Source organism: Ruegeria sp. N8 (assembly GCF_056531325.1).
The window spans coordinates 1-109,802 of record NZ_JBQFLQ010000009.1; the positions used below are offsets into that span (position 1 = coordinate 1).

The following is a 109,802-nucleotide window of genomic DNA, read 5'->3' on the forward strand; positions in this document are numbered from 1 at the left end:
CTTGCGGTCGAAACCGCCAACGTGGTCGCACCATCAGATTCGATCGGAGTCGTCACATGGCCGATAGTGTCGTCATCGTTGAGGTCCACATTATAGAATGCTTCGACATCGACCACGTTGCCCACACTTTGACCCGAAACATAAACGCCCTGGTCATCCAGGATCCATTCAAAATACGCATTACCCTGATCGGTTTTCCACAAAAGACGATACCCGCCCGAGCCAGCAGCCTCAGCTTGAATCGCACTCCAACCGTCCAGCGTCTCATCACCGACAACAACGCTGTCCACAGTGATTGCAATTGGGGTATTTCCGCCGCCCAGAAGGTAAATACCATGAGACGCGTGTTGAAGAACCGTGCCTGTGTTCTCGATGTCTAGAATTTGTGTGGCCGATGAAATGCCAGCGTAATTATACGATTGCGATCCGTTCGAGAACTCGAAAAGCTCAACATCGCTGGACACTGTGAAAGAGGTCTGTGTCAGCACGTTGTAGAACGTATAGGTGCTGCCATTGTCTTGGAACAGGTAGGTATTCAATCCGCTTATAAAGCGAACGATGTCAAACCCCGTCCCGCCGGTGAATGAACCGTTATTGTCCTGCACAATGGCAGTGTCGTTTCCTTCACCACCGTCAACCGTATCCTGGCCGGTCCCGTTTGCGACATAGATGGTATCGTGGCCTGTACCGCCGTTGATCGTGTTATTGTTGCTGCCGTCCGAGAGCGAGTAAATGATGTCGTTGCCACCATTTCCGTTCAAAGTGTTGACGGCAGCATTGCCAGTAATTGTATCGCTTCCTGATCCGCCAGACGCGTTTTCGATCACCACACCATAAGCGATAGTAAAACCGCCCTGTACGCCATCGACATAGGAAATAGCACCACCACCGAACGGACTATAGTCAAGTGTCGCAGGGCGCAGGTCGATTATGGCGGCGGCGCTACCAGTATGTCGAATTGTGTCTATTCCACCAGTGTCCCAAATGGCCTGGTATCCAACACCGGCGGTATTGAACGACGCCAGATCATAGGTATTGGCACCGGAATTATAGGTGGTATTTGCTCCGTACATGGCTTGAAGTGCTGCAATATCCAGCGCCCCAAGACCGGTCGATCCGCCATACGTCGCATTCACCGGCAATTGGCCGTTCACCTGAGTCCAGCCATCATTGTACGACATCACAGTGAAAACACCCTGATTCAGGTTGCCATCGCCGTACGAAAAGAAGGGCGAAGTCACACCATTCAGAACCGTTGTGCCCAACCCGGTGTCATGCGGGTGGCCTAGGCCCAAGGCGTGACCAAGTTCGTGCAACAAAGTGGTAAAAAAGAAACCACCCGGGTCGCCGTTCCCGCCCAACCCTGTGGTCCAGAAATCTGTATTGAACGCGCCTTCGGACGGAGAGTTTGACGGCGTATAGTGATATCCGAGAGTGCTCGATGAACCGAAAAAACTGCTCGAAGATGGGGCAATGATTTCGTAGATATCCGCTTCTAGCCAAGAAGATACTTCAACAAACTGTACGTTTGCCACGGCTTCGATGGCCGCCAGCGCCGCGCGGAAATCTGCCTTGTGGGACTCTGTCCAGGATTGAGAATCCAGGTATTGATCAAAATTATATGTAATGACCGTCGTGGTATTGGGGTTCCCATCGCCATAGGCAACGTCACCCTGAATAGCACTAAGAGGGGAAGCCGAACTGGGTCCGGGAATAAAAGTGGTCATATCAACAACCTCAAGAATATTTCAGGCCTGCGTTACCAGCGCTGTAATTTCACGCCAAAGTTGTTATTAACAAGGCAACTCTCCCGCCATGACGCAAAACAGCGTCGGGTGCAAATCACAATGCCAGCCCGCACAGACTCCGAACCCAAAGCGTTGTCTAGAGGACACGCGTTCGTGAGCATTCACGCATTTTGCGAGATTGACGTCAGGAATCGCGGGTTCGCTGGCGAGAAAACAGTAAGGGCATAAAGCTACACGTGCAAACAGCGGCAGTCGATATTCACTCAGCCACCTCTGGTTCAGCCGCGCTTTTCTTGAACTGCTGGTCAAACAAACGACGGAAGCTGCCGTTCTGTTTCATCAGCTCGTCCAGATTGCCTTGCTCAACAACGGCTCCATCCTGGACCACCATGATCTTGTCTGCTTCAAGGATCGTGGAAAGACGGTGCGCAATCACAACGACGGTCATATCTGCGGTCAGAGAATCCAAAGCTTGTTTTACGAGAGATTCGGATTCTGCGTCCAACGCGCTGGTGGCTTCGTCCAGCAACAGAATTTCCGCCTTTCGCAGGATCGCACGGGCGATGGCGATGCGCTGTTTCTGGCCTCCGGACAAAAACGTGCCGTTTTCTCCAACTTGCGTGTCATAGCCGTCGGACAGCTCCGTGATGAAGTCGTGGGCGTGTGCAGCCCGCGCCGCCGCAATCACCTCTTCGTCGGTGGCCTCTGGTGCAGAACATCGCAGGTTGTCCATCACCGAGGCCGAAAACAAGAACGTATCCTGCCCAACATAAGAAATCTTGCGCCGCAGAGACGCGTAGCTGGCATGGCGCAGGTCCTGGCCATCAATCTCCACCTGTCCTTCATCGGGGTCATAAAATCGCATGATCAGACCGAAAATCGTTGATTTTCCGCCACCGGATTGACCGACAAGCGCGGTGGTCTTGCCCGCCTGGAAAGTCAGGTTCATGTCCTCGATGACAGGTATCGTACCTTTGTAGCCAAACGTCACATTGCGCAGTGCAATCTCACCGGGGCCGTCCAGCAGATCATGGGCATCGGGGCTCTCCTGCATCGTGTCTTCCTGGTCCAGCAAGCCAAACAGAAGACCGACACCAACCATGGCAGCTTCAATCTGAACCCGCATCTTGGAGAGGCGCTTAGCCGGCTCATAGGCCATCAACAGGGCCGTGATAAAGGACATCAACTGACCTGCAGTAGGCGGCTCGGACCCCGCGATACCCATCGTGCTGACGATCAGAACACCGGCAACTGCCAAACCGGCCAGAAACTCCATCAGCGGGCTGGCGATGGATTGTAGCCGGGCGATATCGTTTGCACGCTCCTCCACCTTGCGGATCGCGGTGTCCATCCGTGTAATCATGCGGTCTTCCAACGCAAAGACCTTGATTACTTTGATCCCCGCAGATGTCTCTTGCAGTACGCGAATGATCTCGGCCAGTGATTTGAACTCGGCCTGCATGATCGAACGTACGCTTTTCAACAAGCGGCGCACGCCATACAGCGCAACCGGTCCAACGAGGAAAAACATGATCGACAAGACGGGTTGCTGATAAACCATTACGATCACCAGACCCACGAGGGTCAAAGCATCACGCACAAACCCGGTGACCAGGATATCAATCAGTCTCCGCGCCGACTGAGCTCCATTTGTCGTCCTCATCAAAAGGTCCGAGGATTCATTGGCCGAAAAGAAAGACACCCCATGGCGCAGCAGCTTGCGATACACCCGGTCTTGCTGGGCGGCCACAATACGGTTGCCAGCCCGCGCCAGATAGATGGCCTGAACATAGGTAGCAAGCGCTTTGGCAAGAAAAAGACCTACAACGCCAAGCGCAATCAAAGAGGCATAGCTTCTCATTTCCGGGCTGGTCATGGCGTCCACGATGTATTCCATCATGAAAGCCGCCCCTGCGGTCGTAGCAGCAACTGCAATCATCGCAACGATTGCAACGGCATACAGTCTGCCCTGCGCAAAAAAGCTCTCGCTGATGAGACGACCCATATAGCCAGATCGCCATTCATCCCAGGCGCGCTTAATCATTGCATTCTCCAGATCGTGAAACCATGCGCTCGCCCAGATAACCCATATTCCGGTTTGCCAAAAGGGCAGATAATACACCGCGACAGACTAGCCCCGTCCGGGGGCAATCAAGTTCCGCGTCAAAATAGGTGGGGTCTATAGGCGAAACAAGTCTTACAAACTCTCGACAACCTGCCTAAAATTGCCTGACCGCACTCGGAAAGGGCCGCTACCAAGCAGCAAAATGCCCACAGCGCAGATATCGACGGCGGAAGTCTGCGCAATTGTATTTACCCAATTTTGGCGATGTTCAAACTGCGGAATTGTGTTACTCTTGAGCACGTTAATATACGCACTACCATATTCAAAGCGATGATCACGTTGCGCACGCATAAATTGTTTTCTGCATCGCGGTCAGCCAGACTGACCTTCTTGTCGCACCGGCAAATGCAAGCTGCCAATTGCGCTTGTACTAGCCAATTGAGATACGTAGTAACGCGGTAGAGCATTTTTGGAATCCATATTGTGTCGATCCGGACTTTCATTCTTAGTCTACCAAAAGATGTAGAGCGTCGGCGCTTCTGCGAGCGTGAGCTTACGCAACACGGGCTGCATCACGAATTTTGTGACGCGATATCTGGCGATCAGATGGCCGAGGCCGATCTGCGCTGCGTCTACGATGCCGATATGAACCGGATAAAGTTCAAGCGGCCTCTTAGTCGAGGAGAGGTCGCCTGCACATTGGGGCATCGAAAGATCTGGCAAATAATTGCCGAATCCGATCAGTGTGTCAGCTTGGTTCTTGAGGACGACGCCACCTTTATCGTTGACCCACAGCCTTTCCTGAACGCTCTCGAAGATTGCCCCGAGTGTTTTGAGGACGTGATGATCAAACTAGATGGCGTGCCGGGGAATAACCTTCAGGTTCTGACGTCATTTGCAGATCAACACCTTGTTTTATCAGACAGATTACCTCCAAGAACCACCGGCTATGTTCTGGGTCGCCGCGCTGCACAGCGTCTGTTGAAGCCCGAAGCGCCCATCTCGAGACCGATTGATATCGACTTGAAATTTTATTGGGAACATAACGTCCCCATTCTGACCCTGCGCAAGCAAATGATTACGGAACGGCAGAACAGCGAAAGCAATATTGATCCTTGTCGCCGCCGTGCCAAACCCGGCTCACCGTTGAATAGATTTGTCCGTAACCTGGTGTATCAGGCGAAATACACGCACGGACGGTTGAGTCACCCTCTGAACCCGGACATGATCGAAGGACTGGCCCCATTGATGCGGGCAGATAGTCAGGTTCAAAAGCACGCATGAAAAAAAACCTCGTGGTTGTCCGGGCGGGCAACAACTCGTTGCACCACAGATGGCAAGACTTGCCGTTAAAGCAGCGCGACTACGATTTGCTGGTCAGCTATTTCTCGGACGATGCTTTTGCGGCCTTCACCCCGCAGCCGGGCGTTGAGGCTGTTTTGATCAAGGGCGGCAAGTGGGATGGCTTATACAAGACGCTGTCCGACAGGGATCTGGACCACTATGACTTCATATGGTTGCCGGATGACGATCTGGACATCAGCGCGCAGGATGTGAACGCCCTGTTTCAAGCCATGCGCACTCATGGATTGCGCATCGCACAGCCATCACTGACACTCGACAGCTACTATTCGCATTTTGTTTTTAGCCGATGCCCCGGATTTGTGCTGCGCTATATCAACTATATCGAGATCATGGCCCCGTGCCTGCATCGGGATGTTTTGAAAAAGGCCCTGCCCCTGTTTCAAGGTACAATGAGCGGATACGGGCTGGACTACATCTGGTGTCGCTGGGCCGAGGCCGGAGCGTTCCGAACCGCCATTCTGGACGAAATCGCGATGCACCACACCCGTCCGGTAGGAAAGGCTCTAAAATCAGCCATGGCTGAAACCGGCAACCTGAGCTCCGAACAGGAAGAGGCCGTCCTGAAAGAGATGTTCGATCTGACCCGCCGCACCGTGCCCATCGTCTTTGCTGGGATCTTGCAGGGTGGGCAGCCGATCTCGGGGCGGGTGCAGCTTGGCTGGCGCATGTGCAAAAGCTGGATGTCCGATCTGTCGGAGTTTCGCGACAGAGGATCAGCCCGATCAGGCATCCTCAAGATCGCGCGCCGGCAATTGTCCAAGCCGTTGGACATGACGACCATCACGTCAAAACAGAAAGGACCCTGAATGAGCACGCGGCATTTCCTGATGGTTGGGGCCGGGCTTTCGGGCGCGGTCATCGGCAGGTCGCTGGCAGAACGGGGTCATAAGATCACCATTGTGGACAGCCGCGATCATATCGGCGGCAATTGTCACACCCATCGCGACGCAGAAACAGGCGTTCTGGTTCATGTCTATGGCCCCCATATTTTCCACACCGATGACGAAGAGGTCTGGAATTACGTGAATCGCTTTGCGACATTCCGGCCGTACAAGAACCGGGTGAAAACAACATCCCAAGGCCGGGTGTTCTCGCTGCCGGTCAATTTGCACACGATCAACCAGTACTTCGGCACCACCCTGCGCCCGGATGAGGCGCGCGCCTTTATCACCCAAGAACAGGCCGATACTTCGATCACCGACCCACAGAGCTTTGAGGAACAAGCGTTGCGCTATGTCGGTCGCGATCTCTATGAGGCGTTTTTTAGGGGCTACACAATCAAGCAATGGGGCTGCCACCCCTCTGAACTGCCTGCGTCAATCCTCAAACGTCTGCCGGTGCGGTTCAACTACGACGACAATTACTTTTTTCACAGATTTCAAGGAATGCCGGAGGAAGGGTATTCCGACATGATTGCCGGTATCCTCGATCACCCTGCAATCACGGTTCAGCTGGAAACAACATTCAATCGCGAAATGGGCGCCGCGTTTGACCACGTGTTCTATTCCGGCCCGCTGGATGGCTATTTCGACTATGAGCTTGGTCGGCTGGGCTATCGCACTTTGGATTTCGAGCGGTTCACCTATGAAGGCGACTATCAGGGCTGCGCGGTCATGAACTATGGCGACGAGGACGTGCCCTTCACCCGCATTACCGAGCACAAGCATTTTGCCCCGTGGGAAGACCATCAGGGATCGGTTTGCTACCGCGAATACTCGCGCGCAGCTGGCCCCGACGACATCCCGTATTACCCGATCCGGCAGGTGAAGGAAAAAGCCTTGTTGAAGGACTATGCGGATCTGGCCGAGGCGGCACAAAATGTCACCTTTGTGGGTCGACTCGGGACTTACCGCTATCTCGATATGGACGTCACCATTCGCGAGGCGCTGGATACAGCAAACGCCGCACAGGCCGCAGTTTCAAACGGGGAAATCCTGAAGCCGTTCTTTGTTTCGGTTCTGTAAGCGGCGCATCCATACAGTTTGAAACCAAGGGCGCATTTAGCGTTTAGGCATGCGCCTCTTGGCTTTCATCCGTCAGCTTGCCCGAGGTGATTGCCGCCAAAGCGACCATCACCGCTGCTGTTCCCAACACCAAAGGCAATCCACCGATCTGATAGGTCAGTCCGGACAGTACCGTGCCCAGCAACCGGCCTGTGGCGTTGGCCATGTAGTAGAAGCCAACATCCATCGTGACACGCTCGGATTTGGTGAAGGCGAGGATCAGGTAGGAATGCAGCGCCGAATTGACAGCAAACAGCGCCCCGAAGACCAACAAGCCCAAAACCAGTGTGATGGTCAGCCATGTTTGCGGTCCGCCCGAGATCAGAACCGCCACGGTCAGCGCCGACGGGACACAGAACAGGCCTGCGGCCCAGCTTCGGGCAGCGTTTATCAGGTCGCCCTCGGTCCTGTCTTGGGCGCGCAGGATTATGGGTGCGTTGGCCTGAATGACGCCATAGAGGATGATCCAGAACGCCATAAAGGTGCCGATCATGAAAAAGGCCGCGCGATTGCCCTCTTCCGTGCCATCGGACAAAACGGCGTAGAAATAGATTGGGATGCCGACCACAAACCACACGTCACGGGCACCAAACAAGAAGACCCGCGCGGCGGACAGCCAATTGACGTTGGCAGATTTTGAGAAAACCTCGGAGAACTTCGCGCCCTTGCGCCCTTTGGGCAGACCGGGAGGCATAAACCGGACAACCGCGAACAGGATCACCGCCAGAACGATCGCCATCACGATAATAGCCGCCTGAAAGCCCAGTGTAGCCAGCATGGCTGCACCAAGAAGGAAGCCCAGCCCTTTGACAGCGTTCTTTGATCCGGTGAGCAAGGCGACCCAGCGAAACAGCTCACCGCCCTCTGTCGAGGCCAACAGTTTCACTGCGGATTTCGAGGACATCTTGGCCAGATCCTTGGCCACTCCGCTTGCGCCTTGAACAATCATGACAAAGGCCACAGATGCGCCAATCGCCCAGTTAGGGTCTAGTTGCGTCAGCGCCAGCAGCGCCACCACCTGCAACCCAAGCCCGGCATAGAGTGTCGAGGTCAAACCAAACCGAGCCGCGATCCAGCCCGCCGCAAGGTTCGTCACCATCCCTGCGATTTCATAGAGAACAAACAGATAGGCCAACTGCACCGGCGAGAAGCCCAGCGTATGAAAGTGCAGCAGCACCAACATCCGCAGGGCTCCGTCGGTCAGCATAAAGGCCCAATAAGCCGCCGTGACCGCGATATAGGCCGACAGCCCCTCAGGCCGGTCGGTCACAGCGCGTTCCCCACCATCAGTGCCACGTCAACCAAACGGTGCGCATAGCCCATCTCGTTGTCATACCACGCATAGATTTTCACCTGCGTCCCGTTCACCACCATGGTCGAGGGCGCATCAATGATCGAAGACCGTTCGTCATTGGTATAATCGGTGGATACCAGAGGCCGGGTCTCATAGCCCAAAATGCCGTTCAGCTCACCCTCGGCGGCGGTTTTGAAGAAGGCGTTGACCTCTTCGACGGTGGTTTCACGTTCCACCTCGAAAACGCAATCGGTCAGCGAGGCATTCAGCAAAGGCACCCGAACCGCATGGCCATTCAGACGACCCTTCAGTTCCGGGTAGATCAGCGTGATCGCCGTGGTAGAGCCGGTCGTGGTCGGGATCAGGGAATTCAGCGCCGAGCGCGCGCGCCTCAGGTCCTTGGCGGGGCGATCTACGATGGTTTGCGTGTTGGTCACGTCATGGATCGTGGTCATTGAGCCATGGCGGATGCCCAGATTTTCATGGATGACCTTGACCACCGGAGCCAGACAGTTGGTCGTGCAGGAGGCCGCGGTCACGATGTGATGTATATTAGGGTCATAAGTGCCCTCATTCACGCCCATCACGATATTGGCAGTCGGGCCATCCTTAACCGGGGCCGAGACGACAACCTTCTTCACCCGTGCGTCAAAATACGGGGCCAGCTTGGCTTCGGTCTTGAACACGCCAGTGCAGTCGATCACCACATCCACGCCGTCCAGCGGCAGGGCGGACAGGTCTTTGGTGCCAATGAAGGGCAGACGGGTGCCATTGATCGTCACGCTGTCGGCTTCATGGGTAAATTCCGCATCCCAGCGGCCATGAACAGTGTCAAATTCCAACAGGTGCGCATGCATCTCGGGGTCGCCAGCGCTATCATTGATCCAGGCGATCTTGGCGCCCTTCTCGAGCAGAGGTTTCAGGGCCAGTTTGCCCATCCGGCCAAGGCCGTTTACCGCGTAAGTCGTCATTGCATGTCCTCAACAGGTGTTCTGGCGATGTCATCCACGGCCGTTTGTAAAGCGATCCGATCCAGGCTTTCGACGGGTAGAGAGGTAAACGCCTCGATCCGTCGCTTCAGCGCGCCATAGGCGTTCTGGAAGGCCAGGCTTTTCTCGGCGTCCGTGCCCATGGCCTTGACCGGGTCAACCATGCCCCAATGGCCACTGATGGGTTGTCCTTCCCAGGCCGGACAATCCTCGTTCGCGGCCTGATTGCAGACGGTGAACACGAAATCCATCTCGGGCGCGCCATCGGCTGCAAATTCAGACATATGCTTGGACCGCAAAGCCGAAGTATCGTGCCCTTTGTCAGCCAGAACCTGCATCGCGAAGGGGTTCAATTCAGATGTCGGCTGTGTGCCTGCAGAATAAACGTTGAACCGATCCCTACCCAAGCTGCGCAGGATGGATTCGGCAAAGATCGAACGGGCGGAGTTGCCCACACACAGAAAAAGGACGTTGTATTTCCGGTCCGGCATAGTCTTGGCTCCTTGGGTGGAGGGCATACAGATATCGGGCCGACCTCTGCAGCAATCGTTCAGCAGGAAGTCCAGCATGTACTGCACATTCGTCATCTCGATCGAATAGAGCAGCGATGTCCCCAACCGCTCCTGCCGCACCAGTCCCGCGCGTTGCAGAGCACTCAGATAATTTGACAAGGTGCTGGGTTTAATATCCAGCTGCACTGCCAGTTCACCGGCAGGAACAGTGTCAGGAAAGCGTCGCATAAGCATGCGAAACACCATTAACCGCTGCGGATGGCCCAGGGTGGCCAACTGATCTGTCGCTTCAAATTCCATATTTCACGAAATACCGAAATAAGAGATGCACAACAACCACTGTTCAACGCTGTTACAAAAAATTCACAGTAAGGGTTCTGCACCCAGAGCCTAAGAACTGGGCTTGCGCGCCTGACCCGGACGGTTTAAACGAGCCCTCGCTTGCCTCAATAGCTCAGCTGGTAGAGCAGGTCCTTCGTAAGGACAAGGTCGGGGGTTCGAGTCCCTCTTGAGGCACCAAAAATAGCTGTATTTTACCAATTTTTGAATATTTTTGCGATAAATTGATAAATATCCCCTGATTTGTCCCCCGATTTTTTGTTGATGCCTGATGATCCCGGGTTGATTTCAATTCCATGCCCATCGCCCAATTCCTACTGTTAAGAATGGCCATACTATTAAGCACGTCCGCTTTGGCTCAGGAGCGGACCTTTGCCAAAACTGACTGAGCGTCTGCTAAGCGGACAAACCGGACTTGTGCGATTGCGGCAATTGCTGACGCGGCATTGATTTGCTGTCGCAGCACATTCATCGCTGCGTTGCAGCTGTTGTCGCCAGACCGGTCATTCAAAGCTATGATGATGCGATACTATCAAACTGTAGTTTCGAGGCACATAGGATCAGCAACTTAGACGCCGAACAAAGCCAACGTTTGCGTTGTCGCAGGCAGTGCAGCAGGACAGGCCATGCGGGCCTTCAGCCAGTAAGAAAATTCTCGTTGTGGCTCATGCAGGTGGCGGGGAAGAGGGAGTAATTCGCGGTCGTGGAATTTTTCATTAAGTTGAGATATTGCAGAGATTGGATCTTTGGTTCTTGCTTCGTGTTTGAATTGATCGGGAACGAAGCACCAATAGTGCTTCTATTTGTTGTTATGCTTTTTTGACGAGCGTATTCTTGTTTTTCTGACAGGAAATTAACGTTACTGCCGAACGCGATAGCCGGAAGCAATGATCTTGTTTATCAGAACAGCGGCGGCCTGGTGCATGTCCTTTTCATCGTTATTGCCGACCGCTGTTTCGTGGACAGCAGCTGCGTCATGCAGAACTCCCACAATTTCATGTTCGGGCAGAAGCTCACGATCTTTAATTGCAAGCAAAAGCGCTTCACAAATTGAGAGTGCGGCCATTCCTGAGTGGTCTTGCCGGTCAGCCATGGTAGACGTCCTTTTTTAACAGGCGTCCAAGCAAGGAAGCGCCACAATGAATTGCATCATACTGGCATAGATTGCTGTATACTTAACTGATCGAAAGCAGTCTTGGCGTCGGATAGTTTCGCGGGCTGCTCATCGATGAAGGAAGAACACTTGCGCACTATCAAAAACAGTCCACTCACCCGAAAGCTTTCAAACTTCGTCGCTCTGACTGAGGTTGAACTTGCGGCATTGGCACGCCTGCACAAGCGTCGCAGAACCTTTGAAGCCGGACGTGACCTTGTGCATCAAGGGCAATCAGAGCAGGCTGCCTACATTCTGGCCTCGGGCTGGGTTTGTTCCTACAAAACCCAGACTGACGGGTCGCGTCAGATCGTCGATTTCCAAATACCGGGTGACTTTCTGGGCTTGCGAAGCGTTCTGCTGCACACCTCGGATCACAGCATAGAACCAATCATGGAAATCCAAGCCATTGAAGTAGTAGTGGATGATCTCCTGGAAGCATTTGCGCAGACGCCCCGGCTGGCGACAGCAATTCTTTGGGCGGTCTCCCGAGATGAAGCGATGGTGGTTGAGCACCTGGTCAACATAGGACGGCGCGATGCGGGTGAGCGCATGGCGCATTTTCTTTTGGAACTTGGTGTGAGGCTGACTCAGGTCGGGATGGCAAACAAGACGGGATACACTTGCCCCCTGACACAATACCACCTTGCCGATGCGCTGGGACTGAGTGCCGTGCATGTTAATCGTGTCCTACGGCAACTGCGGGAGAAGGGGCTGGTTACTTTTCAATCCGGGCAAGTGGTATTTGATGATTATGAAGGACTGGTGACGTTGGCCGGTTTTGACCCCACTTATCTGGATCAGGCCGGGCCACTGTTGAAGCAATAAGTTCACCCCTACAGCGATGCCGGGATTTTGATGATCGTTGCCTGTTAGAGACGGAATTCGCTTCGGCAGATTTGGGATTTCACTGAAAAAGAAGCGCAAGATAAATACAGTCCGATTGCGGTACTGGATTTCCTGCGCTTCTCAATTACTCGTTAAGAACACGCCAGCAAATATCCCGCCAACACAAATCACGTTGCCGGAATCCAAACATCGTTGCACTGACGCAGGTTAGTCAATTTTTGGCGGCACCTGATCCTCGGGCACCAAATGCATTTGAGATTCCAATAAAATCTCAGGTCATTGGCCACAGACTAACATCGATCAGCGCGCGTCTGCCATTTGCACATTATTCTAAATTACAACGCCGGTACTACCGTGGCGCTTACGAGCGTAATCCGCGGCAGATTGCGCGGGGAAGATCCAACAAACTATATGGAGGACTAAGGTGAGCACGAGATCGTCCAGTTCTTTGGTGACGTTTTCAAATCCGTTCTCTTTGTCCGGCTATCCAGATGAACTTCCTGCAGGCGAGTATGAAGTAGTTGTTGAAGAAGAGCTACTGCAGGGCCTGAGTTTCGAAGCATATCGCAGAACCGGAACCTACCTGACAGTTCGGGGCAAAGGCAGCAAGCCAGGCCGCACGGAAATGCGCACAATTGACCCAGAAGATTTTGAACTGGCGCTCAAGCACGACCAGACCTTGGCCACATCTAACAATGACAGCGATGCGGCGCTTTCCCCGCAGGAGGAATAGATTATGAACACGCCCGAATGGCTTAAACCCGGAATCTACGGTGCTCTGATCGGCGGGGTTTTCGTAGGCGTCGTTGGATTTTCATGGGGTGGATGGATGACCGGCGGTAGCGCGGACAAGATGGCCAACGCCATGTCCCGCGATAATGTAATCGCTGCGTTGGTTCCGGTCTGCGTCGACATGGCGAGAACTGACGCCCAACGCGCCGAAAAAATAACGACGATCAAAGAGGCTTCTTCTTTCAAGCAGAAGGATGCCGTCATGGCGGCTGGCTGGGCAACGGTGCCGGGATCCCAAACTCCTAACAAAGACCTGGCGCAGGCCTGTATCGAGGGGCTGAACCTGGATGGATCGTAACTCAATCACTCAACATTCGGACAACGCCGTTTGCATCAGGGCAAATCGAAAAAATCAGTACCGGTTTTGCGCTCACTTAATGGCTGCGTTGTTTGTTGTCGTCTTCAGCAGTTTGGCGGGCTCCTTTATCTCATCAAGTCCCGCATCGGCCGAAACAAATTCGATCCCGGATAACGCGCATCCCAAAAAGTATTGCGACGGTTGGGAATGCGATTTGTCCTATCGGTTGAAAGGCGAAGAATGCGTGGCCATTGTCGTGCCGGGAAATGCCTACCCCACAAACAGAACCTATGGCTCAGGGTGGGCATGTATGCATGGCTTTGTTGAAGTTGGCGGCACCTCATGCACTGAAGTGATTGTGCCTGAGGGTGGATATCTCGATCCATCAGGTGAGAGGTGGCGGTGCCTGCGTGGATACACAAGAGTAGACGATAGCTGCCAGAAAATCGTGGTGCCGGATAATGCTTACCTAACGAATAGCACTTATGGATCTGCATGGCGTTGCAACCGTGGCTACGAAAAAGACGGAGAAGCATGCGTGGCAGTAGCGGTGCCGGAAAACGCTTTTCTGAACGCATCAACCAGCGGGCGTCCCTGGACGTGCGAGCGTGGGTATTTTGAGCGCGACGGACAGTGCGATGCCGTGTTTGTGCCTGAAAATGCTTTCTACGATGACGCGATCCATGGAGTTGGATGGAAATGCGAACGTGGTTACGAGGCGTCCGGTGATCGCTGCAATGCAATCGAGTTACCAGAAAATGCCCATATCGACCGATCCGGTAATAGGTGGGAATGCCACAGAAATTATCATCAGTCAGAAGGTCAGTGTGTTCTGAACAATTGAGGTTTCAGGCAGAGAGCCCATTTTTCCAAACTTCACAATTTGTGCCCGTTCTTACCAAGGACGGCGCGTTTCACACTCCCAAAAGGAACAGATATGAAACCCCTACCCATTGCGTCGGATGACAGGAAGTTCATTGCCAGCAATGCGCAAAAGCTGCCGCCTGTACAAGCAGTTTTTCCAGAGCTTCACCGCAAGACACTTGTGACAGATACACCGACTGCAATTGTGTATTGCGAAGGAAACTTCGCAAAGATCGATGGCAAGACGGCTAATGGTCTCGTTCGACATTCACAGGCCTATCGCGTTCTTTCGGTGATCGACAGCACGTATGGCGGTTGTGACAGTGGCAAAGTGCTTGATAATGTCGCAAATCAGGTTCCCATCTTCGATGATCTTGATGCCGCCGTCGCTAATGAAGCTACTATCCCCGACACGTTTATTTACGGAATGGCGCCGGCCAGCGGCAGAATGTCCCTTGAAGATCGCGAAGCTGTTGTGGATGCGATAACGCTCGGAATGAACATCGTCAGTGGGCTGCATGAATTTCTTTGCGATGACAAAGAGCTCGCCGGATTTGCCAAAATTCACGATGTCACGATACGCGACATTCGCAAGCCGCGGCCTAATCGCGACCTGCGCCTGTTAGATGGCAGTGTTGGAGACGTCCAGGCGATCCGCATCGCGGTGTTCGGCACCGATTGTGCAATTGGAAAGCGTACAACCGCGACAATCCTGACAAGTGCCCTTAACGCGCATGGGATCAAAACAGTTTTGGTCGGTACCGGCCAAACTGGTTTGATGCAGGGCGCCAAGTATGGTGTCGCGATGGATTCGGTGCCGCCGCAATTTTGCTGTGGCGAGCTTGAGCGCGCTGTTGTTGCAGCATCTGAAGATGAACACCCGGATGTCATAGTGATCGAGGGCCAGGGCGCGCTAAGCCATCCGGCCTTTTGCACATCAGCCTTCATTCTGCGAGGCAGTCAGCCACATGCAGTTATTCTTCAACACGCGCCCAAACGAAAACGTCGATGTGATTTCCCCAACATGACAATGCCCGACCCTTGCGATGAAATCACCCTGATCGAGGCTTTTGCGAACACAGAGGTAATTGGCATGACGATCAACCATGAAGGAATGAATGATATTGAGATTTCAAAGGCCATCACAGACTATAACCGCAAATTGTATCTCCCGGTCACTGACGCATTGAACCGTCCTCCAAAAAACTTGGTGAATATGGTTCTATCTGCCTTTCCGCGCTTGCAACCCGTACGTGCTACGACGATTGAATGAGCAAGCTGCGTATCGACGTTGATCTGGACAAAATTCGGTACAACACACGGTTCCTGGTCGACCACCTTAGACCCCGCGGAATTACGGTGACAGGTGTGACAAAAGCCGTTTGCGGTCATCCTGAGATTGCGAATGCTATGCTTGAAGGTGGCGCGACAGGGCTGGCGGACGCGCGGATCAGCAATATCATGCGTATGCGCGATGCTGGAATCTCGTGCTCCATATCCTTGATCCGAACACCCATGCTGAGCCAGGTCGCGCAAGTTGTTGATTACTGCGATGTAAGCTTCAACACAGAGATGGACATTATCGCAAGCCTGGCCATGAGTGCGCTGGGAAAGAACATTACTCACAACATTATCCTGATGGTGGAATTGGGGGATATGCGGGAAGGAATCCCGCCTGAACACCTTGAAAGCACTGTGTTTCAAATTCTTAGAATGGAAGGTATTTCTCTGAAGGGGATTGGCGCAAATTTTGCCTGTCTGGGTCATGTGGCACCCTCTGCAGAAGCAATGGCATTGCTTTCGTCGCTTGCCATCGACACCGAGCGCGCGTTTGGACCCGCTCTTGAAACAGTGTCAGGCGGCGGCTCTGCCAGTTTGCCATGGGCGCTTGGCAAGGGGGCGACCGGAAAGATCAACAACCTGCGTCTGGGTGAGGCCATCCTGCTGGGTACCGATCCCGTTTCGGGGTACGCGATCGACGGGCTTTACACAGATGTTTTTACGCTTTGGGCGGAAGTGATCGAAACGAAGACCAAATCAAATCCAAATCCCTTGCAAATGATTTATCCAATACCTTCAATGCAGTGTGTGACTTTAGACAGTCCTTCAAACACTCGGTCGATCCTTGCCATTGGACTCCAGGACACTGATGCGGCGGGTCTAATATTCCCTGCTGGCGTCACGTTCGTCGGAGCCACCAGTGATCATATCGTTGTTGAAAACACCAATTGTCTGCTTCGCCCTGGTGGCGAGGTGAAGCTGAAATTGAACTATAGTGCGCTCTCGCGCGGCATGGCTGCACCCGATGTAGCAAAAGTCTTCCATGGTGATGGCGCATTGGTTGACTGCACCGCAGCGAACACTGATCGCCCATATTCGAAGTGAAGGTAGCGCACCAAGATCGTCGCCGATTAAACCCAAACCTCAGTCAACCGTCTTATTCTACAGCTTTACGTAGTAAATTAGGCCATCAATGCCTATATTGGTGGTATCCGCATTCACTTTTCACACCCCATCTGGGCTCGTGGGTGGTGCGGACAATCAAAGGATCAAAATGATGTCTTTCAAAGACCTTACGACCAGAGCGGCTGCCGCACTGAAGGAAAACGATGCGGACGCGCCAAAAAAAGAAGTGACGTCGAAAGGGCAGGACACCGTCCCCGAAAAACCAAAGCCTAAACCCCAAAACTGATAATACCCTGCCGGGAGTGGGTGGCTTATTCTTGTCTGCATCTCCGAGCGAGCAGTATCAGCAAAGGAGAACTACCCAAATGAACCAGATAATCAGCAAGACAATCGCAGTCTTTTCCAGGCCGTTTACTTTCCCTGGCTTTGACGAATTACTCCCGGCGGGCGAATACGACATAGAAACTGAGCTTTCCGCACCACCAGATTATTTGGATCCAGAAGCCTGGAAAGCATCAGTGCTAATCTTTCTGCATCCACGGAAATCTCACCCCGGTCTGGCGCGAACCTTGACCGTTTCTCTTGCTGATTTGGAGAGAGCCCGCGCAAGGGATAAATTGTCTGCGAAGGAGTTGTCGCAGTTCTTGCTCGACCAACTTTTGGCCGATCCCATGGTGCAATTGATTATGGAAGCGGATGGTGTGTCTGACACTCAACTTCGGCACCTCTACTCGGAGTCGCTCATTTCTGAGGCAGACGACGGATCATCAGATCAACGAGCCATACCACGAGGATGCGCAAGCGGTTCTCGGTATGCTTTCGCTGTCCAAGCTGCTGAGAACGAAGGAATGCCAGTTCGTCCTATTAAAACCCCTCGGATTACAGGCCGTCCCATCGGACAGTCTGAACCAGGCAGCTCCTTCAATCTCAAGGCTTAGGGCTCGGAACTTTCTTTTCCAGTCGCTGTATAAACCAAAACAGAAATCGAGGTTAAGAACTGATGGAAGACTTCGACAACGACGCAGATACGATCATGGCTCGCGCCCACAATGACGTGCCGCAAGAACGCCCGTGTCTTCGTTGCAGAACGCCATTCTGGAGCGAAGGGTTCGGAGAGCGGATTTGTCGACGCTGCAAGGGGTTGAGCGCGTGGCGAAATGGCGTATCAGTAAGCCCTGGGTTAGCTCGGCGTCGCTGATAACCTGACGCCGGTCTTTCCAGCTTTTCTGATCATATCTCATTTTATCTTATTGGTGCTGACCCGGGCCTTTTAACGTGGAACCCGATCGGTAATCGGTGCTGAAGACGAAGCGTACGCGCGGTTTGGACTCGAACCGTTCTTATGTGTAGTGATATGGGCTCAAGCCGCCTAATGCACACACTAAACCATGCCAGTATTCATAATCGGACAGCAGGCATTCACGCCGCTTGTACTATTCGGTGGTCAGCGCGGTGCTGTTGCTTGGGTGCGGAGGGTGGATCGGAGTGCAAAATATGCCAAGAGTCCAACTACCTGCAGTCACCCCAGAACCCAGAGCTTGGAACAAGGGGCGGATCATCGGTCAGAAACGACCGCTACTCCCAAAACAGGTCTGGGCGATCCGTGCCCGGCTCGAACTTTCTGGAAATCTGCGTGATCTCACAATGTTCAACGTCGCGATTGATAGCAAGCTACGCGGCTGCGATCTGGTCAAACTCGCTGTGACCGATCTTGTCAAAGACGATCGCGTCCGTGAGCGTGTTTCGGTGATCCAGAGCAAAACCAAGCGATCTGTTCAATTCGAACTGACGGAAAACACGCGAGAAACTGTATTGGTATGGGTAAAATCACCGGAAATGTTTGCTAGCCGGTTCATGTTTCCAAGCCGATTCCATGATCGACCACACATCTCGACGCGCCAGTATGGCAGGCTGGTTCGAGACTGGGTGACCGCAATCGGATTGGAACCGAGCGGATATGGCACGCATTCGCTTCGCCGAACCAAAGTAGCTGAGATCTACCGCAAGACAGGAAATCTCCGCGCGGTCCAACTTCTGCTTGGGCACACAAAGGTCGATAGCACCGTGCGATACCTGGGCGTTGAATTGGAAGACGCGCTAAGCATTGCAGAGCGCATAGACATCTGAGACAGTTTGGCGAGCGGCGCTGTCGGTCGCCAATCCATAGTGGTTCTAGTTCTTTTACGCAGGAGTGGGACGTAGCGTGCCCTGAGCGGAAGTGTCAAAATCTTGTTGCGTGCGCTCGCAGCACAGTTTTCTCGGCTCAGGCGCAATTTACAGGGTGCGGGACCGAGCGGCCATTTGATCACGCCGCGAGTACTTGTGCAGAAGCGGCGCGAAAATCGCTGCGTTGCAGCCAATGTTATCAGGCCAGTCATTCATAGTCACGGGGAAGCCTTGATCACATACTCCTCTTTCGCCGCACTCAGGCCAGACAATTTCTTTCGGTAGTTCACCAAGGATCTTGGTCACCGGCAGTTTCAAAAACAACCTGCCCTGGCGGTACTTGCATTGCGACAAGGGAAACTTCCTTGACTCTATTCTGGCTAAGGACCACAAAAGTGCATTGGTGAAAGTTACTCGTCGCCGCGATGCTGCCGGCTTCGATGATCCAATGGCCTTCAGAATAACTGTAGCATGTGCCCCAGCATAGGAACGGGTTTCGCTGGGGTCTTCGCTATGAGCTCGTTCCTCGCAAGCATTCGCAACTGTCACCTGACAAGCCCCAGTCATCGGGTGACCAATTAAAGAAGGCGCCGTATGAACAGCACATGGCTCATAAATTGCGTGCTTGATGCCCGATAGATCAGGTCTCAGGCTCCGCTTCATTCAGTCATTCATCGTGTTTTTGCGCCGCGTTCTTTGCCTGATCCCGACACTCTTGGTGTTGCTCTCAGGAACGCAGCTTCCTGCCCAAGTCGCAGGCAATGCCGACGGATCGGTTTGTGACGAAGGTTTCGAAAACAAGAACGGATCGTGTCAAAGAGCAAACGCACCTCAAAATGCGCATTTGACCGGCAGTTCCTATGGTCCAGTTTGGGAATGCAACCATGGATTCCAGCGTGTTGGAGATCTTTGTGAGGAAATAGCAGTTCCTAAAAACGCATATCTTGCATCGACTGGAGATCGATGGGAGTGCAATCGGCTCTTCCGACGAGTCGGAGAAAAATGCGAAGAATTGATTGCGCCTCAAAATGGGTACGTCGAAACCCGGTTTGGCGCACAGGAAGTACACTGTGACTGGGGATTTCGTAAGGAAGACCAGGATTGTGTTGCGATTAGTGTCCCGAGCAACGGCCGCCTGACTGACAAAAACAGCGCGAATGGTTGGGTGTGCCTCAGAGGTTTCAGAGAAACGGAGAGCGGTTGCGAACCGGTGGCAATTCCACAGCATGCATACCTTGCACCTGAAACCTACTCTGGATGGAAATGTGAACGTGGCTTTCGCTCAAACCAGGACAGGTGCGTTGCGATCCTTATCCCTTCCAACGCTCATTTGAATCGAAGAGGTGATGGTTGGGAATGTAATCGACCGTTCACAAGACAGAACGATAAGTGCGCCGAAAATTTGCCGTGAAAATAGGTTGCTGGAAATCAATATCGCCTGACAAATCCGGAAGGACCAAGCCGTGAACCATAACTCGATTGACGAAAACCTGGGCAAAATGCTCAAGGCCGAAAGGGCGCATCGCTGGTCCTACAGAGCGAAGATGTTTATCGCGTTATTGGTGTTTGTTGCGGCCATAATTGTTGTGGTGTTTCTCTGATGCGCAAAAATGCCCCTCAAGTAACCCTTCCCGGTTCAAAGATGTCAGCTCGTGGTCTGGAACAAAGAGCATTTCAGGACCGCAGTGTTCGTGAGCCGCGGAACGCTGACGTAGCAGGAGTGATTGAAGAAGAATTTGGAAAGTACTTGATTAAGGCTGGCATCCTGAGCGGTAACAGCGTTGCGCGCGCATTCCCTAAGCCACCGGCTAAAACGCAGACAATGATTGCTGATGCAGTCGGTGAAACACCAGCATTGGCCATCGAAGCATTAAAAGAAATTCTCGGTGAACGAGACAGGAAACGTAGCGGTCAACGCCGTTTGGAGGGAAATTCCGGCACCCTCGTTCCCAGCGAAAGAGAATATGCCGAGGCACTGCGACAAATCAGGCTGACCCCTGCGCAGGTCACAATGCTCAAAGCACTTACTATCGCTGGCAAGGACGGTCTGACCATTGGTCACTTGTCTCAGGCGGCCGGTTACAAATCGCGCGAGGCCTCAATCAAGGTCTTTAAGAAAATCGGTCTATTGATTGCGGAGTATCTAGAGCTCGAACTTCCCGAAGGCGGATCGGTACAGAATGATGGCGCCGCTCAGGTCCTGGCATTTTCTCACATCGAAAGTGACGACGAGCCAGCAACTTGGATTATGCATCAGGAACTGCGCGACGCTGTTCGTTCGGTTCTATGACGTACGTTCCAGCCCCAGCTCCTGTAGCGAACTTCGAACCGGAACAAATGCACGAAAGGTTGCTCACGTAGCTTATGTTGGAGAAAAGACCATATCCGCTCGACCTGATCTATGTACCTGTGAAACGGGCGAAAACGCTTGATCAGCAAAAAGTTCTGACGCTGGCCGAAGATATCCTGAAGAATGGCCAGAAGACCCCGATCCAGATACGCGCTGACAACAAAAGGTTCGTGCTGATTGAAGGTCTTCACCGACTAGAGGCTATCCGCGCCCTCGGCGGTGATACTATTGAAGCCTATTTGGTCCGCGCCAGACTACACTAAGCTCTTTTTGGGATTGGCGTTTGACAAAGCCTCTGAAAAGGTCATCAGGCGCTGACTTTTTTCATCCCAAAGATGCAATCGCGCACAATGAAGGCTCTGATATAGAGTAATACGCTGGCAGTTTTCCAACTCAGAATGGTCACGCAAAACTTCGTTTAGCCGATAGAACGGTATGCGGCTGGCGAGGTGGTGAACATGGTGCACACCAATGTTGCCAGAGAACCACCGCAAGATGCCAGGCAAGGCATAGTGAGAACTACCATAGAACGCGGCGTTCTGAAGGTTCCAGCCCTCTTCCCGGTCCCAGGTCGTGTGTTCGAACTGGTGTTGAATGTAGAAAAGCCAAATACCAATCGATGATGCGACAATCACGGTTGGCAGGAAAACACACGCCACCACCTCAAAGCCTCCGGCCCATAAAATCAGAGCCAAGAACCCTGCAATTGCGGCGTTTGTTCCCATCGCACTTGCCCAATACAGCCAGCCCGACCGCATGAAGCCAACAGGTAAGCGGTATTGAATAAAGAACGTATAGATCGGCGCAACACCGAACAGGAAGACGGGGTTCCGGGTCAGACGATACGCGGCACGCCCGAACCAATTCCGTTTCAGGTATTCCTCAATGGTCAATGTAGGGATGTCACCCATACCACGCCGATCAAGGTTACCGGTTGAGGCATGGTGAATCGCATGGCTTTGCCGCCAAACGTCATAAGGTGTAACGGTAAGAGCACCCAGAACCCGGCCAGTCCAATTGCATGCGCTGCGGCTTCTAAAGAAAGATCCATGACCACAATCATGCATGATGATGAAGATACGGACCAGAAATGCGGCATTCAGGATGGCCAGCAATATTGCGATCCAGACGCTAAATGACAACGCAAACCACGCTAGGGCCCATAGCGCGAATAAGGGGAAAACAGTGATCGCAAGTTCAAAAACACTGCGCTTCGCATCGGGCACACGGTATTGCGCGAGCACCCGCGTCCAGTCTTTAGGTTGCAACTTACTTGGTCTCCGACGGCCTATTGTCGCCCATTGTTCAAACGGGCACCCTTATGGGGTGCCCGCAAAAGGTCAGGCGAGTGCCAGATTGGCGGCGCTTTCGCGTCCGTCACGGCCAGCCTCGACGTCAAAAGTAACCTTTTGGCCGTCTTTCAATTCGCTAAGGCCGGAACGTTCAACTGCTGAGATATGCACGAACACGTCGCGCTTGCCATCATCAGGCTCGATAAAGCCAAAACCTTTGGTTGAGTTGAACCATTTTACTGTGCCATTTGCCATGGTGGAAGTCTCCTAATACGTGCCGCCCGCATCATTGCGGCGACTCGGCGTGGTCGGTCTGAATCGAAAGACTGAACGCCGAATTGGGGAGACAGCAGGTCGAAAAAGAAAAACGTAAGCCTCGTGTATATGGACTTCGACTACGCACGATACAAGCCTTGATACAATGGAGGACCACAGAATATCTGAGTCCGCCTAGCCCAAGTTAGGACAAGGATAAGCAGAACCATTGCTCTGTGGTTCGGAATTCAGAGGTCGGCTTCTGATAAAGCCTGCCGAGTGCGTATGCAGCAAATTGATTGCTCAGGAACGGCAGGTAGGGCTGTCTGTCCGAATTCACCGCGCGCTACAAGAACACCGTGGCGATGCACAAATGTTCATTGATTGATGGAAACATTGCTAAATCAACGAGTTGACCTCTCTAACGAACGGTAGATTTTGTGCGGCCCGAATCTTGGGTCATGCCGCGTTGGCATAGGGCGACTGCGAGCCTCAAAGTGCCATTAGTAGGTCCGTATCTGCGCAAGCATCGGGCAAGAAACATTTCCGATGTTACAGTTGGCCGTAAGTTCATTCAGAGCGGCCTCCAATCTCTTAAGTTCGATTATCTTCATACGCACATTGGAGATATGAAGCTCGGCCAGTTCCTTAACGGATTGGCAATCCTCGCTATCACCTTCGGACAGGTTGAGAAGCACCTTTGCATCGGCAAGCGCAAAACCCAAGTCTCGGCACTTCCTTAGAAAACAAAGCCGTCCCACATCGTGCGCAGAGTACATGCGTCGATTATTCGATGCCCTTTCTGGTTTCGGCACGATCCCTTCGCGTTCGTAGTAGCGGATAGTTTCAATTCCGACACCGCTTTGCCGGGATGCCTCCCCAATCGCAAACATGTGAGATTTCCTGTCTTGATCCTGTAGTGGCTACAGAAGTTATACGAGAGGTTGTTGTCTCTACAACTCCGCGCGACGTAGTCCATCAGGGAAACAGAATGCAGAAGTACCTTAGCCTCAGCTATTTGGGATCGCTATCAGCGCTTGGCGTCGCGACTTGCTGCGTTTTGCCCATGATGATGATGTTACTGGGGCTGGGCGGCAGTTGGTTGGCAATCTTTGGGAAGGTTGCGGCAGCGAGTTACTATGTGCTGACGATTTCAACGGCACTCGTCGCGATATCGTGGCTGGTATCTTATCGGCGCGGTTCCTTACCGACGTTAAAATGGCGGCTTGCAGGAACAACTCTAATCACCGGCGTGGCTTGGGTCGTTGTGTTTAACGAGGCACGGATTAACGATTACCTGATCATGCAGATGTGAGACTATGACAAAACAAACTGTAGTCCTAGAAAGCACCCTGATTTGCCCGAAGTGCGGCCACAGCGAAACCGAGCAAATGCCAACGGATGCTTGCCAGTGGTTCTATGAATGCAAGTCGTGCAAAACAGTTTTGAAGCCGTTGGAAGGCGACTGTTGTGTTTACTGTTCATATGCGACGGTCCCGTGTCCACCAATTCAGCTAGGCGATAGCTGTTGCGGATGAAGTGAAGGACGGCTTTGTTGAGCAAACTGTGAACTGCCGCCGCGAGCATCGCTGCTGTTTGCATGAATGACAGTTCTTTCCGCTGCTTGGCCGCACAAGATATTCGGCAGTTGCAATGTTGTTACTGCTACAAGCGCATGCAGCAATAAAATCCAGGGTACAGGTTGGGCTCGAAGCCGTCTTCCAAGCATTTTTGATTAACGTCAGCTTTCGGGTCATTTGCAGCCGCTGACTCCCTGCGATTTGGGTGGCAAGGTTACGCATTTTGCGGATGGGTCACACCTTTCTGATTCAAGTCACATAATATCAATGATTTAGCCCTGGCATGTGTCACGCCTTTATTGGCGGCGGCCACAGATTTTAGAGATCCGATCCCTCACTTTGTTCAACAGAAGCGGACCGAACTTCCTCGTGCCGCAGTGAGCAATTGAGGTTGATATGCCCAAGTTGACACAAGATCAGCTGGCGAAGCGGTGGCACATGTCGCCGCGGACGCTGGAGCAGTGGCGCTGGCTCGGAAAGGGCCCCAGGTTTTTGAAGATCGGCGCGCGCGTTTTATACGATGAAGGCGTGATCGAAGCCTTTGAGGAGGCGCAGGTCTGCCAGAATACATGCGGACCGATTTCCGGGGAGGGTGTGTAATGGCAAAGTCCTTCCCCTCACACAAAGTCAAATCGCACCTTGTCTACACAGTCTGGGAGGTGGCGGACGTTTTAGGCTGCCATCGCCAGACCGTCATTCGCTGGATTGGGAACAACGGACTTGCGGCTGATACCAGCAGCAAGCCCTGGTTGATCGAAGGACATGTGCTCAAGGACTTCCTCGGACAAAGACAACGCAAGGCGCGGTGCAAGTTGGCATTGCATCACTGCTACTGCCTCAGCTGCAGAGGTCCGCGTGAGCCCGACGGCAAGATTGCGGATTACGTTCAGGAAACGGCTGCCAGCGGCCGCCTAACAGCCCTCTGTCCGACGTGTGGTGCGGTTATGAACAAGATTATTCGCCGTTCAGATCTGGAGGCCGTTCAGGCCAAACTGGAGGTCACACCTCAACAAGCCTCCCCAAGATTAGTGTCCTGTACCGAACCCCATTCAAAAGTGACCTTGAAAGAGGAGCCCGAGACCTATGTCAAAACACGCCTCGGATAACCTGCGTATCAAGCGCAAACACCTCGTCTGGCTGAAGGACGCAAAGGGGCTGTCGCAATCTTCGATCGACAAAGCTGCAGCGTCGATTGCCATCTATGACAGATGGCTCAAAGGTAAGGACTACAGGGCGTTCCATTCAGAAAGGGCGCGCGCGTTCAAACGCCATCTGGAAGGTCTACGCAATGACCGCACAGGCGCTTCATTGTCGCCTGCCACGATCAACGGCGTGCTGCGCGACGTCATGAAGTTCTTTGACTGGATGGCGGACCAACCGGGGTACAAGTCCAGGATCTCCCGCGCCGACATTGCCTATCTCACGCCGGATCGCAAATCGGAACAGGCCCGTCGCGGCACCCTTTGGAAACCGCATCCGTCTCCCGAACAGGTTGAACGCCTGTTGTCTGAGATGCCCATAGAAACAGTCATCCAGCGCCGTGATCGTGCGCTGATCGCCTTCTTGTTTCTGACTGGGTCACGTGAAGGTGCCGCCATCACCGTGCGGCTGCGTCATGTCGATCTAGCCAATAAATGCGTTCAGTTTGACGGCCGTTCCGTGGATACAAAGTTTGGAAAGTCCTTCACGACCAGTTTCTTTCCCTTCGGTGATGATGTCGAAAGGATTCTGCGAGACTGGATCACGGAGCTTCGTCAGGACCATCTTTTCTCGGACACGGATCCTCTGTTCCCAAAGACACGCGTCGCTGTTGGCCCGTCCAGACGGTTTGAGGCAGTAGGTATCGCGCGCGAGCCGTGGGCCGGCCCGTCGTCTGCGGCCAGGATCTTCAAGCAATCTTTCGTCAACGCCGGGCTGCCACCGTTTTCGCCGCACCGCGTGCGAGATACGATCGCAGAGCTGGCAAAACTTCACTGCAGGACACCAGAGGACTATAAAGCCTGGTCGCAGAACATGGGACACAACGACGTGATGACGACGTTCAGCTCCTATGGTTCCGTTTCACCTGGTCGTCAGGTCGAACTGATGGGGCGGTTTCGCCGCCGTGGACCGTTGCCAGACGAGGCCGCGGTTATTGATGAATGATCAGCTCCGGTGACGCACCCGAACCACCACGCGCTCGGGGGCAAGCCGGTATCCGTTCCAAGAGAGATTTTCGATCAACTCTTCGGGCTTATCAACTGACAGACCAGCGGATTCGAATCTCTTTGCAATCGTTCTTCGCGCGGTCAGTATTCTCCGCCTAACGACTTCGTCGGTTTCAACGCCTAATTTTTCGACGAGGTCGCCAGACTTCAAGCAGGGATACTCCAAAGGTTCGAGACCTTTGCCTGCCGCACGGAGCCACTCTTCAGCCAAAACGATCAACAGATCCGCTGTGGCGTTTTTCTGAAGCTCAATATGTTCGCCGATCAAAACCAAACGTGAGGTTTTGTCGATTTCTATGGTCAGCGGTAGTTTCTCATTCTCGTTTTTATCAACTGAGGCAGCTGGCACGAAAGGCAAGGACAAGGCGCTCTGCATCTCGCCATATAGTCTTGGCAAACTCTGTTCTGGGAACTCGCCGGGTGACTTGCTTTCGAGAGTTCTGCGCATGACAGATGTGACCGCCTTTCCGTGGCGGTTAAGCAAATCTACGATCATCGACATTGCTGTGTCTGGCGGACTGTCGAGATGATTGACCGCGTCCAGAACAACCGGGAAACTCCGGGCCAGCGCATCTGGTGTGGCGTTTTCGAAGAACACTGCATTTCGTACGTAAGACAACGCCATCTCCCGGTCGGTCCCGGTCGGTCGAGCGTCCGACATAAGGTCCACGCGATAGGCATCTTCCGGGTCAAATCGCTCCAACCCCTTTGATAGCATCGCGAACCGCCGATCGATACACTGCGAACAGCGCCCACAATGGAAGTATTGATTGGTTTGATTATGCACATCAGCGCAACTGCGCGTCTCAACGATCTGGTCTGCCATGCCAAGATGGGAGATACGTTCCACAACGTCTGCTTTTGTTCGAGCAAAGAATGGATTGTCGACCCGCATGTCATTTTCAAAAACAAGCCGCAGAAGACCGGTGAACAGCTTCAGTGTCATTGGATGCGTGGTTCGCGTCGCTCGTGTTCCAATGACGTTGCCAACCGGCGGTAGGTTGAGGCTCACAACGCCGTTTTCATGGAACGACAAGCGGTCCAGTCCAAAGGCCTTTGCAGTGATCGACCCAAGTACCGCGAACAAAAATGAGCGTGTGCGATGCGTTCTTTCCGCAGTCGATCGGCCCTTCAACTGGGCGGTCATGGGAATGTGACGGCACGTTTCCGGTCCGTACCGTTTGCTCAACGCTGAGATCAGCCGGTTCTGGACCGGCGCTATTTTCGTGGACGAGGCATGACTGACCAAAGCAACCCGATGCTTCTGTTCCACGATTTCTTCCACAGCGCCCGCAAAGGAATCGAGCCCGCCGGAAAACATCAAGACACGGTGGGGCTTCCATGAACTATTTCGGCCGAATTTGAAGAAGCGCGATCGCTCTGCATCCGGTTCGTCTTTGGTCGAAAAAGAAAATTCAAAGCGGTCGCCGGATAGAAACATCAACGTTTCTTCCAGAGCCTGTATTACGCTCTCACGTTGCCAGAAATCCAGATCGCGTACCGGCATAGTGGCTACGAACCGTCTGTGCCACTTCTCACCCATCTTCTGATCCGCCAGGCCACCACGGCTGACTGCCGCGTCCGCGCAATAGACAAGCGCGGCAATCTCCAGCAAATCGAGCGCACGATCCTGCAATCCCTCGACCAATTGACGGTTCAATTGTCCAATCCGTAGCGTCATTGCGACTTCGCGGCCAGCAATGTCGAGACGCAGGACTTCATCACCGCCGCTTTTTGTCAGGGGCGGCAACCATCTGACTTCAACTTCAGGCAACGGCGCGACGGCGCCCAAACTCCGAGCGCATCTTTTTGAACGCGTAAGCTGTGAACTTGTCTATTGCATCGCGATCAAGCGCCTGCTTCTGCCAGACGGTTTTGCCATACCAGCCGCCTGCATATTCTTCGACAATTCTAGACACTTCAAATGTGTGCTGGGCGAGGGCTTTTTGAAATGTCACTCGCTGTGCATCGGTGGAAAAGCGTCGATCCTCGCCAGTGTGATTGGCGAGTTCCCGGCTCAGATAATAGTCTAGCGAGCGGTATGTCAGCCGGGCAAAGAAATCCCGCGAGAGTCTCGCAAATGCATCACCCGAGGCGAAGCTCGCGAGTGCTTGGCGAATTTCTTGCGGTGTCGGTTCAAACAGGGATGGCAACCGGTCGTGCAGCTGAACGGAAAGGCTTTCCAAGAGCGCGACCTTCGCCAATTCTCCTGCATCTGAGGAACTTCGGAGATCGAAGCTGTTGCGATCAATGGCACGATCCAAACCGGCCAGCAAGCCGGTCACTGAACCGAGCTCCGACGTCGCAATGCCCAAGTCAGCCAAAGCGTCTTCGAAGCCAGGAGCCCTTGCAAGCAAAGGCAGCCTCACGAGGAGATCACTTACAAACTGAAACCTGGGGTCACGACTCGCCCGTGCGAGATCGCTCTCAGATGCATCCGCTGCGGCCTCGGCGATCTCTTCGACTGACGCATCGGTTGCGATCAGATCAACGACCTCGCGCCACTTCCTGGACCGAGGCAAAGTGCCAAGCCTGATGTGTCCCATCCGTTCCTCCCTCGCCTGAAGAGTCATTCAACCATCAGGCGAATGTAAAGGGAAAAATGGCGGCCTTCGCTTACCCTGCGCTTACCCGAAGCGAGTGTTAGGCATGAGATCGCCTCGTAAGTCTTTGAAAACAGTGGTGAGCCGTGCAGGATTCGAACCTGCGACCCACTGATTAAAAGTCATCTTCTGCTAGTAAACAAAAACGGTGTAAAAATAATAATTATCTAAAAAACAACAGCTTATAGGCACCATTGCGCCGTCAGTTGCGTCCACGTCCAGATGTAGTAGGCACACTACCCGGCACACTGAACAAGCTTTTGCCCGTGTCAAAGAAATTGCCTCCTCCAATTAAACGGGTTCGCTAGTGGCCATGAGATCGAACACTATCGCAAGAGTTTAGCACTCCAATTCGTTGCCCTAGGTCATGCGTCCGCTTGCCATCAATATGAAATGCAGTTCGTCGATATCCCAACGGTCGTACAGTTGGTGTAAGTGTTGGGTTGATAGACCGGAGTGGGCTGGTAGGTCGGCACAGGAACATATTCAGGCCTTCTTGACTGAGCCGCGATTACTGCACTGTCATCAGTCTTCTTAGTTTCACAGGCGAACTGATGAATTTCCTCTGTGCTGATTGGGCTAACTGCATTCCCACCGCGATAGTTGGCGTACTTACCGTACTGACCACAGTGCTTTACTGCGATATCACGAGCCTGAGCAGTCAAAGTCGGCACAGAATCATATGCGCTGTACCGGAGACTAATACCACTTTCAGACGCAAATTCTGCGACTGGAGTACTGGGGGTACAGGCAGCCATCCAAAGAAGGCTCATGACACTTATTGCTGCTCTCATCTTAAATTCTCATTTAAATTGGTTAAGGCTCTCAGATTGAAACCATTGAACCTGTCGCGAATAAACCCAAAACGCACGCAACCGCCGTATCTTGCATTGGTTCCTCGGTGTTAACTGCTAGGTGGGACAAATAGAACACAACAAGCCTGTGTTTGCTGAAATAGGAACCGCCAAGAGAAGTCGTCTCTACGACATTAGACTGCAGGTAAATTACCCAACGGTGTTTGACTTCTGACAGTCTCCCAAATCGATAGCGTCCACATCCTGCTTTGTAAGAAATGTGTTCCAAACTTCGTCCGCGAGAACAGCCTGCAACAGTACTTCTTCAGGGGTGACGCCATAGATGCCTGCATGCGCTGGATTGTCGTCAACTGGATAATAAACAGCCCGTGCAACTGCTCCATGTGCTTCGATTGTCGCAATAATATCTGGTGTCTCGCCAACACAAAAACACGCCTTAGCCTTGACGTTCATATTGCTGTTTCGAAGCGCTTCAATTGCGCATCGAAGTTGAGCTTCTTCATTGCCTTGGAAGTACTCACACCATGTAACCGACAAGTAATCGTCGACTGGTCTTTCTACGAATGCTTCGGGTAGAGGGCCAAGGTAGTTGTCATCAGCATCGCGGCGCATCCTTGCGTATGGCACGTAGCGAACAACTTTGCTCGGGTTAGGAAGATCGTCGCCCTCACCCGTCAAACCACACCTCTGGCTCAAACGGTGCAAGCACCGTACAGAGTCGATCAGGACGCATCGGAGCAAAAGCAGCTCGCTCCGGTTCATCTGCGTCAAAGGCACGGGTCAGAACCAGTGAAGCTTTCCCACTAGGCAAAAACTCTATGGTCAGTCGATTTGGCCCTTCTGTCCAAGCAGCAGTGACCGATCCTATACCATTAGTTCCAATGCCCGGACGCTTTGTGGCTTTAGTGTGCACGAGAGCCACCAGAAACGCGCTCAGAGCTTTAGAGCTAATGAGTTCATCGGTACCTTCCCAAGCGTCTTCATCCATGAGGTTAGCAAACTGGCGATTTAGGCCGTGTGCGAAGCCACTCGGAAGGTGCATTGAGACATCGGATATTGAATCCTGAATAAGTCGAAGCCGCTCTTCTAACGGGTTCCTCGTTGCAGTCGCGGGATCAGTTTCCTCGTCAAGATACTGAGAGCCCACCGAACGTTCCAGTCGATTGAAAAAACCGTCGATCCTATCAAATGCTCGCCCGGGCATGAGCGGGCTTCTGGGGAAGTTCATTGTGTCGACATACGTCATTTCTCTACTCCTCCAAACAGCTCACGAGCCTTATCTGTAAGGCATTCCTCAAATATATGGTTCTTTTGTGTCCGCATTTCATCCAATGTCTCCGTCAATTCAATTCCGTTTGAAGGGACGACTTTCTTTGTGAAGACGTCAATGTCGAGGAGTATTGAGACATAACCCGGCATCGGCGGTGCTGTAGTCGCGAGTACAAGTGCATAATGAATGCCATCTTTCTCAGTTGGCTTCACAACCCTCATCTGGAACTCTTCAATAATGCCGCGATCCTCTCGTGGACCGTTGAAGTTAAAAGTAACGTAGTCGTCTGTGTTTATCCCTTTATTGTCGCGACTTGGGATATCGATGCGATTGACAAATCGAAGACCTATGCGTTCGAAGGCATCGACTTCCAGTAGTTTTATGACCGGATCAACAAGCGAGGTAGCTTGCTCGCTAAAGTAAGCCCAACGGTCGTATGGTGCGCGCTGAACAAAAACAAACTGTCGTCGCTCGAGAAATACAATCTCGGAGCCGTCCCGAAGTGCGACCTCAAAACCCAGTTGCTTTTGCTGGTGCGAGAATTGGCCTTGGTCCACATTAATTGATGCGCCAACTTGGATGCGTGGCTTTGGCTCTTCAAAGCGCTCAAAGGCGGGCAAAGACAATACTTCCTTCAGCTCATCCAATGACTTTTCGGACGACCAACTAAAGGCTAACACCGCTTCCAAAATTGGCGCCTTCTTGTAGCGCACAAATAACCTCCCGAAGTAAGTTAGACGAGCGTCAAATAAACCCGCAACTCCCCGTCATTGAATCGAAAAACCCATTCTGATTCAACTTGATAAAACGATTCTTTGCCAATGGGTTGGCACATCAAGGCCTTTTCAAGTGTCACTTCATGGCAGAATCAAGTGTCACCATCTGGCCAGAATAGATGCAATTGGTTGTATCACCGCTGTGTTAATACATCGTTCTCACGACAACATACATCGTGGATCAAATTTTCGAATACAATGTCTATTCTGCAAGAGAGTATATTGGTGTGTGGAAGGAGTGGCGATCTGGGTTAAGTTGTGCAGAACTAGTAAGCGGGAATGCATGTAGTAGCCAGCCATCCATATGGTTTAGTTGAGTGGGCATCAGTGCTGTTATCAGCAAAAGTTTACTCCTCCTAGCGACACGGTTTTTCGCTTCGGAATCGTAGAGCGTCAGCCGTTTTATGGAACCAACCGTCGAGGTCGGCCGCTACTTAGACGATGTGACCCCGATGCCAATGATGTATCTCTGGCGTGGGAGCCACTTCCTTTGGAACCCATTTGCAGTCTGTTGGACTGATCCAATGCATCATACCGGAAACTCAAAGCGGACTGACGATAGGAAGCTAGTGCGTTGTTGGTATGCCCAAAGCTCAGCAGAGAGGTCTCCAACTGTACCCTTGAGGAGCCGTAGCAGTTTTCGACAGAAACTGCCGCTCCCAAAAAATTGCAGCTTTCCAGAGGTCTCCAAACAGCCTCCCTAGGAACCTCTCAAACCATCGATTGAGCTTCTAAAAATGAACAAACGCATTGAACCTCTGGCGGAGGGTGAAAACTCTTTGCCTTCTCACACCCTATGCCCTGCTTGTGGGGCTCTATTTAAATTTAGGAAAAACAAAACATATTGCTCTGCTCGTTGTCGCAAGACCGAGAGTAAACGCAGGGAACGTGTACAGACACCCGCTAACGCAAAGTCCAGCTACGACAAGGCGAGGCAACAGGAAGAAAAATTTGAGCTTGCATTGAGGATGGCAGAAGAGCTGTACACACAGCCAACAGAGGAGCGGCTGGGATATATTGAAAAAATCATCCAGCTAGCTAGGAATGGTGTCTCTCCGATCGTCAGAGATATTCTCACCACTCCAAAGCTGTTACGTCCCAATCCCGAAGAGCGTTGGCTGTTCTACCGAAAGCAACCAAGGGCATACTGTACGATTGCTCAAGCAGCTAACCGCTATACCCTCAGTTCTCCTTGGGACACGTCAGTAGATCGTGTCGTTAAAGGTCTTGTTCCTGATCCAGCCACCGGTGAGGTCTTTGAGGATGGCAACAGTGATGACAAAGGGCGAGGCTTTCAACCATCACAGCAAAAAGCGTCGACACCCTTAATAGAAGAGGCAAGAGGATACAGCAAAGTTAACGCTTCAGCAGAGGCTGCATTGAGGAGGTTTCCTCAGCATCACTCAGAGTATACCGAGGATAACTATTTAGAAGCAGTTACTTGGATCATCCTCTCTGACGCTAATCTAGCCACATAGCAACCGCATCAGGTTTAACCTAATGAGAGACTCAGGCGACGCTTTGAGCAAACCGCAAGGTGATGTCGTTAATGCGGCGCATTGTTGGAATTTGTGGCCTCCAGAGTCCACTGTATGTCTCACTATGTAGGCTCAGTGGGCTTTGAGGGATAGAGGATTGCACGCTGAGGAAACCTCAAAAGCGTGAACTGGTTGACACTGAAAATACTCTTCTCAAGTGTAAAACACTTCCCCATGCGGTCTTTCATAGAGAACATGTCGAAGGTCCGCTACGAGCCCACTTTGACCGGTTCTGCAATAAACACCAATGGCTGATAAGCATTCAAAGTGATAACCTCTTGACTCCATTTTGAGAGTTCTTTTGATCATCTGGAGCGGACTGTTTTTGAGATGCGACAAAGGTTTTTTTGGGGTTTGTATCGGCTCGATGGAGGGCGCACATGAAGCATTCGGTTTGGGAAGAGTTCTTCAAAGCCTATGATCGAAAAGAGCCATCTGGCACAGATTTCGGGGTATTGTTTTTTGGGTTTCTTGAGGACGAGTATCGGACCCTTCTGGAGGAAGAACGCGCTGATTTCTCTACCAAGACGAGGGTTTCCCTACCTCGAAACATGAAGTTCGGCGTCCATCCAAACTCTGTTGATGAAATACGGAAAGCAGCGATATTTGCAGAGCGCGTAGTGCTAACTTCTGCCCCGCCAATTACGTGTCAAGCTTATCCATATTCCAGGTTTGCCAATTTCACGTGCGACAGTTGGATGTGGTCTCCCATGGTGAAAGACGATGGAGGAGTTCCCGTATCTTTAGGTCTGGGCAGCCCATTTCACGATCACGAAGAATGGGTCCTACAAGCTAGATCAATGCTACTTTCGGGCCGTTTGAACTATCTCCCCCACCTTGTGCCCCGATCAGGTCCTAGAAGCGATGAAGAAGATGTCCAATCTTCGATGGATGGGCAAAGTTGGAGTTCAAAATTGTTGGAGCTACCCGGAACTTCAGGCAGCGTCGATGACGCGCAAAGATGGCAATCCACTATGATAGCCAGAGACTTCGCCGTGTCTGACCGCATCCATGCCCGGCATTTACTTCCTGAGGGACTGAACCTACCTCTTCAACTATCGTGGAAAAACTCAAGTGTGGAGGGAGTTAGCTTGGCACTTGGGAAGCTAAGCATTCCAGAAATGAAAGAGCTAAGCTTGGAACAGCTGAACGCCGTGATCGAGGAAGAGCGGTCCTCATTTCTAGGCCTTGTGAACTCTATTGACGAGGCCGTTAAAGAGTTGGGCGAGAAGCACTTTGAAACTGAAGATGAACTGAATTTCTACGTTCGGCGAATTCAAACACAAAAGATTGACTCCGAAATCGACCGAATAAATCAAAAAATTCGGAGGCTCGAACGCTATCAGACATTGAGGCTGGGAGGATACGCTACTGCGACAACTGGCCTGCTAGCCCTTGCAGTGACGATGCCAACAATGACAGCCGCAGCGTCAGGGGCAATGGGTGGTATAACGCTGATCAAGCTGTTTGATAGCGTAGTAAATGTCCTCGAAAAACGGCGTGGAGCAATACGGGACGATTCCCAATCTTTTCTCGGGAGGATTGCTATCGAATAGCAATGGCAGTGGATGCATGACTTCGCTTGCTCCACACACGTTTCTCGACCCGTGTTAATGGTCAATGATTGGGCCCGAATAGCTGACATTGGCGCAATCGCAGCGAAATGGCGCTTATCCCGCACTACGGACACTTGATCCCAAACCGTCGAAGATCAGCCTTTCTCGAATGAACACTCAACGGTCAGTCTAAATTGGATTGAGCGGCAACACTATCTCTTCAGTAGTGACTTCCTCTTGCGGACGAACGGACCACTTTTTTGAGGCAATAATAAGAACAGTTAACCCCTCCTTTTTGAAGTCGGTTTCCAAAACCCCCCACCCCTTAGTTTCAAGCTCAAAACTGCCAATAGGCCAAGGTTTTGTGTCCATCTGCTGAGGGTGGCGGAAATGGTGGCAATGAAGTCGATCTCGGCTTTTGGCAGGCAATTGCCTCAACGTCTAAGAACTTAAAGGAGATCACCACCATGATCATCGGATACGCAAGAACATCTACACTGGAACAACAAGCAGGACTAGAAGCCCAACAGACGACACTAACAGAAGCTGGATGTGAGAGGGTCTACTCCGAACAAGTCTCTTCTGTTGCCCGTAGAGAGGCGCTCAGTGAAGCTCTCAGCTTCAGCAGAGAAGGAGATGTCCTCATTGTCACCAAGCTTGACCGCCTTGCTCGTTCGGTCCGACACCTCGGAGAGATAGTGGATGAGCTCACAAAGAGAGGCATCGCATTGAGGGTACTCGATATGTCCCTTGATACTTCAACGGCTACAGGGAAGCTCATGCTGAATGTCCTCGGGTCAATCGCTCAGTTTGAAAGAGAGATGATGCTGGAGCGGCAGCGAGAGGGAATAGCCAAAGCTAAAGCTGAGGGTAAATACAAAGGCAGGAAACCAACTGCACGTATGAGGGCCTCTGAGGTTCTTCAGCTACTAGGGCAAGGCTATAAGAAGCACGAGATCGCCCAGCGCTTAAGTATTTCTCAGAGATCGGTCTATCGGATCGTTAATGAGGCTCATCAGTCAGTCGCTGTGGAAGGTCTGTGCTGAAATTGAACACTCCCTTCAGCGCGTAGTGTTTTTTGAGTGCGACGCCACTCATCGACTCCAGAGTGGTGCTTCATCCATCAGCTACACCGCTTCCAAAATTCAGAATTCAAACGCGACAGAATAGTCTTTGGCGTGAGCGAATTGCGTGGCCGATTATTGGCTATGCAATCAACCTATGTGACAGCCTCAAAATCAACCCCCAAACCAATTAAGGAAGAACCACATGTCAAATCACGACACTAATCTTGAACTGGCGAGAATAAAAACCGATGCCCAGATCGCCGCTAAGGAATTGAAGGCAAAGTTCGACAACGACTTTCTATATCACTTCGAACGGTTTATGAAAATTGGTCGATACCAACACCACCTTCGGGAAACGTATTCCAGCACCAAAGAATATGGTGCGCGTTTGGCTAGGGAAATTCCAGAATCCCAGAAAATGGATGTTGCCCTTCGAAGTAACAATCTTTGGCTGTACAAAGCCTTGCATGTTGTCGGGTCAGAAGGAAATGACATCCGAGAGGTGCTGGGTATCAAGGACTTGCCAGACTTTGGGTCGTACAATGCGACAGTAATCAAAAGAAAATATAAGGAGCAAATTCAACGATTGGCTGAGGAAGCGCAATCTTCCGTTGGACATATGTCGACCTTAAACGAACGTTCCAAAAAAGATACAGATCACTGTGCAATAAGTAAGGACTCGCAATGCTTTCGAGACGTCGAAAACAACGCAACCAAGACACTCTTGGAACCGAATTGAAAGATGCACGATTAAGGGAAGGATTCACCCAGAAGGCTTTGGCCGATGCACTTAATATCGAACACCATACAATGATCAGTCAAATGGAGCTCGGCTACATGGCTATCCCAGCTTCGCTCTGGGTCCCAATTGCTGACACCCTTAGGATTGACAGGTATGTCTGGCTGCTTCGCTGTCTCCAGGAATACCACCCCGACATCAACCGTTCACTTTTCGGCAAACTAAGCAGAAGAGACACGGCTGACTTTCTAGAGGCCCTTCACAAGGGTCAACTGACAGAACTGCTGAGTAAGCAGAAATAAACCCTTAACTTCGCACACACGAAGACCACAACCCTACGCGCATTGCGTATGTGGGGCCTATTGGCGTGCCCAAATGATGGGATCGCTTGGTCTTCGTGTGGCTAAAGGAATAGCACATGAACCTCTACAAACGTGATCGCTCACCCTATTACCACTACCGTTTCAACGTAAATGGCAAGGAACATCGAGGCAGTACAAAACGGAAAGACAAACAAAGTGCCAATCGAGTGATGATGGCTGAATACAACAAAATCATGGACATCTCTCAACACGGCGAAAAGCCAGAAATCACGCTGAAGGATGCGTGCACGCTCACGGTTGGGAGCGTAGAAGGCCGAACAAAGGAAAGTTACCAGTATGCCACCAACAAGCTTCTCGGGCTTACAACAGCCTTTCAGGGGCGCTGGGCATTGGGGCCTGAGCGCCACCTTTCATCTCTTACTGACGATGACTTAGACGACCATCGAGTGGCCCGTCAGGAAGAAGGAATGAGACCGAATACCATTAATTTGGAGCTAAGGTTTCTGAAGAGGGTGAACAACTACTGCCGTAAACGCTTTCGTACTAACCCTGACCTAGACTTCCGCATGCTCAAAGGTTTTGCAAAGTGCCGATCTCTATCTATCTCGGAAGAGCGTGCAGTCATCGCATACTGCCTCGAGAAAGAAGCCGAGTTCGGAGAGGGAGCGTGGCAAAAGGCACATGATCTGTTCATCTACCTTATCGACACAGGAGTTCGCCTCGGGGAAGCTCTAGCTGTAGAGTGGCCCGACGTTGATCTCAATGAGAAGGAGATCGACAACTACAACTTCAAAACTGGTAAGTCGGTTTTCGTTCCCATTAGTGACCGCGTTGCCGAAATGCTCTCGCGCCTTCAAGAGCAGGATAGACCTTTCACCTCAATGGATCGGGCCGTGAAGAACCTTAGAGAGGCAATTCGCGTTATGTGCCCGTCTACTCACAGGGTACTAAATGAGAAAGGCAAGGCTACAATCCATTCCTGTCGCGATACATATGCCACTCGCATGTTGAACAAGGGTATGAGGTTGGAGGAAGTTTCACACCTTCTAGGTCACGCAACAGTCCAGCAAACTCAGAAGTACGCAAAGTTTGCCAACCGGCCAGTTGCGGCAAAAGCACGGGAATACCTAAACTCTGACTGACCCAACGAAATCACTCAGCACGTTTTTCGGAACAGTATGTACCTACTATACTTTTCAGGAGCGTGCTGAAGTGGTTAAGTGTTTGCTTTAATTGAAAAAAGTGGTGAGCCGTGCAGGATTCGAACCTGCGACCCACTGATTAAAAGTCAGTTGCTCTACCAACTGAGCTAACGGCCCACTCTTTTGTCTGGATCCTTCGATCCGTGGCGCTCTCTAAGGCATTTTCCCGATCGGGTGCAAGTCCTTATTTCACGCGTCGTTTCGCCTGTAATTTCTTACGTTCCGGCGACCCGATAGGCGGCCTAATTAGGCAGGGGACGCTGGGGGGTCAACCCCTTTTTTCAGGAATCTGCGCGATAGGGTGGATTCATTTCAAAGGCAGGGTTATATGCCCGCCATGCAACGAATACTGACTTCGGGTTTGCCCTTCATGAAGATGCACGGGCTGGGCAATGACTTTGTCATTGTGGATGCGCGTGCGCAAAGCATTGACCTAACACCAGCCCTGGCAAAGGGAATCGGGCACCGTCAGTTTGGCGTCGGCTTTGATCAGTTGGCAGTCATCGAAAACGGCGAATCGGATGCGCATCTGGTGTTCTACAACGCGGACGGGTCGACTTCGGCCGCGTGCGGCAATGCCACGCGCTGCATCGCCCGCTTCCTGATGGAGGAAACCGGCAAGCCCGAGCTGACCCTGACGACGGAACGCGGCACGCTTTATGCGCGCGACTCGGGCAACGGGCTGACCTCGGTCAATATGGGCCCGCCGCAGCTGGAGTGGCACCAGATCCCGCTGGCCGAAGAGGTTGATACGCTGGAACTGCCCATCGAAGGCGGGCCTTCGGCGACCGGAATGGGCAACCCGCACTGCACCTTTTTTGTGGACAATGCCGAGGCAATCCCGCTGGAAGAATTCGGATCGCGCTACGAATATCACCCGCTTTATCCCGAACGCACAAACGTTCAGGTGGCGCAGATCATCGGCCCCGATCACATCCGTATGCGCGTGTGGGAGCGCGGCGTGGGCATCACGCTGGCCTCTGGCTCGTCCTCCTGTGCCACAGCGGTGGCGGCTGCACGGCGCTGCTTGACCGGGCGCAAGGTGCAGATCGAACTGGACGGTGGCACGATCTGGATCGACTGGCGCGAGGATGGCGTCTGGATGACCGGCCCCACGGCCCATGTCTTCTCGGGAACGCTGACCCCTGAGTTTCTGGGGATGCTGGGATGAGCGCGCCCAAGTTCACTACTCTGGGCTGCCGCTTGAACGCCTATGAGACCGAGGCGATGAAAGAACTGTCACAACAGGCAGGCCTGTCGAACGCCGTGGTGGTGAACACCTGCGCCGTGACGGCCGAGGCCGTGCGCAAAGCCCGGCAGGAAATCCGCAAGCTGCGCCGGGAAAACCCCGATGCGCGCCTGATCGTCACCGGCTGCGCCGCCCAGACCGAACCTGAAACCTTCGCCAAAATGGACGAGGTCGACGCGGTCATCGGCAATACCGAGAAGATGCAGCCCGACACCTGGAAAGGCATGGCCGCTGATTTCATCGGTCAGACCGAGGCGGTACAGGTCGATGACATCATGTCCGTGACCGAGACTGCAGGTCACCTGATCGATGGCTTCGGCACCCGATCCCGCGCCTATGTGCAGGTCCAGAACGGCTGTGATCATCGTTGCACCTTCTGCATCATTCCCTACGGGCGTGGCAACTCGCGCAGCGTCCCTGCGGGCGTGGTGGTGGACCAAATCAAGCGGCTGGTGGACCGGGGCTATAACGAGGTCGTGCTGACCGGCGTCGACCTGACCTCATGGGGCGCTGACCTGCCTGCTCAGCCGAAGCTAGGTGATCTGGTGATGCGCATCCTCAAGCTGGTGCCGGACCTGCCGCGCTTGCGGATCAGCTCGATCGACTCGATCGAGGTCGATGAAAACCTTATGCAGGCTATCGCGACGGAACCGCGCCTGATGCCGCATTTGCACCTGTCGCTGCAACATGGCGACGATCTGATCCTGAAACGCATGAAACGCCGCCACCTGCGCGACGACGCCATCCGCTTCACCGAAGAGGCCCGCAAGCTGCGCCCTGACATGACCTTTGGCGCGGATATCATCGCAGGCTTCCCCACCGAAACGGACGCCCATTTCGAAAACTCGCTGAAACTGGTCACGGAGTGCGACCTGACCTGGCTGCACGTCTTTCCCTATTCCAAACGCGAAGGCACACCGGCCGCCCGTATCCCACAGCAAATCAACGGCAACATTGTCAAAGCCCGCGCCGCCCGGCTGCGCGCCGCCGGAGAGGTTCAGGTCGCCGAACACCTGACCGCCCAACTGGGTAAAACCCATCACATTCTGATGGAGAACCCGCATATGGGCCGTACCGAGCAATTCACCGAAGTCACCTTCACCACCCCCCAACCCGAAGGCCAGATCGTCACCGCCACGATCACCGGTCACACGAGCAGCCAACTCAAAGCCTGATCCGTCCTTCATCTGGCCATAAATATCTCGGGGATGAATTGGCCGTAGGCCAAGAAGGGGCTGGCCCCTTCACCTCGCCTGCAACAAAAAACCCCCGCAGCCTTCCGGCGCGGAGGTTTTCAATTTCAGCGATGCAAAAACCTTAGTCTTTGCGCTTACCTTTGACACCGGCCCACAGGCGCTTGTTCACCAGATACAGCAGCACCGACAGAACCGACAGGAAGATCACGCCGACAAAACCGGAATACTTGCGCTCCATCATCTTGGGCTCAGCCGTCCACATCAGGAAGGCCGCAATATCCTCGGACATGGCTTCGACCGTGGCGGGGTGGCCATCGGCGAATTCAACCTGATCATCCGACATAGGAGGTGCCATTGAAATCCATCCACCGGGGAAAGCCTTGTTCTCATAGAGAATGGTGCCGGCCTCTTCTTTTTCCTCACCGGTATAACCGTCCAGCAGCGAGGCGATGTATTCCGCACCACCCATGCCTTTGAACAGCTGGTTGATCCCCAGACCGTAAGGGCCGTGGAAGCCCGCGCGGGCTTTGGCCATCAGGCTCAGGTCCGGTGCGCCGACGCCGGTATTGGCCGGGAAGTGGTCCGTCGGGATGGCCGCACGGAAATCGTCCAGCTCGGGATCGAACACTTCGAAGTTCTCTGCCGAATAGGCGATCACTTCTTCTTCCGAGTATCCCAGCGCTTCCAGATCACGCAGAGGTACATATTGCAGGCCGTGGCAGGCCGCGCAGACCTCGGTGTAGATCTGAAGACCGCGCTGCAGCTGGTGCTTGTCCCAGGTGCCAAACGGCCCTTCGAACGAGAAGTGGAAATCCTCGATATGCTGCTCGCCGCCACCTGCCGCGAAAGACGCAGCAGGGGTAAGGGCCAAGGCAAACGCGGCACCGATTGCAAGTTTCTTGAACATGTTTCCGGTCCCTCTTCTTACTCGGCCGGCGTGGCGTCGGCGTCAGCCTTGCCATAATGCGCGTTGAAGTCTTCTTCGATCGTCTCCGGCTGTGCATCGGGCTTTTCGATGACACCCAGGATCGGCAGGATCACGAAGAAATAGGCGAACCAGTAGGCGGACGCGATCAGCGAGAAGGTCGCATAGGGCTCCTCGGCGGGCATCGCACCCAGCCACATCAGGGCAAAGAAGTCGACGATCAGCAGGTAGAACCACCATTTGAACATCGGACGGTATTTGCCCGAACGCACGGTCGATGTGTCCAGCCACGGGGCCAGCGCCATCGCCAGGATCGCGCCGAACATCGCCAGAACACCAAAGAATTTGGCGTCGATGATGCCGCCGGTGATGAAGCTGGCGAATTGCACAACCCAGACCTCGCCGGTGAAGGCACGCAGGATCGCGTAGAATGGCAGGAAGTACCATTCAGGCACGATGTGTGCCGGCGTGACCAGCGGGTTGGCTTCAATGTAGTTATCGGGGTGGCCCAGATAGTTCGGCATGAAGCCGACAACCGCCCAGAACACGACCAGGATCACGGCCAGTGCGAACAGATCCTTGATCACGAAATACGGCCAGAAGGGCAGAGTGTCTTTCTCGGCATCAGCTTTCGACGTACGGCGAACCTCAACACCCGTGGGGTTGTTGTTGCCGGTGGTGTGGAAGGCCCAGATATGCACGATCACCAGCGCCGCAATCACGAACGGCAGCAGATAGTGCAACGAGAAGAAGCGGTTCAGCGTAGCGTTATCCACCGCGGGTCCACCCAGCAGCCAGGTCTGGATCGCGTCACCAACGAAAGGGATCGCGCCAAACAGTCCGGTGATCACGGTCGCTCCCCAGAAGGACATCTGACCCCAGGGCAGAACATAGCCCATGAAGGCAGTACCCATCATCATCAGGTAAATCAGCATCCCGATGATCCACGTGATCTCACGCGGGGATTTGTACGAGCCGTAGAACAGGCCACGGAAGATGTGGATGTAGACCGCAACAAAGAACAGCGATGCGCCGTTCATGTGCAGGTAGCGCAGCATATAGCCGCCATTCACGTTGCGCATGATGTGCTCGATGCTGGCAAAGGCCAGATCAACATGCGGGGTGTAGTGCATCACCAGAACGATACCGGTGACGATTTGCAGCGCCAGGCAGAACGCCAGGACGATGCCCCAGATCCACCACCAGTTCAGGTTCTTGGGGGTGGGGATCATGATGGTGTCGTAAATCAGGCCGACGATGGGCAGGCGGCTGTTCAGCCATTTCTCGCCGTTTGTCTTCGGCTCGTAATGATCGTGGGGAATTCCGGACATCTGGGTCTCCCTTAGCCGAGTTTAATGGTGCTGTTGTCTGTCCATTCCGCAGGCGGAACAGGCAGGTTTTCAGGCGCGGGGCCTTTACGGATTCGGCCAGCCAAGTCGTAGTGCGAACCGTGGCAGGGGCAGAACCAGCCGCCAAAGTCACCGGCATCACCCAGCGGCACACAGCCCAGGTGCGTACATACGCCCATCTGAACCAGCCAGGCGCCGGGGGCTTCGCCCTCGGGCGAGGGCATGACGCGGTTTTCGTCGGTCGCGGGCGCATCAGCCGGTTGGTTGAAGTTGCGCGCCAGCGGATCGGGCAGCGCATCCAGACCTTCGGCGTCCTGCTCTTTGGCCTCTTGGATCTCGGCACCGGTGCGGTGACGGATAAAGACGGGTTTACCCAGCCATTTCACAGTCAGCTGCGTCCCCGGCTCAACGCCGCTCACGTCCACACGGATCGAGGACAGCGCCTGAACGTCTGCCGAGGGATTCATTTGGTTGATCAGGGGCCATACGGCTGCACCCGTCGCAACGACACCTGCGCCGCCAGCGACGTAGTAGAGGAAATCTCTGCGGGTGCCTTCGTGGTCTTCTGCGTGGGACACGAGGTTTTCTCCGATTCCGGCGCCCGGAGGATACCGGGCAAACATGCATCAGCACCGCATCAAAGCGGCGTCTCATCGCGGCTATCTATCCGGGAGAAATCGGTTCGTCCAGCGGTCATAGGCGCGCACTACGCCGCATCTGGGCATTCATGTCACAACGTCAGGGTATTTTTTCAAGGTCCGGGCCGGTTTGACCGGAAAAATCCACCTTTGCTCGCCCACGTCTGCTTGGGGTGATTCGGTTTGCTTTGGGCACGCCCGTCACCCTGATGGGTCTCAGTATTCTGGCCGGAGATTTCAGGTGAAATCACCCATAATTTTCCTGATTTTGGCCATGAAAATTTCAACTTTCGCCAGATTTGACCCAGCTAAATATATGAGTTCAAATTAGATATTTCAGAATGCCCAGTTGAGACGCGATTTCGATTGCACTTCAAAGATGAATGCAAGAAGGCGCGGGCAAGGACAATTCTCAGCAGGACGCATCCCATGCCCAAATTTCCCCTGATCACGTTTGTTTTCGCTCTGTCGCTGTCCTCGCAGGTCAGCGCCGCCGGGGACGCAGCCAAAGGAAAGGCGCTTTATAACCGGTGTTCCTCGTGCCACGCGATCATCAAGGGTGATGAGGTTCTGGTCAAAGGTGGAATCACCGGACCGAATCTATTTGGCGTGGTCGGGCGCGTTGCGGGTACAGAAACTGACTACTTGAATGGAAGCGAACGCCTGCCTATTGGCATGTTCACCGATGATATGATCCGCGCTGGACAAGAGGGGCTTGTCTGGACCGAAGACAACATTGCCGCCTATTCAAAAGATCCGATCCGCTTCATCAAAGACTACCTGGACGACGAAACCGCCCGCCCCAACATGAGCGTGCAGCTGAAAAAAGGTGCCGAAGATATCGCCGCCTATCTGGCCACCTTCAGCAACTGACCCTAGCGCTGGCCGCGCATCAGCGTGGCCAGCTTTGCCAAGTCCACCCCGATCCCACCGCCGACCTGATCCGCCGCCGCGAAGCGCACAGCATCGGGTTTGTTCTGATTCAGCTTCCAGGTGCCCTGAATATCATCCACCTGTATCCGACAGGGCACGATCATGCGCATCATCCGATCCAGCGCCTCGGGCGTCATCTTGTCTGTTGTCCAGGGTGGTTTGGGCAACAGCCGCTGCTCATAAAAGGCCGACTGGCGGTCCAAAAGGCCCTGCAACTCATCGTGCGGCCGCAGTTCCAGCATTCCCGTCAGATGGATCGCAACATAATTCCACGTCGGCACCTGATCTTCGACCCCGTACCAATCGGGTGAGACATAGCCGTCCGGCCCGGTGACGGCGATTTTCGCCGCGCGCGGGACTGTCAGCGCGCGGACAATCGGGTTCGACCGCACAAGATGCAATTCTGCGAACGTGCCATCTTCGCTCAGCAGGAAAGGCACATGACTGATCAAAGGAGCGCCTTCGGTGGACAACGCCACCACGCCAAAGGCCCGCGCGCGGGCAAATTCGACACTTAAGGCCTGATCTTCAGAGCGGAAAGCCGGGTTTGGGTGCATATCAAATCTCCTAACGGAACGCCTTGCAGATTCGCAGCGATCTTGGCAAGGTCCGCGTCGTTCTCAGGGCGGGGTGAAATTCCCTACCGGCGGTATGCGGGCGCTGACCCGTAAGCCCGCGAGCGGCCTCAGTACACGAGGTGACAAGCAGATCTGGTGAGAGGCCAGAGCCGACGGTTAAAGTCCGGATGAAAGAGAACGTGCAGCGTGCCCATTGGCGCGGCTGTTCGTGATCGCCTTGGGTGACGTGTCTGTTTTGCTAAGGAGATCACAAATGACACACACCCGCTATGCTTTCGTCAAAGCCAACTGGCATTCCGATATCGTCGATCAGGCGCTGGAAGGGTTCCAACAGGTCATCCCAGCCGACCAGATCGACGTCTACGATGTCCCAGGCGCGTTCGAAATGCCCCTGCTGGCGCGCGATCTAGCGCAAACCGGGCGCTACGAGGCCGTCGCCTGTGCCGCTTTTGTGGTGGATGGTGGTATCTACCGGCATGATTTCGTAGCAAAGGCGGTGGTCGACGGGTTGATGCGCGCGGGCATGGACACGGGCGTGCCGGTCCTGTCGGTCTCGCTGACCCCGCACCAGTATCAGGAAACCGACCATCACAACGCCATCTACCGCGCCCATTTCGTCGAAAAAGGCCGCGAGGCCGCCCAGGCGGCTCTGACAATCACAAAAACCCGCGCCTCAATCGTACAAGCGGCCTGATCGTTCTTCTGTTCGAAAATACCTCGGGGGAGTCGCGCCCGCGCGACGGGGGCAGCGCCCCCTTCCCCCGCTTTCCGCATGCAAATCCGCTTGAGGCCAAAGACACTCCCCGCTAATCACAATTTCCAAAGGAGCACGCCCCATGTCGATGAACAGCTTTGGACACCTCTTCCGCGTCACCACTTGGGGTGAAAGTCATGGCCCCGCCTTGGGCGCCACGGTGGATGGTTGCCCTCCGGGTGTCGCCATAGACGAAGCCATGATCCAGCACTGGCTGGACAAGCGCAAACCCGGGCAAAACAAGTTCACGACCCAGCGCCGTGAGCCCGATCAGGTGAAAATCCTTTCAGGCGTGTTCGAAGGTCAGACTACAGGCACCCCGGTTCAGCTGATGATTGAGAACACCGATCAACGTTCGAAAGACTACGGCGACATCATCGACAAGTTCCGTCCGGGACATGCCGATATCACCTACTGGCAGAAATACGGCATCCGTGACTATCGCGGCGGTGGGCGCAGCTCGGCCCGTGAAACCGCGTCGCGCGTCGCGGCCGGAGGGCTGGCACGTGAAGCGATCAAGCGGATCGCGCCCAACGTGCAGATCACAGGCTACATGACCCAAATCGGCCCACACAAAATCGACCGCGCCAATTTCGACTTGTCGCAGATCGAACAGAACCCGTTCTGGACACCTGACGCCCAAGCCGCCGACGACTGGGCCGCCTATCTGGATGACCTGCGCAAATCCGGAAACTCGGTTGGCGCTGTGGTCGAAGTCGTCGCGCGGGGCGTCCCCGCTGGGCTGGGCGCTCCGATTTATGCCAAGTTAGACACTGATCTGGCAGCCGCAATGATGTCGATCAATGCCGTCAAAGGTGTCGAGATAGGCGAAGGCATGGCCGCCGCCGAACTGACAGGTGAGGCCAACGCCGATGAGATTTTCATGGGTCAGAACGGCCCGCAATACAGCTCCAACCACGCGGGCGGAATTCTGGGCGGTATCTCGACCGGGCAGGACATCGTGGTGCGGTTTGCGGTAAAGCCGACCTCATCCATCCTGACCACACGCAAGACGATCACCAAATCGGGTGAGGAAACCGAGATCATCACCAAAGGCCGCCACGACCCCTGCGTCGGCATCCGAGCCGTCCCGGTGGGTGAGGCGATGATGGCCTGTGTGATTCTGGACCACCTGCTGCTACATCGCGGCCAGATCGGAGAAAACCGTGGACATATCGGCTGACCTGCGCAGCCGCCTGCGCGCTGTCGTGGCGCAACGCATGGAAACGGACCCGGCCCATGATCTGGCCCATCTGGACCGTGTCTGGGTAAACGCTCGGGCCATTTCCGATGACCAGACTGACATGACTGTCCTGCTTGCCGCCAGCTATCTGCACGATCTGGTCAACTTGCCAAAAGATGACCCGGATCGCCATCTGGCCTCGCGCAAGTCCGCATCGGAATCAGTGCCTATTCTGAGTGGATTTGGCTTTAGCCGCGCCCAGGTTGACGCCACCAAACATGCCATTGAGGCACATAGCTTCTCGGCTAATATCCCGCCCGAGACGCCCGAGGCACGCATCCTGCGCGATGCCGACAGGCTGGATGCGCTGGGCGCCATCGGGATTGCACGGAACTTTTCGGTCTCGGGCGCATTGGGGCGCAAGCTCTACGATGCAGCCGATCCGTTTGCGGCTGATCGCGCGCTGGATGATCTGCACTATTCGCTCGACCATTGGAAAGTGAAACTGCTGAGCTTGTCTGATGACATGCTGACTGAAACCGGGCGGCAGATCGCAAAAGCAAGGACCGCGCGTATGATCCGTTTTCTGCACGAGTTCGCCGAGGAAATCGGCAGTGACCTGCCGCGGACGTGGATAAACGGCGACGCGACCGGTTGATCTTTGCCCGTTAAAGGCGCAGGGTCCGGCCCATGGCAAAATCCTTAACATCGCATCGACCCGCCCTGGCGGTGGGTCTGAAGCTGGGCGCATTGTTCCTGTTCACGGCTATGGCCGCATTGGTCAAAGCGCTGTCGGATACGTTCCCGCCGGGCGAGATGGTCTTTTTCCGCTCGCTCTTTGCCATCCCTGTGATCATTGGCTGGCTGCTCTGGCGTGGAGAGCTGGCGCAAGGGTTGATCACCCGAAAGCCGATGGGCCACGTCTGGCGCGGTGTTCTGGGAACTTCGGCCATGGGGCTGACCTTTACGGGGCTTGCCCTGCTGCCTCTGCCCGAGGTCACGGCCATTGGCTACGCCACGCCGATCTTCACGCTGATTCTGGCGGCCGTCATTCTGGGTGAGCGCATTCGCATGATCCGTATCGGTGCTGTCGGCCTTGGGCTGCTGGGCGTTCTGATCATGATCTGGCCTCGGCTGGGCGGCAACAACATGGAAAGCACGGCAAGCCTCGGCGCGCTATGCGTTCTGGTTGCCACGATGGCGCGAGGATTCGTGCAAATCCATATCCGACAACTGGTTCAGGTCGATCACCCCGCCGCCGTGGCCTTTTACTTTTCTGTCACGGCAACGCTGCTGTCCGCCTTGACGGCATTTTGGGGATGGACCGCGCCCACGCTTGAACAGACCCTAATATTGGCTCTTGTGGGGCTGACAGGAGGGGTTGCACAGATATTGGTCACGACGTCCTACAAGTTCGCGCAAGCCTCGATGCTGGCACCTTATGACTATACCACGATGCTGTTTGCGGTGGTCATCGGCTATGTCTGGTTCGACGAGCTGCCGACTTTGGTCATGCTGGGTGGGGCAGCGTTGGTTATCGCGGGAAATGTGGTGGTGATCCTGCGCGAACGGCAACTGGGGCTGGAGCGGGCAAAAGCGCGTTCAGTCACGGATCCCAAAGGCTGATCTTTACCTTTCGCGAACTTCACCTAGGTTGGGCGCAACACAAGGAAAGGTTCCCACCATGAGTGATGCGCAGGATCACAAGGAAAAGATGCAGAAGGTGCAGGCCCAGCACCGCAAGAAAGTCTCCGAGGCCGTAGACCCCGAGCGCGGGTTGGTCCTGATCAATACCGGCAAGGGCAAGGGTAAGTCCTCGGCGGCGTTTGGTGTGGTCATTCGGGCGCTGGGCTGGGGCCAGAAAGTTGCCGTTGTGCAGTTCATCAAGGGTAAGTGGAAAACGGGTGAGCGGCGTTTCTTTGAAGAACGCGATCTGGTCACATGGCACACAATGGGCGAGGGCTTTACCTGGGACACGCAGGACCGAGAGCGTGACATCGCCGCGGCGAACGCCGCCTTTGGCAAGGCGTGTGACCTGATGGCCAGCGGGCACTATGACCTGGTGGTTTTGGACGAGATCAACATTGCCCTTCGGTACGAGTATCTGTCGGTCGAGCAGGTCATTGATGGGCTGAATGCACGCTCGGACAAAACCAGCGTGTTTCTTACGGGCCGCGACGCGCCGCAGGCGCTGCGTGACTATGCAGATCTTGTCACCGAAATGACGGAAGAGAAACACCCGTTCCAAGCTGGTATCAAAGCCCAGCGCGGCGTGGATTTTTAAGTGTTGGAATGACAGAGTGCCACTGATCATAAGTCTGGGGCGCTCTGATCCCATTAAATTGCGCGAGACTTTGGGTCCAGCGTGATCGACCACAGCTCGGTATCGGCGCGGTCCATCAGACGCACTGTCATCTGCTCGGTGGCTCCGTCGATATCCACCAATCCAAAGAACTGCAGACCGGCGCTGGGGGGTAGATTGACACCTTGTCCCTCGGCCGGGGCTTTGACGAATTTGACCTCGGGGCCGAAGGTCCCATCCAAGGCGTTCGGCCCAAAAGTTCCGGCATGCAGCGGGCCCGAGACGAATTCCCAGAACGGCTCAAAATCCTGGAATTGCGCTTTGTTAGGGTCGTAATAGTGCGCGGCGGTATAGTGAACGTCAGCGGTGAACCAGACCGTATTGGTGATCCCGGCGGTTTTGATAAATTGCAGCAGTTCGGCAATCTCCAACTCGCGCCCTTTGGCGGGGCCGCTATCGCCGTTTGCGATGGCTTCGGCCCCGGCTTGTTCCCGCCAGTTGTCCCAGACGATCAGACCGATTGGCATGTCGGATGCGATAACCTTCCACGTCGCCTCGGACGCGGCGAGTTCCCGTTTCAGCCAAGCCAGTTGCTCGGCCCCTAGAATGCGGGACTGATCAGTGATCTCATCCTCCATCGAGGCCCCGTTCGGCCCGCGATAGCTGCGTAGGTCCAAAAAGAACACGTCCAGCATTGGACCATATGCGATCTTGCGATACACCCGCCCCGGCTCGGCCGGGGTGATGCGCAGCGGTGTCATTTCGTGGAAGGCACGGGCAGCGCGGGATTGCAGCACGTGCACCGATTTCTCAGAATAGCGGTCGTCCGAGATCAGGTCTTTCGCATCCGACCAGTTGTTCACGACCTCATGGTCATCCCACTGAAAGAAGGTCGGGCAGACGGCGTTCATAGAGCGCACATGCTCGTCCATCATATTGTATTTCCACTGACCACGGAATTCGTCCAGCGTTTCAGCCACTTTGCGTTTCTCGTCGATCAGGGTTGTGTTTTTCCAGATCAGTTGATCGCCCTTGACGACCTCATCCTGCATCGGACCATCGGCATAAATCGTGTCGCCCGAGTGGATGAAGAAATCGGGCTTGTGCTGCGCCATGGTGGCGTAGGTGCGCATCCCTTCGTCGTCGATGCCCCAACCCTGCCCAGCGGTATCGCCCGACCAGGCAAAGCGGATATTCCGGCGTGAGGTTGGTGCAGTGCGAAATTGGCCAATAATAGGCTCTGATATGGCGCTAATGTCGTATAGATCCGCTGCGGTAAACCGATAGAAGATGTCCTGATCCGACGGCAACCCGTCGACCAACCGCTTGACGGCCAAGTCGCTGTTGGGGATTGCATCCATAGGGGTCAGTTTGCGCGCATCGGTAAAGCTCTCGGTGGTCGAGACCTCCATCATCACGCGAGCCGGTCGATCGGTGCGAGTCCAGATCATACCCGAGGTGGTGTCAACATCACCCGACTGAACGCCGTGGGTGAAAACCGGGCGCGAGGATGCGCGGCTGATGGCGGGCATGGACAGTGATGCGGCAAAGGCGGTGCTGCCAGCCAGAAAGGCGCGGCGGTTGGGGCGAAGGATTCGGGTCATTTGGGCTCTCCTGTCTGGTGGCCCTTCAGGACCACGCAATTGGTGAGCGGCAGTGAGCCACCTGTTTGTAAAACAAGCGGCTCAGTTTTTTGAAAGTATCACGATGATATTGTGACACTTGTGGATAAGGTGCTTAGGCCGTGACTTCCTGTTCCGGCGCGCTGAGTGCGATCACGACAACAACTGCCGCACCGTTCACCCAGTAGAATACCGCATCCAGGCCGGAAAATCCAAGCAGGCTGGGCGCAGCAAGGAAGGTCAGCCCGACCAGAAGATCGACTGTCAGGTGCAGTTTATAGGGCAGCACACGCCAAATCCCCAGATGGTGATCGGTCAGCACGGTCAGCACAAATGCTGCGACGCCGGTCACGACCGACAGCCACAGCGCCAGCGGGTTGGATTGGCCTAGACCCAGTATGAATGGCAAGGTCATCAGCGCAATGGCAACGGGGTAATCCAGATAGGCGTGAATGTTGCGGGTCACGAAACGGGCAGACATGGAAGGTTCCTTTCCTTAGCTTGGTATGAGTCCAAGTTAGATCAGTAACCCCGAACGCATCAGTCCGGATCGTTCGCATGATATTGCAGATCGTCCAAAATTCCGTCGCTTCAGTGCATGGCTCGATAAGCCGCCGGGGACAGACCGACCTGCTTCTTGAACACGCGCGAGAATGCGGCCTCGGACGCATAGCCTACTTCTGCAGCTGCGTCCGCGACGTTCCAGCGGCTTTCGGTCAGACCATGGCAGGCGATCTGCATGCGCCAGTCGGTCAGGTATTGCATCGGAGTCGTGCCCATCTTTTCGGCGAATAATTGGGCAAAGGCCGTGCGTGACATCCCGGCCTCGCGGGCCAGCAACTCGACGCTCCAGTCCTGCGCCGGAGACTGGTGGAAAGCTGTCAGCGCGCGTGACACGCGGGGATCAGCAAACCCAGCCAAGGCAGATTCGCTGGGGCTTTGATGTTCCAGATGGGCGCGGATGGCTTGGGCAAACAGCACTTCGGATAGTTTCAGCGCAATCAGATCGCCGCCAATGCGGGCGCCGCTGACCTCGGACCCGATCATGCGCAGGGTCGATTCGATCCAGGCTCCGGCCTCTTCGCCGTAGTTCTCGATCAGGATATAGGGGGGCAGCCGGTCGATTAGCATATGTCCCGTGCCCTGCCGCCCCGGCGGGCCGGTGAACGAGAAATGCCCGCAGATCAGCTGCGTATCCCGGCTTTTGTCCTCGCCGCCATAGACCAGAACGCCGTCGCCTTGGTAGCCGGATTTTTCCAGCACCTCTTCCAAAGGCAAAGCGTCCAGCGGTTTAACCTCATTGCAGAGCAGAGCATGCGCGGACCCGTGCGGGATCAGGATCAGGTCGCCTTGCCGTAGCCGCAGTGTTTCGCCGGTGGTCGAGACATGCACCTTCAGCTCGCCCCGCTGTACAAAGTGAAACCGGGCCACGTTTTCGAAGGCTGGCACCTGGACGCCAAAGGGCGGCGTGAACGATGTGCGGAAGTAGAACGTGCCTTTTAGGGACAGGCGCGTGAGGATATCGCTGAGCAGGTCTAACATATGCTTAACCTAAACGATTATGCGCATACATCCATGGGTTCGAACGATCTGCAATAAATCCCGCACGTTTGGCAAAAGAAAACCCCCGCGGATCCGCGGGGGTTCGTTAGAATTGGTTGTTTGGGATCAGGCGCGGACCAACGCCTCATAGTCCGAGGCGATCTCGCGGGTGAGGTCGCCTACCTCGAACGTATAATCGCCAATTTGCCCGACCGGAGTGACCTCGGCCGCTGTACCGGTCAGCCAGCATTGTTCGAATTCGGCCATTTCCTCGGGCTTGATGCGGCGTTCGTGGACAGTGATGCCCTTGTCTTTCAGCATCTGAATGACGGTCTGGCGGGTGATGCCGTTCAAAAAGCAGTCGGCTAGAGGGGTGTGAACTTCACCATCTTTGACGAAGAAGACATTGGCGCCGGTAGCCTCGGCCACATAGCCGTTGTAGTCCATGAACAAGGCATCCGAGCATCCCTTGGCCTCGGCTTTGTGCTTGGAGATGGTGCAGATCATGTAGAGACCCGCCGCTTTTGCGTGAACCGGGATGGTTTCGGGGCTGGGGCGTTTCCATTCTGCGATATCCAGCTTCGCACCCTGCATCTTGGCGTCGCCGTAGTATGCGCCCCAAGGCCAGACAGCCACGGCCATCCGCACCGGGTTCTTGGCCGATGCGACGCCCATATCCTCACCCGAGCCGCGCCAGACCAGAACGCGCACATAGGCGTCCTGCAGTCCGCTGGCTTTCAGGGTTTCTTCCTTGGCGGCCTCGATATCGTCCACCGAATACGGCATTGGCATGTCCAGAGCCTCGGCCGAGGCGATCAGACGCTCGGAGTGTTCGCGGCTTTTGAAGATTTTGCCGCCATAGGCGCGTTCGCCTTCAAAGACCGAAGACGCATAGTGCATCGCATGGGTCAGGATGTGTACATTGGCCTCGCGCCAGGGCACCAGTTTGCCATCCAACCAGATGACACCATCACGATCATCATATCCCGACATGCGAAACCTCCTGAACCGGGCTGAAATTTCCGATTGTTGCGTTATTTAAGTCCGAAGCGGACATAATGTTGCGCAAAAACTGCGATTCGATACCTGTCTGCCCTTGGAATGTCAATAACGCTGACATAAACTCGACCCAAGTAACGAATGAGGCACAAGATGTCCGACACCCGTCCCGCCCAGGTCTTTGGCGGAGAAAGCCTGCTGTTTCTGACGGACGAGCAGCTACGGCAAGGGATCGAAGCGATGTTTTTCGCGTATCGCGGGTTTACGGCGGACCCTGATCGCATTCTGTCCGAATTGGCCTATGGTCGCGCCCATCACCGGGCCATTCATTTCATCAACCGGGCTCCGGGAACCACGGTGAACAATCTGCTGGCCATATTGGGTGTGACGAAACAGTCTCTGAACCGGGTGTTGCGAACCTTGATTGACGACGGGTTGGTCGAAAGTCGGGTAGGAACCGTGGACAAACGTGAAAGGCACCTATTTCTGACAGAGAGAGGCCGAGAATTGGAGACTACTTTGTCCGAGGCGCAGCGCGTTCGGATGCGGGCGGCGTACAAGGAAGCGGGCCCCGAGGCTGTTTCAGGGTTTCGTAAAGTGCTTGAAGCGATGATGGATGCTGATATGCGTCATGCATACAGGAAATTGCGGGATACCACCTCATGAGCGATATGGACGCGCATCTGCTGATCGTTGACGATGACGAACGCATTCGGGATCTGCTCAAGAAGTTTCTGATGCGGAACGGGTTTCTGGTGACGTCGGCCCGTGATGCAGCCCACGCGCGGCGGGTGTTGTCGGGGTTGGATTTCGACATGATCGTGCTGGATGTGATGATGCCGGGCGAAGATGGTGTCAGCCTAACGAAGGCGCTGCGCGAAACCCATTCGACGCCGATCCTGTTGCTTACCGCGCGCGGCGAGACCGAGCATCGGATCGCGGGGCTTGAGGCTGGGGCCGATGACTATTTGGCCAAGCCGTTCGAACCCAAGGAATTGTTGCTACGGATCAACGCGATCCTGCGTCGGATGCCCGAGACACCTGCGCAAGAGACGGTTAGCAAGATCCTGAACCTCGGACCCATCCGCTATGATGTTGAGAAGGGCGAGATGTGGCAGGGCGAAGAACCTGTGCGTCTGACGGCTACGGAAAGTCAGTTGATGAAGATTTTCTCAGCCCAACCGGGTGAGCCGATCAGCCGGTCGAAGCTGGTTGAAGATTTGGGCCGCGACAAAGGCCAGGCGCAGGAGCGCGCGGTGGACGTGCAGATCACCCGTTTGCGGCGCAAGATCGAACAGGACCCCAAGCAGCCGCGGTATTTGCAAACTGTGCGCGGTGCAGGGTACATGTTGGCCCCGGACTAAGGGCCGCTGCGCGGCGATTTTTTGCCTTCGGCGAGGATATTGTTAGCCAGATGAAGATGGGATCCTGATGAAGACTGCGCTTTTGACTCATGCGGATTGTCTTGGACATGTGACGCCGGACGGCCACCCTGAGCGGGTCGCGCGATTGGAACATATTCTGCATGCCTTGGAGCCGCTGGATTTGGATCGCAAGACTGCGCCCTTGGCAGCAGATGATGATCTGCGGCGTATTCATCCGGACAGCTATATTGAAGACGTTCGGCGCAGCGCACCTGTGGATGGGTTTCGGCAGATCGACGGCGATACGTTCATGTCGCCGGGTTCGGTGAGCGCGGGGTATCGCGCGGCGGGGGCAGCTGTTCGGGCGGTGGATTTGGTGCTGGGCGGTGAGGCGCCGAATGCGTTCTGTGCAGTGCGGCCTCCGGGGCATCATGCTGAGACGGACACCGCCATGGGGTTTTGCTTGTTCGGCAATGCTGCGCTGGCGGCGAAACATGCACTGGATCACCACGGGCTGAGCCGCGTGGCCGTTGTGGATTTCGACGTGCATCACGGCAATGGCACGCAGGATCTGCTGTGGGACGAAAAGCGCGCGTTGGTCATTACCAGCCAGCAGATGCCCTTGTGGCCGGGATCTGGACGCCCCGATGAAACCGGTGCTTATGACACGGTGCTGAATATCCCTCTGGCACCTGGTACAGGTGGGGCCGAGATGCGTGCGGCCTATGAACGGTTGGCCTTCCCGCGTCTGCGTGCCTTTGCACCTGAGCTGATCATTATCTCGGCAGGGTTCGATGCGCATCAGGATGATCCGCTGGCCGAATTGAACTGGTCCACCGGGGATTTTGCCTGGCTCACGTCAGAGCTGTGCCAGATCGCGGCAGAGCTGTGCGGCGGTCGTATCGTCTCGACTCTGGAGGGCGGGTATGATCTGAAAGCCTTGGCCGAGGCCACCCGTGCTCATGTGGAAGAATTGATGAAAGCAGCCAAATGACCGAGACACCCGTCGACCAGATGACATTCGAACAGGCTATGAAAGAGCTGGAGGCCGTGGTTGGTCAGCTTGAGCGTGGCGATGTTGCATTGGACCAGTCCATTGCTCTGTACGAACGCGGGGCGCAGCTGAAGAAACGCTGCGAGGATGAGTTGAAGCGGGCCGAGGAAAAAGTGGCGGCGATCACGCTGGACGCCAATGGTCAGCCGACCGGGACCACGCCTGTCGAAGGTCAGTAAATGTTTCGAGACAGACTGGCACAGGATGCCGCGCTTATTCAGAACCATTTTGATAAGGTTCTGGGGGCGCTGGACAATCTGGATGTGACCCAGGCGATGGCCTATGCCACCAAGGGCGGCAAAAGGCTGCGCGGATTTTTGGTATTGGAAAGTGCGCGGTTGCATGGTGTTGAGACTGAACGAGCCATTTGGCCCGCGACGGCTATAGAGGCGCTGCACGCGTATTCGCTGGTCCATGATGATCTGCCTTGCATGGATGATGATGATCTGCGCCGGGGGCGGCCCACGGTTCATGTAAAATGGGATGAGGGTACGGCCGTTCTGGCCGGGGACGCGTTGCAGACGCTCGCGTTTGAGCTTTGCGGGAACGCGCAGGTTGGCGAGGCCGCAATTCGCTCAGATTTGACCCTAACACTGGCAAAAGCCAGCGGTGCGCAAGGTATGGTGCTGGGACAGGCGCTGGATATCGCGGCGGAAACGGCGGAGGCTCCGCTGACGCTGGAACAGATCACGCGGTTGCAGGCAGGTAAGACCGGGGCGCTGATCGAATGGTCTGCCTGCGCGGGGGCACGGCTGGCTCAGGCAGACCCGGACCCGCTGCGCCACTATGCCCGTGCTCTGGGCCTTGCCTTTCAGATCGCGGATGACATCTTGGATGTTGAGGGTGATGCCGAAAAAGCCGGAAAACGTCTGCAAAAGGATGCAAAGGCGGGCAAGGCCACCTTTGTCTCGCTGCTGGGGCTGGACGCCGCCAAGGCCCGCGCGGCGGAGCTGGTGGATCAGGCCTGTGCTGCGCTGGATGGCTATGGGCCTGCCGCTGAAACCTTGAAGGACGCCGCCCGCTTCGTTATTGCCCGGGACAGCTAAGCCAGGAACGCGCCATATGTCTGACCGCCCGAATACGCCCCTGCTGGACCTTGTGAGCCGCCCTGCGGACCTCAAGCAGTTTTCGGATTCGCAGTTGCGGCAGATCGCCGATGAATTGCGGGCTGAGACCGTCTCGGCCGTTTCCGTCACCGGCGGGCATTTGGGCGCTGGTTTGGGTGTCGTCGAGCTGACCACCGCGCTGCACGCCGTCTTTGACACCCCGCGCGACAAGATCATCTGGGATGTGGGGCACCAGTGCTATCCTCATAAAATCCTGACCGAACGGCGCGACCGGATCCGCACACTGCGCATGAAAGACGGGCTGAGCGGGTTCACAAAGCGCAGCGAAAGCCCCTATGACCCGTTCGGGGCTGCACATTCCAGTACCTCGATCAGTGCTGCGCTTGGGTTTTCCGTCGCGCGCGATTTGGGCGGTATCACGCCCGAAGGGTTGGGCGATGCGATTGCTGTGATCGGCGATGGGTCGATGTCCGCAGGCATGGCGTTCGAGGCGATGAACAATGCGGGCCACCTGAAAAAACGCCTGATCGTAATCCTGAATGATAATGAGATGAGCATTGCGCCCCCGGTTGGTGCGCTGTCCAGCTATTTGTCGCGGATTTATACCGAAGCCCCGTTCCACGATCTGAAAGCCGCCGCCAAAGGCGCGGTGTCCCTGCTGCCGGAACCCTTCCGCGAGGGGGCGAAACGCGCCAAAGAAATGCTTAAGGGAATGGCCATGGGCGGCACGTTTTTCGAGGAGCTGGGATTCTCGTACATCGGTCCCATCGACGGGCATGACATCGACCAGTTGCTGCCGGTGTTGCGTACCGTCAAGGCACGGGCGACCGGGCCGATCCTGATCCACGTGCTGACCAAAAAGGGCAAGGGCTATGCCCCCGCCGAGCAAGCCCGCGACAAGGGGCATGCAACCGCGAAATTCGACGTAGTGACGGGCAAACAGCACAAAGCGCCATCAAACGCGCCGTCCTATACCTCGGTCTTTGGCAAGACGCTGGTGGAAGAGGCCGAGCGCGACGACAAGATCGTGGCTGTGACTGCGGCGATGCCAGATGGCACCGGGCTGAACCTGTTTGCAGAACGCTACCCCTCACGTTGTTTCGACGTGGCGATTGCTGAACAGCACGGCGTGACCTTTGCCGCCGCGCTGGCTGCGGGCGGGATGAAGCCGTTCTGCGCGATGTATTCGACTTTCCTGCAGCGCGGTTATGATCAGGTTGTGCATGACGTGGCCATTCAACGCCTGCCGGTCCGGTTCGCCATCGACCGCGCGGGGCTTGTGGGGGCCGATGGCGCGACGCATGCGGGCTCGTTCGACATCGCTTATCTGTCCAACCTGCCGGGCATGGTGGTGATGGCCGCCGCCGATGAGGCCGAGCTGATGCACATGGTCGCCACCGCCGCTGCGCATAACGAAGGCCCCATCGCGTTCCGCTATCCGCGGGGTGAGGGTGTAGGCGTCGACCTTCCCGAGCGCGGGGAAGTTCTGGAAATTGGCAAAGGTCGCATCATCCAAACCGGCGCGCGGGTTGCGCTGCTGTCCTTCGGCACCCGTCTGGCCGAAGTTCAAAAAGCGGCCGAGGCGCTTACCGCTAAGGGTATCACGCCGACGATCGCCGATGCGCGTTTTGCCAAACCGCTGGACCGCGACCTGATTCTGGATCTGGCCGCCAATCACGAGGCGCTGATCACCATTGAAGAAGGGGCGATTGGTGGCTTTGGCAGCCATGTGGCGCAATTGTTGGCGGATGAAGGCGTGTTTGATGCGGGTCTGAAATACCGTTCGATGGTGCTGCCTGACATCTTTATCGATCAGGCCAGCCCGGCGGATATGTACGCGGTAGCTGGTATGAATGCCGAGCAGATCGAGGCCAAAGTACTGTCGGTTCTGGGCGTGGCCACAATCGGCGAAAAGCGCGCCTGATCTCTGTTTTCGCAGAAAATGGTGCCTATAGATGGCACTGAACAAAGTAGTCACCAAGCGTCAAATCCAATGAGCCTCCTTCTCGGATCAACTGACGTTTCCTGTAACTCGCGAGGCGTCTTCAATGATGCCACTACAAGCTCACTTCGGTGCCTCGCCAAAGTAACCCCCAAAAAATGCGATCATCGCTAACAACACACCAACCAATATCACGATCACAAGCAGTGCTCCGCTACCTTTGGCAAAATATCCCAGTGAGACTAGGCCAACCACGAAGATGCCGACCAGAAAGTAGAGTACTGTATTGTCCATCTTTACCCCCAAATGAGTTGTTTACACTCAACAACTACATGCTCGAAAAAAAACGATCCAAAGACCGCTAATAGATGACGTCAAACGGCTTTCGGTGACTGTCGAATGCCGCTCAGCGTGGCGAACAAGACCGGTACCAGGATCATCGTGAGCATCGTACCCACCGTCAAACCGCCCATGATCGTTACAGCAAGACCCACCCAAAACACGTCTGGCAGTAGCGGTATCACACCCAAAACTGTAGTGGCGGCGGCCAGTACGACAGGGCGCAGTCTTGAGGCTCCGGCATTCAAAACGGCGTCGTAGCCCGGCTGACCTTCGGCCAAGTTATCGTTGATCTGATCGATCAGAACGATTGCGTTTTTGATCATCATGCCCGCCAGGCTCATGCCCCCGAGCAAGGCAACGAACCCAAACGGTGTGTTTGTGAGGAGCAGGCTCGGAACAATACCTATCAGCACAAAAGGTACAGTCAGGAAAATGACAAGCGGTCTGCGGTATGAGTTAAACAGCCCAACTACAATCAATGCCATGATCGAAAACGCGGGGATCATACCCGGAATCAAAGACGCTTGCGCAGAAACTGTGTCCTCGTACTCTCCACCCCATTCCATGCTGTAGCCCGGCGGCAAGTCAGCCTCCAAAGCTTCGAATTCGGCAAGAACTGCGGCGCGATAGCTTGGCAGAGTTACGCTATCGATTGAATTGGCTTGCACAGTCAGAACACGGCGCCGGTCGCGACGATTGATCGTCGGGTCTTCGAGCTGGATATTCACGCCGCGTACGACCTGCGCCAATGGCACAGGCTCAACAGAAAACGGTGACTGAAGTTGCAACAGTTCAAAGTTGTCAACGGCAGCCACGTCTTCTGCGCCGGGCCGAACGATGATTGGCAGCAACTCGTCACCTTCGCGGTAAAGGCCGACCGAACGCCCGTCAAATGCACGTTTTGTCGTGTTACCAAGATCTTCATAGGTGATGCCGGTCCATCGCGCTCGGTCCTGGTCATAGGCTGGGACTGTTTTCAGGACACGGTTGCGCCAATCGGTGCGCGCCACTTTCGTCCATTGATGCTGATCTAATATCGCAACTGCTCTGTCACCAATTTTGCGCAATGTCTCAGGATCAGCATCCGCCGGGCCGACGATGCGGTTCTCGAACGCCCATGTATTGCTAGGTCCTACACCAAATTGGCGTGTGAAAGAGGTCGCCTCGGGGATATTGGCTGATATCCAAAGCGATATCTCTTTGGTCATCTCTGGAATGTCGCGGTAATCCTCGACGTTCACAATGACTTGCGCGTAGGATGGGTTGGTTCCCTCGGGGTCGACCGGCAGGTAGAAACGCGGCGGGCCAGCTCCGATAAAGCTGGCGATGCCAGTGACACGATCGTCCATTTCAACCTTTTCTTCGATCCGCGAGATCGCTTCTGACACTGCTTCAATCCGAGTTCCTTCAGGCGCGTAATAGTCGATCATGTATTTGGTCATCGACGAGGTCGGGAAAAACAGCTGTGTGATAGACCCAAAGCCAACCCCGGCAATGACCAAAGCACCCAAAGCCACCCCGATCGTCAGATAACGCACGCGGATCGCCGCAGCCAGAAAGCGGCGGTAAATCGCATAGAAACCGGTGTCAAAGGTCTCGCTTGCTCCACCCTTTGGCTCCGGTAGCATGGCAACGCATTGCAGTGGTGTTGCCGTCATCGACAGCAACCAACTGACCAGCAACGCGATCCCAACAACTGAGAAGAGTGTTCGGCAGTACTCCCCTGCGCTCTCGACAGATGCAAAGATCGGGTAGAAAGCCATGACCGCGACAAACGTGGCCCCAAGCAACGACATAGCGGGACGCGTTGCGGCCTCAATCGCGGCCTTTGCACGGTCCATTCCTTGCGACATCCGGACCATGGCGCCGTCCGCTACCACGATCGAGTTATCTACCATCATGCCGAGCGCAATGATCAATGCACCCAAGGACATGCGCTGAAGATCTATGCCAAGTGCTGCCAAGGGTATGAAGGTGGTAAGGATTGTTAGAATCAGCCCGCTGCCGATGATGATCCCCATCCGAACACCCATCGCCAAAGTTAAAACGACCAGGACGATTGCGACGGCTTGGGCAAGGCTCACCAGAAAACTGCTGACCGCAAGGTTTACGTCATCGGATTGCCAATGAACCCGTTCAACCTCGATGCCCATCGGCAGGCTTGCGATCAGTTCTGATACTCTCGCATCTACCGCCTCACCAACACTGACAACGTTGACCCCAGACTGGAAGGATATGGCCAAACCAATAGATGGAAGGGCGTTATAACGCATCATAGTTATCGGTGGGTCAATGTAGCCTTCTTTAACCTCAACGATGTCGCCCAGCCTTAGCAACTCTGGCCCACGACGTTGACCGCTTTGAGCCTGATCCAGACCACTTGGTCGGACGACTAAATCTGCGATGTCAGTTGGGCTTGTGAAGGTTCCGCTGGGCGCAATGCGCATGCGGTAGTCACCGACGTTTACCCGCCCTGCATCCACGATCGCATTCTGGGTCTGTAACGTGTTGAGAATTGTCTGAGCCGAAACTCCCAATGCGGCCAAGGCTTCTTCCCGTGTTTCCAGATAAATGACCCTGTCGCGTTCGCCCCAAAGATCGACGCGGCCGACACCGTCGATCAGCGAGAGCTCTCGCTTGAAGTCTTCGGCATACCCATCAAGCTCCTGAGCAGAGAACCCATCGGACGTCATAGCCAGCAGTAGACCGAAGACATCACCGAAATCATCGTTGATGGCAGGACGACCTGCGCCCGGGGGCAGGTCTGTTTCCACGTCTCTGACTTTCCGACGTAGTGTGTCCCAGATTTGCGGTAGCTGGTCCGACCAATAGTTCGGGCGAATTTCGACTTTAATCGTCGACACACCCGCCCTGCTTTCGCTCGAGATGTAATCAATCTCCTTAATTTCCTGGAGTTTCAGCTCGATCCGTTCTGTGATCTCTTGCTCAACTTCTTCAGGGCTGGCGCCGGGATAGAGGGTGGTCACAACCGCAGTTTTGATAGTGAACTCGGGGTCTTCTAGCTGCCCCAGACTAAAGAAAGCCGAAATGCCGCCCAACGTAAGCATGACTACCGTGAACCAAACGAATTTGGCGTTGCGGATGGAGAACGCCGCGAGACCCATTACTCTGTATCCTCGGAAAGTCGTGAAACTTTTTGGCCTTCTCGCAAAGAGTTCGCTCCGGCAGTGACGACCACATCACCAAATTCCAGACCTTCACTAACGGCCACCCCTTGCGACCGGGGCGTGCCAAGCGAAACCTTCCTTGCCGTTACGGTTTCTGAGCTGGCATCGAATACCCAGACATGCGGATCTGTTTCCCCTTCAGGCACGAAAACCGCGCTGGCAGGAACCATGATCGCATCGAATGGTTCGTGCCCTTCCTTTGGCTGGCCACGGACGCGCCCTGCCATACCCGGAAGAACAAGTGCGTCTTCCGGTTGATCCATAATCAACGTGACAGGGAAGGTTCGGGTCGTCGCCGAAGCCTCGGATCCAATCTCGCTGATTTCCGCCGGTAGAACCACATCCCCCAGAGCATCAAAAGTAACGGTGATGTCTTCAATGTGAGGGATCAGGGCGATGTATCGTTCGGGGATATCGATCACCACTTCGATGCGTTCGGCATCCAAAATGCGCAGCACCGGAGTCTGAGCGGCGACTTCTTCGAAATCTTCAATGTATTTGCCGACAACACGACCATCGAACGGTGCCGCCAAACTCGTATAGGTTAAATCCAGAGTGGCTCTGTCCAGAGCGCCTTGAACAGAATTGATGGCCGCCTGAGCGGATGTCTCGCCAGCGATAAATCGGTCAAGTGTCGCTTGAGCAGCAACGTCCTTTTCGACCAGCGATCGTTGCCGATCTGTTTGCAACTTGGCGTTCTCAAACGTTGCCTGTGCGCTTGCTAGTTCGGCTGTAAGCCGGTCTACTTCCGCCTGGTATGGGGCTGGATCCAAGGCTGCCATAATGGCACCCTTCGTTACAAGGTCGCCAACCTGAACATCGACGCCAACAACATTGCCCGGTACGCGAAAGGCCAATGAGACTTCGCGCGCGGCCCTGGCTGTTCCGACAAAATATCGGTCATGCAAACTGGAGAGGTCGGAAATCTCGATGGCTCTGACAGGTCGAATAAGTGTTTGGGTCGCATCTTCTTCCTTCTCCCAGCAGCCGGTAAGCAACACGAAGGCAAATAGCCAACCAAAAGTTCTCTTCATATCCCCCTCCCGTGCAGCCCGCGTTCCTCACTTCGTCGCTGTGAAGGTGGCCTAACTTGCGGATTTTGCGCCTAAACCTGTTGCAATTGTACGCGCTTACCAAACAAAGTCAAAAATACGAATTTGTTTAGTGGTGGCGGAGAGAAACCCGAGTACACTTTGGCAAACTGACAAGACAATTTATCAGTACGATGTCGCCTCGACGCTGCCGTTTGTCATATCGGTGGCACAGAAGGCCGTGTTTCGAGTTAGTGTAACTGCGTTAAAAGGTAAACGTGCGGAGGGCAAACTGTGATTGATTAAAGTCCAGGCCGTCGTCCGGACCTACGTGTGGAGCTGAAATGTCCCCCTTTCGTGAACCGCTGCCATTGCTGCTTATTTGCTAATGGCAGCTTTGTCCGCAAAGCAACCGCTCATGCCGAGTGAAGCGAATAACCGCTTTGAGCCCTATTTACTCGGGCCTAACCTTCAGAAACGCGGCAGCGATGGTATCAGCTGAACCCAATTCGGTAGGTCACACAAAACGCATAGAGTGCCATACGGTGACTGTTGGCTGCACTGAGCCCAAAGCGGAATGTTTTAACTTTTTGTCATGAAAAAAGTCAGTTCAGTGTTAGTTTGATACCGCGACATCCAATAGATGTATTCCATGCTGGACAATCGAACTTAAGCCCAGCCCAATAATCTATGCCCTAGTCTAAACTGAGTCAGCTACTTACGGTGCCAAGATGCGGTTTTCTTCCCTCGCCCAGAAACTCTTGTCGTTAATAACCTGACTTTTTTGAGCCTCAATGTGTATTATTCTCGACATGAGATGCCTTGTACTCCTGTGGGACGGACAATGATTAAAGAAATAAAACCCATGCGCTTGCTTTCTGTACTTAGTGTGATGGTTCTATTCACAACCGGAGCGGTTGCTCAGACAATCGAACGGATAACAAAAAATAACGAAATCCGCTTTGGTTTTCGAATAGATGCTGCGCCACTATCTTACGTCAACGACCAAGGTCGGCCGTTTGGCTTGTCACCCTTGATTTGCGATCAGGTCGCACAGCGTCTCGCGAAGAAACTGGAATTGAATGAATTGAACGTCCAGTTCATTCCGGTCGACTCCAAGGATCGTTTCGACAAAGTTGCCTCGGGAGAAATAGATATGCTCTGTGGGGCTGCGACCATAACACTTTCCCGTCGCGAAGCCGTTGATTTCTCGCTTCCAATATATGTCGATGGCACGTCCATATTATTACCAATTGAAGCCGAGGGCACTATGAGTGCGCTGGCGGGGAAGAAGGTTGGTATGAGAAGCAGCACAACAACAGAAGCATCCGTTCTCAATTCCTTTGAAGCGGAGGGTATCGAAGCAAATATGGTGCGGTTCGGTTCACACCCAGACGGTATCAAGGCGCTAAGAGACGGCGAAATCGATGCGTATTTTGCGGATCAGTCGATTTTGTTGGTCAACTACATTGCTGCCGGACTAAAGGGCAAATTCAAGTTGTCCCAAGAAATACTAACCATAGAAAAGCAAGGATTGGCGATACCGAAAGGAGACTATGATTTTCGATTGCTAATAGATCGCATTTTGTCAGAGATGTACGCTCAAGGCACAATGGAAGAGATTTTTCGCATTGCTTTGCCAGGGATCGAGCCCAGCGAAGCATTGAAGGCTCTTTATGTTATCGCCCCTACCAATCCTTGAGATGCATTGCATGAAACAGTTTTGCTAAGTGTAAATATCCTTTTGTAATTTATGCTGGTTTGTTCGCAAAGCGGAAGTTGGGACGAACTTCAGCGAAGGTACGCACCAAGCTTAAAGGCGACACTAGTTGTGGACGCAGCATCGGTTGATATGGCCGGAGAGCAGACGTTCGCTGCGGGTGCGCATTTCGAGTTGGGCATAACCTGAAGCATCCTTCCAAGCCAACATAATGACGTTTGACTTGGCGAACATGACCAAAAAGTCGAAGGGACCAATATAGGCGAGCGAAGCCTAAAAATGTTAAACTTGCGGCGGTTTTAGTTAAACCGTTTCAGCTGGATTGCCTACACTGCTGCAAAGCAAGGGAGGACGTTATGAACGACGATGCTGAAATCTCTGGCGGTTACAGTAGCGATCCAGCCCGTTCCTACTCCCTGAAGGCAGAGGCCTATACGGATCACTCGTGGTTCGATGCGGATCTGAAATCGGTAATCGCTCGGACTTGGCAATGGGTTTGTCATGTTGAGAAGACCCGCGAGCCGGGCGCTTATTGCACCGTGGAAATCGCGGGCAATCCGATTGCGATTGTACGCGGCAAGGAAGGAATTCTGCGGGCCTTTTATAATGTCTGCAAGCACCGCGCGCATGAGCTTCTGTCAGGAGAAGGCAACACGACGCGGATCATGTGTCCCTATCATGCTTGGGTCTACAAGCTGGACGGGCAGTTGGCGCGCGCGCCGCATACTGAGAGCCTTGTTGATTTCAACCCGGGTGAAATTTGCCTTGATGAAGTGCAGGTCGAAGAATTCTGCGGCTTTGTTTTCGTTAACCTCGATCCGAATGCGCGACCCCTCGCTGAACAATCCGGGAACCTTGAAACGGAGGTGCGCCATTGGGCACCTGATGTGGATCAGCTGACATTCGGCCATCGGCTGACCTATGATATCAAGTCGAACTGGAAAAACGTCGTCGACAATTTCCTTGAGTGCTATCACTGCCCGACCGCGCACAAGGACTTCTGCGATCTGGTGGATATGGACACCTATAAGGTGACGACCCACGGTATTTATTCCAGCCATATGGCGGACGCGGGTCAAAACGCGAATAGCGCCTATGACGTTTCCAATGCGACAGTTAAGACTCATGCCGTTTGGTGGCTTTACCCGACAACGTGCCTGATGCGTTATCCCGGACGCTCCAGCATGATTGTGTTGAACATCATTCCCGTGGACCCGGATCGGACACTGGAAACCTACGACTTTTTCCTTGAAACGCCTGAGCCTGACGAGATGGAGTTAGATGCGATCCGATACTTGGACGAAGTGCTTCAGGTCGAAGACATCAACCTCGTGGAAAGTGTACAGCGCGGGATGAATACGCCGGCGTTCACGCAAGGGCGGATTGTTCATGATCCCGATGGCTCGGGCAAATCGGAACACGCGGTTCACCATTTCCACGGGCTTGTTCTGGACGCCTACGAAAAAGGTGCCGCGTGACGCGGCCGAATATTCTGGTGATCATGGCGGACCAACTGGCGCCGCATTTCACCGGGGCATACGGACATAAGATCGCCAAGACTCCGCATTTGGACGCGTTGGCTGCGCGCGGGATGCGCTTTGATGCAGCTTATTGCAACTCGCCGCTCTGCGCCCCGTCGCGCTTTGCCTTTATGTCAGGGCAGAACATCAGCCGGATTGCGGCATATGACAACGCGTCTGAATTCAAAGCGTCAGTGCCCACTTTTGCACACTATCTGAAATCGCTCAGCTATCGCACGTGCCTGTCCGGCAAGATGCACTTTGTCGGTCCCGATCAGATGCACGGGTTTGAGGATCGCGTGACCACCGATATCTACCCCGCGGACTTTGCCTGGACCCCGGATTGGGAAGCTCCTGACGAGCGGATCGATAAGTGGTATCACAACATGCAGACCGTTAAAGAAAGCGGTCTGGCGCATGCGACATTCCAGATCGATTTTGATGACGAGGTCGCTTTTGCCGCCAAACGCTGGCTGATCAATGCCGCAAGGGACAAGGCGCTCGGGCTGGATGCGCCTTTTGCTATGGTGGCGAGTTTCATCCATCCGCACGATCCGTATGTGGCGCGTCCCGAATGGTGGAACCTTTACTCCGATGATAACATCGACATGCCGGCGTTTGTGCCAAAGCTTGAGGATCAAGATCCGTTTTCTCGGCGTTTGCTGGACGGGATCGAAGCCTCGTATGTGCCCTTGACGGAAGAGGAAGTGTGCCGTGCCCGCCGGGCATATCTCGCCAATGTCAGCTATTTTGACAGCAAGATAGGTGAGCTTGTTCAGACCCTCGAGGAAATTGGAGAACTGGACAACACTATTGTCATAGTCACTGCTGATCACGGCGATATGCTGGGCGAGCGTGGCCTCTGGTACAAGATGAACTTCTTTGAACATTCAGCCCGGGTGCCCATGGTCATGGCCGGGCCGGGCGTTGCTGTCGGGACAGCGCGTAATGCTGTTTCGCTCGTGGATCTTTTGCCAACGTTTATCGAACTTGCCGGCGGCAACCTGTCAATGCTCGGTGAACCGATAGACGGGCGCAGTTTGGTCCCCTTGATGCGTGGCGGAGACGACCCGGTTGACGAAGCAATTGGTGAATACTGCGCAGAGATGACGGGCTATCCCGTGATAATGATCCGGCGCGGGGTGTTGAAATACATTCATTGTGACAGTGATCCAGCTCAGCTTTATGATCTCAGCGTAGATCCCTTGGAAATGCGCAATGTCGCGGCAGATGCGGAATATGCCGATGCGGCGTCAAACTTTGCGGCGGAGGTTGCCGCGCGTTGGGATGGCAAAGCACTGCGCAAACAGATCATCGCAACGCAAAAATCTCGTCGGGCCCTGCACGCTGCGATGGAAGCAGGTGCAAGCGAAAGTTGGGACTACAACCCGCCGAGCGACGCCAGCCAGCAATACGTGCGAAACCATATGGATTGGACCGCAGCCGCAAATCGCTACCGCTATCCCCCTTTGAAGGACCAGAATTGATGAAGCTTGACGGAAAAATCGCGCTGGTGACTGGCGCACGCGGCGGCATAGGACGCGCGATTGTGGCGCGGTTCATAAAGGAAGGTGCGACGGTCTACGCTGCCGATCTCACACCCCATGGATCGCTCAATGCCCATGACGACGATGGCAGCATCTATTTGAAACTTGATGTAACGCAAGAAGCCGATGCTATCGCCGCAATGCAAGCAGTGCGACGTGGACAGGGAAAACTGGATATTCTGGTGAACGCCGCAGGGATCGAAATCGAAAAGACCGTGGAGGAAACCACGCTTGAGGAATGGAATCAGAGCTTTGCTGTGAACTCGACGGGGACATTCCTGACTTCAAAATACGCACTGCCGCTGATGCGTGAAGCTGCGAAGTCGGGCAGCAGCGCCAGCCTGATCAATTTCGGTTCGTATGACGGGTTCATCGCCGATCCCGGCCTTGCTGCCTATTGCGCCACGAAGGGCGCGGTGCATGCGCTGACTCGCGCCATGGCTTGCGATCATGGTCCCGAAGGCATCCGCGTCAATGCGATCTGCCCAGGCTACATCGATACACCGATGCTACAGAGTTTTTTCAACGGTGATGGTTCTGGCGGGGGTGGCGGCAATATTGAAACACTGCAAAAGGCCGTGCGAGACGTGCATCCGATGCGCACCTATGGCACACCCACGGACATTGCCAATCTGGTTAATTGGCTGGCCTCAGATGAAGCGCGCTATGCCTCCGGTCAGCTTTGGGTGCTCGATGGCGGGCTGTCGGCGCAAGTTCAGCAGATGAAACTCTGATGCCAAAGTCCGTTATCATCACCTGCGCACCCAGGGGCGGTATCCATACCCCTTCCATGTCGCCGCACCTGCCGGTTACCCCTGCTGAGATTGCCACCGCCAGCATTGAAGCCGCCCAAGCCGGTGCATCGATCATCCACCTGCACGCGCGCCATCCAGAGACTGGCAAACCTGATTCTCGTCCCGAACTGTTTGCTCAGTTTTTGCCGGTCATAAAGCAGTCTACTGACGCTGTGATAAACGTCTCGACGGGTGGCGGGCTGGGGATGTCGATGGATGACCGGCTTTTGGCGGCAACGTCTGCCAGCCCGGAGATGGCTAGCTTGAATATGGGGTCGATGAATTTTGGCATCTTCCCGATGCTGCAAAAGTACACCGAATTTCAATTCGACTGGGAACGCCCGTTTCTTGAGATGACCGAAGATTTCATCTTTCCCAACACGTTCAAAACGATCCGCTATGCGATCGAAAAGCTCGGCGGCGATCACGGCACCAAATTCGAGTTCGAATGCTATGACCTGGGCCACCTATACAACGTCAAATGGTTCGTAGATCAGGGCATTATCAAGCCGCCATTCTTTATACAGATGGTCTTTGGCATCTTGGGCGGAGTTGCTGCGGATCCCGATCATCTGGTTCATATGCACAACACCGCTAACAAACTGTTTGGGCCCGAGAATTACGAATGGTCAGTGCTGGCGGCAGGGCGGCATCAGATGCCCTTTGCCACCCTAAGCGCGATGCGCGGCGGAAACCTGCGCGTCGGGCTGGAGGACAGCCTCTTTATCGGCAAAGGCGAGCTTGCGACGTCAAATGCGCAGCAGGTCATTCGCATCCGCAGCATCATCGAAAATCTGGGTCTGACAGTTGCTACTCCAGAAGAGGCGCGCGCGCGTCTGGCGCTAAAGGGCGGCGATCAGGTTGGGTTCTAGGGAGGGACCTATGCAAACGAAAATGCTGATAAACGGCGAGCTGGTCGAAGGCACAGGCGAGGCACTCGATGTCCTGAACCCAGCGACAGGCGAGGTGCTCGAGGCGGTACGCGAGGCAAGCCCGGAGCAGATTAAGGCGGCGACCCGCAGCTCTGCAGAAGCGTTTGACGCATTCGCGAGAACCCCTCCGGCAGAGCGCGCGGCGTTGCTGCTGCAGATCGCTGATGTGATCGAAGCGCATAGCCAAGAACTGGCCGAGCTGGAAAGCTTGGATGTCGGCAAACCGTGGCCATCTGCGCACGATGACGAGATGCCGCTGACCATCGACGTCTTTCGTTTCTTCGCAGGCGCTGCTCGCACCATGACGGGGTCTGCGACCGGCGAGTACGTTGCAGGCCACACATCCATGATCCGCCGTGATCCAGTCGGGCCTGTGGCTGCAATTGCGCCCTGGAATTATCCGTTGATGATGGCGTCATGGAAGCTGGCCGCGCCGGTTGCGACAGGCTGTCCTTTAGTACTAAAACCCTCTGAACTGACGCCGCTGTCTACGCTGCGTCTGGCGGAGCTATTACAGGATGTCCTTCCCAAGGGCGTGCTGAACGTGATCCACGGACGCGGCCCGTCCGTTGGTGACGCGTTGATCAACAGCCCAGAGATGGAGGCGATAACGATCACGGGGTCACCAGCTACCGGCATGGCGGCCATGCGCGCGGCTTCTCAGCAAATCCGTCACGTGCATCTTGAACTGGGAGGGAAGGCCCCGGTCATAGTATTCGAAGACGCAGATCTTGATGCCGTAGCCGAGACGATTCGATATGGCAGCTATTTCAACGCCGGTCAGGACTGCGCGCAACCCTGCCGCATCATGGTGGCTGATGGTGTTTATGACCAGATCGTAGCTGCAATTCAGGATCAGGTTGACCAGATCCAGATCGGTGCGCCTAAGGCCAAAGGCACGGAAATGGGGCCGCTTGTGTCCGCTTCTCAACGCGACCGTGTCGCTGGTTTTGTTAACCGCGCGCGCAACGCTGCGGAGATCGTCTCAGGCGGCGCCACAGGCGACGGCGACGGATTCTTCTACAAGCCCACAGTCATCGCCAATGTAGACAACGACGCGGAGGTTGCCTGTAATGAAATCTTTGGTCCTGTTGTCACCGTTTCCCGGTTCTCGGATGCGGAAGAGGCATTGAAGATCGCAAATTCAGCCAGCTATGGTTTGGCATCCTCGGTTTGGACCCGCGATGTGGGACGCGCCATGAATATGACTTCTAAGCTGCGCTATGGCTTCACATGGGTGAACACCCACGGCGTTGCCACGCCCGAAATGCCGTGGGCCGCGATGAAAGGCTCGGGTACAGGCAGCGACATGTCAGTTTACGCCTTGGATGCCTATACCGCGATCCGGCACGTGATGGTGGCACACTAATGCGGTTGGCGGGCAAGTGCGCTTTTGTGACGGGCGGCAGGCAAGGCATCGGCCGCGGTATCGTAGACGCGTTTTTGAGCGAGGGCGCGACCGTTACGACTTGCGGACGTGGGCCTCGACCTGGCGGACTGCCTGAAGATGTCGTTTGGCATGAGCTCAACGTGTCAGATCCTGCGGCAGTGAACATCATCGCCGAGGCGACGGACATTCTGGTCAACAATGCGGGTGTGCAGGTCGAGAAAACTGTGGTTGATACCACGGATGCCGACTGGGAACTGGTGATGGGCGTAAATGCACGTGGCGTTTTTAACTGCTGCCGCGCGTTTGTCCCGCTTATGCCCAAAGGCGGATCGATTATTAACATCGGCTCGATTTCTGGCAACGTCGCGGACCCGTCCATGGCGCTTTACAATGCGTCAAAAGCGTTCGTGCACGGGCTGACGCGTTCCATCGCCGTGGATCACGGACCAGACATTCGTTGCAACGCAATTTGTCCTGGCTGGATCGAAACCGGAATGCTCGATGCAGGGTTTGATCTTGCTGACGACCCTGCAAAAGCGAAGCAGGACGCACTGGCCCGTCACGCTGTTCGCCGGTTCGGTAAGCCTGACGATATTGCCGCCATGGCGGTTTGGTTGGCCTCGAACGAAGCTGCATTCGCGACAGGTCAGCTCTTTGTAATTGACGGCGGTATGACCGCTGCGTCACCGCTTTACCCGGGGCTTTTCTGATGGACGAGATTGTACATACAGCCATCTTAGGTGCTGGCGTCATTGGCGCGAGTTGGACTGCGCTTTTTCTTGCAGCGGGGCGCTGCGTGACGGTGTTCGATCCTGATCCGAACGCGGAAACCAACGTGCGAAAGTACATTGAAAGGGCGTGGCCCGCCTTGGACGAATTAGGGCTAACCGCGCGCGCCACGCCTGACGCATTGCGCTTTGTTGCGCGCGCGGGTGAAGCGGTGCAAACTGCCCAGTTCGTGCAGGAAAACGTGCCAGAACGGCTGACGCTCAAACACGCAACCTACCGAGAGATAGAGCCCGTGCTGCAACCCGGAGTGATTGTCTCAAGCTCGACCTCCGGTCTGACGTTGGAGGCGTTACAAAAAGGTTGGAAAGACCCAAGCCCTTTAATCCTTGGTCACCCATTCAATCCACCGCACCTGATCCCCTTAGTCGAACTTACGGCTAACTCAGAAACAGGGGCGGGAGTGTTAGACCGGACTGAAGCCTTCTACGTCGACATCGGCAAGGTGACCATCCGCATCAACAAGGGGATGCCAGGACATGTTGCCAACCGTCTGCAAGCGGCCATCTGGCGCGAGGCGGTACACATGGTTGTCAAAGGCGTGGCGAGCGTCGAAGACATCGACAAAGCCATGTGGGCCGGGCCGGGACTGCGATGGGCTGCCATGGGGCCGACAACCCTGTTTCACCTTGGCGCCGGTGAGGGCGGGTTACAGGGTTTTTGCGACCATTTCAAAGACACGTTTAACGGATGGTGGGACGATCTGGGCGATCCACGACTAGACGACTATACCGTAAAACTGTTGGTCGACGGCATGGTTAAAGCATCCGAGGGCAAAACCACGGCGGAGCTATCCGCGAAGCGGGACAAAATGCTTACGGCGATGCAGATCGCGACGCGTCCGCATCGCTCTTGAGATCCGGCTTGTACATCGGCCAGGCGCGGAACTCGAAAGGGACGCGACCTTCGATCCGATCTGCGCTTGGTGTTAAACCGAACCGTTGATTATAGGCGCGGCTGAAATGAACCTGACTGTTGAACCCGGATGCGGCCGCGATCTCACTGAATTTCAATTCGGTTTGGGTAACCAGTCCGCGGGCCCGGTCCAAGCGAATGTCGCGATAATAGGCGACAGGTGATTTGTACACGTACTGATCGAACAATCGGCTGAGCTGACGTTGTGAGACACCCAGTCTTTCCGCGATCTCAGGTATCGACAGCGTCGTTTCGAGGTGGGCTTCCATTAAGTCGATTGCCGCTCGCACAACGCCAGACGTGACATAGCCCATTGGCTCGACGACTTTGGGGTTCTGCGAACGCCCTTCGCCTCGAACCTCGTGATGAAACAGATACCGCGCCGTCGCATTCGCAATGCTCTCGCCGGCCACCGCATGCACTAACCGCAGCCCCGCATCAGTAGACGCCGTGCCCCCGCAACACGTGAATATGCGGTCATCTTGCACGAACATATTCTCAGACACGTCCGTATCCGGGGCGATTTCGATGAATGCATCGATATGTTCGTAATGAACCGTCGCTGTCTTTCCCTTCAGCATACCTGCGTTTGCAAGTATGATCGCGCCTGTGTCCAATCCACCGATGATCGCGCCCGACCGCCACCACTTTTGAAACAAATTGCGAAGCTCGTGCGACGTGTAGCGCTCGGGCGTCCAGCTCGAACTAACAAGAACGAGCCAAGGGTTGCTTTCATTGACGTCTTTAACGGGGGCGGTTTCAATCAGCATCCCATTGCTGGCCTCGATCCCGCCGCCGTTTTCTGAGACAAGGGTCCACGAAAACTTATTTCTCCCTGACAAGTAGTTAGCCACGCGAAACGGATCAATGAACGACGTTGTCGCCGACGCATTGAAATGTGGTGTCACGAGAGCGATTATTTCATGCTGGGTTATGATTGGACTGGACATGTCTGATTTTGTCAAAACGCGTCTGAATTTGTCAAATGAACTGCGTTTATGTTGCGGCCGCAGCGAATGTCGCCTTGGGGGGCCGCATCTCTGCATCGACGGTAAATGCCAGATGTCAGCAACTGGTCGACAGCAGAAATTCCTGCACTTCATTTGACTATCCGCTTTGTCCGCGAAACGGTCATTTGGGCAAACCGCAACTAACGACGGCAGCGAGCCCAAAGCGGACTGAAATGTGCTCGCCAAAATGAATTGCGGCGATAGACATTCTCTTGAGCGGTCTAACCCACCACTAAATGCATTCACCGCCATCGATAACCAGGGCTTGCCCCGTCATAAAAGCGGATTCATCTGAAGCTAAATAGACGATCCCATGGCCAATCTCTTCAACTGTCGCCCATCGACTCATGGGGATCGCCTGCTCGATGTAGCTTTCCAGTTTGGCACGGCCTCCCATCTGCTTTTCGAAGCCTGCATTGAAAGGGGTGTCTACAAATCCTGGACATAGGGCATTGAAACGGATTGCATGGACAGCGTAGTCGGCTGCCATCTGCCGGACCATCGCAACAGCAGCGTGCTTTGTAGTCGCATAGGCGATCATACCCCGGTCATATTGAACCCCAGAATTGGAGGCCGTGACGATCACGCTGCCTCCACCTTGTGATTTCATATGGGGGACGGCTGCACGCGCGGCAATGAAGTGAGCGCGGACATTCAATGCCCAAGAAGCATCCATTCCATCTGGTTCCACTTCTTCCAGCGTTCCTTCGATCTGCAACCCAGCGTGAGAGTGCAACACGTCAAGCCGACCGAAGTTTTTAACTGCTTCGTCTATGGTTCTGGTAAGGGCATCGTCATCGGTCACATTAAGCTGTATGGCAGATGCTTGATTTCCCTGCGCAACGATCGCGGCCAAAGTGGCTTCAGCAAGTGTTGCATCGCGATCGGTTACCACAACATGCGCACCCTCTTGTGCCATTGCCATTGAACCCGCCCGACCAATTCCTGATCCCGCGCCCGTCACGAGCGCGACCTTACCTGCAAGCCGCATGTCACTTGGCTCCTTTATTTAATTATTCGATTTTGAGGCGCCTCGGCGCAAAAGCAGCTGCGCTGCTACGAGCAACAAGAGCGACGCGCCCATAACCATAGTGCCGATGGCATTGATCTCGGGTGTTACGCCGCGCCGGATGGATGAGAATATGTAGATTGGCAGGGTTGTTTCTGAGCCAGCTACGAAAAACGCGATGATGAAATCATCAAATGAGAAAGTGAAGCTGAGCAGGAAGCCTGCCAAAATTGCCGGTGCTATCAACGGCAGGGTCACCTGTCGAAAGGTGCCCCAGGGCGTCGCAAAGAGGTCAGCCGAAGCTTCCATGAGCGCGCGGTCCATACCCGATAGCCTTGCACGTACGATGATTATGACCAGCGCCATTGTGAACATGGTGTGGGCGGCGACAAGCGTGGGCATCCCCATGGAAAGTTGCGGGGGATTTGCTCCATCGGGCCATAGGCTTGCAAGAAGCGGGTTTAGCCAGCCGAATACGGTGACCAGGGCAATGAGTGTCGCGATGCCGATGACGATACCGGGTATCATTATCGCAATATAAATCATCGCATCAAACAAAGTTCGGAGCCATCCCTTAACCCCTTGTAAAGCGATGGCCGCCATGGTTCCGAGAGTGGATGCGAGGCAAGCAGTTATGAATGCCGCAAGCAGACTGGTCTCGAGCGCGTCCATTACAAATGGGTTGTTCAGCGCTCTACCATACCATTGGGTCGAGAACCCCATGAACTGGCTTGCGTGTCGTCCGGCATTAAAGCTGAAAAGCGCGATGATGCCGATTGGAATATAGAGAAAAAGGTAGACGCAAATCGCGTATAAGCGCATCGGACCCTCACATCAGCGAGACATCTTCGCGCTGGCCACCCAGGCGCGAGATGAATTTCATGTAAATTGAGACAGTGACAAGCATTACGACAACCAGAGTCATTGCGACCGCCGATCCGTACGCCCAGTTCCGAGACTGCAGGAACAGGTCCACCAGCGCATTTCCGACGAAAAAGACCTTTCCGCCGCCCAAGATCGCTGGGATCAGAAACTCGCCCATCAGCAAGATGAAGACCAGCATGCAGCCAGTTGCGATACCAGGTACCGACAAAGGAAGTGTCACCTGACGGAACGTACGCCATGGGGTAGAGCCGAGATCAGCCGATGCTTCCAGAAGGCGTTTATCCAGTTTGTCTAAGCTTACAAAAATCGGGAAAACCATCAGAGGTAGATACCCATAGACAATCCCGACAAGCACAGCGAACGGCGTATTTATCAGGCGGATATCATCGATGCCGATCGACTCCAGTAAAGCGGGCAAGCCACGCCCCCCAAGGATGAAAATCCAAGCGTATGACCGGATCAGGATCGATGTCCAGAACGGCACGATCACTAGGATCAACAGCGAAGTTCTCCACTTTGGTGAACAACGCACTGCAAGAAAGTAGGCGAGCGGGTAGGCAATTACCAACGCAGCGATAGTCCCCAGAGGTGCAAGGATCAAAGTGTTCTTAAACGCCGTCCATCGCGCAGGAAGGTTGGCATATTGTTCCAACGTGAACGCTGGAACGTAGCCTCCGGCGGCACCCCGTTCGCCAAAGGAAAAGACGAAGACGACCAGCAGAGGAAGGGCTAGCATTACCAAAAGCCATATTCCTGCTGGAGCCAGCAACAGTGCTTTTCTGCCTCGTTCGGTCATTTTGTCCTCGTCTTTTCCGATATTGGCGGCCTTGCCGCTTAGGCCGACTTGAAGCGGGCGAGCAACTCGGCACGGTTTGGATCGGTTAGTGTAGCCGCCGCGCCGAACTCGAGTGCATTCAGAAGGTCAGCTGCCGGATAAAGGATCGGATCTTCCAGTAGTTCCTTCGGCAGCAACGCATTGGTGCGAGCATCAGCCGATGGATAGCCGTGAGCGAGGACTTCTTTCGCATTAACTTCCGGGTTCAGCAGGAAGTCGATCAAGGCATAAGCGGCATCCATATGGGGTGCGCCCTTAGGAATAGCGTAGTAGTCGGACCAGAGTTCACCGCCCTCAGTTCCCAGAACGTAGGCGATTTCAGGCATGTCGACATTCATCTGCTTGCCGTCACCTGTCCAGCACATCGTCATCCAGGCGTCACCGTTACGCATCGGTGGCTGATAATCCGACGAGATTGCAAACAGATGCGGTTTGGCATCCAGCAACAATTTCTCGGCATCCGCCAGTTCCTTCTCATCGACCGAGTTGAAGGAGTAGCCGAAGTATTTCAGGGCATTACCGATGGTGGTGAGTTGGTAATCATGCACCATTGTCCGGCCTGAGTAACCTTCCATAGTAAGGTCCCAGAACTCTTTCCATGTGGTTGGAGTCGGAGCGCCGTCAAGCTTGCTGGTGTTCACTGCAAAGCCAGTCGTGCCCCAGTTTTTTGGCACCGCGTAAAGCTGGCCATCGACAGAACCGGCATCGGAAAAGCGCTGTTCGAATGAACCTGCGTCGTAGTTTGGCAGTTTGGACGTATCGAGCGGGATGATCAGATCTTCACCCACATACGTAGTGATCGTGTAGTTGGTTGGAACGAAAACGTCCCAGCCAGACCCTCCAGCCTGTAGTTTTGCCAACATCTCTTCGTTCGAGCCAAAAACATTGACCTGAACATGGGCGCCAGTGGCTTCCGTGAAGGCTTCGAAGTTCATCTCGTCATGGTAGTTCGGCCATGTGGCGAGGATCACTCGGTCGCCAATGTCCCCGGCAGCAAATGCCGGGCGTGGACGCAACCCAGGAATGGCCGTGCCCAGAACGGCCGTTGCCATCCCAAGACCTGTCACGCCTAAGAAATGTCGCCGTGTAACCGAACCCTTTTGGTACCGGCGAAGCTCTTCCATGAACTTTTGCTTGGAAATAGTCCCATTATCCTTGGTCATTGTGAACCTCTCTGTTGTTGGATTGCGGGATTTGTTATTTTTCCAGGATCAGCAGTGCGCCTTCGCCCCATGAAACAAAGGCCTGCTCTCCTGCATTGAACGTCCCCTCGTTCAATTCCGCTTGCCTTGGCACAAGTACGTGGAAATCACCCAGTGCTTCGTTGCGCGCAAGGTATTCTGTGTGCTCCCCAAGGAAGATCCGATTTTGAATGGTAACTGGCAGAGCGATTTCAGCTGTGGGTAGCGCGCGGGTCAGCGTGATCTGTTCAGGACGGATACTAACGCACACTTCCTGCCCTGCTTCTATTGGAATCTCCGGAGTTCCGTGCACCTTTTGGCCACTCGCTAAACGCACAGTGATTTGGTCGGCTGCTGAGACAGTCACAGTTGCATCAAAGAAATTTGAGGTGCCTACAAATCCAGCCACGTAGCGGCTGCGGGGCATGTCATAGAGTTCGCGTGGGCTGCCAACCTGCACAATACTGCCGCCTTCCATCACACAAATTCGGTCGGACATTGAAAGCGCTTCTTCTTGGTCGTGCGTGACGAGGACAAAAGTTATTCCCAGTTGTCGTTGCAGGTTCTGCAGTTCAAACTGCATTTCTTTTCGAAGCTTTCGATCCAGAGCAGCCATTGGTTCATCAAGCAGCAAAAGCTTGGGCTCGTTTACGATCGCACGCGCCAAAGCGACGCGTTGCTGCTGCCCACCAGACATCTCCCAGATGCGACGTGGGCCAAACCCACCAAGACGGACAGTTTCCAGCGCTTGCTCAACCTTTGTCGCGATTGTTTGTTTGTCTACGCGTGGTCGTTGTTGGCGCAGGCCGTACGCGATGTTGTCGAACACGCTTAGGTGAGGAAAAAGAGCATAGTGCTGAAACACCATGTTGACTGGGCGATGGTGCGCATCCAAGTCGTTGACGACTTCTCCATCGAGCAACACCTGACCTTCGGTTGGCTTCTCGAAACCTGCCAACATTCTAAGCGCAGTGGTTTTGCCACAACCAGATGGGCCTAAGAACGACAGGAACTCTCCTTTCCCAATGGAAAGATTCAGGTCTTTGGCGGCGACCACATTCCCGAAGGTCTTGGTCACTCCTCGGAGTTCCGCAATCGTCTGCATGGTGACGCTCATGTCAAAGCTCATATACTGCCGTTTTCCTTTTGCTTGATTTTTTGGCATTTGTTGGCATACCACTCAAACAATGAAAAAGTAACAATAACTCGGAATAACTGTATATACCACAATTGGGGTATAGAGGTGCTTTTCGAAAATCTGGAGCGGCGCGTGTACGATTGGATGGAAGAGGCCGGCAGGGTCGTGGAGAAGATCGGAACCCCAGAATTTCCATGTGCTTTGGCAGATGGCATACGGCAGGTCGCACCATTTGATTTTACGGTGGTGTTTGGCCATGTCGGAACCGAAGCACCAATAGACCTTCACGACGATTTCCCCAAAAGCAAACGGCGTATTTTTGTTGAGGACTACCAAGCCGGGCCCTACGTACTTGATCCATTTTTTTTGGCCGCGACAAAGCCAATAACACCGGGTCTGTACCGCATGCGCGATATCGCACCGGACAGGTTCTATCAGGGCGAATACTATCGCAGCTATTACAAAAGGACTGGGTTAGCAGAGGAGATTGGCTACTTTATCGATATCCCAGGCGCTGGGATGGTTGTGGTCTCGCTCATGCGAGCAGAGAAGCCTTTTTCCGCCAAGGAAATTCGTCATTTGCACGCTCTATGGCCGCTCGTTCGGGCAGCCTGTTGCAAACATTGGAGTGACTTTCCAACGATGGCCCGAGGCGCCGCAGCGAATGGCGTTAGTCGTCGCGTTGATCTAGCATTCCAGGCATTTGGCGATGGCGTTCTGACGCCACGAGAACGAGAAGTCGTTGAGTTCACATTGAAGGGCCATTCGGCAGAAGCTGTTGGCACAATTCTCGGCATCTCTCCAGGCACAGTCCGCATCCACAGACGCAACATTTACGCGAAACTTAGGATCAACTCGCAGGGTGAGCTTTTTTCAAAGTTCATTGAAAAGGCGCTTTAAAAGGTTCCTTGAACACCCACTTTATCCGTTTTGCCGACCTTGCTACCTTGTGACCCAGAAAGCACCAAACATTTGGACGGCACTGTCTGATAGCCAAGGAACCCAAAGGGAGAGGGTTGGGACGCCCGGGTCCCATGTTGGGCTAAATTAATACCCGAAAACGCTTTCGGGCCATTGTCTATCTAACCGGATCAGCCGTTTTAAAAATGGCGTCAAGATACGAAAGGCAAAATTTCATGGACGCACCAGTTATCCAGTTGATTTTTATGCTCATCTTGCTGGTTGTCGTGATCTGGCTTTATGTCCTGCCGATCACGATGGCAGGGCGGCGCAACCGATCCGGTTTGATCTGGTTCCTGATCGGTCTGGTTGGATCACCCCTTTTGGCTATTCTTTTGCTGCTGGCTCTAGGTGACGCACCCGAACAACCAACAACCTAATTTTGGGACGATACCATCTGACACTCAAAAGGGCTTAACCGGAGGGTATCTGGACGCTCGTGAGCCATAACGTCCTGCTCAGCATGCAATAAGGGTGCCAATTGAGACACTATACTTCCGGAAGTGAAGACAACTAATCCTTCTCACTCTCCACAACCGTGTACTGTAAACCCAAGGTCGGCCGATTTGATTGGAGAACCACAGACCGCTTTGTCCGCATAGCGGCCTTTCAGGATATTCAGGCGAACTTTAGCATCGAGCCCAAAATTGACTGATGCTGCGCGAAGCTCCAATGACAGCAATGCGCAGAAAGCGGACTTTGCAAAGTGCAGCAGACTGTTCAAACCGGGCATTCCTTCCAATAGCAGCGTATACGGCTATGAGCAGGAAGCAGACTTCACTGTTGCGCACCAAAAACTTGCGACCTGATTAAGCTTCTTCTGTATCGTTTGATTGATCTTCCTTGATCGGTAGGATGGGTAAACCTTCAAAACTAATCTGGGGTTAAAAATGTACAGGTATGTGCTGGCAACATTGGCTTTGTTTTGTGCAAGCTTACTTCATGCCGCTGGTATGGAGCGGTGGGGTGATTCCGGGGACTGGACAATCCTGATTGATCCCGAAAAGGGCAACGGCTGTCTCGCGTGGAAGCCCTTTGAAAACGACATGACCGTTGAAATTGGTGCAGCGCCCAATCAGGCTGGCGGCTTCTTTGCTGCCTTTAATCCGGCCTGGGTTCAAATCGAAGACGGTGCGACGGGCATCGTAAGGTTCGACTTTGGTGATGCGAAATTCGAAGGAGAAGCCGTGGGTGTCTACAAGAATGGAGTTCCCGGTGGCTACGCCTTTTTCGACAACCCGGCGTTTGTAACCGAGTTTGGAAAGCGCCAAAGCGTTACGATCATTGGCGAAAGCGGGGCCGAGGTTGAACTCGATCTCAGCGGATCTGCAAAAGCCATTGAGGCCGTTCTGGCGTGTCAGGCCGAGCAGCCGGAACCGCTGAAGAACTAGGGCGCGCCCGATTATTGCAATTGATTGATGTCCGGTACACATGGCTGCCTGTCGGCAGGCATGGCATCAGCGCCTTCCGGGGCCTTGTTTCTCGACCCACCCACATGCAGCTTGAACTTTGGTGAGGTAAGCTGGCCCGTCACATCAAAGGGCCAAGCGCTTCGGGATAGGGGTTTGCCAACGCGCCGCGGCTCCGCTCTTATTGCTATCGTATCGTTCAGCCAATCCAATTGCCCTTTTGCAACCAATTGAACCGATCCCGTTTCAATAACGATGGAGTTTGAGCTCACCCGCCCAGCTTGAATATCAACCGGGGCGACCACGCAAGTGATGTCGGTGTAACCTTGTCGGAACTCCTCCGAAAACAGCCATGGGAAGATGCCCAGACCGGCTAACTCCAGCAAACTGGTACTGATATAGCCCTGTGACATCGACAAAGACACATTGCCACGCATGGAATCGATGAAGGCCTTGCCCGAGGCGGTACTGCCAGAAACGTTGAACTCACCGCTCAAACGCCCATAGGCCTCAATACCAATGCCCAACTCATCCAAGATTTCGCCGAATTCCCATCCCGAGGTCGATCCCGACAATGAAAGCCAACCAGGAGAGTCAATCAGATCCATGACCGCCCGCAAGCTGAAGTTTCCACCGCCATAAGCCATCTGAAGAGGTCCGAAATCCACAGTTCCATCTTTGGCAGACAATTGACTTGAAACGGACGTTACTCCTTGCTGGCCTACAATCTCTTTGAATTCGATCTGTACCTCAACGTCAGCTTCTAGCAGCACGCGCTGCACATCCAGAAGATCGGCAGGTTTCCCTTTTTCCTTTGGCAATACCAAGGGCTGGACGTCTGTCTCCTTCGGTAAAACCAAAGGTTGAACTTCGGCTTCAGGTTCCTTCGTGGTCTCGCCTAGCAGACTTTTCAGTTGGTCCAGTACAGTAGTCAGGTTCTTTAGGTCGTTGAGATCGAGACGCTCGCTCGTAATGTTGCCACGGATGACGGGTGCACCTTCGGGAAACTTTGCATCCAAAGCCGCAAGAAGATGCGAAGACCCAGCCTCGAACTGGATTGCGGCATCAAAGTCTTCACCCTGCCTGGAGGTTTCAGCATCGATAGCGAGTGCTCCGATTTCAACAGGTTGCAGGTTGAGCGCGGTCAGAAACTGGGCGCTGTCGTCGACGTCCAGTTTCACATCAAAATCGAGACCAGCCAGCCCTTTTAGCTCGTTGACAGATAGTACAAGATCGAGCGCCCAGAGATCGGTGTCGTAAGTGGTCGCGTTGAACCTGTTGAGAGAAACTGGCCCGCCCGCATTGGATATGTTGAAATCGGCTTTGACGCCGCCGAACTGGTCAACATAGTCTTCGTTGAGGTTGGGCAAAATCAACTTGGCGGGCCCGTTTAGCAAACCATCGAAAGTCACGTTCTGAAGCTGAAGCAGATCGAGGATTTCACCTTCGGCTTTCAGGACAGGCTCGTCAATTGGCCCGGCTTGCAGCGCGATTCCCAGCATGGCGAGCCGGCCATCTGGCATGCGGCGAATGCTTTCGATTGAGGCTGGGCCGATTACGTCTAACCCCTGGTCGAACGCATTGGTCTGGAACAGCAACTTCTTGAATTCGAAGGAAGCCAGGGATCCGACCATATGCATTTCAAAGCCAGTAAACTTCAGTTCTTGGATACTTTTTGCTGCTGGCGGCGGCTGTCCTTCCGGATGAAGCCGTGCGTTGAAAAGCAGATCAACGCCCTGAGCGGTGTAGAGGTCATCTATTGAACCTTCAGCTTCGAGTTTTTGTCCATCCTCCAGGCTTACGGTAGTTGTAAACGCCTCGATCTTCAGGGCGTCCTGAGACACGAGCTCAGCCTGCAACTGGCCATTCCCTTCCAAAACGCGTTCCAACCCAATGACATCTAGAAAATCACCGAATTCACCGGTGTCCATCTCCAACACAGCTCGATAGCCACCACCTTCGTCTTCCGTGAAGGGCTCGCCATCATAGCTCACGGTCATTTCTCCAAAACTCGCTCGCGTCTTAAATGGCGCGTCATGGGGGTAGTCGCCTTCGATTTCGAAACCCTGACCGTTAACGGAGCCGGAACCAGAGACCTTTGTTCTTTGTCCATTATCTACTTGTTCGAGCGCGAGTGACTGAAGGTCAAACACAAACGAGAAGCCCGAGACCTTGTCGTCGATGTTTAACCCGATTGACGTGAAACTGACGTTCTTGTCGCTCAGGAAGTTCAAGATCCCACTGCTTTCGGTGTCGCTTTCATCGATACTATCAACGCTAGCGACGTCTTTTTGATCATCCGCTGATACAGGTTCCTCGGACACGGGCCTGGGTGTTGGCCTGCCTTTTCGCCAACTTGTCGTGCCGTCTGCGGCTGTAAGAAGATTTGCTTGGAGCCCTTTCACGACGAGGTTGTCAAAATACAGACGACCGTTGGTCAAGGCGACAATGTCCAGCTCCAGTTCCAGCAGGTTCAACTCTACAAGAGGTGACTCCGGCATTGTCTGGCTCGGGATAACCACGCCACCGACGTGAATGTAACTCGTGCGGCCAAGCGCGACGCTTACATCATCGTTGACAAGAAGTGGCCGACCAATTTGTTCCGAAAGAACTCTTTCCACAAGGCCGCGCCGCGTGTCCGAGAACATCGGAGCGGCAAGCAACAACCAGACAAAAGCGACGGCAGCGAAGGCTAGAAATGCAACAAGCCCAACTATTCTTACGAGCCAAACCCTCATGTGCTCCCCTATTGCAGCTCACACTGCTTCGAATTTCCGCCAATTGGAAGTCACCAATCCTACTGGCAATTTAGCACACTCAGAATTGCGTATCTCTTTGAGAATGACGTGTTCATCGGTCCAAAGCTTCAAGTATTCGAGCATCTCGTTCGTATGGATCCTCACGAAAATGTACGGCACCATCTTCGACCCACGCAGTCCAATAGGTCAAAAGAACCGGCATGGGCTCGGGTAGGTTAACTCGCGTTGTCTTCCCGCTATCGAGAATGGATTGCATCTTTTGCCGGCTCCAGCCCGGCTCTCCCTCCATCAAAAGGCTGGCAAATTCGAACGGATACTCAAGACGCACGCAGCCGGAACTTAGGTTCCGCTCATTTCGGTCGAAAAGGCTGCGGTCGTTGGTATCATGCAAGTACACTGCGTATTTATTGGGAAACATGAACTTGACTAAACCTAACGCATTGTCTGGGCCCGGCTGCTGAACCAAAGTGACGCCGGGATTCTTTGCCCCCCAGTTCACAGCGTTGGCAGGAATTGTGTGACCGTCTTTGTTCCGAACTAAGTAGTTGTTGCGCGCCAGATAGGCAGGATCCTTGCGGATGCGCGAAAGCTTGTCTTTCCGAAAAATCGAGGCGGGAACGGTCCAAGTCGGATTGAATTCCATGTATTCAATCTCATCTCGGAACACTGGGGTTTTGCGGTAGGCTGAACCTGTGATTGATCGGGTGGTCCAAAGCGTCCCGCCAGATGTGACCAAGTAAGTACGAGCGCCTGCAATATTTACCAGCACGAACTCTTCGTCGATTTCCCGCATGAGCCAACGGCCTCGTTCCAGGCTGAGGCGCAACTTGTTTATGCGATCTTCGACAGGTTTGTTGAGAGACGCGAAAGTCTTACCACCAACGACGCCATCTGCTTCCAAGCCATGACGATTTTGAAAGGATTTAACCAACTGCACCAAGTAATCGTCATAAACCCAAGCTGGATCTATGCCGTTTTGCCTGATTTCTGGAAATTCATTTGTTCCATCGTAGCCTTCTGTCGCTAGCCTTTTTCGCAGTTCGGCGACGGCAGGATCCACCATTTCCGGCTTCAGAACTGTTTCTTCGGGGACTTTGTTCCAGCCTCCCTTTGATGCAATAGCTCTGTATTTGCGCAATGCATCAACGAGCATCGTATATTGCGCATTGTCGATATCGATGCGTTCAATCAAAGCGCTGAAGCCTTCACCTTGAAGAAATTGGTTCAATACAATGGAAGGGTCTTGTTGAATTACTGGTTTTGAGAAGTTCCAATCGTCGTCCAATGCGTTTGGATCGACTTTTCCAAAAACCAAATGATGCACGAGTTTTACTGCGGCGTCGGTTGCCAAAATGTCGAACAGGGCTTTATTTGAGGCATCGCCAGCCTGTGAGTCTTTGAAAGCGGATCGAAGCTCTTCTAGCTTGAAATCACTCGGCGTAAAGCCCTGATCAATTGCTCCATCCAACTCCTGAAATAGTTCGTCGACCAATTCAAAACTTGTCCAAGCTGGCGCAAATTCTCTGTCTGTATAGAAACGAGGCACAAGGATTCCTGCGTCCAAACTCTTACTGTTAGAAAGTGTGCCACTCGCATTCGTATTTGACCGTAGCAGCGCTTCTATCTGCTCCGAGACTTGGTCTGCTGCGCCTAAATTGGGGCAAGTCATCAGCGTTGCAGTCAGTACAGTTGCTACCGCTGATCTAAGAACTTTCACCGTCCCCTCCTAAACAGCCAATCTATATGTGGGTGCTTCGAAAAAGGATACTCCAACATTTTGTATAATCAAATCGTAATTTGTTGTTCTCAGGTTTTGCTGGCAAAGCGGACATACTTCACGGGCAAATCATCGACCATCTAGGTCGTGCCTTAACCGGCAAGGCGACGATCCAAACCAACGGCGACACGTTCGTGTAATCGCACTTAGGTTTTTGTAGCCCAAGTTCTTTCCAATCTTTGTTATGGAAAGGCGCCCCTCGGTCAACCATTGCTCCGCCTGACGCATTTTCGCGCTGCCTACGAGTTCTGCCCCTGTGGTGTCGTGTCTTGTAAGTTCTCTTTGCAGCGTTTTAGAATGCAAACCGATGAATTTTGCAAACCCGTCCAAGCCGGGCCATGCGGAGTAGTCAATCACAGAGACTAAGTAGGCCAAGTCAAGCACTTTTTGAATGGGACTGTCCGCTTCCGTCGCCTCGTTTCGTTCAAATTTTGATTGCTGCATCAACCAAAACGCGGGGAACGACATACTAACCTATTATTGCGTTCTGTTGTCTTGGGTTTTTTTGGCTAAATGGCGAAGTCGAATGAACACTGAACGGACGGCGGCAAATATGTAATCGCACTGCTGGCTGCGACCGAATGCACAATCAGATCCGATTTGGCGAAGGTCAGGCATTTGAGAACTAGGGGTTGGCATGTGTTTGTTCCTTGTGTGACGTGAACACTGTGCCTTCGCAGGCGGGCGAATACTTGAAGAGAGCATCCAGATTTTCTTGATAAAAATTAGGCCTTCTCGGATTGCCCACATTGAGTCATGCTTAGTCTATGAAGGTCACTTTCGGAGATTGCGCGGTCGATACTGATCGGCAGATGTTTTGGAAGTCAGGTAAATCCGTACGTCTTGAGCCGCAGGTTTTCGGCGTGTTGGAATACTTCTTGCGGAATCCAGAAATAGTGGTTTCGCGCGACGATCTTGTCGAAAATGTCTGGGATGGCAGGATTGTCTCAGATTCAACTATTTCAACCAGGATCAATGCGGTCAGACGGGCCATCGGCGACAACGATCGTGCGAACCGCATGCTCGAAACGCTGAGTAAGCGGGGGTATCGGTTCTCTGTTGAAGTCTCCAGCGTCGCGCGGACAAGCCCTGATACACCTAAACCACGCTCTGATCGCCAGATCAGTAAAGCTGCTCGATCCGCGGATGGCACTGTCATCGCCTACGCTACTAGCGGCGAAGGTCCACCTTTGATGAGGGCCGGGCAATTCCTGACGCATCTGAATATGGATTGGGAGAGTGAAGTCAGGCGACCGACGCTTGATCGCCTTGGCGCACATTTTTCTCTTACGCGATACGATCAGAGGGGGACCGGGCTTTCGGGAGCCTCCGCGACGGACTTCGCGCTTGAACGGCTGGTCGAAGACATGCTTGCTGTGGCCGACGACGCTGGACTCGAACGCTTTCCGATCTGGGCGACTTCACAGGGGGTGCCTGTGTCGCTGGCATTCGCGGCCGCCTATCCTGAGCGCGTAAGCCGAATGGTTTTGTACGGTGGTTTTGTTCAGGGCCGCGCCGTCCGTGAGCCCGAACCCAACTCTGTTCAGGCGGATACCTTTCTTGACCTCATATCAGAAGGTTGGGGCAAGCCAAGCGGTGCATTTGGCAAGGCTTATGCGACGTTATTTATGCCCGAAGCATCGGCGGTACAGATTGATGACATGTGCAAGATGCAGTTGGCCTCTGCATCACCGGACACAGCGATCGAACTCAGGCGTTCGATAGACACCTTCGACGTATCAAACATCCTCGACCAAGTACGGGTGCCGGTCCTCGTAGTTCACACAACTGAAGACTCCGTCAATCCAGTAAGCCAATCTAGCTTGCTGGCTTCTTTGCTGCGAGATGCACAGTTGAGAATCGTGGAAGGTAGAAATCACGTACCTCTGCCAGGAACAGACGCATGGGAAACGATTATGCATGTATCGCTCGATTTCCTAAGGTCTGCTTAGTCCCGCGCAGCAGACATTCACTGAATTCTGCCGAACGTCTGCTTTGAGCCCAATCTGTCTTATGCTGCGGAACGGCCGAATGTCCGCTTTTCTCCCAGGCGACCATCACGGCACGTGCCATCGCAATGACCTTAAGCCAGCGTGGAGTAAACCTCGGCAACTCGCTGAAAGGTCCAATAGCAGGCGATAGCCGCACATCCACCGGCTAAGCCCACTCGTAGGGACATCCACAAACTGGAGTTCACGCGCCGACACATTATCAAGGCAGGCCAGAGCGCAAGAATAATGGCGACCTGGCCAAGCTCGACGCCAAGATTGAAGGCAAGTAGGCTTTGCCAGATGTTTGGGGAGGTGACCTGCAAGATCTTGTGCAACACAAAGCTAAATCCAAGCCCGTGCAAGAGGCCAATCAGCGTTGTCAGAAGCACCATCGTGACTTCAGAGCGCGCATTGTCCCTAAAACTCATAAACGCTGCGACAGCTGCAAATATGATAGAAAGCGCGATTCCGGTTTCAACGGCAGGAACAAACCACGCGCCCGATGGTACAAACCCGAAAAACCCCAGCGACAGCGTTACGCTATGCCCAACGGTAAAACCGGTTGCACGCAGCAATAGCGCCTTGAGGGTCTGCGCTCCAATGACCAAACACACAACAAAAAGAACATGATCCAATCCTTCGAGGATATGTCGTATACCTTCCCAGACAAAACTTAGGAATCCTCCATACCCCTCTTGCTGAACCACCAATGGTTCAGTCATCAGGCCCCGAGATCGGAATATCTGCGGTGTGTCCGACGCGTAGTCGAGAATGAGGTTGGCCGTTTGATCCTGATCGGGCAAGCCGGGGTCCAGCACGTTGGTAATGCTGTAAGATTGGACCGGGCCGATAGTGTCATAATACAGGACGAGATCGACAATTGTGTCACCAACAAAAAGCGGTGGCAGGAGGGCCGTTTCGGTTTCCACGGCCTTCTGAGCTTCGGCCAAAGTTGCAAATCCGGGCTCATTTCCAACGCGATGCAAGCGAATGGTCTCAACTGTTCCTCTTAGGCGCCGATTGTCGACCAACAGATGTAATCCACCTTCTGCGAGTTGCCCTAGCCCATTGGGATCGCTCATGGCAGCCTGCAAGTCGACAAAGTGGACCAACTGACCGTAGCTCATGGCATTGGTCGTGAATGGTGCAGCATCCGGCAAGGCATCACCATTCTGATCACCGACCTTATCTGCAACCAGATAAGGCATAGGCGTGCGCATGTAGATACGTAGGCCGTCTTCGAAATGCTCGACATGCGAAATTCGAACGTTGAGGTTAAGCAAAAAATGCGCCGAGGCTGATAGCGTCAGTGACAAGAGCACTCCGACAAACAGAGCACCAAAAGCAAAAACCTGTGATCTTAAATACTTATGCATTTGGATCGCGAGCCTCGATTACAGTTAATCCATCCAGCTTCCATTGCCCGGATTCAGGTACAACCTCGGCCAGCACCCGAAACGTAACGGCGCGCATGTGGGCATGCCCCCAATGACCGCCTTGGGCTTTCACTGTCCATTTGGCCAGAGTGCTAAATCCACCCGGCTTGAGGATCGGGTCAACGCGCTCTAAACTCAGGTCTCTAATTTCGGTAACTGCAGCAAGACTGCCTCCTGGCGTTCGGATCACGAGACCACGTTCAACCTCTGTTGCGATGTCACTCAGAGACGCTTCCGTCACAATGTGTGTCAGCTCTGCCTTTCTTGCTGCCGGCGATATTTCCAGGGTCACTGTGTTCAAGTTTTCGACCATCGAGCGCAGTATATCTTCCGCAACCTGTGGCTCAGGGTGGGTAGGCTTCTTCCAAGGTAATTCTGGCAAATATCCCGAAAACGCGACGGTTGCTGAAGCCGCGACAAGCATGGTTACGCAACTGGCATGCTTTGCAACTCTGCCTCTGCACAGTAGGAAAAAACCAAGTGAGACGGCGCTGACAATCCCAGTGATCAAAGCGATTGCCGGGTACTGCTGCGTCTGCCGCTCAACTGGAACCTGAATGACAGATGCTTCTTCGTATTGGAGCAAGTGGTTCCGCCAGTGGAACTGTGGATCCGCTGGTGTCACAGCTCCAAAGAATGGCCCAGCGATATCGTTTGATATGGTCGCAACGCGGGAAATTTCCTCGTCAAACATATCCCATGTAACTGTCACATGATCGGGAAGTTCTGCCGATGAGAAAGACAGGATGGCGCCGATAAACGCATTGTTCACGGACACTTCCTTTCCAGGCTCGACAACCTGAAAACCCTGCGATGTTAGCTCGAGGAGTTTTGCGGTTGCGTTTGACGGTTGCACTGATTTGCCATCAATTGTCACCGGGTTACGTGAAGCCAGGAAGGACGCCGCCTGGTTTACGATCAAGGCGCTACGCTGTGGTGAAAGCGTTTGTCCCACTTCCATGGTTTCATCAATCCAAGGCGCCAGTTCACGCAAGCGGATCAGGGTCTCGTGCCGAACTTCTCGGGGTTCGATATAAAGAAATGTCGATGTCCCGTCCTGCGCTTTTCGATTCAGACTCGAAGCGGAAAATCGGGTTTCCCAAGGGTCCGGCCAATGAATCTTTAACTCTGCTGGCTTTGACAAGAAGCGGAAATCCGTGACCGGAACCTCTCGGTCAAAAACCTGCATCCCGATTGTTACCAGTGGTTCGCCATCCTGCGATGGAGGCATTATGGTCAGCTCGTTGGGAACTGAGTTTTGAAACGGAAAGAACACTTCGACGAACAGAACACGCGGATTTTTTGGCGGGCTGGGAACAATTTTGCCTGAGAATGGATCGCGCTGACCTGCAAGCGGCGAGGCCCGGTCGATGCGCGTTCGGTATTCTAACTTTCTGATTTCAGCGTGTAGGTGCTGTTCGTCCCTTGCAACAATAGACAGCGCCCGACTTTCGGTTTGGGCAGAGCCTTGATTGGACTCCCGTTCAGCCTCCGGCTCACCCTCAACGAAATCCGATGACCAACCGATTGGCAACATATCCGCAAACAACGGAATATCTTCGACATAGATCTCAAGGTCGATGTAAACCCCATCATCTTTGACATGAAGGACAGCAATATTGGGTGCGACTTCCGAACCGTTTGTCAAAACGACATCTGCTGAAACGGCCAGTGCACCCGAGACCATCACGCTCAGCATCAGGAATAGTCGGCACAGATACCGCCAAATTAGAATTTTGTTCACCCCTGAACGTTAATTTTCCGGCATTGGCGGTGGCGTGTAACCATCCCATTTGCCGGCTTGAACCTTTTCAGAAGGCTCTTTTTCTTTTGAACGCGGTGCATTGATGTATTCGTCGCTCACAGCTGGTGGCAGCGCATAGTCGTCAACACTCGCTTCCCGAACAACGATCTGATCCTTAGTTACGTTTATCACCTGTAGATCTCGCGCCAGCGTGAGCGGTCCATCGTATGTCGAACGGACACCTTCCAGGATTGCCTGATAGTTTTCGGGTGAAAGAACAGAGTGATACCCTAGGGCCATGCGTGGCTCGACAGCAGACATAACTTTGCCGAAAGCCGCAGGTTCCGTATGAACGCGCGTAGCTACATAAGTCGCCTGTTTCATGTCCCAGCCAAAATAAGGGGCTAGCGCATCCGGTGGTAGAAACGCCTCGTGAGATGCGAGGTCCGCCCCTTTGGCATATTCTACATACCATTTGTTCGGGTATGTATCGCCACCAAAGACGTATTTCAGCCCATTCCATTCTAGAGAGTAGCTTACCGATCCATCTAGACTGTGGATCGCAGGCCAAGAACGGATAGTTACGTCGTTCTCCTGATAAACGATCTCGTTTTCCTGCATGTAATCGAATTCAGTGACTTCGAGCTTGGCGCCATCATCCGGCAGCGCCCCCGTACGTGTGGCCAAATCCCAAGCATAGGCTTTAGACATGCCCTCAACATAGGCTTTGGTGCCCAGTTCATCTTCTGATCCGGACGGGCCGAAGATGCGGAGCGGTGTATATCTGCCCGAAAGCCAACCTCCAACGTGGAGGCCCATGAAGTCTCCAACGTGATCAACATGCAAATGGCTGAAGAAGACCTTGTCGATCTTTGCGAAGTCCGGTCGCAGCGAGAACAGGTTTCCCGTTGCGCCAGTTCCTACGTCAAACAGAAAGACGTCCCCATTCCCAAGTTCCACATAAAACGAAATCGAAACGGCTGCCTTGGTTTGGTTTGGCATCCCTGTACCCAATGCCGTGATACGCATCTCATCCTCGCCGAGGATTTCAGTGTTGGGAAAGTAAGACGCGGGATATACACCGTTTTCGATTTCAGTGGCACTCCGACCCGTCGGCAAGGCGTTTTGCGCCGTGGCTGTGCCAGCCAGCGTCATGCCTAATGCCATCAATGTGCCGGCTGCGGTTTTCATTAAGTTATTCATTGATCCCCCCTTTAAAGCGAAGCCTCGTAAGAGAACACGAAACCGTGAACCTCCTGTTCACCATAGACATCTCTACGGTAAGTCCATAGACTGCTCTATGTCAAATAAAGAATGCTATAATCTGAATGTCAGAATCTATCACTCGAAACTCACCAAAAAACGCCGCGACCAAGGAAGACTGGATATTGCTGGCCTACAAAGTCCTCAACGAGGGCGGCGTTTCCGCGATAAAAGTCGTGCCAATGGCAAAGCGACTGAACCTGACAAGCGGTAGCTTTTACTGGCATTTCAAGAACGTCCGAGAGCTTTTGGATGAGGTTCTCAGATATTGGGAGCAGGAACTGACTGACAAAGTGATCGCACAAGCAAAGACATTTGGCGGTCCCCCGGAAGACCGCATTCTTCTTCTTATGAAAAAGGTCATAGAAGAGGAAGCCGCGTTGCCAGATCATGCTGTCTCAGTGTGGGCGAATACCGATGAGAAGGTAAGAGAAGCTTATCAAAGAACCATCGGCAAACGATTCCAGTTCGCCGCCTGGATGTTTGAACAGGCCGGGTTTTCGAAAGAAGAAGCGAAAGCGCGTGGAAGGTTGATGGTTACTTCGCTAATGGGAGACTCTTCGACAGGTCTGAAAGCGCGAGGCGATTGGGAAAAGGTTATAGAGCGGGAACATGCAATTCTTGTCGGAAAGTAGAAGATAGAACAAGAAAGTTGCCCGGCATTGTAAGTTTGCTCGAAGCGGACAGCCAGTTTTTAATTGCCCTGTAGAAATAGCTCACGCAACAATGCCAGAAGCCGACGTTCAGTCTGTGACCATCAAGGTCCGCTTCGTCCGCAAAGTAGACGTTCAAGCAAGGTGCAGCGAACGACCGCATTGAGCCCACTTTAACCGATGCTGCGCGATGCCCCAATTGCAGCAATGCGCAGAAAGCAGACTTTGCATACCCAACCATGCGACGCGTTTCATCAGTATCTGATCAGAGTATCAAGTATCGCTTGCCGCGTTGCGTCATTATTGTGGAAGATCCTGCCGGCGAGAAACTCAGATGGAAACTCCGGCCACGTTTTGCGCATTTCGGTGATAAGTCGCTGAGCTTCTTCGGTATGTCCCAACTGATCCTGCGCAACGGCTTGGAACAGGAGAGAAGGAGCACTTACAGGCGCACCGGCTGCGGGCGCTCCTTTAAAAGCCTCGACAACCTTCTCGTAGTTCCCGAGCATCAGTTGCGATACACCCCAAATATTTCGTGCGCCAAAGCGGCCCGATCCTGACCTTAGTCTTTCTGGATTGCTAACCTCAGCCGCAAGATCCGGAGCGTTCGCCATGATAGCGGTGATGCCAACAAGATCCAGAATATGACCATCATTCGGCGCAAGCTCGACCGACAGTCTTGCATATTTCACAGCCTCGACCGGTTTGTTTTGGGTGGCCAGTACCCAACCATTTGCACCGTTTGCCCACGCATCGGTGGGAGATAGATCAAGCGCTCTTTCCGACATCTCGGAAGCTTGGCTAAAAAGGTCATCTCTTTGCGCCTTGTCAGGGGACAGCATGGCCAAAGTCGCAAGGACCTGTGCCGATCCGGCATAACCGTCGGAGAGTGCGGGGTCGAGCTCTGCGGTATGCTGAAACATTCCCAGTGCTATTTGCTGGCGCTTGATATCAAAAACAGGAAAAAACATCCCTCGGGCTTGATCCGCAAGATTAGCCGCCTGAAGCCTTGTCAAAGATTGCTCACCAAGAGCAGTTCGCTCAGCCTGTTCGATAGATTGAGCTGTGGGCAAAACCACCTTGTTATCCCGAGTGAACCAAAAGCCAGCCACCGCAATCAACACTAGGCAACCCAGCCCAATTGGCAGCAGTTGCCGTAGACGTCGATGCCCGCCAAGCAGATCGCTGTCCTGAACCCTTGAGTTGTCGCCTCTTGTCGTCCTTGCTTGCGAAAACCGTGGCTTGTATCCGCCGGAATCAACAAAAATTCGAACTCCCTCACCATCCCATTGATCTTCGTAAAACTCATGTAGCAGTCGACGCAGCCGTCTGGCTTCGACGCGGACAAGATTCCGACCACCGGTGCCATCAATGCTCCGGCCGTAGACTTCGACCGCGATTGCTTTGCCGCGAATCTGGGCGCCACGACCCGCGAGAGTCTCTTCGACCACGTAAGTAAGAAATTGCTGGAGTCGAGGCGAAGCCCGGAACACGACGCTGGAAACAACGCTCTGAAGTGCCTGTCGGACAAGCTCCGGCGATGGCGGTGCAACATCTTGATCTATCGGCAATTCATTAGCTTGGTTCAAAGCAAACTCACCCCCAACTCACGGTGACTCACTTGGCGTATATCGTCAACCGCACTCATCTTGATGTGAGAATAGATAGTGGGAACCGGGGATTATCCAGTGACTTGGGAACTGAGTGACGAGCTTCCAGATCTTTCCGATGCGCTTTCAGGGCGTACCGAAACGGATGCGTTGCTCAGCGAGGCAATCGAGGACCTAAGGAAAGTTACTGCGCTGTTGGATGACACATCGATCACAGCCACAGAACGCGCGGAATGGGCCCACATCAGATCCGAACTCGTGAACGAGCTTCGCCGGATGGTGAAGCGCAACCTTCGTAGCATTTCCAACTAAGGGCACAGCCATGACAAAAGAAGACAACGGCAAAGAACTTAAGAACGAAAAAACCCAGAAATCTGACGACATCGAAAACCCTTCCCGGCGACACGTTATGCAGGGACTGGCAGCAGGTGCAGTCGCAACCGGCGCAGTTAGCTACGGTTCAGGAGCTGCACAGGCACACCCCAGCGATGGACCACTAGGCGAAAGCCTAAAAAACCCGTACGGCGGCCGGCCTGCCGGGGGTATCACTTTGCCCGAGTACTTCCGTCCCACGAAATACATGACAGGCTCGAACGCGAATTATTTCCCGCTATCCGAGGACCTCGGGCCCGACGAAATGCGGATATCGTTCTGTGGTTCCACCCCATTTCCGCCCCGCGAAGATCAGGCTGGCACCTGTATCATGGTCGAACTGGGTAACGGAAAGCGTTTCTTCTTCGACTTCGGCTCGGGCTGCGTCCGCAACATTATCGGGATGCAGGTTCCGGGTCAGTTGATCAACGACATCTTCATTACGCACCTGCATGTCGATCACTATGCCGACATTCCTTACATCTACCCGTTTCGGGCTTGGTCCGGCGGGTACACACCGCTGCGCATTCACGGTCCATCTGGTCGGACACCCGAGCTTGGTACAGCCGGAATGGTGAAAGGTATGCAGCAGATGCTCAAATGGCATCTCGAAGCTTTCGATGTTTTCCCAATCGGCGATGGCTACGAGATCGAAGTCAATGAATTCGATTTCCGCCAAGAAGGTGGCATCGTCTATGATGAAGATGGCGTGACTATACGTTCCTGGCCGCGCAGCCATGCCAAGGACGGCGCTGTCGGATATCGGTTGGATTGGAACGGGCTTAGCTTTGTTTGGACCGGCGATGGACGTCCCGATGAACTGAGCCTTGAATACGGAAAAGGCGTCGATGTGTTTGTGACCGAAATGTCGGGACAGGACATCGGGCAATTGATGACCTACAAATACGGTCTGCCTCAAGAGCTGTTTAACTACACAATCGATACGCACCATACTTCTCACTACGCTGTTGGTAAGATGATGGCTGAGGCGCGCCCACGGCTTGCAATGGTGACCCACTATACGCAAGACGAGGATATCGATGCCGAAATGCTCGCGGGAATCCGAGCCCATTATGATGGGTTGTTCGCCTGGGGGTTGGATGTCGCCGTCGTCAACGTAACCAAGGATGCAATCTGGTATCGGAAGGCGACGCTTCCCGGAAAATCTGGCTCGGTCGCGCCATTCCGCGAATTGGGCAAGATGGAAGCAGAAGGCAAGATCACGTTGCCGGATGAAATCAAACCGCCAGCACCGCGATCATCACGTGCCGAACAGCAGGACCAGAAATACCGCGATATGGAGATTGATCCCAAGGAATACTATCCAGCTGACGTATTCCGAGCCCCCGATCCAGAGTGGCCCAGTGATTTCGTAATCAAGGTCGATGACGTCATCCCAAACCGCAAGAAGAAGGCGGAGTAACGACATGATCGAGTTTGGGTCGTCATCTGCAATCCCCGTAACGATTCTTACCGGCTTTCTCGGAGCCGGTAAGACAACACTTTTGAACCGCATCCTGACAGGCAATCACGGGTTGCGGGTTGCGGTTCTGGTGAATGACTTTGGATCAATAAATGTTGACGCCGACTTGGTGGTCGGTCTCGAGGATGATGTGATGAGTTTGGCAAATGGCTGCGTTTGCTGCTCGATCCGAGATGACCTGATCGAAACGGTAGAAGCCGTTCTCGCCCGGCCCGAGAAACCGGAATACATCGTCCTTGAAGCAAGCGGAGTGTCGGACCCGTCATCAATTGCAATGACATTCACCGATCAGAAGTTTCGGGACATGATCCGCTTGGACAGCCTTATGTGCCTGGTCGATGCTGAACAGCTCTTTTCTGCGCCGGAACAAATGGAACTGAAGCTCCGTCAAATCGCGTTCTCGGACATGGTTATTTTGAACAAGGTCGACCTCGTCGACAGGGCGGCTGTTCAAAGGGTGCACGATTGGCTCGGGTCTCGCTTCCGTCGGTATCGTCTTGTCGAAGCTGTCAATGCGGATGTCCCACTGGATATTCTTCTTTCTGTTGGCCGCTTTGCCGCCGAACAGCTCGAAACAGAAATACCCGATCATCACGAGCATGGACCGGATTGTGGTTGCCACCATTCTGATCACTCGGAAAGCTTCTCAACAACTATGATGAAAGCTGAAAGCCCGATAAGCTTGTCTTCTCTTCGGAGTGCAATTCGAAAGCTTCCTGGCGACGTTTATCGCCTCAAGGGCTTTGTTTTTAGCGAGGAGGATCCAGATCATCGCATTCTTGTACAGGTCGTCGGAAAACGCATGGACATCGCAAGGGATGGCGCATGGGGCCACCGAAAACCCGAAACAAGGCTTGTTGCAATAGGTGCACCAGGGGCCCTTTCGGAATACGAGCTTTCCGATGCGTTGTTGGCGACCGCATAGCAGCAAGTTAGACCAAACTTGTTTGCGTGTGTTTGTAAAACTCCAACACGTAACAGCTCGAAAGCCCGCAGCACCGCGGACCAAAAATGGAGAAAAACCTAATTGCTGAAGCAGTTTAGGAAATGGAGTCAAGCGATCAGATTGCTTGCACTTGCCACTGCGTTTGTCTTGTCGGGAGCGGCTGCGCGCGCGCAAGACGTTTCAAGTCGAGAACTTGAAGATACAACCCCAAACCTCGGATTGCCGAATTCAGCAGGAGGACAAGATGCCGAGTTGCTTTCCGCGTTCCACGGGCTCGAGGCGTTGCCTCGTGTAGCAAATCTCATTTGCAGAGGTTCTAGGAGCAAAGACGGGATGCCTGTCATCTTTACAACCGAGGTAGATTTGGAAACGTTGCAGGCTGGCGACTTCAGAGTCGTAACAAAGTCAGGCCAGATCGGAACAATGCATTGCGCGTCAGCGTTGCCTGCTACCGATCCCGGTGAATTGCGCACGGTGCTTCTCATCGGGGATTTTGGGAACGTTTCCGAGGATCCACCGGTTGCAGTCGAAGTTATTGGACACCTTCATTCCATCGTTGGAACACTTGATTTTCGCGGTGCCACTGTCGCCGTGACTCCGCTGGAAGACGGGCCGTCAATGATCCTTGCCGAGGTTGTCGAGGATTGGACTTTGGTCGGAAACTTGGGGCCACGCCGAACTAGAGGAAGCCTTTGTCCAAGTGAAAACATCGTACAGGCCATTCGGGTAACTTGGGCGGGTGGCGTTACGCTGGCGAACGGCAAGGAACCTGGCGATGTGGAACGTGATCTGTACAGTATCATCGTAGAGGCCGAAGAAGGATCTCAACGCACAGTTACGCCCGCCGCGCTTGCCGATCTGGGTGACGGGGACAATAACCACATGCTCTGCCTTGATACAAAGGATCGACCTATCTCGGTGTCTTTCCCGGCTGGTATTCTGACAGACCCGAATGATGATCTGAACCCTGAAACCAGCGTATTTGTCTCAAAACCCAATTAACAAACTGCTTTAAGGTTTGTTCGAATGGACTTTTAGCCGAAAATGCCCGGCCGGGCCGGTTGCGGGTATTGCAGCGGTAAATGCGAATGAACGGACTTGTTCGCCTCTCGGACATTGCAAACTCGGTTTTGAAGGTCCGCTTTGGGCTGATAGTTCTACTCTCGGGGTTCGCGCAAAAAAGGGCCGCTCGAAAGCGGCCTGATGGATCACACCTCGGTGGCTTCCGCGATGGCGAGTGCGTCTTCGATGTCTACACCCAGGTAACGCACTGTACTGTCCATCTTGGTGTGACCAAGCAATAGCTGCACTGCTCGCAAGTTACCTGTTCTACGATAAATCTGCGCCACTTTTGTGCGTCGCATTGAATGGGTCCCATATTGGCTGGGATCAAGCCCAATCGAAGCGACCCATGACTGAACCAACCTCGCGTACTGACGAGTAGAAATATGCAGCCGATGCTGAAAACGCCCTGGCCACAAGTACTCGGATCTTTTCATCGCAGGTTGTTTCAGCCAATTCAAAAGCGAGTTTCGCGTACCACTACTAATTTCAAAACGAACGGGTATCTTTGTCTTGCTTTGGTCGACAGACGCGCGTTCCTTTACTTGTCCAGCGGCAAATACGTCTGCAACTTTAAGGCGAACAAGATCGCAACCACGGAGCTTACTATCTATTGCTAAATTGAAGAGTGCTAAGTTCCTATGATCTTCTGAAATTTCTAAGCGAACGCGTATTGCCCAGACATGCCTTGGCAAAAGCGGGCGCTTCTGGCCAATAACCCGACCTTTGTTCCACGCAGATCGGCCAACTCGAATGACGGGTAGATTTAAAGCTTGCATGACGAATACTCCACACCGCCACGCACCACCTCATCGCCCACACAGTGTCAGCGTCTATTGGTTACCATGCTTGGTCTCCGTCATGAAAAATCTGACTTTGTCGAAGCCTGACCGGCGCCTCAAATATGCGATTTGGTATAGGGCGAATAGCAGAACTATGGATTCAATAGATCAGGATGGATAATCTTGGGTCTAGGGGAGAACGGGAGTGGAACGCCGCCTTACCACTATCTTGAGTATTGACGTCGTGGGCTACTCGCGACTGATGGAACGCGATGAGGCAGCGACGCTGGCAGCACTAAAGTCGCATCGGTCTGAACTCATTGACCCCTTTGCGGCGAGTTATGGTGGCAAGACGATCAAATTGATAGGTGATGGTGCTCTACTGGAGTTCGAAAGCACCGTACAGGCAATGAAATTTGCCGTTTCTGTTCAAAACGAAATGCTCTCTCGAAATTCGGACGTTCCAGAAAGCGAACGAATTGTGTTTCGGATCGGCATCAATATCGGAGATGTGATTGCCGAGGATGGAGACATTTATGGTGATGGCGTCAATGTCGCCGCTCGACTTGAAGGCTTGGCTGAGCCTGGAGGTATTTGCATTCACCGCAGCGTAAGGGACCAGGTACAGGACAAGCTGGATCTGAATTTCGAGGATCTGGGTGAGACCGAAGTCAAAAACATAGGGAGACCAGTCCGAGCCTTCGAAATCGTTCTGGATGACAAGGCCAAGGCTTTGGCTTTATCAAAACCAATTGCGCATACGAAACCAACGATATCCAAGTGGGTGCCAACTCTAATCGGTGCAGCATGCATCTGTTTGGTGCTGGTTTCGGTCGTATGGTGGCGATCCAGAGATGCGGCACCCCTGACCGAACAAGAGGAGTTTGCGCTTGCCATCCCAGACGAACCGTCCATCGTCGTTTTGCCCTTTGAGAACCGCTCAAAAATTGAAGAGGTCGGCTATCTGGCAGAAGGTTTTGGAGCAGCAATCACGACGCAGCTTTCGAAGTTTCCACAGCTATTTGTGATTGCTGGTTCTACTTCGATTACCTTTGCGGACAGCTTGGCCAAACCGCGAGAAATAGGTCGAGAGCTCGGTGTGCGATATGTTCTGTCAGGTAGCGTTCAGAGCGTTGGCGAGAATATTTCGATTAACTCAACACTGATAGAGACAGAGTCGGGGCACGCTCTATGGTCGGAACAATATGACGTTGGCGTCGAAGAATTGTTTTCCGCTCAGGCCGACCTTATTCGGGAAATCGCATCCACCCTAAAAATTGTAGTTGAGGAAGAAGAAATCGCTTCGCTTAGGAAACGGCCAACCGATGATCTAGAAGCGTATGAACTTTTTCTGAGGGCTGTCGCCAAAAGCAAGCTGCTGAATACTGCGAGTCGGCAAGAGGCAATTGAACTACTGGAACGAGCCATAGTGCTCGATCCAGACTACCTTTCTGCACATATTGAATTGAGCGGTCGCTACCTTAGTCTTTGGCGCTTTGGTGGGTCGGACGATCCAGAAACCGCGCTGAACAAAGCCCGCAGGCACGCACAGCGTGCGTTGGAACTGGATCAATCGGACTATCGCGTTCAACACCGCTTGGGCCAGCTACATTTGTTTGCTGACCACGATCATCAACTCGCATACCAGGCATTTCAGCGGGCAATACGGGAGAACCCCAATGATCCTGAGGTTCTATATGGTATGGGCTTTCTACGGTCGCTTATGGGTGAGCCAGCCGAAGCGATTGAGTGGAACAACAAGGCAAAAAAGGTCAACCCGCGTTATCCCGGCTGGTACAATTTTAACGCGGCCCTTTCTCATTTCTTAATCAGAGATTACAAACAGGCAATTCTGCTGGCAAAAACCGGTATCTCAACTTATCCAAAGTCGCTTCCTCCGCGCCGTATCTTGGTCGCAACTCTTGCTGAAATGGGACGTCTGGAAGATGCACAGGTTGAAGCAAAGAAATTACTCGAAATCCGGCCGGACTTCCGTGTTTCTACACACAGAAACACACCCTTTATGCATACTGAGGACCAGGACCGGTATTTTGGTGCGATGATTGCTGGTGGATTGCCCGAATAGAAAGGTTTTCATATCCCGGATACTGGCTGTATGCGCGGTTTCCACTTTTGGTAGCATCGTTGCATGAACGGACCAATCCGCTCCTCGGGATCAACAAACATCGCTGTTGAATGTCTGGTTTGGGCTGATTGTGGTCCTTTAGAGCAAGAATGCGGATGGCTGCAGAGTCCGCATATCGGTCATTTGGGGAAAATCGCTCAAAGTCTGCTTTGCGGACAAAGCGTAATTTAGCCGCGTTCGGCGGCAACGCCCGCTATCAAACTTCTTCCGCTCTTGTCCGCTTCAGCGAGAAAGCCGAGTATTAGCCTGCCGTCTGAACTCACTCGGGGTTTGCCCGACCCATTCCTTGAAAGAGCGCGTAAAACTGGTTGGGGCCGAATATCCAAGGGCGTCGGCAATATCTCCAATAGGTCGGTCGGTTTGCTTCAACATTTCGACCGCGTAATTTGTCTTTAGGTGGACGAGGATTTCACCAAGGCTGGTGTTTTCCTTTTCAAGCAACCTTGAAATGCTGCGTTCTGATTTTCCGCAGAGTTTGGAGGCTGACTGCGATGTCAAAGCTACTTCACCAACAAATGGTCGAAGAGCTTGTTCGATTGCGGCTGCGGCCTTGCGCGCAGGAAACCCACTGGTCGCGTCCATAGTAGAGCGTTGTTCAAATTCGGATCGGTGGAACGGAGTTGTCAGCCAACTTGATGGAAACCCAAGTCGGTATCCGTGCCGATCTCCCCTTATCGCCTTGATGCCCAAAAACAGTGGCGGTAGGGCACTCGGGTCGCTTACTGTCACAACGATATTATGTGCATTCCAATCGTCACCCATTGCTCGACGAATGACCGACACCATCATTGCTGCAAAAAATCCATCGATTTGCGCGGGAACAAATGACGGCTCAAAAGCCCGGCGCCCGTAAAATACTGCCCGATCCCCATGAATTTCCAGGGATTGCGTTTGAGCGCTGGAGTGTTCCGTTGCTTCAATAGCAAAACGCGTGAGCAATTGGCCCAAGTCTGAGGCTTCGGCGCTGGCGGTAACCATGGGCGGCCATGTCGCGGTGTTCACAGCCTCTCCGAGGTGGGCGAGGAATGCCGGATCTCCGGCGGCAGCGGCCGCATCTTCACAAAACTGGTAAATTACCAGCGCTGGGACAAAAGTTTCAGCATTTTCGAATGCGGATCGCTTTAGGCCGACACCATCCAATATGGCATCTGTGGGTAAATGCATCTTGTCCAGCGCGGCGACCAATACCGCAGCCGAATTTAGCCGGATCAGGGGGAGTTCACTCATATCCGGCCGTCGACTACTGACAGGGGAATTAGTCTGGTGGCGCATTCTTCCATAACAACACCAATTATGAACACTGCGGAATGGAATCTGACCGTACCACTCAATCTCGGTCAGTTAAATGGCGGCGTCGTCCGAGAAAGAAAGGACGCCAAAGCGCAGATGGGCTTTTCTGAACTCACATAGAGCGGATTCTGCGGGTCCTGTCTGCCAGGGCCGTGGAACTTGGCCAGAGTGGCTGCGAGGAGGAATTCACATGACCGATCATGTCGACAACAATCAATCTTACAGCGAAAAGATTTCGAGACTGAAGGGGAATGGCGATACCCCGGCAGATATCGCTGAGGGCGCCCCGCAATCGCCTGAACGCCGCGAACTGCTGGTGGCTGGTGGCGCCATCGGTGCGACGATGATGGTTGGCGGCCGTGCCGATGCCCAGGCGGTCTACAGCAATAGCCCACCGTCGGATGTTCCCGCTGAATACACAGCTCCATCTGAGACGCTGAAGCCAGGCGAGCCAACCAGTGATTACTACGTGCCGTCCACGGAAAGGGACGCCAACGTGAACTGGTGGATGGGACGCAATGTCGGTGGCGTTACGATTGGCTTAATACAACTCCGAGCGCACCTACCGATGGCACCGGGTAATATGGGCAATGCAACGACATTCGATTTCCCGCTGCTCTACCGCGAGATGCTGCCGGAAAACCCGTATGACATAATGGCGCTCGAACCTCCCGAAGCCTTCACGGACGAAATCGTCAAGGCGGCGCGCTGGCTGGAGCTTCAAGGGGTGCGCGCCATCATGGGGAATTGCGGTTTCTTTGGAACTTATCAGAAAGCTGTCGCCGAACAGATTGACACACCTTTCTATTCTTCCAGCCTCATTCAGCTTCCAACAATTCTGCAAAGCTTGCCGAGGAAGAAAAAGGTTGGTGTCATTACTGCGAGCGGCGAAGTTCTTGCGGCGGGGCCTGCGATTGAGAATTGCGGTGTCTCTCCAGAAGACAAGGCGAACAGGATTGTCATTGGAGGACTGGAGAATGGTCCGGAAATGAAGAAAGTCCTGAACTTGGTCGGGAGTTATAACATGTTGTTGCTGGAGCAGGAGATCGTTGCGATGGCGCGGTCGCTCGTAGAGAAAGATCCGGCAATCGGCTCAATCTTGCTGGAATGCACAGAACTGCCACCCGCCGCACATGCGGTACAGAATGCGGTCAGATTACCTGTGTGGGATTACACCACGCTTACCAAGTGGATCCACGACGGCTGTCTCAGACGACCATTCTACGGGGTTATCTAAAACCATTGATGTCAGATCCGACTCAGTCAATCGTTTCAAAACACAGGCAAAATGAATGATAGGCCAAAAACAATCCAACCAGTCGATGGCATCGATACTGCTGGCCGTGGCCTTAGGCATTGCCGCTCCCGGTGTCGCCATTTCAGAGGAGCTCTCGGCACCAACTGTGTCCGAAGGTCAAGCCAGAACGATCCCTCGCGGCCCCAACGAAGTTTCGGCGCGAATAGAAGCGGATAACGAGCCTAAAGAGACTACCTTTGATTTTCCAGGTATCGACCGGGCGCTTGAACCTTGGAACGATTGGAAATCGCGGATTGCCGAAGACAAGGGTGTCAGGCTGGGTTTCGACTATAACTTCGCAACGCAGGGAGCGAATAACGAAGCCGGAGAGGACAGTGCCACCGGTGGAATTTTCCGGGCCTATATCAGTTGGGATCTATGGGAGCGTACCGATAAATCCCGAACAGGGACTTTGGACATACGGGTCGAAAACAGACATCGCGTCGGTACGGCTCTGGCTCCCGAAGCTCTGGCTCCGAATTTTGGATGGGCAGGAACGACCGCACCGGACTGGAGCAATCAAGGCTGGGGGCTTCCTGTTTTCATGTTGCGGCAAAGATTAGATGTTGGCGACGCACCCATCGAATTACGGGTCGGCAGAATGAGCGCCTTTTCCCAATTCGACATTACACCATACTCGGACAACCTGACGACGTTCCAAAACAACAGCATCATTCTCAGCCCGACCATTGGTTACCCTTCAGCGGGATCGTTTGGCGTAGGGGGGTATGTCGGTATTCCCCGTAGCAAACTCTATGTCTTGGGCATGATCATGGATGCCAATGGGCGCTATGATGATTTGTCGCTGGAAACACTTGGTGACGGAGAATATTTCAAAGCGTTGGAATTCGGCTGGACCGATCAGGACTTGTCTGGCCTGTCTTACCTTTTCAACAACCTACACATAGCCCTTTGGCATACAGATGACGCCAATTACGGAGCAGGGTTGACTGGCTCTTACACATTTACAGAACAGCGTCTTGGAACGTTCGGCCGCATTGCCTGGGCCAAGGACGGGGCTGGCACACTTTACCAAAAACTCGTTTCTGCTGGTTTCACTAAAGGAGTATTCCGTGACAGTATGATCGGCATGGGTGCCAGCTGGGGAGAAGTTCAAAACACCGATGAAAGCCAGATCGCAGCAGAGTTATTTTACAGATGGCAAGTTGCTCAAAATCTGGCGATTACCCCCAGCATTCAATTTCTTTCCAATCCGGTATTCAATCCAGCCGAAAAATCGGTCACCGTATTCGGGGTCCGGGCGAGAGTTACATTTTAGCCAGTGGTTAATCGAATTATTTTCGGCTACCGCAACAATCAGTGCCTTTAATGCAGCTCCAATGACAGGTTTATTACGTGTTGCAGTCTTTCGAATGAACAGCGGCATTCGTCAAGATGGGCTCGAAGCGGAAGATTAACGGGAGATTCCGAAAGTCTGCTTGGGAGCGGCGAGCGGACGATCCCGCCCGCCTAAAAGGTTAAAGATCGATGCGTTCGGCAATACTAAGCGCGTCTTCAAGCTCGACGCCAAGGTAACGCACCGTACTGTCCACTTTGCTGTGACCGAGCAGAAGTTGAACGGCACGTAGGTTTCCGGTCTTTCTGTATATCAATGCCGCTTTGGTGCGCCTAAGCGAATGCGTGCCGTAGCTGGTCGGATCGAGACCAATCGCTGACACCCATTCCCGGACAAGCCTAGCGTATTGCCGGGTCGAAAGATGCGGCAAAGCATGCATACGACTTGGAAACAGATACCGTTGTCCATGCATATATTGAGAAGAGACCCATTGCGACACGACTTCACGTGTATTCTCCGTCACTTCAAATTGCACTGGCTTCGCAGTTTTACGTTGAACAACGGATACCCGATCGCGAACAGAATTGCCGACGGCGAGATCGTTAACCCTCAGGCGGACGAGATCGCACCCGCGCAACTTGCTATCGATGGCAAGATTGAACAATGCCAGGTCTCTCAGCTTGTTTGCAAGTTCGAGCCGAGCGCGAATGGCCCAGACTTGCTTTGACTGCAATGGCCGCTTCTGTCCGACTAGTCTGCCTTTGTTCCAAGGCGGACGACGCGTTGTGACAACGGGAAGTAGAGATTTGGACATCTTAGATCTCCGTCCATTCCCTTCCGTCCCAAACATCGACACTGTGCCGACAGCTGCAGTCTAATTGCCGCTCGCGTGTCTTCAGCACAGGAAATTCTCAGGTTTCAGGAACTGCCACCGCTGATCTTCTTACCCATCACATCCGCTGCCTGCCGCAACGGGTCATCTGCGAGATGCGCGTAGCGTTGCGTGGTAGACGGGTTCGTGTGTCCAAGCAATCGACCAACTATAGGCAGACTCAGACCGCTGGAAACGAGATGCGACGCATGCGTATGCCGATTGTCGTGGATACGGTAGTCTTGAAGGCCTGCTGATGTAGTGACCGAGCTCCAAAATTTCTTCAGATCTTTGTACGGTTGGTCCGGAGAGCGTCCCGGAAACAACCAACGACTTTCAGGAGATGCCCCTGCTTTCATTGCCGCAAGCAAATCACAGGTTGCTGACGAAATCGGCAGGTGCTCTCGTCGCTTTTGCTTTGTGTGGTGCGACGGCTTTGTCCAGACCGCGCGGTCCAAATCGAAGTCTTCCCATTTTGCCTTCAGCACTTCGCCGATCCGTGCGCCTGTCAGGAGCTGCAGGCGAATAGCGTTCGCTGCAACCTGATTTGGATGCTCTGACAGAGCCACCAAAAGTCTTTGCAGCTCACCGTCTGACAACCAGCGGTCCCGCTTTTCCTCGGGGAACTTTTCTATGCCGCGCGCCGGATTGTCAGAACGCTGACCCCAGCGCACAGACAGTTCAAACATTTTCGACATAAGCGCCAGAGTGCGATTGGCTTGATAGGGCGTATCACGCATTTGATTGTGAAGCTTCTGAACATGCTGATGCGTCACTTCAATGACTTTAAGATCCCCAAGCTTGGGGAGAATGTATCTGTCCAGCATTGACCGATCATTCCGAACGCTACCGGGACGTTTCTTCGGTTCCGCATGTTCGGTCATGTATTGCGTGGCAAGTGAGTTCACCGTTGGTGAATGCCTTAGGCTTTGAGCATCGGCGACAGGATCTGCGCCACGTACCACGTCAGCAAGAAGCGCGCGTGCTATTTCGCGGGCGGTGCCCAAAGACAAGGTCGGCCCATATCGCCCAAGTGTCTTGCGTTTCGACCGACCGGTTTGTTTGTTGCGATATTGAACTAAGAAGCTTTTGACGCCGGTCGTTTTCACGCGAAGTCCAAAACCCGGCAGACCGTCGTCCCAATATATCGTGTCCCGGTTTGTAGCTGAAAGGCGATCGACACTTGATTTTGTTAATCTGACGTTGGGCATATTGGTCTCGGACGGCTTGGGTAAGCACAAGGTAAGCAAAGTGCGGAGAATTGGGAAGGGTCCTATAGAAACCTATGCACGTTAAAACTTTTGTTATTTAAGAGAATATACTGTTCAATCGAATTGGCTATAATGCTATCGAAAATGGGATAATAAGACTTTTAATCAGTGGGTCGCAGGTTCGAATCCTGCACGGCTCACCACTTTTTTCCTTTCTACAATGTTGTGTGTGAGTGATCTCTGGTCTTCTGCCATCGGGGTTTGTCTAACAGAAGCAATGTAACACGGTTTCTGGTGTTGTTGTTCTACGACCGCATGGCAATGCGCCATGGTTTGGATCGTTTTGTCATCCAGTTTGTAAGGTTTTCAATGGTCCGGAAAGAGGCGAGGCCCATATCCGCATAGCGAACAGCTTTAAGATTCTGAAAAACATCAAGTTAGGTTACTCAACCGCCACTTCCTGATCCAGAACCATATTTAGAACAAACTCTGTTGCCGGGTCTGTTAGTTCGTGATCGGCAATGGCCTTGAACTGTTGGTGCAGTGGGGTCTGTCCCCAATTTCGCGTAGCGAAAGCAATCCGAGCCGCGAGGGTACGATCTCTTTCCAGAACCGTTAATAGGATTGCGATAATCTCACCTCTGAACCTCGGCTGAGACGATCCAGCCTCTGTTAAAGCCTGGACGAACGCCCATTTGTCGTCATCCGTCATTTGATTACCTTGAAGTACCAGATCAATCGATTTGATTGCCAATGCTCCATCTGCCTCTATGCCAGCAAGCGCCCATTCAAATGCGTTTAGGCCCCCGTTATTTAGTGCTTTGATGTATCGCTGACGTACGATTGAGCGGGCATGCGTGTCGCTTTGCAGGCCAAGCAGGCGTATGACGGTGGGCCTGTAGACAAAGCGATCCAGTCTATTGAGCTCTTCCAAGATCTGGTTCGTTGAAACCCTGTCTCCTATCGGGCGCACCAAGTCGTAGGGTGCTCGACCAATTTCAATCAAGGCAGTGCTGTGTAATACGTGATCAGAGTGCCACAGATAGTCAGAGAAGAACGAAATTCGGTCAGAGCTATCCGTTTCTCCATAAGTCCAAAGCTGACCGACGGAGCGAAGTTTCCCGATAAACTCTTTTCGCTCTGGGGTCATCGTGAATATGCGTTTCCATCCCCTCGAAAAACTGCGCCCGGCTCTGTCTGTGCGCGTTGCTCCATATGTGAAAAGAACTGTATTCGTTGGATCAGAGCGGAATGCGCGCCTCGTTACGCTATCAACCAGAAATGGAATTTCGGGAATTTCTTTTAACCTGTCGTCCGAGCCCTTTAAGACTCGTCTAATTGAGAACTTGAATGGGTTCCCTGACGTGGGGCCAGCCAATACGATGACCTCGGCGGCAAGGACGTGATCAGCAATAGAGGCTTTTGGAAGCTCTACACACACCGTACAAGCATGCAAAACGCGGGGAGCTGTTAGCCCAACAAAGCAGGTCAGAACGATCAAAAAACTTCGTATACTTGAACGCATCGTGTTTTCATCTTTTTCAAAACGACAAACAACAACATCGTTTTATAGAGATTTTTGTGTCCACAGGATAGTCAATTCCGGGAATAGTCTCCTCGCCAATCAACGAGAGCTAAGAAAAGGTTTGATTTCCGCACACTCCAGACTTTGTGTAACCAGTCCCGAACGTCAAAATGTGCAGACGGGTCGGAATGGGCTTCAATGCTGTTCGAATGGTCACGGTACAAAAGAACTAAGATACGCTTCTACAACGCCTCGGTAGCGGATCTCAGGTCCAAATCCTCCACGGCTCACCACTTTTTCAGAACAAATTACGCAAATGATTTAAGTCAGGTAACTTTCATCCATTGCTTTAAACAACCGGTGGGCTTTCCTCGAAACTGAACCTGTCGCGGTGACCAACTAAATGGGTTGAATATCCGGACACTGACAAGGCACGGAAATAGCGCCTCGCCCATCTTTTCCAAACCGAATGTCATTTTTCAAAACGACACTAGGGTCAGGACTCGTTCTTGTTTCATAGCCAGAAGATGACCGTGGCGGCGAGAGCGATGGCGGAGAGGAATACCTTTGGGCACCTGTCAT

102 protein-coding genes, 2 tRNA genes and 1 riboswitch are annotated in these 109,802 nt (G+C 53.8%); of the genes, 60 read left to right on the forward strand and 44 right to left on the reverse strand.

The window, feature by feature from the left end:
• Nucleotides 1–1,727 (reverse strand): matrixin family metalloprotease (locus ACR0C5_RS15920; protein ID WP_480877821.1); only part of this gene is annotated, 1,727 nt, incomplete at its 3' end.
• Between the two features lie 280 nt (nt 1,728–2,007).
• Nucleotides 2,008–3,792: an ABC transporter ATP-binding protein gene (locus tag ACR0C5_RS15925; protein WP_170770664.1), complete on the reverse strand. Its 1,785-nt coding sequence runs from the start codon at nt 3,790–3,792 to the stop codon at nt 2,008–2,010.
• A 504-nt stretch (nt 3,793–4,296) separates the two neighbouring features.
• Between ACR0C5_RS15925 and ACR0C5_RS15930 the strand changes: the two genes are divergently transcribed.
• Genes ACR0C5_RS15930 through glf form a run of 3 tightly spaced genes read left to right on the forward strand, consistent with a single transcriptional unit; the run spans nt 4,297 to nt 7,142 of the window.
• Nucleotides 4,297–5,097, forward strand: coding sequence for a glycosyltransferase family 25 protein (locus tag ACR0C5_RS15930; protein ID WP_170791597.1), 801 nt, complete (start codon nt 4,297–4,299; stop codon nt 5,095–5,097).
• Nucleotides 5,094–5,984 carry a hypothetical protein gene (locus ACR0C5_RS15935; RefSeq protein WP_480877824.1) on the forward strand — a complete coding sequence of 297 codons (891 nt, stop codon included), beginning with the start codon at nt 5,094–5,096 and terminating at the stop codon, nt 5,982–5,984. Before ACR0C5_RS15930 ends, ACR0C5_RS15935 begins: the two co-directional genes overlap by 4 nt.
• Nucleotides 5,985–7,142: a UDP-galactopyranose mutase gene (glf, locus tag ACR0C5_RS15940; RefSeq protein WP_480877826.1), complete on the forward strand. Its 1,158-nt coding sequence runs from the start codon at nt 5,985–5,987 to the stop codon at nt 7,140–7,142. It abuts the gene before it with no gap.
• A 43-nt stretch (nt 7,143–7,185) separates the two neighbouring features.
• Here glf and arsJ read toward each other — a convergent pair whose 3' ends face one another.
• From arsJ to ACR0C5_RS15955, 3 genes are read right to left on the reverse strand one after another with little or no spacing between them, the layout of a single operon-like run.
• Nucleotides 7,186–8,451 carry an organoarsenical effux MFS transporter ArsJ gene (gene arsJ, locus ACR0C5_RS15945; RefSeq protein WP_480877828.1) on the reverse strand — a complete coding sequence of 422 codons (1,266 nt, stop codon included), beginning with the start codon at nt 8,449–8,451 and terminating at the stop codon, nt 7,186–7,188.
• Complete coding sequence (locus tag ACR0C5_RS15950) at nt 8,448–9,446, reverse strand: ArsJ-associated glyceraldehyde-3-phosphate dehydrogenase (RefSeq protein WP_480877830.1); 999 nt, start codon at nt 9,444–9,446, stop codon at nt 8,448–8,450. The genes arsJ and ACR0C5_RS15950 overlap by 4 nt, the downstream gene beginning before the upstream one ends.
• A complete protein-coding gene (locus ACR0C5_RS15955) occupies nt 9,443–10,276 on the reverse strand; it encodes an arsenate reductase/protein-tyrosine-phosphatase family protein (protein ID WP_480877832.1) in 834 nt (277 codons plus the stop codon). Before ACR0C5_RS15955 ends, ACR0C5_RS15950 begins: the two co-directional genes overlap by 4 nt.
• Before the next feature lie 143 nt (nt 10,277–10,419).
• Between ACR0C5_RS15955 and ACR0C5_RS15960 the strand changes: the two genes are divergently transcribed.
• Nucleotides 10,420–10,495, forward strand: a tRNA-Thr gene (locus tag ACR0C5_RS15960).
• Nucleotides 10,496–11,174: 679 nt separating this feature from the next.
• On the opposite strand, the gene ACR0C5_RS15965 is transcribed toward ACR0C5_RS15960, so the two are convergent.
• The gene (locus ACR0C5_RS15965) at nt 11,175–11,408 is read right to left on the reverse strand and encodes a hypothetical protein (protein WP_010442296.1); all 234 of its coding nucleotides are present in this window, start codon (nt 11,406–11,408) and stop codon (nt 11,175–11,177) included.
• Nucleotides 11,409–11,543: 135 nt separating this feature from the next.
• Between ACR0C5_RS15965 and ACR0C5_RS15970 the strand changes: the two genes are divergently transcribed.
• From ACR0C5_RS15970 to ACR0C5_RS16020, 11 genes are all read left to right on the forward strand, one after another.
• The gene (locus tag ACR0C5_RS15970; RefSeq protein ID WP_170403708.1) at nt 11,544–12,296 is read left to right on the forward strand and encodes a Crp/Fnr family transcriptional regulator; all 753 of its coding nucleotides are present in this window, start codon (nt 11,544–11,546) and stop codon (nt 12,294–12,296) included.
• A 445-nt stretch (nt 12,297–12,741) separates the two neighbouring features.
• Complete coding sequence (locus ACR0C5_RS15975) at nt 12,742–13,050, forward strand: hypothetical protein (protein WP_480877834.1); 309 nt, start codon at nt 12,742–12,744, stop codon at nt 13,048–13,050.
• A gap of 3 nt (nt 13,051–13,053) precedes the next feature.
• Entirely contained in the window at nt 13,054–13,407 is a 354-nt protein-coding gene (locus ACR0C5_RS15980) for a hypothetical protein (protein WP_170329075.1), read from the forward strand.
• Nucleotides 13,397–14,251, forward strand: coding sequence for a hypothetical protein (locus ACR0C5_RS15985; RefSeq protein WP_480877836.1), 855 nt, complete (start codon nt 13,397–13,399; stop codon nt 14,249–14,251). The genes ACR0C5_RS15980 and ACR0C5_RS15985 overlap by 11 nt, the downstream gene beginning before the upstream one ends.
• A 93-nt stretch (nt 14,252–14,344) precedes the next feature.
• Nucleotides 14,345–15,544, forward strand: a complete 1,200-nt coding sequence (locus ACR0C5_RS15990; protein WP_480877838.1) for an N-acetyltransferase DgcN family protein — start codon at nt 14,345–14,347, stop codon at nt 15,542–15,544.
• Nucleotides 15,541–16,656 (forward strand): alanine/ornithine racemase family PLP-dependent enzyme, encoded by a 1,116-nt coding sequence (locus tag ACR0C5_RS15995; RefSeq protein ID WP_480877840.1) that lies wholly within the window; start codon nt 15,541–15,543, stop codon nt 16,654–16,656. The genes ACR0C5_RS15990 and ACR0C5_RS15995 overlap by 4 nt, the downstream gene beginning before the upstream one ends.
• Before the next feature lie 172 nt (nt 16,657–16,828).
• Entirely contained in the window at nt 16,829–16,963 is a 135-nt protein-coding gene (locus tag ACR0C5_RS16000; protein WP_480643324.1) for a hypothetical protein, read from the forward strand.
• A 79-nt stretch (nt 16,964–17,042) separates the two neighbouring features.
• The gene (locus tag ACR0C5_RS16005; RefSeq protein ID WP_480877842.1) at nt 17,043–17,615 is read left to right on the forward strand and encodes a hypothetical protein; all 573 of its coding nucleotides are present in this window, start codon (nt 17,043–17,045) and stop codon (nt 17,613–17,615) included.
• A gap of 556 nt (nt 17,616–18,171) precedes the next feature.
• Nucleotides 18,172–18,804, forward strand: a complete 633-nt coding sequence (locus ACR0C5_RS16010) for a tyrosine-type recombinase/integrase (RefSeq protein WP_480877844.1) — start codon at nt 18,172–18,174, stop codon at nt 18,802–18,804.
• Between the two features lie 1,639 nt (nt 18,805–20,443).
• Complete coding sequence (locus ACR0C5_RS16015) at nt 20,444–21,133, forward strand: hypothetical protein (protein ID WP_480877846.1); 690 nt, start codon at nt 20,444–20,446, stop codon at nt 21,131–21,133.
• Between the two features lie 74 nt (nt 21,134–21,207).
• On the forward strand, nt 21,208–21,456 hold the full coding sequence (locus ACR0C5_RS16020) for a ParB N-terminal domain-containing protein (RefSeq protein WP_170353732.1): 249 nt from the start codon (nt 21,208–21,210) through the stop codon (nt 21,454–21,456).
• On the opposite strand, the gene ACR0C5_RS16025 is transcribed toward ACR0C5_RS16020, so the two are convergent.
• The 3 genes from ACR0C5_RS16025 to ACR0C5_RS16035 form a co-directional block, all read right to left on the reverse strand.
• Nucleotides 21,448–22,461, reverse strand: a complete 1,014-nt coding sequence (locus ACR0C5_RS16025) for a fatty acid desaturase (RefSeq protein WP_174819312.1) — start codon at nt 22,459–22,461, stop codon at nt 21,448–21,450. The two genes, ACR0C5_RS16020 and ACR0C5_RS16025, sit on opposite strands and share 9 nt — an antisense overlap.
• Before the next feature lie 72 nt (nt 22,462–22,533).
• Nucleotides 22,534–22,740 carry a cold-shock protein gene (locus tag ACR0C5_RS16030; protein WP_170769015.1) on the reverse strand — a complete coding sequence of 69 codons (207 nt, stop codon included), beginning with the start codon at nt 22,738–22,740 and terminating at the stop codon, nt 22,534–22,536.
• A gap of 503 nt (nt 22,741–23,243) precedes the next feature.
• Entirely contained in the window at nt 23,244–23,633 is a 390-nt protein-coding gene (locus tag ACR0C5_RS16035; protein WP_480778805.1) for a MerR family transcriptional regulator, read from the reverse strand.
• 98 nt (nt 23,634–23,731) lie between these two features.
• Between ACR0C5_RS16035 and ACR0C5_RS16040 the strand changes: the two genes are divergently transcribed.
• From ACR0C5_RS16040 to ACR0C5_RS16060, 5 genes are all read left to right on the forward strand, one after another.
• Nucleotides 23,732–24,055 carry a hypothetical protein gene (locus ACR0C5_RS16040; RefSeq protein WP_170499188.1) on the forward strand — a complete coding sequence of 108 codons (324 nt, stop codon included), beginning with the start codon at nt 23,732–23,734 and terminating at the stop codon, nt 24,053–24,055.
• 4 nt (nt 24,056–24,059) lie between these two features.
• The gene (locus tag ACR0C5_RS16045) at nt 24,060–24,278 is read left to right on the forward strand and encodes a GDCCVxC domain-containing (seleno)protein (RefSeq protein ID WP_237217120.1); all 219 of its coding nucleotides are present in this window, start codon (nt 24,060–24,062) and stop codon (nt 24,276–24,278) included.
• 438 nt (nt 24,279–24,716) lie between these two features.
• A complete protein-coding gene (locus ACR0C5_RS16050; protein ID WP_480877849.1) occupies nt 24,717–24,920 on the forward strand; it encodes a DNA-binding protein in 204 nt (67 codons plus the stop codon).
• Nucleotides 24,920–25,426, forward strand: coding sequence for a helix-turn-helix domain-containing protein (locus ACR0C5_RS16055; RefSeq protein ID WP_480877851.1), 507 nt, complete (start codon nt 24,920–24,922; stop codon nt 25,424–25,426). The genes ACR0C5_RS16050 and ACR0C5_RS16055 overlap by 1 nt, the downstream gene beginning before the upstream one ends.
• The gene (locus tag ACR0C5_RS16060) at nt 25,404–26,465 is read left to right on the forward strand and encodes a tyrosine-type recombinase/integrase (protein ID WP_480877853.1); all 1,062 of its coding nucleotides are present in this window, start codon (nt 25,404–25,406) and stop codon (nt 26,463–26,465) included. The genes ACR0C5_RS16055 and ACR0C5_RS16060 overlap by 23 nt, the downstream gene beginning before the upstream one ends.
• Here ACR0C5_RS16060 and ACR0C5_RS16065 read toward each other — a convergent pair whose 3' ends face one another.
• The 5 genes from ACR0C5_RS16065 to ACR0C5_RS16085 form a co-directional block, all read right to left on the reverse strand.
• Nucleotides 26,466–28,319, reverse strand: coding sequence for a 7-cyano-7-deazaguanine synthase (locus ACR0C5_RS16065; RefSeq protein ID WP_480877855.1), 1,854 nt, complete (start codon nt 28,317–28,319; stop codon nt 26,466–26,468). It abuts the gene before it with no gap.
• A complete protein-coding gene (locus ACR0C5_RS16070; protein ID WP_480877857.1) occupies nt 28,294–29,073 on the reverse strand; it encodes a hypothetical protein in 780 nt (259 codons plus the stop codon). Before ACR0C5_RS16070 ends, ACR0C5_RS16065 begins: the two co-directional genes overlap by 26 nt.
• A gap of 1,061 nt (nt 29,074–30,134) precedes the next feature.
• Nucleotides 30,135–30,623 carry a hypothetical protein gene (locus ACR0C5_RS16075; RefSeq protein WP_480617688.1) on the reverse strand — a complete coding sequence of 163 codons (489 nt, stop codon included), beginning with the start codon at nt 30,621–30,623 and terminating at the stop codon, nt 30,135–30,137.
• The gene (locus tag ACR0C5_RS16080) at nt 30,613–31,191 is read right to left on the reverse strand and encodes a hypothetical protein (protein ID WP_480617690.1); all 579 of its coding nucleotides are present in this window, start codon (nt 31,189–31,191) and stop codon (nt 30,613–30,615) included. The genes ACR0C5_RS16075 and ACR0C5_RS16080 overlap by 11 nt, the downstream gene beginning before the upstream one ends.
• Entirely contained in the window at nt 31,188–31,928 is a 741-nt protein-coding gene (locus tag ACR0C5_RS16085; protein ID WP_480617692.1) for a TIGR04255 family protein, read from the reverse strand. Before ACR0C5_RS16085 ends, ACR0C5_RS16080 begins: the two co-directional genes overlap by 4 nt.
• A gap of 800 nt (nt 31,929–32,728) precedes the next feature.
• Between ACR0C5_RS16085 and ACR0C5_RS16090 the strand changes: the two genes are divergently transcribed.
• The 6 genes from ACR0C5_RS16090 (at nt 32,729) to ACR0C5_RS16115 (ending at nt 38,356) form a co-directional block, all read left to right on the forward strand.
• Nucleotides 32,729–33,469 (forward strand): DUF2256 domain-containing protein, encoded by a 741-nt coding sequence (locus ACR0C5_RS16090; protein WP_480877860.1) that lies wholly within the window; start codon nt 32,729–32,731, stop codon nt 33,467–33,469.
• A 440-nt stretch (nt 33,470–33,909) separates the two neighbouring features.
• On the forward strand, nt 33,910–35,085 hold the full coding sequence (locus tag ACR0C5_RS16095) for a hypothetical protein (RefSeq protein WP_480617696.1): 1,176 nt from the start codon (nt 33,910–33,912) through the stop codon (nt 35,083–35,085).
• 467 nt (nt 35,086–35,552) lie between these two features.
• The gene (locus tag ACR0C5_RS16100; protein ID WP_480617700.1) at nt 35,553–36,131 is read left to right on the forward strand and encodes a recombinase family protein; all 579 of its coding nucleotides are present in this window, start codon (nt 35,553–35,555) and stop codon (nt 36,129–36,131) included.
• Between the two features lie 223 nt (nt 36,132–36,354).
• Entirely contained in the window at nt 36,355–36,891 is a 537-nt protein-coding gene (locus ACR0C5_RS16105; RefSeq protein ID WP_480617702.1) for a hypothetical protein, read from the forward strand.
• On the forward strand, nt 36,837–37,193 hold the full coding sequence (locus ACR0C5_RS16110; RefSeq protein WP_480617704.1) for a helix-turn-helix domain-containing protein: 357 nt from the start codon (nt 36,837–36,839) through the stop codon (nt 37,191–37,193). Before ACR0C5_RS16105 ends, ACR0C5_RS16110 begins: the two co-directional genes overlap by 55 nt.
• Nucleotides 37,194–37,309: 116 nt before the next feature.
• The gene (locus ACR0C5_RS16115) at nt 37,310–38,356 is read left to right on the forward strand and encodes a tyrosine-type recombinase/integrase (RefSeq protein ID WP_480617706.1); all 1,047 of its coding nucleotides are present in this window, start codon (nt 37,310–37,312) and stop codon (nt 38,354–38,356) included.
• Between the two features lie 101 nt (nt 38,357–38,457).
• On the opposite strand, the gene ACR0C5_RS16120 is transcribed toward ACR0C5_RS16115, so the two are convergent.
• Nucleotides 38,458–38,533 (reverse strand) — tRNA-Lys (locus ACR0C5_RS16120).
• Nucleotides 38,534–38,744: 211 nt separating this feature from the next.
• On the opposite strand from ACR0C5_RS16120, the gene dapF reads away from it, so the two are divergent.
• Nucleotides 38,745–39,587, forward strand: coding sequence for a diaminopimelate epimerase (gene dapF, locus ACR0C5_RS16125; RefSeq protein ID WP_480877864.1), 843 nt, complete (start codon nt 38,745–38,747; stop codon nt 39,585–39,587).
• The gene (mtaB, locus tag ACR0C5_RS16130; protein WP_170791560.1) at nt 39,584–40,840 is read left to right on the forward strand and encodes a tRNA (N(6)-L-threonylcarbamoyladenosine(37)-C(2))-methylthiotransferase MtaB; all 1,257 of its coding nucleotides are present in this window, start codon (nt 39,584–39,586) and stop codon (nt 40,838–40,840) included. The genes dapF and mtaB overlap by 4 nt, the downstream gene beginning before the upstream one ends.
• 142 nt (nt 40,841–40,982) lie before the next feature.
• Here the strand turns inward: mtaB and ACR0C5_RS16135 are convergent, their stop codons facing one another.
• From ACR0C5_RS16135 to petA, 3 genes are read right to left on the reverse strand one after another with little or no spacing between them, the layout of a single operon-like run.
• On the reverse strand, nt 40,983–41,768 hold the full coding sequence (locus ACR0C5_RS16135) for a cytochrome c1 (RefSeq protein WP_170770776.1): 786 nt from the start codon (nt 41,766–41,768) through the stop codon (nt 40,983–40,985).
• 17 nt (nt 41,769–41,785) lie between these two features.
• A complete protein-coding gene (gene petB / locus ACR0C5_RS16140) occupies nt 41,786–43,117 on the reverse strand; it encodes a cytochrome b (RefSeq protein WP_480877867.1) in 1,332 nt (443 codons plus the stop codon).
• Nucleotides 43,118–43,128: 11 nt separating this feature from the next.
• The gene (petA, locus tag ACR0C5_RS16145) at nt 43,129–43,713 is read right to left on the reverse strand and encodes a ubiquinol-cytochrome c reductase iron-sulfur subunit (RefSeq protein WP_170785419.1); all 585 of its coding nucleotides are present in this window, start codon (nt 43,711–43,713) and stop codon (nt 43,129–43,131) included.
• 489 nt (nt 43,714–44,202) lie between these two features.
• On the opposite strand from petA, the gene ACR0C5_RS16150 reads away from it, so the two are divergent.
• A complete protein-coding gene (locus ACR0C5_RS16150; RefSeq protein WP_480877869.1) occupies nt 44,203–44,646 on the forward strand; it encodes a c-type cytochrome in 444 nt (147 codons plus the stop codon).
• 2 nt (nt 44,647–44,648) lie between these two features.
• Here the strand turns inward: ACR0C5_RS16150 and ACR0C5_RS16155 are convergent, their stop codons facing one another.
• Nucleotides 44,649–45,263, reverse strand: coding sequence for an FMN-binding negative transcriptional regulator (locus tag ACR0C5_RS16155; protein WP_480877871.1), 615 nt, complete (start codon nt 45,261–45,263; stop codon nt 44,649–44,651).
• Between the two features lie 55 nt (nt 45,264–45,318).
• Nucleotides 45,319–45,467, forward strand: a riboswitch (FMN riboswitch).
• Between the two features lie 70 nt (nt 45,468–45,537).
• On the opposite strand from ACR0C5_RS16155, the gene ACR0C5_RS16160 reads away from it, so the two are divergent.
• The 5 genes from ACR0C5_RS16160 to cobO all read left to right on the forward strand — a co-directional run bounded on the left by ACR0C5_RS16160 (nt 45,538) and on the right by cobO (nt 49,505).
• On the forward strand, nt 45,538–45,978 hold the full coding sequence (locus ACR0C5_RS16160; protein WP_480503557.1) for a 6,7-dimethyl-8-ribityllumazine synthase: 441 nt from the start codon (nt 45,538–45,540) through the stop codon (nt 45,976–45,978).
• 142 nt (nt 45,979–46,120) lie between these two features.
• Nucleotides 46,121–47,221 carry a chorismate synthase gene (gene aroC, locus ACR0C5_RS16165; RefSeq protein ID WP_480877873.1) on the forward strand — a complete coding sequence of 367 codons (1,101 nt, stop codon included), beginning with the start codon at nt 46,121–46,123 and terminating at the stop codon, nt 47,219–47,221.
• Nucleotides 47,205–47,879, forward strand: coding sequence for an HD domain-containing protein (locus tag ACR0C5_RS16170; RefSeq protein WP_480877875.1), 675 nt, complete (start codon nt 47,205–47,207; stop codon nt 47,877–47,879). The genes aroC and ACR0C5_RS16170 overlap by 17 nt, the downstream gene beginning before the upstream one ends.
• 32 nt (nt 47,880–47,911) lie before the next feature.
• Complete coding sequence (locus ACR0C5_RS16175; RefSeq protein ID WP_480877877.1) at nt 47,912–48,847, forward strand: DMT family transporter; 936 nt, start codon at nt 47,912–47,914, stop codon at nt 48,845–48,847.
• Nucleotides 48,848–48,905: 58 nt separating this feature from the next.
• Complete coding sequence (cobO, locus tag ACR0C5_RS16180) at nt 48,906–49,505, forward strand: cob(I)yrinic acid a,c-diamide adenosyltransferase (protein ID WP_170770762.1); 600 nt, start codon at nt 48,906–48,908, stop codon at nt 49,503–49,505.
• Nucleotides 49,506–49,558: 53 nt separating this feature from the next.
• On the opposite strand, the gene ACR0C5_RS16185 is transcribed toward cobO, so the two are convergent.
• The 4 genes from ACR0C5_RS16185 to ACR0C5_RS16200 form a co-directional block, all read right to left on the reverse strand.
• Nucleotides 49,559–51,127 (reverse strand): alkaline phosphatase D family protein, encoded by a 1,569-nt coding sequence (locus tag ACR0C5_RS16185; RefSeq protein WP_480877879.1) that lies wholly within the window; start codon nt 51,125–51,127, stop codon nt 49,559–49,561.
• 133 nt (nt 51,128–51,260) lie between these two features.
• Nucleotides 51,261–51,626 carry an SPW repeat domain-containing protein gene (locus tag ACR0C5_RS16190; RefSeq protein WP_480552566.1) on the reverse strand — a complete coding sequence of 122 codons (366 nt, stop codon included), beginning with the start codon at nt 51,624–51,626 and terminating at the stop codon, nt 51,261–51,263.
• Nucleotides 51,627–51,736: 110 nt separating this feature from the next.
• Nucleotides 51,737–52,687, reverse strand: a complete 951-nt coding sequence (locus ACR0C5_RS16195) for an AraC family transcriptional regulator (protein WP_170785404.1) — start codon at nt 52,685–52,687, stop codon at nt 51,737–51,739.
• Between the two features lie 126 nt (nt 52,688–52,813).
• The gene (locus ACR0C5_RS16200) at nt 52,814–53,680 is read right to left on the reverse strand and encodes a branched-chain amino acid aminotransferase (RefSeq protein ID WP_170785402.1); all 867 of its coding nucleotides are present in this window, start codon (nt 53,678–53,680) and stop codon (nt 52,814–52,816) included.
• 159 nt (nt 53,681–53,839) lie between these two features.
• Here ACR0C5_RS16200 and ACR0C5_RS16205 point away from each other — a divergent pair, with 159 nt between their 5' ends.
• From ACR0C5_RS16205 to dxs, 6 genes are all read left to right on the forward strand, one after another.
• Nucleotides 53,840–54,352, forward strand: coding sequence for a MarR family winged helix-turn-helix transcriptional regulator (locus tag ACR0C5_RS16205; RefSeq protein ID WP_170770752.1), 513 nt, complete (start codon nt 53,840–53,842; stop codon nt 54,350–54,352).
• A complete protein-coding gene (locus ACR0C5_RS16210) occupies nt 54,349–55,050 on the forward strand; it encodes a response regulator (protein ID WP_170770751.1) in 702 nt (233 codons plus the stop codon). The genes ACR0C5_RS16205 and ACR0C5_RS16210 overlap by 4 nt, the downstream gene beginning before the upstream one ends.
• 67 nt (nt 55,051–55,117) lie before the next feature.
• On the forward strand, nt 55,118–56,044 hold the full coding sequence (locus ACR0C5_RS16215) for a histone deacetylase family protein (RefSeq protein ID WP_480877882.1): 927 nt from the start codon (nt 55,118–55,120) through the stop codon (nt 56,042–56,044).
• Nucleotides 56,041–56,283, forward strand: coding sequence for an exodeoxyribonuclease VII small subunit (locus ACR0C5_RS16220; protein ID WP_170785396.1), 243 nt, complete (start codon nt 56,041–56,043; stop codon nt 56,281–56,283). The genes ACR0C5_RS16215 and ACR0C5_RS16220 overlap by 4 nt, the downstream gene beginning before the upstream one ends.
• Nucleotides 56,284–57,150, forward strand: a complete 867-nt coding sequence (locus ACR0C5_RS16225; RefSeq protein ID WP_480877884.1) for a polyprenyl synthetase family protein — start codon at nt 56,284–56,286, stop codon at nt 57,148–57,150.
• Nucleotides 57,151–57,166: 16 nt separating this feature from the next.
• A complete protein-coding gene (gene dxs, locus ACR0C5_RS16230; protein ID WP_480877886.1) occupies nt 57,167–59,095 on the forward strand; it encodes a 1-deoxy-D-xylulose-5-phosphate synthase in 1,929 nt (642 codons plus the stop codon).
• 141 nt (nt 59,096–59,236) lie between these two features.
• Here dxs and ACR0C5_RS16235 read toward each other — a convergent pair whose 3' ends face one another.
• The 3 genes from ACR0C5_RS16235 to ACR0C5_RS16245 form a co-directional block, all read right to left on the reverse strand.
• A complete protein-coding gene (locus ACR0C5_RS16235) occupies nt 59,237–59,407 on the reverse strand; it encodes a hypothetical protein (protein ID WP_170770746.1) in 171 nt (56 codons plus the stop codon).
• Nucleotides 59,408–59,487: 80 nt separating this feature from the next.
• Nucleotides 59,488–62,580, reverse strand: a complete 3,093-nt coding sequence (locus ACR0C5_RS16240) for an efflux RND transporter permease subunit (RefSeq protein ID WP_480877888.1) — start codon at nt 62,578–62,580, stop codon at nt 59,488–59,490.
• Nucleotides 62,580–63,677 carry an efflux RND transporter periplasmic adaptor subunit gene (locus ACR0C5_RS16245; RefSeq protein ID WP_170770742.1) on the reverse strand — a complete coding sequence of 366 codons (1,098 nt, stop codon included), beginning with the start codon at nt 63,675–63,677 and terminating at the stop codon, nt 62,580–62,582. The genes ACR0C5_RS16240 and ACR0C5_RS16245 overlap by 1 nt, the downstream gene beginning before the upstream one ends.
• A gap of 841 nt (nt 63,678–64,518) precedes the next feature.
• Between ACR0C5_RS16245 and ACR0C5_RS16250 the strand changes: the two genes are divergently transcribed.
• The 8 genes from ACR0C5_RS16250 (at nt 64,519) to ACR0C5_RS16285 (ending at nt 73,219) form a co-directional block, all read left to right on the forward strand.
• Nucleotides 64,519–65,376: an amino acid ABC transporter substrate-binding protein gene (locus ACR0C5_RS16250; RefSeq protein WP_170770740.1), complete on the forward strand. Its 858-nt coding sequence runs from the start codon at nt 64,519–64,521 to the stop codon at nt 65,374–65,376.
• A 374-nt stretch (nt 65,377–65,750) separates the two neighbouring features.
• A complete protein-coding gene (locus ACR0C5_RS16255; RefSeq protein WP_170770738.1) occupies nt 65,751–66,872 on the forward strand; it encodes an aromatic ring-hydroxylating oxygenase subunit alpha in 1,122 nt (373 codons plus the stop codon).
• Complete coding sequence (gene betC / locus ACR0C5_RS16260; RefSeq protein WP_170770736.1) at nt 66,869–68,401, forward strand: choline-sulfatase; 1,533 nt, start codon at nt 66,869–66,871, stop codon at nt 68,399–68,401. The genes ACR0C5_RS16255 and betC overlap by 4 nt, the downstream gene beginning before the upstream one ends.
• A complete protein-coding gene (locus ACR0C5_RS16265) occupies nt 68,401–69,195 on the forward strand; it encodes an SDR family NAD(P)-dependent oxidoreductase (RefSeq protein WP_170770733.1) in 795 nt (264 codons plus the stop codon). The genes betC and ACR0C5_RS16265 overlap by 1 nt, the downstream gene beginning before the upstream one ends.
• A complete protein-coding gene (kce, locus tag ACR0C5_RS16270; RefSeq protein ID WP_480877892.1) occupies nt 69,195–70,127 on the forward strand; it encodes a 3,5-dioxohexanoate:acetyl-CoA acetone transferase in 933 nt (310 codons plus the stop codon). The genes ACR0C5_RS16265 and kce overlap by 1 nt, the downstream gene beginning before the upstream one ends.
• A 10-nt stretch (nt 70,128–70,137) precedes the next feature.
• Nucleotides 70,138–71,556 (forward strand): aminobutyraldehyde dehydrogenase, encoded by a 1,419-nt coding sequence (locus tag ACR0C5_RS16275; RefSeq protein ID WP_170770730.1) that lies wholly within the window; start codon nt 70,138–70,140, stop codon nt 71,554–71,556.
• The gene (locus ACR0C5_RS16280; protein ID WP_170770728.1) at nt 71,556–72,287 is read left to right on the forward strand and encodes an SDR family NAD(P)-dependent oxidoreductase; all 732 of its coding nucleotides are present in this window, start codon (nt 71,556–71,558) and stop codon (nt 72,285–72,287) included. The genes ACR0C5_RS16275 and ACR0C5_RS16280 overlap by 1 nt, the downstream gene beginning before the upstream one ends.
• Entirely contained in the window at nt 72,287–73,219 is a 933-nt protein-coding gene (locus ACR0C5_RS16285) for a 3-hydroxyacyl-CoA dehydrogenase NAD-binding domain-containing protein (protein ID WP_480877895.1), read from the forward strand. Before ACR0C5_RS16280 ends, ACR0C5_RS16285 begins: the two co-directional genes overlap by 1 nt.
• Here the strand turns inward: ACR0C5_RS16285 and ACR0C5_RS16290 are convergent.
• The 6 genes from ACR0C5_RS16290 to ACR0C5_RS16315 form a co-directional block, all read right to left on the reverse strand.
• On the reverse strand, nt 73,179–74,228 hold the full coding sequence (locus ACR0C5_RS16290; RefSeq protein WP_170770724.1) for a GlxA family transcriptional regulator: 1,050 nt from the start codon (nt 74,226–74,228) through the stop codon (nt 73,179–73,181). The two genes, ACR0C5_RS16285 and ACR0C5_RS16290, sit on opposite strands and share 41 nt — an antisense overlap.
• Before the next feature lie 292 nt (nt 74,229–74,520).
• Complete coding sequence (locus ACR0C5_RS16295; protein WP_170790551.1) at nt 74,521–75,279, reverse strand: SDR family NAD(P)-dependent oxidoreductase; 759 nt, start codon at nt 75,277–75,279, stop codon at nt 74,521–74,523.
• Between the two features lie 18 nt (nt 75,280–75,297).
• Nucleotides 75,298–76,119 (reverse strand): ABC transporter permease, encoded by an 822-nt coding sequence (locus tag ACR0C5_RS16300; RefSeq protein WP_170752976.1) that lies wholly within the window; start codon nt 76,117–76,119, stop codon nt 75,298–75,300.
• A gap of 7 nt (nt 76,120–76,126) precedes the next feature.
• A complete protein-coding gene (locus ACR0C5_RS16305; RefSeq protein WP_093962199.1) occupies nt 76,127–76,978 on the reverse strand; it encodes an ABC transporter permease in 852 nt (283 codons plus the stop codon).
• 38 nt (nt 76,979–77,016) lie between these two features.
• Nucleotides 77,017–78,180: an ABC transporter substrate-binding protein gene (locus ACR0C5_RS16310; RefSeq protein ID WP_093962198.1), complete on the reverse strand. Its 1,164-nt coding sequence runs from the start codon at nt 78,178–78,180 to the stop codon at nt 77,017–77,019.
• A 34-nt stretch (nt 78,181–78,214) separates the two neighbouring features.
• A complete protein-coding gene (locus tag ACR0C5_RS16315) occupies nt 78,215–79,315 on the reverse strand; it encodes an ABC transporter ATP-binding protein (RefSeq protein WP_237218044.1) in 1,101 nt (366 codons plus the stop codon).
• Nucleotides 79,316–79,468: 153 nt separating this feature from the next.
• On the opposite strand from ACR0C5_RS16315, the gene ACR0C5_RS16320 reads away from it, so the two are divergent.
• From ACR0C5_RS16320 to ACR0C5_RS16330, 3 genes are all read left to right on the forward strand, one after another.
• Entirely contained in the window at nt 79,469–80,236 is a 768-nt protein-coding gene (locus ACR0C5_RS16320; protein WP_331252683.1) for a helix-turn-helix transcriptional regulator, read from the forward strand.
• 236 nt (nt 80,237–80,472) lie between these two features.
• The gene (locus tag ACR0C5_RS16325; RefSeq protein WP_170790546.1) at nt 80,473–80,676 is read left to right on the forward strand and encodes a hypothetical protein; all 204 of its coding nucleotides are present in this window, start codon (nt 80,473–80,475) and stop codon (nt 80,674–80,676) included.
• Nucleotides 80,677–81,186: 510 nt separating this feature from the next.
• A complete protein-coding gene (locus tag ACR0C5_RS16330; RefSeq protein ID WP_170785369.1) occupies nt 81,187–81,687 on the forward strand; it encodes a hypothetical protein in 501 nt (166 codons plus the stop codon).
• An 11-nt stretch (nt 81,688–81,698) separates the two neighbouring features.
• Here the strand turns inward: ACR0C5_RS16330 and ACR0C5_RS16335 are convergent, their stop codons facing one another.
• The 3 genes from ACR0C5_RS16335 to ACR0C5_RS16345 form a co-directional block, all read right to left on the reverse strand.
• On the reverse strand, nt 81,699–84,443 hold the full coding sequence (locus ACR0C5_RS16335) for an AsmA family protein (RefSeq protein ID WP_480877899.1): 2,745 nt from the start codon (nt 84,441–84,443) through the stop codon (nt 81,699–81,701).
• 112 nt (nt 84,444–84,555) lie between these two features.
• Nucleotides 84,556–86,181, reverse strand: coding sequence for a L,D-transpeptidase family protein (locus ACR0C5_RS16340; protein ID WP_336510154.1), 1,626 nt, complete (start codon nt 86,179–86,181; stop codon nt 84,556–84,558).
• Between the two features lie 129 nt (nt 86,182–86,310).
• Nucleotides 86,311–86,709: a helix-turn-helix domain-containing protein gene (locus ACR0C5_RS16345; RefSeq protein WP_480877901.1), complete on the reverse strand. Its 399-nt coding sequence runs from the start codon at nt 86,707–86,709 to the stop codon at nt 86,311–86,313.
• A 299-nt stretch (nt 86,710–87,008) separates the two neighbouring features.
• Here ACR0C5_RS16345 and ACR0C5_RS16350 point away from each other — a divergent pair, with 299 nt between their 5' ends.
• Complete coding sequence (locus ACR0C5_RS16350) at nt 87,009–88,193, forward strand: alpha/beta hydrolase (RefSeq protein WP_170785363.1); 1,185 nt, start codon at nt 87,009–87,011, stop codon at nt 88,191–88,193.
• Nucleotides 88,194–88,324: 131 nt separating this feature from the next.
• Here ACR0C5_RS16350 and ACR0C5_RS16355 read toward each other — a convergent pair whose 3' ends face one another.
• From ACR0C5_RS16355 to gntH (ACR0C5_RS16365), 3 genes are read right to left on the reverse strand one after another with little or no spacing between them, the layout of a single operon-like run.
• Nucleotides 88,325–89,608: a HupE/UreJ family protein gene (locus tag ACR0C5_RS16355; protein ID WP_480877903.1), complete on the reverse strand. Its 1,284-nt coding sequence runs from the start codon at nt 89,606–89,608 to the stop codon at nt 88,325–88,327.
• Nucleotides 89,601–91,412, reverse strand: a complete 1,812-nt coding sequence (locus ACR0C5_RS16360) for a hypothetical protein (protein ID WP_480877905.1) — start codon at nt 91,410–91,412, stop codon at nt 89,601–89,603. Before ACR0C5_RS16360 ends, ACR0C5_RS16355 begins: the two co-directional genes overlap by 8 nt.
• 9 nt (nt 91,413–91,421) lie before the next feature.
• The gene (gene gntH / locus ACR0C5_RS16365) at nt 91,422–92,615 is read right to left on the reverse strand and encodes a guanitoxin biosynthesis MBL fold metallo-hydrolase GntH (RefSeq protein WP_480877907.1); all 1,194 of its coding nucleotides are present in this window, start codon (nt 92,613–92,615) and stop codon (nt 91,422–91,424) included.
• A 125-nt stretch (nt 92,616–92,740) separates the two neighbouring features.
• On the opposite strand from gntH (ACR0C5_RS16365), the gene ACR0C5_RS16370 reads away from it, so the two are divergent.
• Complete coding sequence (locus tag ACR0C5_RS16370; protein ID WP_480877909.1) at nt 92,741–93,310, forward strand: TetR/AcrR family transcriptional regulator; 570 nt, start codon at nt 92,741–92,743, stop codon at nt 93,308–93,310.
• 272 nt (nt 93,311–93,582) lie between these two features.
• Here the strand turns inward: ACR0C5_RS16370 and ACR0C5_RS16375 are convergent, their stop codons facing one another.
• Nucleotides 93,583–94,917, reverse strand: coding sequence for a tetratricopeptide repeat protein (locus tag ACR0C5_RS16375; protein ID WP_170786516.1), 1,335 nt, complete (start codon nt 94,915–94,917; stop codon nt 93,583–93,585).
• 99 nt (nt 94,918–95,016) lie between these two features.
• On the opposite strand from ACR0C5_RS16375, the gene ACR0C5_RS16380 reads away from it, so the two are divergent.
• From ACR0C5_RS16380 to ACR0C5_RS16395, 4 genes are all read left to right on the forward strand, one after another.
• Nucleotides 95,017–95,250 (forward strand): hypothetical protein, encoded by a 234-nt coding sequence (locus ACR0C5_RS16380; RefSeq protein WP_170786518.1) that lies wholly within the window; start codon nt 95,017–95,019, stop codon nt 95,248–95,250.
• 10 nt (nt 95,251–95,260) lie between these two features.
• Complete coding sequence (gntH, locus tag ACR0C5_RS16385) at nt 95,261–96,733, forward strand: guanitoxin biosynthesis MBL fold metallo-hydrolase GntH (protein WP_170786520.1); 1,473 nt, start codon at nt 95,261–95,263, stop codon at nt 96,731–96,733.
• Nucleotides 96,734–96,737: 4 nt separating this feature from the next.
• Complete coding sequence (locus ACR0C5_RS16390; RefSeq protein ID WP_480577068.1) at nt 96,738–97,718, forward strand: CobW family GTP-binding protein; 981 nt, start codon at nt 96,738–96,740, stop codon at nt 97,716–97,718.
• A 354-nt stretch (nt 97,719–98,072) separates the two neighbouring features.
• The gene (locus tag ACR0C5_RS16395; protein ID WP_480577071.1) at nt 98,073–98,741 is read left to right on the forward strand and encodes a hypothetical protein; all 669 of its coding nucleotides are present in this window, start codon (nt 98,073–98,075) and stop codon (nt 98,739–98,741) included.
• A 206-nt stretch (nt 98,742–98,947) separates the two neighbouring features.
• Here ACR0C5_RS16395 and ACR0C5_RS16400 read toward each other — a convergent pair whose 3' ends face one another.
• Complete coding sequence (locus ACR0C5_RS16400) at nt 98,948–99,580, reverse strand: tyrosine-type recombinase/integrase (RefSeq protein WP_480877912.1); 633 nt, start codon at nt 99,578–99,580, stop codon at nt 98,948–98,950.
• Between the two features lie 208 nt (nt 99,581–99,788).
• Between ACR0C5_RS16400 and ACR0C5_RS16405 the strand changes: the two genes are divergently transcribed.
• Entirely contained in the window at nt 99,789–101,669 is a 1,881-nt protein-coding gene (locus tag ACR0C5_RS16405) for a tetratricopeptide repeat protein (protein ID WP_480877914.1), read from the forward strand.
• A 282-nt stretch (nt 101,670–101,951) separates the two neighbouring features.
• On the opposite strand, the gene ACR0C5_RS16410 is transcribed toward ACR0C5_RS16405, so the two are convergent.
• Nucleotides 101,952–102,956, reverse strand: coding sequence for a helix-turn-helix domain-containing protein (locus ACR0C5_RS16410; protein WP_480877916.1), 1,005 nt, complete (start codon nt 102,954–102,956; stop codon nt 101,952–101,954).
• Nucleotides 102,957–103,209: 253 nt separating this feature from the next.
• Here ACR0C5_RS16410 and ACR0C5_RS16415 point away from each other — a divergent pair, with 253 nt between their 5' ends.
• Nucleotides 103,210–104,256 carry an aspartate/glutamate racemase family protein gene (locus tag ACR0C5_RS16415; RefSeq protein ID WP_170787364.1) on the forward strand — a complete coding sequence of 349 codons (1,047 nt, stop codon included), beginning with the start codon at nt 103,210–103,212 and terminating at the stop codon, nt 104,254–104,256.
• A 55-nt stretch (nt 104,257–104,311) separates the two neighbouring features.
• Entirely contained in the window at nt 104,312–105,595 is a 1,284-nt protein-coding gene (locus ACR0C5_RS16420) for a carbohydrate porin (protein WP_170787365.1), read from the forward strand.
• Nucleotides 105,596–105,794: 199 nt separating this feature from the next.
• On the opposite strand, the gene ACR0C5_RS16425 is transcribed toward ACR0C5_RS16420, so the two are convergent.
• The 3 genes from ACR0C5_RS16425 to ACR0C5_RS16435 form a co-directional block, all read right to left on the reverse strand.
• The gene (locus ACR0C5_RS16425; protein ID WP_170682752.1) at nt 105,795–106,427 is read right to left on the reverse strand and encodes a tyrosine-type recombinase/integrase; all 633 of its coding nucleotides are present in this window, start codon (nt 106,425–106,427) and stop codon (nt 105,795–105,797) included.
• Between the two features lie 104 nt (nt 106,428–106,531).
• Entirely contained in the window at nt 106,532–107,695 is a 1,164-nt protein-coding gene (locus ACR0C5_RS16430; RefSeq protein WP_170493041.1) for a site-specific integrase, read from the reverse strand.
• 442 nt (nt 107,696–108,137) lie between these two features.
• A complete protein-coding gene (locus tag ACR0C5_RS16435; protein WP_480877919.1) occupies nt 108,138–109,196 on the reverse strand; it encodes a hypothetical protein in 1,059 nt (352 codons plus the stop codon).
• Between the last annotated feature and the right edge of the window lie 606 nt (nt 109,197–109,802).

Excerpts from the sequence above, each read along its gene's own strand:
- ACR0C5_RS16175 (WP_480877877.1), top strand. The coding sequence starts at position 47,912 with ATGGCAAAATCCTTAACATCGCATCGACCCGCCCTGGCGGTGGGTCTG.
- ACR0C5_RS15925 (WP_170770664.1), bottom strand. The coding sequence starts at position 3,792 with ATGATTAAGCGCGCCTGGGATGAATGGCGATCTGGCTATATGGGTCGT.
- ACR0C5_RS16370 (WP_480877909.1), top strand. The coding sequence starts at position 92,741 with ATGTCAGAATCTATCACTCGAAACTCACCAAAAAACGCCGCGACCAAG.
- ACR0C5_RS16105 (WP_480617702.1), top strand. The coding sequence starts at position 36,355 with ATGTCAAATCACGACACTAATCTTGAACTGGCGAGAATAAAAACCGAT.
- ACR0C5_RS16080 (WP_480617690.1), bottom strand. The coding sequence starts at position 31,191 with ATGACGTATGTCGACACAATGAACTTCCCCAGAAGCCCGCTCATGCCC.
- ACR0C5_RS16050 (WP_480877849.1), top strand. The coding sequence starts at position 24,717 with ATGCCCAAGTTGACACAAGATCAGCTGGCGAAGCGGTGGCACATGTCG.
- dapF (WP_480877864.1), top strand. The coding sequence starts at position 38,745 with ATGCCCGCCATGCAACGAATACTGACTTCGGGTTTGCCCTTCATGAAG.
- gntH (WP_170786520.1), top strand. The coding sequence starts at position 95,261 with ATGACAAAAGAAGACAACGGCAAAGAACTTAAGAACGAAAAAACCCAG.
- ACR0C5_RS16100 (WP_480617700.1), top strand. The coding sequence starts at position 35,553 with ATGATCATCGGATACGCAAGAACATCTACACTGGAACAACAAGCAGGA.
- ACR0C5_RS16390 (WP_480577068.1), top strand. The coding sequence starts at position 96,738 with ATGATCGAGTTTGGGTCGTCATCTGCAATCCCCGTAACGATTCTTACC.
- ACR0C5_RS16000 (WP_480643324.1), top strand. The coding sequence starts at position 16,829 with ATGTCTTTCAAAGACCTTACGACCAGAGCGGCTGCCGCACTGAAGGAA.
- ACR0C5_RS16055 (WP_480877851.1), top strand. The coding sequence starts at position 24,920 with ATGGCAAAGTCCTTCCCCTCACACAAAGTCAAATCGCACCTTGTCTAC.
- ACR0C5_RS16300 (WP_170752976.1), bottom strand. The coding sequence starts at position 76,119 with ATGCGCTTATACGCGATTTGCGTCTACCTTTTTCTCTATATTCCAATC.
- ACR0C5_RS15970 (WP_170403708.1), top strand. The coding sequence starts at position 11,544 with ATGAAGGAAGAACACTTGCGCACTATCAAAAACAGTCCACTCACCCGA.
- ACR0C5_RS16010 (WP_480877844.1), top strand. The coding sequence starts at position 18,172 with ATGCCAAGAGTCCAACTACCTGCAGTCACCCCAGAACCCAGAGCTTGG.
- ACR0C5_RS16030 (WP_170769015.1), bottom strand. The coding sequence starts at position 22,740 with ATGGCAAATGGCACAGTAAAATGGTTCAACTCAACCAAAGGTTTTGGC.
- ACR0C5_RS15995 (WP_480877840.1), top strand. The coding sequence starts at position 15,541 with ATGAGCAAGCTGCGTATCGACGTTGATCTGGACAAAATTCGGTACAAC.
- ACR0C5_RS16240 (WP_480877888.1), bottom strand. The coding sequence starts at position 62,580 with ATGGGTCTCGCGGCGTTCTCCATCCGCAACGCCAAATTCGTTTGGTTC.
- ACR0C5_RS16265 (WP_170770733.1), top strand. The coding sequence starts at position 68,401 with ATGAAGCTTGACGGAAAAATCGCGCTGGTGACTGGCGCACGCGGCGGC.
- kce (WP_480877892.1), top strand. The coding sequence starts at position 69,195 with ATGCCAAAGTCCGTTATCATCACCTGCGCACCCAGGGGCGGTATCCAT.
- ACR0C5_RS16205 (WP_170770752.1), top strand. The coding sequence starts at position 53,840 with ATGTCCGACACCCGTCCCGCCCAGGTCTTTGGCGGAGAAAGCCTGCTG.
- ACR0C5_RS16220 (WP_170785396.1), top strand. The coding sequence starts at position 56,041 with ATGACCGAGACACCCGTCGACCAGATGACATTCGAACAGGCTATGAAA.
- ACR0C5_RS16045 (WP_237217120.1), top strand. The coding sequence starts at position 24,060 with ATGACAAAACAAACTGTAGTCCTAGAAAGCACCCTGATTTGCCCGAAG.
- ACR0C5_RS16095 (WP_480617696.1), top strand. The coding sequence starts at position 33,910 with ATGAAGCATTCGGTTTGGGAAGAGTTCTTCAAAGCCTATGATCGAAAA.
- ACR0C5_RS16090 (WP_480877860.1), top strand. The coding sequence starts at position 32,729 with ATGAACAAACGCATTGAACCTCTGGCGGAGGGTGAAAACTCTTTGCCT.
- ACR0C5_RS16255 (WP_170770738.1), top strand. The coding sequence starts at position 65,751 with ATGAACGACGATGCTGAAATCTCTGGCGGTTACAGTAGCGATCCAGCC.
- ACR0C5_RS15980 (WP_170329075.1), top strand. The coding sequence starts at position 13,054 with ATGAACACGCCCGAATGGCTTAAACCCGGAATCTACGGTGCTCTGATC.
- cobO (WP_170770762.1), top strand. The coding sequence starts at position 48,906 with ATGAGTGATGCGCAGGATCACAAGGAAAAGATGCAGAAGGTGCAGGCC.
- ACR0C5_RS15950 (WP_480877830.1), bottom strand. The coding sequence starts at position 9,446 with ATGACGACTTACGCGGTAAACGGCCTTGGCCGGATGGGCAAACTGGCC.
- ACR0C5_RS16315 (WP_237218044.1), bottom strand. The coding sequence starts at position 79,315 with ATGAGCGTCACCATGCAGACGATTGCGGAACTCCGAGGAGTGACCAAG.
- mtaB (WP_170791560.1), top strand. The coding sequence starts at position 39,584 with ATGAGCGCGCCCAAGTTCACTACTCTGGGCTGCCGCTTGAACGCCTAT.
- ACR0C5_RS16070 (WP_480877857.1), bottom strand. The coding sequence starts at position 29,073 with ATGGGACACATCAGGCTTGGCACTTTGCCTCGGTCCAGGAAGTGGCGC.
- ACR0C5_RS16425 (WP_170682752.1), bottom strand. The coding sequence starts at position 106,427 with ATGTCCAAATCTCTACTTCCCGTTGTCACAACGCGTCGTCCGCCTTGG.
- ACR0C5_RS16430 (WP_170493041.1), bottom strand. The coding sequence starts at position 107,695 with ATGCCCAACGTCAGATTAACAAAATCAAGTGTCGATCGCCTTTCAGCT.
- ACR0C5_RS16110 (WP_480617704.1), top strand. The coding sequence starts at position 36,837 with ATGCTTTCGAGACGTCGAAAACAACGCAACCAAGACACTCTTGGAACC.
- ACR0C5_RS16195 (WP_170785404.1), bottom strand. The coding sequence starts at position 52,687 with ATGTTAGACCTGCTCAGCGATATCCTCACGCGCCTGTCCCTAAAAGGC.
- aroC (WP_480877873.1), top strand. The coding sequence starts at position 46,121 with ATGTCGATGAACAGCTTTGGACACCTCTTCCGCGTCACCACTTGGGGT.
- ACR0C5_RS16420 (WP_170787365.1), top strand. The coding sequence starts at position 104,312 with ATGATAGGCCAAAAACAATCCAACCAGTCGATGGCATCGATACTGCTG.
- dxs (WP_480877886.1), top strand. The coding sequence starts at position 57,167 with ATGTCTGACCGCCCGAATACGCCCCTGCTGGACCTTGTGAGCCGCCCT.
- ACR0C5_RS16150 (WP_480877869.1), top strand. The coding sequence starts at position 44,203 with ATGCCCAAATTTCCCCTGATCACGTTTGTTTTCGCTCTGTCGCTGTCC.
- ACR0C5_RS16345 (WP_480877901.1), bottom strand. The coding sequence starts at position 86,709 with ATGTCGTTCCCCGCGTTTTGGTTGATGCAGCAATCAAAATTTGAACGA.
- ACR0C5_RS16200 (WP_170785402.1), bottom strand. The coding sequence starts at position 53,680 with ATGTCGGGATATGATGATCGTGATGGTGTCATCTGGTTGGATGGCAAA.
- ACR0C5_RS16350 (WP_170785363.1), top strand. The coding sequence starts at position 87,009 with ATGAAGGTCACTTTCGGAGATTGCGCGGTCGATACTGATCGGCAGATG.
- ACR0C5_RS16305 (WP_093962199.1), bottom strand. The coding sequence starts at position 76,978 with ATGACCGAACGAGGCAGAAAAGCACTGTTGCTGGCTCCAGCAGGAATA.
- ACR0C5_RS16410 (WP_480877916.1), bottom strand. The coding sequence starts at position 102,956 with ATGAGTGAACTCCCCCTGATCCGGCTAAATTCGGCTGCGGTATTGGTC.
- ACR0C5_RS15965 (WP_010442296.1), bottom strand. The coding sequence starts at position 11,408 with ATGGCTGACCGGCAAGACCACTCAGGAATGGCCGCACTCTCAATTTGT.
- ACR0C5_RS16225 (WP_480877884.1), top strand. The coding sequence starts at position 56,284 with ATGTTTCGAGACAGACTGGCACAGGATGCCGCGCTTATTCAGAACCAT.
- ACR0C5_RS16035 (WP_480778805.1), bottom strand. The coding sequence starts at position 23,633 with ATGTTTGCGATTGGGGAGGCATCCCGGCAAAGCGGTGTCGGAATTGAA.
- petB (WP_480877867.1), bottom strand. The coding sequence starts at position 43,117 with ATGTCCGGAATTCCCCACGATCATTACGAGCCGAAGACAAACGGCGAG.
- ACR0C5_RS16060 (WP_480877853.1), top strand. The coding sequence starts at position 25,404 with ATGTCAAAACACGCCTCGGATAACCTGCGTATCAAGCGCAAACACCTC.
- ACR0C5_RS15955 (WP_480877832.1), bottom strand. The coding sequence starts at position 10,276 with ATGGAATTTGAAGCGACAGATCAGTTGGCCACCCTGGGCCATCCGCAG.
- ACR0C5_RS16285 (WP_480877895.1), top strand. The coding sequence starts at position 72,287 with ATGGACGAGATTGTACATACAGCCATCTTAGGTGCTGGCGTCATTGGC.
- ACR0C5_RS16190 (WP_480552566.1), bottom strand. The coding sequence starts at position 51,626 with ATGTCTGCCCGTTTCGTGACCCGCAACATTCACGCCTATCTGGATTAC.
- ACR0C5_RS16295 (WP_170790551.1), bottom strand. The coding sequence starts at position 75,279 with ATGCGGCTTGCAGGTAAGGTCGCGCTCGTGACGGGCGCGGGATCAGGA.
- ACR0C5_RS16290 (WP_170770724.1), bottom strand. The coding sequence starts at position 74,228 with ATGTCCAGTCCAATCATAACCCAGCATGAAATAATCGCTCTCGTGACA.
- ACR0C5_RS16330 (WP_170785369.1), top strand. The coding sequence starts at position 81,187 with ATGTACAGGTATGTGCTGGCAACATTGGCTTTGTTTTGTGCAAGCTTA.
- ACR0C5_RS16400 (WP_480877912.1), bottom strand. The coding sequence starts at position 99,580 with ATGCAAGCTTTAAATCTACCCGTCATTCGAGTTGGCCGATCTGCGTGG.
- ACR0C5_RS16135 (WP_170770776.1), bottom strand. The coding sequence starts at position 41,768 with ATGTTCAAGAAACTTGCAATCGGTGCCGCGTTTGCCTTGGCCCTTACC.
- ACR0C5_RS15985 (WP_480877836.1), top strand. The coding sequence starts at position 13,397 with ATGGATCGTAACTCAATCACTCAACATTCGGACAACGCCGTTTGCATC.
- ACR0C5_RS16325 (WP_170790546.1), top strand. The coding sequence starts at position 80,473 with ATGGACGCACCAGTTATCCAGTTGATTTTTATGCTCATCTTGCTGGTT.
- ACR0C5_RS16215 (WP_480877882.1), top strand. The coding sequence starts at position 55,118 with ATGAAGACTGCGCTTTTGACTCATGCGGATTGTCTTGGACATGTGACG.
- ACR0C5_RS16020 (WP_170353732.1), top strand. The coding sequence starts at position 21,208 with ATGTTGGAGAAAAGACCATATCCGCTCGACCTGATCTATGTACCTGTG.
- ACR0C5_RS16005 (WP_480877842.1), top strand. The coding sequence starts at position 17,043 with ATGAACCAGATAATCAGCAAGACAATCGCAGTCTTTTCCAGGCCGTTT.
- ACR0C5_RS16280 (WP_170770728.1), top strand. The coding sequence starts at position 71,556 with ATGCGGTTGGCGGGCAAGTGCGCTTTTGTGACGGGCGGCAGGCAAGGC.
- ACR0C5_RS16155 (WP_480877871.1), bottom strand. The coding sequence starts at position 45,263 with ATGCACCCAAACCCGGCTTTCCGCTCTGAAGATCAGGCCTTAAGTGTC.
- ACR0C5_RS15990 (WP_480877838.1), top strand. The coding sequence starts at position 14,345 with ATGAAACCCCTACCCATTGCGTCGGATGACAGGAAGTTCATTGCCAGC.
- ACR0C5_RS16015 (WP_480877846.1), top strand. The coding sequence starts at position 20,444 with ATGCGCAAAAATGCCCCTCAAGTAACCCTTCCCGGTTCAAAGATGTCA.
- ACR0C5_RS16355 (WP_480877903.1), bottom strand. The coding sequence starts at position 89,608 with ATGCATAAGTATTTAAGATCACAGGTTTTTGCTTTTGGTGCTCTGTTT.
- ACR0C5_RS16275 (WP_170770730.1), top strand. The coding sequence starts at position 70,138 with ATGCAAACGAAAATGCTGATAAACGGCGAGCTGGTCGAAGGCACAGGC.
- ACR0C5_RS16040 (WP_170499188.1), top strand. The coding sequence starts at position 23,732 with ATGCAGAAGTACCTTAGCCTCAGCTATTTGGGATCGCTATCAGCGCTT.
- ACR0C5_RS16310 (WP_093962198.1), bottom strand. The coding sequence starts at position 78,180 with ATGACCAAGGATAATGGGACTATTTCCAAGCAAAAGTTCATGGAAGAG.
- ACR0C5_RS16160 (WP_480503557.1), top strand. The coding sequence starts at position 45,538 with ATGACACACACCCGCTATGCTTTCGTCAAAGCCAACTGGCATTCCGAT.
- ACR0C5_RS16185 (WP_480877879.1), bottom strand. The coding sequence starts at position 51,127 with ATGACCCGAATCCTTCGCCCCAACCGCCGCGCCTTTCTGGCTGGCAGC.
- ACR0C5_RS16415 (WP_170787364.1), top strand. The coding sequence starts at position 103,210 with ATGACCGATCATGTCGACAACAATCAATCTTACAGCGAAAAGATTTCG.
- ACR0C5_RS16250 (WP_170770740.1), top strand. The coding sequence starts at position 64,519 with ATGATTAAAGAAATAAAACCCATGCGCTTGCTTTCTGTACTTAGTGTG.
- ACR0C5_RS16335 (WP_480877899.1), bottom strand. The coding sequence starts at position 84,443 with ATGAGGGTTTGGCTCGTAAGAATAGTTGGGCTTGTTGCATTTCTAGCC.
- ACR0C5_RS16395 (WP_480577071.1), top strand. The coding sequence starts at position 98,073 with ATGCCTGTCATCTTTACAACCGAGGTAGATTTGGAAACGTTGCAGGCT.
- ACR0C5_RS16210 (WP_170770751.1), top strand. The coding sequence starts at position 54,349 with ATGAGCGATATGGACGCGCATCTGCTGATCGTTGACGATGACGAACGC.
- ACR0C5_RS16245 (WP_170770742.1), bottom strand. The coding sequence starts at position 63,677 with ATGAAGAGAACTTTTGGTTGGCTATTTGCCTTCGTGTTGCTTACCGGC.
- ACR0C5_RS16115 (WP_480617706.1), top strand. The coding sequence starts at position 37,310 with ATGAACCTCTACAAACGTGATCGCTCACCCTATTACCACTACCGTTTC.
- glf (WP_480877826.1), top strand. The coding sequence starts at position 5,985 with ATGAGCACGCGGCATTTCCTGATGGTTGGGGCCGGGCTTTCGGGCGCG.
- gntH (WP_480877907.1), bottom strand. The coding sequence starts at position 92,615 with ATGAATAACTTAATGAAAACCGCAGCCGGCACATTGATGGCATTAGGC.
- ACR0C5_RS15935 (WP_480877824.1), top strand. The coding sequence starts at position 5,094 with ATGAAAAAAAACCTCGTGGTTGTCCGGGCGGGCAACAACTCGTTGCAC.
- ACR0C5_RS16235 (WP_170770746.1), bottom strand. The coding sequence starts at position 59,407 with ATGGACAATACAGTACTCTACTTTCTGGTCGGCATCTTCGTGGTTGGC.